We start from the raw sequence: 113,612 nt of genomic DNA, 5'->3' as shown, positions 1-113,612 counted from the left end.
AGTACCTGCTTTTCTCTCGATTATGCAGGTTCCCGCTTTGTCACTACGCCTTTCTCAGGCGTCAACTCAAAAAAAATCCCGGAATTTTTGACCAGAGAATATACCCTGCCTGGCCGAAACGTGCTGGCCTTTGGCAGCGATCCCTTCCCGCATGTCGGCCTTTATGGCCGTGCAGATGCACGCTTTGTGATGGCGGAGGGCGGTAAAGGTAACCCGACCGCCGCCGCGAAATACGATGCAAAAAGTAAACAGCTGGTGATGGTGGACCCCGGAAAAGAGCTGCCGCAGCGGATGCAGCGGCTGAAAACCCGGAGGGAAATGCAATGAGGTTGTTGTTACCCTTTTTCTTCGGCACGCTCTATCTGATAACAGGTTATCTCTCCCTTCAGGAAGTCCTGGAGTATGCCAGCAGCGGCCATTCAGGGGTGATCACAGATATGCGCAGTTATCTGGTTGCCCCGCTACTCTGCGCGTTACTCTGGCTACTGGTTTATCTGGTAGCCTGGTGGGGTTTCAGAAAAATTGCCACCCTGTCCGTGGCTAAAGAAACAACCTTTCAGTCGCTATTTTTTCTGGCAAATATACTCTGTTTAGCTGGCCTGACCGTTTTATCCGTCCCGGGTCAGAAAGCGGCGTTAAATGACGTGCAACTGATGCAAGTTGACGTCACTGATTTTGCCTGGATTTACTTGCTTGCCGCCGCCATCACGCTGGTTTTTTTTGCTCTGATAAGAAGAAAATGGGCATGAACAGTCTGCCGCAGATGATCAAAAGCTGTCTGCTGCGCACGTTTAACTATGAAGGGCGTGAAGAAAGGACGAGCTATTTTATTTTCCTGCTGTTTCAGCTGGTCTGGTTCTGCAGTTATCTGCAATGGTTTACCGGGCCAGAGCATGAAATAGGCTTAATCGCGCTGCTGCTGTTTATTTTGCCTCTATTTTCCTGCGGGGTGAGAAGAATAAATGACGCTGGCTATTCACGCGGCGTCATTGTCCTTTTGGTAGTAGCACCTTATCTGCTGTTCCCTTTTTTAATCTTCCCCCGCTCGCGGTAAAGAACCTGACGGGCAGATAGCCCGTCAGACTGGTCAGGAAAGCAATTCAAAAGCAATCATCCCGATGACCGCGCCTACAGTGCCGAGAATGGTCTCCATCAGCGTCCAGGTCTTCAGCGTTTCCGCTTCACTGGCCCCGGTAAAGCGGCCAAAGAGCCAGAAACCGGCATCGTTGACGTGGCTGATAATGATGGAGCCTCCGCCGATACAGATCGACAGCGCCGCCAGCTGGGCACCGCTGTAATGCAGCGGTTCAATCACCGGCATGATCAGCCCGACCGTGGTCAGACAGGCGACCGTCGCCGATCCCTGAATAACCCGCACCGCACCCGACAGGATAAAGCAGGCCAGCGCAATCGGCAGGCCCGCGCCGGTCAGCGCATTGCCCAGCACCGGGCCGACGCCAGAGTCCACCAGCACCTGCTTAAACACGCCGCCTGCCCCAATCACCAGCAGGATAATCCCGGCGGGCTGCAGCGCACTGCCGCACACCTGCATCACCCGCTCTTTATCCATGCCCTGACGATAGGCCAGGCCATAGATCGCGACCAGCAGCGCCAGCAGAATAGCGGTAAACGGATGGCCGATAAATTCCAGCCACTCATACAGCGTGGTGCCTTCGGTTGTGAAGCGTGCGCCGATGGTTTTCAGCCCCACCAGCACCAGCGGGAACAGAATCAGCGAGAGGCTGAAGCCAAACGACGGCAGTTTGCTCTCATCAACATCGGGTTGATGATCTTCCGGCGGTGCGCTGAACGTCACGTGCTTGCCGATGAAGTTGCCAAACAGCGGTCCGGCAATCAGCATACCGGGGATGGCGGCGCAGAGTCCCAGCAGGATCATCCAGCCAAAGTCCGCGTGCATCTGCGACGCCAGCAGCATCGGGGCCGGTCCGGGCAACAGAAACGCCGCCGCGGCCGCCACGCCAGCGAACAGCGGAATGACCAGCTTCACCAGATTGCCCCCCGTGCGCCGCGCCACCGCAAACGCGATGCTGATCAGCAGCACAACGGCCACTTCAAAGAAGAGCGGCAGCGCGCAGATCAACCCGGCGATGCCCATCGCATAGTGCGCCCGGCTCTGGCCAAAGGTTTTCAGCATCCGGATAGCAATCTGGTCCACCGCGCCGGTTTCATGCAGGATTTTGCCGAACATCGCGCCAAGCGCGACCACGATCGCGAGGAAGCCGAGCGTGCCGCCCATCCCCTTCTGCATGGTTTCAGCGATTTTATTCAGGGGCATGCCGGAGAACAGCCCGGCACCGATTGACACTAACATCAGCGCGACAAAGGCGTGCATACGCGCCTTCATCACCAGAAAAAGCAGCAGCAGGACAGAGCCTGCTGCGGTCAGAACAAGTGTTGCGGTATTCATCTCTAACCCTGGCTGATCGCGTCCCGGATCGTCGCAACTGTCGCCGCCACAACCTCGTCCAGTGAATGGGTGATATCCACGACCAGCACATCCGGCTCGTCGCTGCCCGGCTCTTCCAGCGTGGCAAACTGCGTCACCAGCATCTGCGGCTTGAAGAAGTGGCCTTTACGCGCTTTCAGGCGGGCTTCGATGGTGTCGAAATCGCCTTTCAGGTAGATGAAACGCAGATTGTCATTTCCCTGACGCAGAATGTCGCGATAACTCTTCTTCAGCGCTGAACAGACAATCACGGAGATCGCCTGGGTGCGCTGCATCGCAAAGGCGGCATCGTTCAGCGCCTGCAGCCACGGCTGGCGATCGTTGTCATCCAGCGGATGACCATCGGCCATCTTCATGATGTTGGCGCGGGGATGGAGAAAATCACCGTCAAGAAAGGCTGTGTTCAGCTGGTGAGAAACCTGGTTGGCGACGGCAGACTTTCCGCTGCCTGAAACGCCCATCAGGATAAAAACGTGATGCGACGGGGATTGCGTAGTCATTTTTCTGCTCCGGCAGGTGAGAATTTGCCAATGTTACCGATAACAATGTCGTTTCTCATTCTCCTGGCCGCTTAACAGCCTGGCAACCTTTTTACCGGGAAAAGCGTGAAAGTGTGAGCTGACTCATAAAAACATCACAATCAGATGCTGCCACCTTCACTGATTTCAAAACCGACGTCATGCAGCGGCTGATCGCTGCTTTCACCGGCGATGCGCGCCAGCAGCAGAGCCGCCGCTTCGCGCCCCATCCGGTCGCGTGGGGTCAGCACCGTGGCGAGCTGAGGCGTCACGACCTGACTGATATCATGGCCATGAAATCCGGCAATCGCCATCTGTGAGGGCACCTGTAATCCCTGACGCTGGCACTCAAACATCGCGCCGACCGCCAGGTCGTCGTTGGTACAGAACAGGCTGTCCGTTTCCGGATAGAGACGCTGCGCCTCACGCAGCAGATCGCCACCGGCACTGAAGGAGGAGGCATCCTCCATCATCACGCTGCGTGGCGTCAGTCCCGCTTCGCGCATCGCGATTTCATATCCGCGCTGCTTCTGCAGCGTACGTTCATCCAGACGCGCGCCGAGGTAGACCGTATAGCGATGGCCTTTGCTGAGGATGGCCCGCGTCATCTGCCGCGCGGCCTCAACGTTGTCGAAGCCCACCGCCATATCCAGGCAGGGCGTCACGCTGTCCATCACCTCAATCACCGGAATCCCGGCCACCTCCAGCATCCGCAACGTGCCCGGCGTATGGGTACGTTCGGTGAGGATAACGCCATCGATGTTCCAGCCCAGCAGCGAGCGCAGCTGCAGCTCCTCTTTTTGCGGGTTGTAGCCAAAGTGGGCGACCAGCGTCTGGTAGTTGGCTTCGTCAGTGACGGCTTCGATGCCGCGCAGTACGTCGGCAAACACCTGGTTGGTAAGGGAGGGCAGCAGCACGCCGATGGCGCGGCTGGTGGCGTTAGAAAGCATATCGGGGGCGCGATTGGGGATATAGCCCAGCTCATCCAGGGCCACCGCGATCTTATCCCGCAGGGCAGCAGAGACCTGCTCTGGATTGCGCAGGTAGCGGCTGACGGTCATTTTAGTAATGCCGACGCGATCGGCAACGTCCTGTAATACCGGTCTTTTCTTCTTCATCGTAGCGCCTGGGATCGCCCTGAAAGCTAAAGTACGATGAGTCTATCACTTTTTTGTCACAACATTGCCAACCGGGCGCGACAAGGCGCGCCCGTCATCGGCTTACACCGGTGGCAAATCAAACAGCAGGACTTCTGCCGCAGAGCTGGCTTCGAGAGTCAGCGCGCTTTCGTCCCAGATAGCCAGCGCGTCGCTGGTGGTGACCGGATGACCGTTAACGGTCACGTCCCCTTTCACGACCTGGATCCAGATCCGGCGGCCCGCCTCAATCGCGACGTTATCCTGTTCACCGGCAGACAGCACCCAGCGCGACAGAGTCATGTCCTGATAGACCTTCAGCGATCCGTCTCGCGCATCCGGGCTGAGCACCAGCTGGCGGCCCTGCACATCCGGGAAGCGGCGCTGGTCATAGCGCGGCTCGATGCCGTTACGCTCAGGCATGATCCAGATCTGATAGAGGTGCAGCGGCTCGCTTTCGCTGGCGTTGTACTCGGAGTGACGTACACCGGTGCCGGCGCTCATAATCTGGAACTCACCCGCCGGGATCTGCTCTTTGTTACCCATGCTGTCCTGATGCTCAACCGTACCGGAGAGCACGTAGGTCAGGATCTCCATATCTTTATGGGGATGAGTGCCAAACCCCTGACCGCCATCGATCACATCTTCGTTGATGACCCGCAGCGCGGAGAAACCCATAAAGTTCGCGTCATAGTAGCTGGCGAAAGAGAAGGTGTGCCAGCTATCCAGCCAGCCATGGTTTGCGTGACCGCGTTCTTCAGCTTTGCGTACATAGATCATGTTCAAATCTCCTCAATGTTTTTTGTAGTGTGTTCCTGAGGGAGTCAGATTGATAGCTGAAAAACTTCACTCCTCTGTTCAAAATCGTTGAATAAGGAATAATCAGAGGCTGAAAAGCACTGAAGGAGAGCAGGCAAAAAAAAGCCAGCACGCGGCTGGCTAAAAATACTGGAAGCAATGTGAGCAATGTCGTGCTTTCTCAGGCCGTCGTGCGACCACCCGTGAATGCATGACAATAATAATCATTATCATTCTCGTCTGTAAAGCCTTTTCCAATCATTCCGGCTTGATTAACCAGATGATTTCCATGATGTTTAAAAGGTTTCTGCCGACCCGAGGAGCGATTATGGAAATCACTGTCCGCCACGTCATGCCCGACGATGCCGCTGCGCTGCATCGGATTTACAGCCAGCCCGATACCCAGGCCGGCACCCTCCATCTTCCCTATTCGTCGCTTCAGATGTGGCAGAGCCGTCTTGCCACCCCGCAGCCCAACGCCCATCTGCTGGTCGCCTGCATCGGTGAAGAGGTCGTGGGTCAGTGTGCGCTACAGGTGGAAGAGGGTGCCAGACGCCGCCATGTCGCCTCCCTGGGAATCGGCGTGGATGCGCGCTACCGGCAGCGTGGCGTGGGCACCACGCTGATGCGTGAAATGGTCGCGTTGTGCGACAACTGGCTTCAGGTGCGCCGGATGGAGCTGACGGTGTTTGTCGACAATGGCCCGGCCATCGCCCTTTATCAGCGTTTTGGTTTTGAGATAGAGGGAACGGCGAGAGGCTTTGCGATGCGGCACGGCGAGCTGATTGATGCGCACTACATGGCGCGGATGAAGGCCTGACGGCTGGAAGCAGCAGGGGCACCGGCGTGCCCCTGCTGCGGATACTCCCTGTCAGTACGCGTCCGGGATCAGTAACCGGCGCTCAGATCATCAACGCTGCGCGGATCGGAGGCACCATACAGCATGCCATCCGGCCCGATCATGATGCTCTGGGTGCTGCCCATCGACGGCAGTACCTTCACATGCTGACCTTTGTTCTCCAGCAGGCGCAGCGTGTCCGGACTGAAGCCCTTCTCGACGCGCAGCTGATCCGGCAACCACTGATGATGGAAGCGTGGCGCATTGGTGGCTTCGGCCACGTTCATGCCGAAATCGATGCTGTTAACCACCATCTGCAACACCGTGGTGATAATGCGACTGCCGCCAGGACTGCCGGTAACCAGCCAGGTTTTTCCGCCTTTGGCGACGATGGTTGGCGACATGGAGGAGAGCGGCCGTTTCGCCGGCTGCACGGCGTTCGCTTCGCCGCCCACCAGCCCGTAGACATTCGGCGTGCCCGGCTTGGCGGAAAAGTCATCCATCTCGTTGTTCATCAGGATGCCGCTGTTGCCTGCCACAATCCCGCTGCCAAAATAGGTGTTGAGCGTATAGGTGACCGCCACCGCGTTCCCCTGCTTATCCACCACCGAGAAATGGGTGGTCTGATTGCTCTCATAGGGTTCCAGCTTGCCCGGTTTGATCTCGCTGGACGGACGCGCCTTCGCCACATCGATCTGCTGCGCCAGCGTTTTCGCATAGGCCTTGCTGGTCAGCGCCTGCCACGGCACCTTCACGAAATCGGGATCGCCGAGGTATTCCGAGCGGTCCGCGTAGGCATATTTCTCTGCTTCTGCCATCACCTGCATGGCGTCGGCGCTGCCGAAGCCCATCTTCGCCAGATCGAAGTTCTCCAGGATATTCAGGATCTGCACGATATGGATACCACCGGATGAGGGCGGTGGCATGGAGAAGACTTCATAGCCCCGGTAGGTGCCGCTGATCGGCTGACGCTCAACCGCCCGGTAGGCCGCCAGATCCGCTTTGCTGATCAGCCCGCCATGCCGGGCCATCTCTCCGGCGATCTCATCCGCGATTTCTCCCTTGTAGAAGGCATCCGGCCCCTGACGGGCGATGAGCTGCAGGCTGTGCGCCAGGTTTTTCTGAACCAGCCGATCGCCCTTCTGCCACGGCGTCCCGTCCGGCTTATAGAAGATCGCTTTGCTGTTGGGATGCGTAATCAGAACCTCTTTGCCGTAGGTTTTCAGGTCATCCGCCAGTGCGTCGTTAACCGGAATGCCCTCGCGCGCCAGTCTGATCGCCGGGGCCAGCAGGGTGCTCAGCGGCAGCGTGCCGTACTTCTGCGCGGCCAGCGCCAGTCCGGCGACGGTGCCGGGCGTGCCGGAGGCGAGGTGTGAGGTCAGCGACAGTTTGCTGTCGGCGTTGCCCTGCTTGTCCAGGAACATATCGCGCGACGCGTGTCCCGGCGCCATTTCACGAAAATCGATGGCGGTGGCGCGGCCCGAGGCCGTGCGCAGCAGCATAAAGCCGCCGCCGCCCAGGTTGCCCGCCTGCGGATGGGTCACGGCCAGCGCAAAGCCCACGGCAACGGCGGCATCGACCGCGTTACCACCCTGGCGCAGGATCTCCACGCCCACCTGGGTCGCCATCGCATCCACCGATGCGACCATGCCGTGCTGCGCCTTCACCGGATGAAACGTATCGCTGTCCACACCGTAAGAGACCGGCGGAGCCTGTACTGGCGCGGCCTGAGCGCCCGCCACCACGGTCATGCTCATTACCAGCGACCAGCTCAGCTGACGCACCCTTTTCTGCATTTTCATCCTGCCACCATCCTGTGTTGTTATTTACATTTTTTTATCATTTCTGCAAGTGCCTACAAATACAGCAAAATAACCGGGGTTAAGTCAAATCCGGAATACATCTGAAAGTAAGGTCTGTGATATCGGGTAAACTTATGGCTGCGATGTCGGTGTGCGGTGTTCCGCACCCGGAACCCTGTCGCGTTTAAGAAAGGAGAGGTTATGAAAAAGTGGATGATGGTTTTCGCCGCCCTGCTGCCTTTTGCCAGCCAGGCGACCACGCTGAACAGCACCAACGATCCGAACCGGCCGGGCTATAACCCCAGCCAGCAGCGGATGCAGTCGCAGATGCAGAGCCAGCAGCAGCAACAGCAGCTGAAGCTGCGCCAGGATCAGCAGCGTCAGACGCAGGATCTGCAGCGTAAAATGCAGGAACAGCGCGACAGCGCCCGCCAGCGGGTCATCGACTCACAGCCGGGTCACCAGACGCAGAACCCGAATCAGAACTGATTAAAATCGGGGCCGATGATGTCGATGCTGTCGGTACAGATGGCATCGACGCCCCAGCTCAGTAACGTTCTGGCGCGATCCGGGCTGTTGACGGTGTAGACCAGGATCCTGAGGCCAGCGGCGTGGAGTTCGGCTACCCGCTCAGCGGTCAGCACGTTGTGGTTCAGGTGAATTGAGACGCACTTCAGCGCGGCGGTTTTCACCTGCCATTCCGGGTCCCAGCTGTGCGACAGCAGGGCACGCGGCAGCTGCGGCTCGGCCTGCATCGCGGCCTCCAGCGCTTTGTAAGAGAACGAGGAGAGCAGCGGAGGCGTCTGATCCTGCCACAGAACTGCGGCGGCCTGCGCGATGGCCCGTCCGGTCTCCACCTCGCTGCCGGTCGTGGGTTTGATTTCGATGTTCGCCATCATCTGATGCTGGCGACAGCGGGCCGCGACCTCATCCAGCCGCGCCAGCTTTTCGCCCGAAAACGCCCTGCCAAACCAGCTGCCCGCGTCGAGCTGAGAGAGTTTTTCCCACGGCAACTGCCCCGCCACGCCCCAGCCGTCGCTGGTGCGATCCAGCGTGTCATCATGCAGCAGGAAGATCTGCGCATCCGCCGATAATTTGGCATCAAACTCAATCATCTGATGGCCATACTTCGCGCCGATGTCGATCGCTGCCAGGGTATTTTCCGGTGCCAGTTTGCCGCCGCCGCGATGGGCGACGATACGGGGATAAGGCCAGTGTTGTGTGCTCATTCCAGACGCTTTCCATGGGTTGAATCGAAGAAGTGTAACGCATCTGACGGCAGATGCAGCCACAGCGTAGTGCCAGGCTGCGGCCGTTCGCTATGGGGTAAGCGTACCACCAGCGGCGTCTCACCGATGCGGCCGTGAACCAGATTGTCGGCGCCCAGCATCTCCAGCGTATCGACCCGGAGGGGCACACCGCCCTCCTCGCGGCTGCTCTGGCGGATATGCTCAGGCCGGATGCCCAGCACCACGGATCGGTTAGCCCACTTCGCTTTCATGTCGCTGAGCGGCAGCGCGTGTGAGGCATCGAGATTAAAGCGCGAGCCGTCGCTGCTGAACTGCCCTTTCAGCAGATTCATGGCGGGCGCACCGATAAACGAGGCCACAAACTGGCTGGCGGGACGTTCATACACCTCGGCCGGTGAGCCAATCTGCTCCACTACCCCTTTGTTCATCACCATCACCCGCTGCGCCAGCGTCATTGCCTCAACCTGATCGTGCGTCACATAGAGGCTGGTGGTCTGGAGGCGGCGATGAAGCTGCTGCAGCTCCAGCCGCATCTGCACCCGCAGGCGGGCATCCAGATTGGAGAGCGGCTCGTCGAACAGGAAGACCGCCGGTTCGCGCACGATGGCGCGGCCCATCGCCACGCGCTGGCGCTGGCCGCCGGAGAGTTCGCGCGGCCGGCGCATCAGCAGGTGATCCAGCTCCAGGCTGCGCGCCGCATCCAGCACCCGCTGACGGATCTGCTCTTTGCCCATGCCGCGGATTTTCAGGCCATAGGCCATGTTCTGCTCCACCGACATATGGGGATAGAGCGCATAGTTCTGAAACACCATCGCAATACCGCGATCTTTCGGCTCTTCCTGCGTCACCCGACGGTTATCGATGTAGATATCCCCGGAGCTGACGCGCTCCAGCCCGGCGACCATCCGCAGCAGCGTCGATTTACCACAGCCGGAGGGGCCGACCATCACCATAAACTCGCCATCATTGATGGTGACATTCAGCGGCTGGATGATCTGATTCTTGCCATCGTAGGATTTGGTTACTGCCTGAAGGGTTACGCCCGCCATCTTATTTCTCACTCTCAACCAGGCCGCGCACAAAGGCACGCTGCATGACTAACACCACCACCAGCGGTGGGATCAGGGTTAATAACATCGCCGCCATCACTTCGTTCCACTGGGTCGGCGAACCGCTGGTGGAGATCATGCTTTTGATCCCCGCCACCGCCGTACCGAGGCTGGCGTCATTGATGATCAGCAGCGGCCAGAGATACTGGTTCCAGCCGTAGATAAAGGTGATCACAAACAGCGCCGCCAGATTGGTTTTCGACAGCGGCAGCACGATGTCGATGAAGAAGCGCATGGCGCTGGCACCGTCGATGCGCGCCGCCTCCACCAGCTCATCCGGCAGCGACATAAAGAACTGGCGGAACAGGAAGGTGGCAGTGGCAGAGGCCATCAGCGGCAGGGTTAATCCGCTGTAGCTGTCGAGCAGGTTAAGATCGGCGATCACCTGCACGGTAGGGAAAATACGCACTTCGACCGGCAGCATCAGCGTGACGAAGATCAGCCAGAAAAAGAGCGTGCGCAGCGGAAAACGGAACCAGACCAGCGCAAACGCCGACAGCATCGAAACGGTGATTTTGCCGAACGTGATCCCCAGCGCCATGATCATGCTGTTGAGCAGCATCAGGCCAAACGCCGGGCCGTTGCCGTTGACGCCGTGGGTCCAGATGCGCGAGATGTTCTCCCACAGGTGCGTACCGGGCACCAGCGTCATCGGCACCTGATAGACCGCCGCGTTGTCCAGCGTGGCCGCCACAAAAGCGACATAGAGCGGAAACAGGATGGTGAGCACGCCCAGCACCAGCACGATGTGACTGAAGAGATCCAGTCCGCGTCGATTCTCAATCATTGATATTGCACCTTACGTTCGACAAAGCGGAACTGGATCACCGTCAGCCCGATCACCAGCAGCATCAGCACCACCGACTGCGCCGCGGACGAGGAGAGATCCAGCCCGGTAAAGCCTTCGCGATAGATTTTGTAGATCAGCGTCGTGGTCGCCTGCACCGGTCCGCCGCCGGTTGCGGCATCGATCACCGGGAAAGTGTCGAAGAAGGCGTAGATCAGGTTAACCACCAGCAGAAAGAAGCTGACCGGCGCGATCAGGGGCAGCGAGAGGTTGAAAAAGCGCCGTACCGGGCCCGCACCGTCAATCGCGGCGGCTTCCACCAGCGATTTCGGGATCGATTGCAGGGCGGCAAAGAAGAACAGAAAGTTGTAGCTCATCTGCTGCCAGATCGACGCCAGCACAATCAGGAACATCGCCTGACCGCTGTTCTGCGCGTAGTTCCAGTTGTAGCCGAGGTGGTTCAGCAGGTAGCTGAACAGGCCCAGGCCGGGATTAAACAGAAACATCCAGAGCACCGCCGCCACCACCGGCGCGACGGCGTAGGGCAGCAGCAGCAGCGTCTGATAGAGGCGGCGCAGGCGCACCACATAGTCCACCAGCGCCGCCAGCAGCAGAGACGAGAGCATCCCGAACACCGTCACCATCCCGCTGAATTTCAGAGTGGTCCAGAAGGTGTCGAGATAGTAGGGATCGGCAAACAGCCGCCTGAAATTTTCCAGTCCGACAAAGCGGCTGGAGATGCCAAAGGGATCGAGGCTTTGCAGCGAATACCACAGCGCCTCACCGGCGGGCCAGAGAAAGAAAATGGCGGTAATCAGCAGCTGCGGCAGCACCAGAAGATAGGGTAACAGGCTGGTGCGAAAGACCGGACGGGATGAAGACATGGCGTACCTGGCGTCAGAAAAGGGGGCCAGCCGGGGCTGGCCCGCAGGGAGAGATTACTTCATTTGCTGCTGGAAGCGGCGCAGCAGGTCGTTGCCGCGTTTCACTGCGTTATCCAGCGCGCTTTGCGGCGACTGTTTGCCGGTCCAGACACTTTCCAGCTCCTCGTCGATCACGGTACGGATCTGCGGCATGTTGCCCAGACGCATCCCTTTGGTGAACGGCAGCGGCGGCTTGTTCATCATCTGGCGGGTGGCGATATCCGCACCCGGATTTTTGTCATAGAAGCCCTGCTGCTTCGTCAGCGTGTAGGCGGCGGTAGTGATCGGCAGATAGCCGGTTTTCTGGTGCCACTCTGCGGCGATTTCCGGCTTAGCCAGGAACTGCATGAATTCGGCGACGCCCTTGTAGGTGGCCGGATCCTTGCCTTTCATCACCCACAGGCTGGCACCGCCGATCAGGGCGTTCTGTGGCGCCTCCGGCACGGTGTCGTCATACGGCATCATGCCCACGCCGAAGTTGAATTTTGCGTAGTGGCGGATATCGGCCAGCGATCCCGATGAGGCGGTCGTGATGCCGCAGTCACCGTTGTAGAACTTGGCGGTGGACTCATCCTTGCGGCCAAAGTAGGTGAAGTCCCCTTTTTTGTTCATCGCTTCCAGCAGTTCGATGTGGCGAACCTGCACCGGCTTGTTGAACTCCAGAACCGCATCCAGGCCGTCGAATCCGTTGTTTTTCGTCGCCACCGGCAGGGCATGCCAGGCGCTGAAGTTTTCAATCTGGATCCAGCCCTGCCAGCCGCTGGCGTAGCCGCAGCTCATGCCCGACTTGCGCAGTGCGGCGGCATCTGTCGCCAGCTCCTGCCAGGTTTTCGGCGGCTGATCCGGATTCAGACCCGCTTTTTTAAAGGCGTCTTTGTTGTAGTAGAGCACGGGTGTCGAGCTGTTGAACGGCTGAGAGATCAGCTGACCTTTGCTGTCGCTGTAGTATCCCGCCACCGTGGGCACGAACTGCTTCTCGTCGAAGGGGATGCCCGCGTCTTTAAAGACCTGATGCACCGGCACGATCGCCTGGGAGGCCATCATGGTCGCCGTGCCGACTTCATAGACCTGCAGCACCGCAGGCGCTTTACCGCTGCGCACTGCCGCAATTCCGGCGGCCAGGCTCTGCTCGTAGTTACCTTTGTAGGTCGGAACAATTTTGTAATCGGGGTGAGTCTGATTAAAACGCTGTGCCAGCGAATCGACTTCTTTGCCTAACTCGCCTTCCATGGAGTGCCAGAAAGGGATCTCAGTGGCGGCAAGCGCCTGGCCACTGATCGCCAGACCGAGCAGCGCGCTCATCAGGCTACGACGAAAGGTAACGACGGACATAGTGTTTTCCTGTGCAGGTAAATACGCGTGAAATCACGGATTTCTGGTTCGCGAAGTAACATGACACGGAAAAATGACGGATTAATAACGGACAGGTGACAGCCGGATGACAGGCGAAAGAGAGGAAAGGCGACGCAGCTAACGCCCGTGGTCGTGAGATTGTGGGCGAAGTCTGGCCAGTTTGCTGTTCACGCGATCATCCACAGGAAACACGATCAGATCGGCAGGACGTAAAATCCGTCATCCATAACATGCCCGGCCCGCGCGATTACGCACTTCATCCCTGAGATACGCCCGTATGCGGGCCAGCACGTTGTGTTTGTCCAGGGTGCGCAACGCTTCCCTCTTCTGCCCGTGTTCCCTGCGCGTTGAGCTTATTTGTTGCGGGCGGACAGCGCCGCCACCGCAGCGTACACGTCGTACGTGAGGATGGCGAGCGCGGCCCAGCCGAAACCTGCCCGGCCAGGCCGCGCCCTATCAGGCGCCCAGGTAAGCGCTGCGGACGGCTTCGTTGGACAGGAGTGCTGCGCCTGTGTCTTCGAGCACCACATGCCCGTTCTCCAGCACATAGCCCCGATCCGCCAGCTTCAGCGCCTGATTGGCGTTCTGCTCGACCAGGAAGATGGTCATCCCCTCGCTGCGCAACTGCTCAATGGTGTCGAAAATCTGCTGAATAATGATCGGTGCCAGCCCCAGCGACGGCTCATCCAGCAGCAGCAGGCGCGGCTGACTCATCAGCGCACGGCCAATCGCCAGCATCTGCTGTTCGCCGCCCGACATGGTTCCGGCGCGCTGGATTTTACGCTCCTCCAACCGCGGGAAGAGTTCATAAACGCGTTTAATCCGCGTCAGGTACGCCTGGCGACTGGCAAAGAAGCCGCCCATCGCCAGGTTCTCTTCCACCGTCATGCGTGAAAAGACCCGTCGTCCTTCCGGCACGATGGCAATCGCCTCGCGCATAATGCGCGACGTCTGCCAGTCGGTAATGGCTTTGCCATCGAAGGTGATGGTGCCCTGGGTGGCGCGCGGCTCGCCGCACAGCGTGCCCAGCAGCGTGGTTTTCCCCGCGCCGTTGGCCCCGATCAGGGTGACGATTTCGCCCTGATTAATATAGAGGCTGACGTTGTGCAGCGCCTGAATTTTGCCGTAATGGGCGCTGACGTTCTCAATGGTTAACATCGCATTTGCCATCTCAGGCCTCTCCTAAATAGGCGCGAATGACATCCGGATTGTGACGAATCTCCTCCGGCGTTCCGTTAGCCAGCGGCGTTCCCTGATTCACCACGTAGATGCGGTCAGAGATGCCCATCACCAGCTTCATATCATGCTCAATCAGCAGCACCGACACCTTGTGTTCACCCCGCAGTTCCGCGATCAGCGCATCCAGCTCATGCGTCTCTTTAGGGTTCAGGCCCGCGGCCGGTTCATCCAGCATCAGGATCTCCGGGCGCGTCACCATGCAGCGTGCTATCTCCAGCCGGCGCTGCTGACCATAGGCCAGGTTGCCCGCCTGACGGTTTGCCAGATCCAGCAGACCCACCCGCTCCAGCCAGGTTGCGGCACGGTCCAGCGCCTCGCTCTCACTGCGGCGAAACGCCGGGGTTTTCAGCAGGCCGGAAAACACCCCGCTTTTCAGATGCTGATGCTGCGCGACCAGCAGGTTCTCAATCACCGTCATCTCACGGAACAGACGCACATGCTGGAAAGTCCGCACGATGCCCATCCGCGCAATCTTCTGGCCCGGCAGGCCTTCCAGATGCTGCTCGCGCAGCTTGATGCTGCCGCCGGTGGGTTTGTAGAAGCCGGTCAGACAGTTAAACACGGTGGTTTTACCGGCCCCGTTCGGCCCGATCAGCGACACGATCTCCTGCGGGCGCAGCTCCAGCGCCACATTGTTTACGGCTAACAGACCGCCGAAGCGCATCATCAGGCCTTCAACGGCTAATAAAGGCTGACTCATGCCTGCTCTCCTTTTTTACCGGTTCTGAGTTTCAGATGCGGGCGTTTCATCGGCAATAATCCCTGTGGCCGCCAGATCATCATCAGCACCATCAGTCCCCCCAGCACCAGCATGCTGTACTCATTCAGATCGCGCATCAGCTCGCGTGACACCACCAGCAGAATGGCCGCCAGGATCACCGCAAACTGGGAACCCATGCCGCCCAGAACCACAATCGCCAGCACAAAGGCGGATTCGACAAAGGTAAAGGATTCCGGGCTGACAAAGCCCTGACGCGCCGCGAACAGACTGCCGGCAAAACCGGCGAAGGCGGCACTGATGGTGAACGCGGTGAGCTTGATGCGGGTCGGACTCAGGCCCAGCGAACGACAGGCAATCTCATCCTCGCGCAGCGCTTCCCAGGCGCGGCCCAGCGGCATCCGCAGCAGCCGGTTGATGACAAACAGCGTCAGTACTACCAGCAGCAGCGCCACCATGTAGAGGAAGATGATGCGATCGCTGGGGTCATACTTCAGGCCAAAGAAGTTGTGGAAGGTATCCCAGCCGCCTTCGCGCGGCGTCCGGCCAAACTCCAGACCAAACAGCGTCGGTTTCGGGATCTGGCTGATGCCGTTCGGCCCGCCGGTCAGGGCGGTGTTGTTCAGCAGCAGAATACGCACGATCTCACCAAAGCCCAGCGTCACAATCGCCAGATAGTCGCCGCGCAGTCGCAGCACCGGGAAGCCCAGCAGCAGGCCAAACAGTGCGGCAACGATGCCGGAGAGCGGCAGACACTGCCAGAAGCCGAGTCCGTAATAGTGGTTCAGCAGCGCAAAGGTGTAGGCACCGATGGCATAGAAACCGCCGTAACCCAGCACCAGCAGACCGGACAGCCCGACCACCACGTTCAGGCCCAGACCGAGCATCACGTAGATCAGCGTCATGGTGGCGATATCGACGGTGCCGCGCGACACCAGGAAAGGCCAGGCAATCGCGGCGACAATCAGCACCGCCATCACCAGCTTCTGCTTCGGCGTCGATCCATCCAGGCCCGGTAACACCAGCGCCGGACCGGAAATTTTCTTCAGGCCGCTTTGCCAGATCGGACGCAGCAGCTGGAACAGAAACACCACCACACAGCCTGTCGCGATCCAGTTCCAGCGCACGCTACCGGCGTTCTGCACTACCAGCTGCGTGCCGTCGAGGTTCAGGCGCAGCCCCATGAAGAAGGTGGCGAGCACCAGCAGCATCAGGGCCGAGATCAGCGCATTAATAAAGGAAGTCTTCATACTTTTTCGACCTCCGGGCGACCCAGAATCCCGGTGGGCATCACCAGCAGCACCACGATCAGCAGCGCAAACGAGACCACATCTTTATATTCCGTACTGAGATAGGCGGAGGTCAGCGCCTCGGCGATACCCAGCACCAGACCACCAATCATCGCGCCGGGAATGCTGCCAATCCCGCCCAGCACGGCGGCGGTGAACGCCTTCATGCCGGCCATAAAACCGATGAAGGGGTTGATCGAACCGTAGAACTGTCCCAGCAGCACGCCCGCAACGGCGGCCATCGCGGCCCCGATCACAAAGGTCAGGGAGATCACGCGGTCGGTGTTAATGCCCAGCAGGCTGGCCATTTTCAGATCTTCTGCGCAGGCGCGACAGGCGCGGCCCATGCGGGAGTAGCGGATAAACGTGGTCAGGGCCAGCATCGCCAGGAAGGTCACGACCCAGATCACCACCTGCATGGTGGAGATGGTGGCGGCAAAGCCGTTGCTCTCGCCAACCGTCCACTGTCCGGTGATCAGGCTCGGCAGTGCCAGGTCGCGTGAACCCTGCGTCAGGCTGACGTAGTTCTGCAGGAATATCGACATCCCGATGGCGGAGATCAGCGCAATCAGGCGCTTCGAGGCACGCACGGGGCGATAGGCCACACGTTCGATGCTCCAGCCGTAGGCGCTGGAGATTATCACGGCCATGACAAAGCCCGCGGCGATCATCAGCCAGGTGGTGTCGATGCCCATCATCATCAGGGCCGCAATCACGATAAAGGAGACGTAGCTACCGATCATGTAAACCTCGCCGTGGGCGAAGTTGATCATGCCGATAATGCCGTAAACCATGGTGTACCCGATGGCGATCAGCGCATAAGTGCTTCCCAGGGTCACACCGTTAAACATCTGCTGAATAAAATAGAGAAACTGCTCCGACATACCTTAACCCTTACTTGTCCGATCGCAGGCGACCGGGGTACAAAAAACGCCTGGCAGTGAGGTGCCAGGCGTTCATGTCACAGGTCAGACAAACCGGTTACCCGGTCTGTCCTCTACCCGAAAACAACCTGGTTTACTTCACAGCGGTCGAGGTGCCATCGGCATGCCATTTGAAGACGCCGAATTCAAAGCCCTTGAGATCGCCCTTCTCATCCCAGTTCAGGTTGCCCATTACGGTTGGCACTGCGGCACCCTCTTTCAGGTTTTTCACGATGGCATCCGGCTCGGCGCTCTTACTGCGCTCCATGCCGGTCGCCAGCGACTGCAGTGCGGCGTAGGTGGTCCAGACGAACGGACCGGTCGGATCCAGTTTCTTCGCTTTCAGCGCATCCACGATAGGTTGGTTGGTCGCCACCTGGTCATAGCGTTTTGGCAGGGTCACCAGCATGCCCTCAGACGCGGCACCGGCAATGTTCGACAGTGAGGCGTTACCCACGCCTTCCGGCCCCATGAACTGGGTTTTCAGACCTGCCGCACGCGCCTGACGGACGATCTGGCCCATTTCCGGGTAGTAACCGCCGAAGTAGACGAAATCGACGTTCTCTTTCTTGAAGCGAGCCACCAGCGTGGAGAAATCTTTGTCCCCGGCGGTGATCCCTTCAAACATCACGATGTTCGCGCCCTGCTTTTTCAGGCTCTCCTGCACGGCGCGCGCCAGGCCTTCGCCATACTGCTGCTTGTCGTGTACGACGGCGATACGCTGCGGTTTCAGCTCGCTCATCACATATTTTGCCGCCGTCGGCCCCTGATCGGAGTCAAGGCCGGTGGTGCGCATAATCAGTTTGTAGCCGCGGGAGGTCAGGTCTGGCGCGGTCGCGGCCGGGGTGATCATCAGCACGCCTTCATCTTCATAGATGTCAGAAGCGGGCTGCGTCGAGGATGAGCAGAGATGGCCGATCACATAGCGGATGCCGTCGTTAATGACCTTGTTCGCGACCGCCACGGCCTGTTTCGGGTCACAGGCGTCGTCATATTTCACCGCTACCAGCTTGTTACCGTTAACGCCGCCTTTGGCATTGATATCTTCAATCGCCTGGGTAGCGCCCGCGAACTGCATATCGCCATACTGCGCCACCGGCCCCGACATGGCGCCAACAATCGCCACCTTGATATCTTCAGCCAGCGCCGCATGGCTCATCGCCAGTGCTACACATCCCGCCAGTAATGCGCGACCTTTCATTTTCATCCTGACTACCCCATCTGTTTTATCGTGTATGTTGTGAGTGTTTGCGCTGCCAGATAAAGTGGAAAACTGATTAAGCATGAATGAGTTAGCATACTTTTCTGGCATTTATTAGTAATAAGGCTTTATTTTTCAGGTTATTAAACAGGAAGTTTCTTCTGTAAATCAACTGACATATTCAGAATTGACTGAGTGAAACAGCATAATACACTGGAGGCAATGGCCGGTTTTTCACCACTTTGCCAGCGCGTTATGCTGGGTGGTCATTCGCTGTCGCTGTTTACAACTATCATCCTGGCATCCAGGCCATCTTTTGACCTGTTTTATTGATGAAAATGTGGTGGCGCGCGGGTTGTACATTTTCGCTACACATTCCCCTATTACAGAGGTTTTTGTTATGAAGCTCACTATTCAGCGGGTGACTATGCTGACCGCACAGGACCGCATCGATCTGGGCAAAATCTGGCCGGATCTGGAGATGGAAGAACTGGAGCAGCGTCTGGATGAGCGACATCGTCTCTATGCTGCGCGCTTCAATGACCGGCTGCTGGCCGGTCTGCAGCTGGAGATCGCCGGCACGCACGGCAGGATCCACCGGCTGACGGTGCGCGATGTCACCCGGCGACGCGGCGTTGGTCAGTATCTGCTGGAGGAGACGATCAGGCAGAACGGCTCCATCACGGACTGGTGGGTCGCCGATGATGGCAGTGACGATCAGCAGGTGCGGGCGGCGTTCATGCAGGCGTGTGGCTTTCGGGCGCAGAGCGATGGCTGGATAGGGTCGTCAGAGTAAGCGCCAGCGGCTGAGCAGAGAGAGGGGAAAACAAAAAGGGCGACATTTCTGTCGCCCCTTGCGGTGTTGAGGTCCGTTACGCTTCGATCGCCATACGCAGTTTTTTCATGGCGTTCTTTTCGAGCTGCCGCACACGTTCGGCGGACACGCCATACTGATCGGCCAGCTCCTGCAGCGTGGTTTTGTTATCTTCGTCCAGCCAGCGGGCGCGGATGATGTGCTGACTGCGCTCATCCAGACCTTCCATCGCATAGCTCAGCTTGTCAGCCGCGTGCGCATCCCAGTTATCCTCTTCGATGCCGTCAGCAAAGTCAGAGGTTTTATCCTGCAGGTAGAGCACCGGAGCCATCGAACGACCTTCGCTGCTCTCATCATCGGCAGACATATCAAAGGTCATATCCTGAGCGGCCATCCGCGACTCCATCTCGCGCACGTCTTTGCTGCTGACGCCCAGCTCACGCGCCACCATCTCGACCTCATCCTGGTTGAACCAGCCCAGACGCTGCTTGGTTTTACGCAGGTTAAAGAAGAGCTTGCGCTGTGCTTTGGTGGTCGCGACTTTCACGATGCGCCAGTTACGCAGCACATATTCATGGATCTCGGCTTTGATCCAGTGCACGGCAAACGAAACCAGACGCACGCCCACTTCCGGGTTGAAGCGACGGACCGCTTTCATCAGGCCGATGTTACCCTCCTGCACCAGGTCCGCCTGTGGCAGGCCGTAGCCGGAGTAGTTACGAGCGATATGAACTACAAAGCGTAGGTGAGACAGGATCAGCGTCTTAGCCGCATCCAGATCGCCCTGGTAATGCAGCCGTTCAGCCAACGCTTTTTCCTCTTCAGCCGAGAGCATCGGCCAGGTGTTCGCCGCCCGGACGTAAGACTCCAGGTTGCCAAGAGGAGCAATAGCTAAAGTTTGCATTTCTTTGGTCATTCAAACCCTCACAAATTCAGTGGAATTGCCGCACATTTCCCTGCGCAGACGATACAGTAAGTCAACGTCGCGCGAAATCCGAAAGCAATCTGTGCTACTTAGAGTGGCAAAGTTATCCACAAGTTCAATTTTACCGGTGAATATTTTACACACAGATGACAGGAAGGGAAGAGGGGGAAGCGATCCTCTGCACCCTTTGTCGGTAGCAGAGGACCATTATAACAAAAAAATGTTGCAGGCGTTTACTGCGGCGTAAATCGGCGTAAATGTTGGACTGTTGCCAGCCAGGCCGCGACCCAGCCGATGATGGCCGCAATCAGCAGCAGCAGCAGCGCCTCATCCCACGAGAAGCCTTCCAGCGAGAAGGTGGTGCCAAAGACGGTCGCCACGCTGGCGACAACCGACTGCAGTCGCAGTACCAGCACTTCCGACAGCAGCAGCGACAGCACCGCGCCGCTGAAGCCCAGCAGCGCCCCGCCGTAGAGGAACGGACGCAGGATAAAGCCGTCGGTCGCGCCTATCAGCTTCTGCACGTTGATAGTGTCACGCCGGGCAAAAATGCTGAGCCGGACGCTGTTACCAATCACCAGGAACACCGCCACGATCATCAGCACGCCAATCATGGAGGCGATCTGCCCGACCAGCCCGGTCAGCGCCGCCAGGCGGGCAAACCAACTATCGTCCATGCGCACTTCATCCACGCCCTGCACTTTAGTGACCCGATCGCGCAGGCTCTGCATGGTGTCTGAGTTCTGGAAATTCAGTTTCGGCGTAATGATGGCAACTGCGGGCAGCGGATTCTGCTCCAGCATATCCATCGCGCCGCCAAAGCCTGACCAGTTGCGGAACTCGTTCAGCGCCTCTTCCCGCGTCAGGTAGTTGACGTTATCCACCCCTTCGACCTGCTTGAGCTGCGCCACCACGTTTTCTGCCGCCGTGTCATCCAGCGTTTTAGAGAGGTAGACGGTTAACTGCGGAGCCGGATACCACTGGGTAGCCGCCTGGCTGACGTTCTTCCAGACCATATAGCAGACACTGGGCAGCGTCAGGGAGATGGCGATGACCATCACCGTCAGCAGGGTCGCCAGCGGCTGACGCCACATGTCCGAGAGCGTGCCGCGCAGCGCATAGCGCCACTGCTCCTGCCAGCCGCCCTTCAGCGCTTTACTCTTCGACGGCTGCTTAGCTTTCGGCGCAGCCGGGCGTTTAATGCGTTTATTGACCATCGTGGCCTCCGTGCAGACGTCCCTGATTCAGCGTCATCATCCGGTAGTTGCGCCGGGCGATCAGGCCGCTGTCATGCGTCGCCATCAGAACGGTGACGCCGACGCGGTTAAACTCTTCGAACAGACGAAGAATGTCTTCAGAGAGCGCGTCGTCGAGGTTACCGGTCGGTTCATCGGCCAGCAGCACGGCCGGCTTGTTCACCACCGCACGGGCGATGCCCACACGTTGCTGTTCACCGCCAGAGAGCTGAATCGGAAAACTTTTCGCTTTGTCGAGCAGCCCGACTTTATCGAGCGCCGCCGAGACGCGACGACGGATATCTTCGCCGCTGGCCCCGGAGATAATCAGCGGGATCGCCACGTTGTCATAGACCGAACGATCCATCAGCAGATGGTGATCCTGGAAGATCATGCCAATCTGACGACGCAGGAACGGCACCTCGCTGTTACGCAGGCGCGAAATGTCATGGCCGCTGAACCAGATTTTTCCGGCACTCGGGCGCTCAATGCCACAAATCAGCTTCAGCAAGGTACTTTTACCGGCTCCGGAGTGGCCGGTCAGAAACGCCATTTCGCCAGGGCGCAGATGAAAATCGACCCCCTGCAGCGCCTGACGTCCGCCGAGATATGCCTTACTGACCTCTTCAAAGCGAATCATCCTAATTAGTCCTCTCGGGCAAACAGTGCCTCAATAAAATCGTCCGCCTTAAACGGGCGTAAATCTTCAATGCCTTCACCGACGCCGATGTAGCGAATCGGAATACCGAACTGATCGGCCACCGAGAAGATCACGCCGCCTTTGGCGGTGCCGTCCAGCTTGGTGAGCGCAATCCCGGTCAGGCCGACCGCTTCGTTAAAGAGTCGTGCCTGGCTGACCGCATTCTGTCCGGTGCTGGCATCCAGCGTCAGCATCACTTCATGCGGAGCGGAATCGTCCAGCTTTTTCATCACGCGGGTGATTTTTTTCAGCTCTTCCATCAGGTGCGATTTGTTCTGCAGACGACCGGCGGTATCGGCAATCAGCACATCAACGCCGCGCGATTTAGCGGCCTGAATCGCATCGAAGATCACCGATGCCGAATCTGCGCCGGTGTGCTGTGCAATCACCGGAATGTTGTTGCGCTGGCCCCACACCTGCAGCTGCTCCACCGCCGCCGCACGGAAGGTATCGCCCGCCGCTAACATCACCGACTTGCCTTCGGCCTGATACTGGCGCGCCAGCTTACCGATGGTCGTGGTTTTACCGACGCCGTTGACGCCTACCATCAGGATAACAAACGGCGTTTTGCCTGAGACGTCCAGCGGCGCATCGACCTTCGCCAGGATTGTGGCCATCTCCGCCTTCAGCAGGCCATACAGGGCTTCTGCATCACGCAGTTGCTTGCGGTTTGCCTGCTGGGTCAGATGGGCGATGATGCGACGCGTAGTTTCCACGCCGACATCGGCAATCAGCAACTGCTCTTCCAGCTCGTCAAACAGGTCATCATCAATCTTTTTGCCACGGAACAGGCTGATAAACCCGGAACCGAGGTTCTGACGGGTTTTCACCAGGCTGCGCTTCAGGCGGGCGAAGAAGCCCTCTTTGCCCGGACGCTCCTGCTCCTGCGCGATGAGTGGCGCGGCGGCCAGCGGAAGATCGCTGACGGTATCGGCTAACGACTCTGCGGGGGCGGTCTCCGTCGCGTCGGCGTCATCCAGCGCCAGCGCGGTCAGCTCGTCTTCAGAGAGCGGGGCCGCGTCTGCGTGGTGCGGGGTCTCCACGACCTCTGCATCGCCCAGCGCCAGCGCGGTCAGCTCATCGTCAGAGAGCGGGGCCGCGTCTGCGTGGTGCGGGGTCTCCACGATCTCTGCATCGCCCAGCGCCAGCGCGGTCAGCTCATCGTCAGAGAGCGGGGCCGCGTCTGCGTGGTGCGGGGTCTCCACGACCTCTGCATCGCCCAGCGCCAGCGCGGTCAGCTCATCGTCACTTAACGGCGCATCTGTCGGCGCGTCATCGGCGATCGGCGTGATCACGTCGTCGGCGTCGATAACCGGCGTCGCGTCATGTTCAGGGGCGGCGATATCCGCCTGCACTTCAGGAGCGGCCTCAGCCTCTTCCCGTTGCGCCGGTGCCGCTTCGTATGGCGCGGCAGCGGTCACCTCCGCCTCACGCTGCTGGTCAGCCAGCGCTTCGGTGATCGCAACCGTCTCTTCCGCCTGCGCTTCAGCCTGGCGGAGTGCCGGATCGTCCTGTTCAGTCTGCTGCTGAGCGGGTTCCGCGACCGTCGGGGTCGGCTCTTCCGCTACAGGTTGTTTCTCTTCCTCTTTGCCAAATCCCAGCCAGGAAAAAAAGCCACGTTTTTTCTCTTTTGCCATTGTGTGACGACACTCCTCGATGGCTTTGTCCCGGTCGCGCGTGGTTTCCAGGGGTAAATCAATGAAAGTTGGTCAGCGCCAGACCGGCGTAAACCGCAGAATAATGCATGACTTCAGCAACTCAGTAGTCTAACACTTTCCTGCCAGCTCACCACAGCACCCTTTTTTAACGTTTCTTCTCGCCGATTCGCCCGTTAAACTACGCAACAAATTATGACGAGTTGTGAGCAAGATGAATAAAAACCCCCGCAGTACAGGCGGTGCCGGGCAGATCCGTATCATCGGCGGCCAGTGGCGTGGACGCAAATTGCCGGTGCCGGACAGTGCCGGACTGCGCCCGACCACCGATCGGGTGCGCGAGACGCTGTTTAACTGGCTGGCCCCGGTGCTGCCAGCCGCCCGCTGCCTCGACTGCTTTGCCGGTAGCGGCGCATTAGGCCTGGAAGCCCTGTCGCGCTATGCGGGCTCGGCGACGCTGCTGGAGCTGGAACGGCCGGTGGCGCAGCAGCTGACAAAAAATCTGCAGACGCTGCGCGCTACGAATGGCACCGTGATTCAGACCAATGCGTTAAACTGGCTGGCACAGCCCGGTGAACCCTTTGATGTGGTGTTTATCGATCCGCCGTTTCGTCAGGGCCTGCTGGCACAGACGTTACAGCTGCTGGAGCAGAATCACTGGCTGGCCGATCAGGCGCTGATTTATGTGGAAAGTGAAGTGGAAAATGGCGCGCCGCCGGTGCCGCCCGCGTGGGACCTCTATCGCGAGAAAATAGCCGGACAGGTCGCTTATCGTTTGTATCAACGTCAACAGGAGACGCAGGATGTTACTTAATTTGGGGCGTCTGTTGATGCTATGCGTGTGGGGATTTTTACTGGCTAACGTGGTACATCCCTATCCGAAACCGCTGACCTATTTCATCAACGTTGCCCTGTTTTTCATGATCATGATGCATGGTCTGCAGCTCGTCTTACTGCGCGCGACGCAGACTAAAGATGCGCCGCCGATTGACCGCGCTACGCAGATTAAGGTGTTCCTGTTCGGTGTCTTTGAACTGGTGGCCTGGCAGAAGAAACATTTCCCACGCAAAAAATAGGACTGGCGGGCATGCTGCCCGCCCCTTTACGGCAGGGGCGTGAAGCGGATAAAGCGCGTTCCCTGCATCGTCAGCTCGCCCCTGGTGCCTTTATCCAGCTGATGATACTCCCCTTCCTTTAGCTGCACTCTGATGTCGCGGGCGCCGTTCAGAGGATGAAACAGCACCTCATAGCGCATCTCTTCTCCGGCGATAACTTCCCGCTGTCGTGAACGACGATTGGGCGAAGGAAATTCGCGTTTGCTGCTGACCTCAACCTGCAGAGAACGCGGGGGCGCGGCGTCATTCATCGTCTCTTCGCGGCGTTGCTTAATAAACTGACGGGTCGCCAGCACGGCAATGATCGCCAGGACGATAACAAAGATTAACGGCGGTTTACTCATCGCATTCTCGCGTCAGTGAAGAGGGATCAGGCGGCAAAGCATACAACCAGAGTTGCCTGATTGTCACATCGCAGAGGCGTAACCTAAACTGGAAGAGATATTCCGGGATCTTTCACCATTCTGAGTAAAAAAGGGAGAAACAATGCTCTGGTCTTTCCTCGCTGTCCTTTTCTCCGGCTGGCTCTATGTCGATGCCAGCTATCGTGGCCCTCAATGGCAGCGCTGGCTGTTTAAACCGGTCACTCTGCTGCTGCTGGTCGGGCTCGCCTGGCAGGCACCGGTACTGCAGAGCACGGACTATCTGATTCTGGCCGGTCTGGTCGCCACGCTGGCGGGCGATGCGTTAACGCTGCTGCCGCGTCAGCAGATGCTCTATGCCATCGGCGCCTTTTTCCTGTCGCACCTGCTCTATACCCTCTGCTTTGCCGCCAGCATGACCATGACCTTCTTCTGGCCGATTCCGCTGACGCTGCTGATCATCGGTGCTGCCCTGATCGGTATCATCTGGAGCCGGCTGGAAGATCTGCGCTGGCCGGTCTGTACCTTTATCGGTATGACGCTGGTGATGACCTGGATCGCCACTGAGCAGTACTTCTTCCGCCCGACCGATTACAGCTTCTCCATCATGGTCGGGGCCGGACTGCTGCTGCTGGCGAATGCGGTCTGGTTCCTCTCGCACTACCGTCGACGCTTCGCCGCCGACAGCGCGATTGTCGCCGCCTGCTACTTTGCCGGTCACTTTATGATCGTACGCTCGCTGTGGGTGGTCTGATAAAAGCGCCTTGACTCTGGAGTCGACTCCAGAGTGTAGGATAGCGGGATGGGCAGCGTCGCTCATCCCCTTATCCGGAGGTCATATGCAACACCATCACGCCTGTGGCTGTGGCAAACCCCGCGCCAGCCACACCGCCGCAAAACCGCTGTGCCAGGTTCCTCAGGCGCGTCCCCTTACCCTTTCAATCCAGGCTGCCACGCCCGTCACGGCGGACACGGCGGGCTGCTGCTGTAACAGCGCCAGCAGTCCCGGCTGTGACGCCGATGCGGCGGAGGAAAGCGACCGGCGAGGCCGCGCTTATCCTTTCAGCTGGCAGATCCAGGGGATGGATTGCCCCGCCTGCGCCCGCACCGTTGAAACCGCCGTTCGTCAGGTGAATGGCGTCACCGACGCCCGCGTCCTCTTCAGCAGCGAGAAGCTGATGGTCAGCGCCGACACCGACGTGCAGAACGCGGTTGAACAGGCGGTGAAAAAAGCCGGGTTCCGGCTCGCGGCCGCCTCTTCTCCCTCCACCTCAAAAACCACGTCAGGCTGGCAGCACAACCGGCTGCTGATTCTGCTGGCGCTGCTGGTAGCCGCCAGCACGCTGCTCAGCCGGCTGGCTCCGGTCTGGGGCGATCGGCTGTTTGTGGTGACCACGCTGACGGGCCTGATCCCGGTGGCCCGCGCAGCCTGGCAGCGTCTGCGCAGCGGTTCTCCGTTTACCATCGAGACACTGATGACCGTGGCGTCATCGGGTGCGCTGTTGATTGGCGCACACGCCGAAGCGGCGATGGTGCTGGTTCTGTTTCAGCTGGGCGAGCAGCTGGAAGGTTATGCCGCCTCGCGGGCGCGCAGCGGCGTTACCCGCCTGATGGCGCTGCGGCCCGAATCGGCGACCCGCCTGCAACAGGGCAAACGTGTGGAGGTGTCGCTCGCAGCGCTGCAACCCGGCGACGTCATCGAAGTCGCCGCAGGCGGTCGTTTGCCGGTCGATGGCCGCTTGCTCAGCACGATCGCCAGTTTCGATGAGAGCGCCCTGACCGGCGAATCCCTGCCGGTGACGCGGAGCAGCGGTGAGACGCTGCCTGCCGGTGTCACCAGCGTTGACCGGCAGGTGCAGCTGGAGGTGGTGTCGAAACCCGGTGAGAGTGCCATCGACCGCATCCTGCAGCTGATTGAAGAGGCGGAAACGCATCGCGCCCCGGTTGAGCGTTTCATCGACCGGTTCAGTCGTCTCTATACACCGCTGGTGATGCTGCTCTCGCTGCTGGTCATGGTGGGGGTGCCGCTCTCTGGCGCAGGCGAGTGGCAGCCGTGGATCTATAAAGGGCTGACGCTGCTGCTGATTGGCTGCCCCTGCGCGCTGGTGATCTCTGTTCCCGCCGCCATCACGTCCGGGCTGGCGTCGGCGGCGCGTCAGGGTGCCCTGATCAAAGGCGGGGCGGCGATGGAGCGGCTGAGTTCGCTGCGCTGCATCGCCTTTGATAAAACCGGTACGCTGACGCTCGGCAAGCCCGAACTGACGCAGATCCTGCGGTTTGGCGCAAGCGACGAAGCCGCGATCCTGGCGCTGAGCGCCGCCGTGGAACAGGGGGCGACGCATCCGCTGGCCAGCGCCATCGTGGCGGCCGCACAGGCGCGCCATCTGACGCTGCCTGAGGCGCACGATCAGCAGGTGCTGGCGGGACGCGGCATCCGCGCCCGAATTGCTGGCCGGCAGGTTCAGCTACTGACCCCCACGCATGCGCCTGGCCTGACGCCCGCGCAGACGGCGCAGATTGCGCAGCGGGAAGCGGACGGGGAAACCCTGGTCGTGCTGCTGCGCGAGGATGAAGTGCTGGGTGCGCTGGCGCTGCGTGACCGGCTGCGCGACGACGCGGCCGATGCGGTGCAGGCGCTGAAAAAACTGGGGATCGAGAGCCTGATGCTGACCGGGGATAACCCGCGTGCCGCCGCCACGATCGCCCACCAGTTGCAGATTGATTATCGCGCCAGCCTGCTGCCCGCCGACAAAGTCGCGGCGGTGCGTGAACGGAGCCGGCAGCAGCCGCTGGCGATGGTCGGGGATGGCATCAACGATGCGCCTGCCATGAAGGCGGCGACCCTGGGGATTGCGATGGGCAGCGGCACCGATGTGGCGCTGGAAGCGGCCGACGCGGCCCTGACGCGAAATCAGCTCAGCCATCTCGCCCCGATGATTGTGCTGGCCCGCCGGACCCGCCGCATCATCCGCCAGAATATCGGTATCGCACTGGGATTAAAGGCGATTTTCCTGGTCACCACCCTGCTGGGTCTGACCGGACTCTGGCTGGCGGTGCTGGCCGACTCGGGGGCGACCGCGCTGGTCACCGCCAACGCGCTGCGGTTACTGCGGCGGCGCGCCTGAGGAGAGTGATAAACGGCGGTCTGTCCGGCCGTCGTTAACCCGCCATGCCTTTGCGGATCAGGAACTGATAGGGCAGCGTGTCGGTCTGCTGCGCCAGCAGGCCATGTTCCATAAAGCGGCAGAAGCCGGGGATGTCGCGGGTGGTCGCCGGATCATCGGCGATGATCAGCAACGTCTCGCCATCCTGCAGGCTGCGTACGGTTTTGCGCACCATCATGACCGGCTCCGGGCAACGCAGGCCGCGGGCATCCAGCTGATGGTCGGCAGAGGAAAAAGCATCGCTCATAATCGACTCGGTTCAGGTAAGGGGCGCTCATTCTAGCGCGTGCAGGCGGTGACGCAAGGCGATAACGATTGCGCTAAAATTAACCATTGCATAAAAAGCACAACGCGATAAGATGCCGCCGCTTTTTACTCATAAAACTGCCCGCCCCCGCTCGAACGGTGTCGCGCAATGGGTTCCCTCACCCCAACATTAAAAAGGTCGACTATGCTCGCATTTTCTTCACGTCAGCGCATGCATGCGCTTTTCTGGTTGTCGCTGTTTCACCTGCTGGTGATCACCTCAAGTAACTATCTGGTTCAGCTGCCGGTGGCCATCTTTGGTTTCCACACCACCTGGGGCGCGTTCAGCTTTCCGTTTATCTTCCTGGCGACCGATCTCACCGTGCGTATCTTTGGCGCGCCGCTGGCCCGACGCATTATTCTGGCGGTCATGATCCCGGCGCTGTTTATCTCCTATGGCATCTCCTCGCTGTTTTACCAGGGGGAATGGCAGGGCTGGCAGGCGCTGCAACAGATGAACCTGTTTGTGGCCCGTATCGCCTGCGCCAGCTTCATGGCGTACGCGCTGGGTCAGATCCTCGACGTTCACGTCTTTAACCGCCTGCGCCGTTTGCCACAGTGGTGGGCCGCACCGGGCTGCGCCATGTTCCTGGGAAACATCAGCGACACGCTGGCCTTCTTCTTTATCGCCTTTTACAAGAGCCCCGATGCGTTTATGGCGCAGCACTGGGTCGAGATCGCCCTGGTGGATTACAGCTTCAAGGTGCTGATCTGCATGATCTTCTTCCTGCCCGCCTATGGCGTGCTGCTCAATGCGGCGCTGAAGCGCCTGGCTGAACGTCAGGCCACCCGCCAGGTCAACTTCGGCTAGGCCCGCCGCTGCAGGCGTCAGGGGCAGACCGACAAACAGGCGTCTGCCCGCCCTGCCATTCCGGCAATTTTCCGCTAAGATCTTCTGACAATCATCAGGTTGCGTTTGCAGCCTGATTCCTGTTGTATTAGTGCCTGACCGGAAACTGAAAAAGGGATTCTGATGCGCAAGCTGGTGAAATATGTAGGAATGAGTTTACTGGTGCTGGGCTTAGCGGCCTGTGACCAGAAGAAAGAGGACGCGGCGAATGACAACGGCGTCAGCGCCAGTCAGTCAGCGCAGACCGTCACGCTGATGGATGGCAAACTGAGCTTCTCACTGCCACCTGGCATGTCCGATAAAAGCGGTAAGCTGGGTTCGCAGACCACCAACATGCACGTCTATGCGGATGAAACCGGCGCACGCGCCATTATCGTGATTGCCGGCGAACCGACCAGCGACGGACTGGATGTGCTGTCGCAGCGTATGGAGCAGCAGCAGCGTAACCGCGACCCGCAGCTGCAGGTGGTATCGAACAAATCGGTGACGCTGAAAGATCAGCCCGCGCAGCAGCTGGATACCGTGATTTCTGCCAACAATCAGACCGCCTGGTCGTCCGTGATTCTGGCGAAAGTTGATGGCAAGCTCGTGACACTGCAGATTACGCTGCCAGGTGATAATCAGCAGCAGGCGCAGAGCGACGCTGACAATATTGTGAAGAGTATTACCCTGAAGTAAATCAGCTGGCTGACTTCCCTGCCCGGCAGAGAAGTCAGCCTGTCAGTTTATAACCCTGCCTTCTCGCGAATATATCTGCGGGCTTTAACCGCATATTCGAAGGGGTTCGCCAGCGCCGGATCCTGCTCCGCTTCCACCACCATCCAGCCTTTGTAACCGTAATCATCCAGAATCCGGAACACCGGCGTAAAGTCGATCACGCCATCGCCCGGCACGGTAAAGGTGCCCTTTTTGACCCCTTCCAGGAACGAAAGATGGTTCTCGCGGACGTCGGCCACCACCTCATCACGCACATCCTTGAGGTGAACGTGGAAGATGCGCGGCAGATGGGTTTCCAGCACCGCCAGCATCTTCTGCTGTGAGCCTTCGGAGTAGTAGACATGGCCGGTGTCGTAGAGCAAACCGACCTGCTCGTCGGTCATGGCCATAAAGCGACCGATCTCTTCGGTGGTCTGAATACCGGTGCCCATGTGATGATGCAGCGTGACGCGCATTCCCTTCTCCGCCGCGATCCGCGCCAGCTCGTTGTAGCCTTCTGCGGTTAAGCGCCACTCTTCCTCTGTGAAAACGGGTTTCTGTTCAAACACCGCCAGCTCGGTGCCCTGAATGCTTTTGCTCTGCTCCGAACAGCCAATCACCCGTGCTCCCATCGCATGCAGGAAGTTCATGTGCTCCACGAACTCCCTGAGGGTTTTCTCTCTGTCGCCACGGGCGAAAAAGGTGCTGAACCAGGCGTTACAGATTTCGATACCGCGAATGTCGAGCATCGGTTTCAGAATCGCCGGGTCGCGGGGATATTTACTGCCGACTTCGCTGCCGGTAAAGCCAGCCAGCGCCATTTCGCTGACCGTCTGCTGAAAGGTATTTTCACTGCCAAGCGCCGGCATATCGTCGTTGGTCCAGCCGATCGGCGCGATCGCCAGTTTTACGTTCTCTTTGTTCATTGTCGTGTTCCCGGGCCGCATTCAGGGCGAAATCAGTTGTAAAAAGCAGGACGTGGCGGCATCTCTACCGGCTCAATGGCACCGCTGTTTTGCGCTTTGATACAGGCATCTGCGGCTACCGAGGCTGCAAAACCATCCCAGGCGGACGGGCCGGTCAGCTGGCCAGCCTGGATATCGTTGATAAACGCCTGCAGCTCAACGTCATAGGCCTCAATAAAGCGATCTTTCCAGTCCACCAGGATGGTGTTTGATAGCCGCGCATCTTTGCGCAGCTGTACCGACGAGGGTTCCGGCAGACGGGCAATGCCCTCTTCGCCGACCACTTCGCACTGAATGTCATAGCCATACGCGCAGTTCACGAAGATTTCGACGTCGATGCGCACCCCTTTCTGGGTTTCAAACAGCACGATCTGCGGATCTTTCAGCTGACCGTGTGACTTTGACGTCACGCGCGGGAAGACCACCTGCACGGTTTTGTAGTCGTCGCTGGTCAGCCAGCGCAGCACGTCCAGCTCATGGATCAGGGTGTTGGTGATCGCCATCGGCGTGGTGTAGTTCTCCGGCACGGTCGGGTTGCGGTGCGCGCAGTGCAGCATCAGCGGCTCACCAATCTCACCGTCGGTGATCACCTTTTTCAGCGCACGGTAGCCCGCATCGTAAGGACGCATAAAGCCGACCTGCACCAGACGTTTTCCCGCCTGAATCTCCGCATCGACAACCCGGCGGCAGCCCTCGGCGCTCATCGCCAGCGGCTTCTCGCAGAACACCGGCTTACCGGCGGCAATCGCCGCCAGGGTGAACTCTTCGTGGGTCGGGTCCCATGAGGTCACCAGCACCGCATCGACGTTGGGCGACTGAATCACATCATGGCCGTTCTGAAACACCTCCGCCTCGATGTTCAGGCGCTGGAGTGCGGCACGGGCGCCGTCGACGTTGATGTCAGAGACGGCCACAACCTGGGCGCCCTGCAGCACATGGCTGCAGCGGCGAATATGTTCCTGACCAATTGCACCTGTACCGATAACACCAAGTTTCAAAGTCATAATTACACCTGTGTAGGGTTCGTACGGAGAAGAGGAAATCGGGTCTTCAATCAATATTTTCGCGCCTGATCCAGATGGCTCTTGAGCTTGTCCGCCACCGCCTGCGCGCGCCCGGTTTTTGAAGCCTGCGCTACGCCGACATGCCACCAGCTGAAATATTTGTGGATCATAGTTTTTGGCAGCACTTTGATGTCGATAAGGGTGGAAACCGTCTGGGTACGTGCATCTTCCAGCGCGGCGCTGAGTTCCTCCAGCGTGGTCACCCGGTAGTTTTTACAACCATAACCGGCGGCGATCGCGGCAAAATCGACCGGGATAAAGCCACCATCCAGCCTGCCGCTCTCCGGATTACGGAAGCGGAACTCGGTGCTGAAACTGTCCATGCCGTGTTCCATCTGCAGGTTATTGATGCAGCCGTTGGTCATGTTATCCAGCAGCACCACGTTGATCTTCGCCCCCTCCTGAACCGACGTCACCAGCTCAGAGTGCAGCATCATAAAGGAGCCGTCGCCGACCAGCGCATAGACCTCACGCTGCGGCTGGGCCAGCTTCGCGCCCAGCGCCGCATTGACCTCGTAGCCCATGCAGGAGTAGCCATATTCGACGTGATAGGCGTTGTAATCCCGGGTACGCCAGACGCGCTGCAGGTCGCCCGGCAGGCTGCCCGCGGCCGCCACGATGACCGCGTCTTTCGGCAACTGCTCGTTCAGGGTGCCAAGCACGCTGCTCTGCGTCAGCAGGGATTGCGTCAGGCGGCGAAATTCAGCGAACACCGCGTCGCGGTCCAGATGGTCGGCGATCTCCGGCACGAAGTCGCCATCGTGATATTCGACCTGATAAACGCGCTGCGTCTCTTCCAGCAGCTGACGCTGTGCCTGCGCAATCTGGCTGCCCCAGTCGTTGCTGTAGTGCTGTGAAGCCAGGCCGGCCGTCAGTGCCGTCAGCCCCTCGCGGGCGTCGGCCAGCAGCTGGACACCATCCAGCTTGTAGCTGTCGAAGTTACTGACGTTAACGTTCAGGAAGCTCACCTCGGGGTGCTGGAAAATCCATTTCGAGGCGGTGGTAAAGTCGGTATAGCGGGTGCCGATACCGATCACCAGATCGGCCTCTTTCGCCAGCAGGTTAGCCGCCAGCGAGCCGGTCTCGCCCACGCCGCCCAGATTCAGGGGATGGTCTGACACCAGCGTGCCTTTGCCCGCCTGAGTCTCAGCGAAGGGGATCTGATAGCGTTCCGCGAACTGGCGCAGCGCCTCGCCCGCTTCGGCGTACTTCACTCCGCCACCGCAGATAATCATCGGTTTGCGCTTACGGGTGATCAGCGTCAGGGCATCGGCCAGCTGTGCCGCTACCGGCAGGCGGCGATCCAGACGGTGAACCCGTTTCTGGAAGAAATAGTCCGGATAGTCCCAGGCTTCGCCCTGCACATCCTGCGGCAGCGACAGCGTTACCGCGCCGGTTTCGGCCGGATCGGTCAGGACACGCATGGCATTGATACAGGCGGACATCAGCTGCTCCGGACGGCTGACGCGATCCCAGTATTTGCTGACGGCACGAAAAGCGTCGTTGGTGCTGATGCTGAGATCGTAGCTCTGCTCAATCTGTTGCAGCACCGGATCGGGCTGGCGGGTGGCGAAGACATCGCCGGGCAGCAGCAGCAGCGGAATACGGTTGGCAGTCGCGGTCGCCGCAGCGGTGATCATATTGGCCGCGCCAGGCCCGACGGAGGAGCTGCAGGCGATAATCTGACGGCGCAGTGACTGGCGGGCAAAACCGGTGGCGGCGTGGGCCATGCCCTGCTCGTTGCGTCCCTGCCAGACCACCAGATCGCCGCTATCCTGCTCCAGCGCCTGGCCCAACCCCAGCACGTTGCCGTGGCCGAAGATGGCGAAGATGCCTTTGACAAACTTCGTTTCGACACCATCCACATCGATAAACTGATTATCCAGAAATTTAACCAGCGCCTGTGCCGTGGTCAGTCTGATTGTGCCCATATTCATCCTTACATGCTGGTGGACCCCGACCTCCACGACACCCCGCCATACGTGGTTATCGACGGAACAGGCGACCGGAATAACTGAAACGTGAGGCGATTATAAACAAATATATTTTTCATAAAACATCATTACAGAAGAAACATTTCATTTTGCGAGTGAGATCAAATTTAGCGGCTGCAGCGGGTCTGGCGGGGAAAAGCGGCAGGCAAATCCGGAACGTTTTACCGCGCCGGAGCCGGGATGAAAAAATTCATTTCAGTGATGCAGCGTGCCCTGGCGACGGAAAGATTCCTGCGATCGCCCTCACAACCCTGACATAGCGCGTATCGGAAGAGCCGATCCGGCGCTGCCGGACGAGGATCAGGAGTTTTACCTGGTTCACATATTTGCGATGGATATTTCATTGCGAGTTGTATATGAAATTTTTATTCCTCATACTGCCGCTATAGCCAGTCAGACATTCACAGACCCGGGAGCCGGGCAGAATTACCGTTGCCCGTTTCGCTCGCCAGCTCTGCTAATCACAGAAGGAAACCACAGGTATGCGTACAGAACAGAAGCCGCTTGATGTGATTTGTATCGGGCGAATCGCCGTTGATTTTTATGGCCAGCAGATCGGGGCGAGACTGGAAGATGTCACCTCATTCGCGAAATATCTGGGAGGATCGTCGGGCAACGTCGCCTATGGCACCGCCATCCAGGGACTGAAATCGGCGATGCTGGCGCGCGTGGGGGATGAGCATAACGGTCGCTTTCTGCGTGAAGCCTTGCAGCGCGTTGGCTGTAACACCGATGCGCTGATCACCGATCCACGGCGTCTGACCGCCCTGGTGATCCTCGGCATCAAAGATGAAGAGACGTTTCCGCTGATTTTCTACCGCGATAACTGTGCCGACATGGGCCTGGTGCCGGAGGATATCGACGAGGCCTTTATTACCTCCTCCCGCGCGGTGGCGGTGACCGGTACCCACCTGTCCCATCCTCAGACGCGGGCAGCGGTACTGAAAGCGCTGGATATCGCCCGCCGCCATGGCCTGCGCACCGCGCTGGATATCGATTATCGTCCGGTTCTGTGGGGCCTGACCTCGCCGGGCGATGGCGAAACCCGTTTCATTGAATCCTCTCAGGTGACTCAGCAGCTTCAGGAAGTGGTGCACTATTTCGATCTGATCGTCGGCACCGAAGAGGAGTTTCATATTGCCGGCGGCAGCACCGACACCCTGACTGCGCTGAAGAATGTGCGTCAGGCGAGCCAGGCGACGCTGGTCTGCAAACGCGGTCCGCTGGGTTGCGTGGTGTTTGAGGGTGACATTCCGGATAGCTGGGACCAGACACAGCTGCACACGGGCGTGCGGGTAGATGTGCTTAACGTGCTGGGGGCGGGCGATGCCTTTATGTCTGGCCTGCTGCGCGGCTGGCTGAACGATGAAGGCTGGGAACAGGCGTGCCGTTACGCCAACGCCTGCGGTGCGCTGGTGGTTTCACGCCACGGCTGCGCCCCCGCCATGCCTACCAGGGCGGAGCTGGATGATTTTCTGAGCCGCGATGACGCGGTGAAACGCCCCGATCTCGATCCTCACCTCAACCATCTGCACCGCGTCACCACCCGCAGACAGGCGTGGCCGGAGCTGAATGTTTTCGCCTTTGACCACCGCAAGCAGCTGGCGGAGATGGCTCAGGAAGCGGGTGTCGGAGAAAGCCGCATTCCGCCGCTGAAGCTGCTGCTGCTGAAAGCCGCACAGCAGGCCGCCGAAGAGGCGGGATTAGAGAATAAAAGCGGTATTCTGGCCGACACCACCTACGGACAGAAAGCGCTGAATGCGATCACCGGTAAGCACTGGTGGATTGGTCGCCCGATCGAACTGCCCGGCTCCCGTCCGCTGCGCCTGGAGCATGGCAACATCGGCTCGCAGCTGATCGACTGGCCCGCCGAACATGTTGTGAAATGTCTGGTCTTCTATCATCCTCATGACAGCGCTGAACTGCGCAAAGAGCAGGATGAGCTGCTGCTTGATGTCTGGAAGGGCTGCAACAAAAGCGGTCACGAGCTGCTGCTGGAGGTGATCCTGCCTGAGAGCCATCCGGACAAGAGCGAGGCTTTTTACGTGGCAATGCTGAGCCACTTCTACAGCCTGGGCATCAAGCCTGACTGGTGGAAACTGCCGCCGCTTTCGGCCGAATGCTGGCAGACGATTGGCCGCCTGATAGAGCAGCAGGATCCTTACTGTCGCGGCATCCTGCTGCTAGGCCTGGATGCGCCCGAAGAGAAGCTCAAAGCCGGTTTTGCGGCGGCGGCTGACGCGCCCTGGGTAAAAGGCTTCGCGGTGGGCCGCACCATCTTTGGTCAGCCTTCGCGCCAGTGGCTGCAGGGTGAGCTGGATGATGAGGCGCTGATAGAAACCGTGAAGGGCAACTATCTGCGGCTGATTGCGCACTGGCGCGCTGCCCGCGCCTGATTTCCTGTTCTGCCAGACGCCACCCCGGACGGGGATGGCGCTGGCCTTTCTGACGGCATCGGCAGGGGCGGCGAGACGATCCTGCCTGTTCTGCCCGTCCCGGTCTCAGCCCCTGCCGCCCTTTAGCTCTGCATGCGCCCGTTTCTGCTCTCCTGTCACACCGGTTTTACCCGGCCATGGCCCCTAAAGCGCCCTGCCGTGCCGGGCTGAGGCTAATCTGTGAACCATTTCATAAAGACATGAAATAAACCGTGCTGCGGACGCAAACAAATGAAATTTTCCATCCATCTGGTACTATAGCGCTCATTATGCAGCCATTATTCTCAGGACACGGGCAGAAGTGATGAACAATAATCCCACCCAACTTTCTCTGTTGCAGGACGATATTCGTCGCCGCTACGAAACGCTGAGTAAGCGGCTTAAACAGGTTGCGCGCTACATCCTTGATAACAGTAACAGTATCGCCTTTGATACCGTCGCCTCGATTGCCCAGCAGGCCGATGTGCCGCCTTCAACGTTGATCCGGTTTGCCAATGCGTTTGGCTTCAGCGGCTTCAACGAAATGAAACAGGTTTTTCGTCAGCACCTGATGGAGGAGACGGTCAACTACACCGAGCGCGCACGTCTGTTCCGTCAGACCGCGACCGACGACAGCGCCAGTGCACCGGAGAGCCCGGCGGAAATCCTGAATGTCTTTACCATGGTGAACAGCCAGGCGTTGCAGCAGCTGGCGATGCAGGTCAATCCGGAGCAGCTCAATAAAGCGGTGAAACTGCTGAACGAGGCGGAGAATATCTATGTCATCGGCCTGCGCCGCTCTTTCAGCGTGGCCTCCTATCTGGTCTATGCGCTGCGTCATCTGGAGCGTCGGGCGTTCCTGATCGATGGACTCGGCGGAATGTTCACCGAGCAGCTCAGCCTGGTGAATCCGAAGGATGTGGTGATTGCGATCAGCTACTCACCCTATGCGCGAGAAGCGGTTGAAGTGGTGGAGATGGGAGCCAAGCGCGGTGCCCATCAGATCGCCATTACCGACAGCCAGGTCAGCCCGCTGGCCGCCTTTAGCGATGTCTGCTTTGTGGTGCGGGAAGCGCAGGTTGATGGCTTCCGTTCTCAGGTCGCCTCTCTCTGCCTGGCGCAGACGCTGGCGGTTTCGCTGGCGCTGAATAACGCCGACGCCTGAGCCACGCCCAGAAAACAGGGTGGCCTGTTCCACCCTCTCTTTTTAGTGACCAGCCTCAGCTCAGCGGTTTCGCCGCCTTAGCCAGCCGCTGTTTCATCTGCCGATAGCTCTCCATGACATAGTGTTCTGCCCAGGCCGCATCCTCAATTTTCTCCAGTCTCACCGCGCAATACTTAAACTCTGGTGTTTTGGCGACGGGATCGAGGCTGTCAATCGTCAGTTCGTTACAGGCGCCAATCCACCATTGGTAAGTCATATAGACCGCTCCCTGATTGACGCGGTCGCTGATCTCCGCGCGGCTGATCACTTTGCCTCTGCGTGAGGCGACCCATACCAGTTCATCCTGCACAATGCCCGCCAGCCGCGCATCCTCGGGATGGATCTGTACCCTTCCCGGCTCATCCGCCTGCGCCGTCAGGGCGTGGCAGTTGCCGGAGCTGGCACAAAGGTTCCTGCACAGCGGGATCACCGTCGGGACCTGTGTGGCCATCGTTGCCAATCTGATCCTGAACGGCAAAAGATTTCACTTTAAAAACCGTCACTTTGAGGTTTGCGAGCCTGAAGAGTCGGCCGTGGATGAGGTGCAATCGACCGCCGCACGACGGGTAGCGATTAAAACCGTCCGGGTCTGGTTACTTCTGCGCCGGGACAGGGAGCAGCAAGAGAAAGAACGACTGTAAAAACATGGCCGCTCACGCTCAGAGCGGCCAGTCCTCTGGAGGCCGTTTTTTTTGCGCGTAAAAGCCGGTTGCGGCACTTTACGCTCTGCCATCTCCGATTCAGGTCAGGCTGCCGGGACGCGGATAGGCGTCGCTGTTTACCCAGGCGTGATCGCTCTCCCAGCTGAATTTCCACAGCCGCACTGGCCCTGCCATCACGTTCAGATAGTAGTTGTTGTAACCCGCCAGCGTCGCCACCGGATGATAGCCGCGCGGCACCATCACCACATCGCGATTGTAGGGGGCCATGCAGACATCCAGCGAACGGTCGTCGGTGTAGACGCGCTGCATGGCAAAACCTGGCGCCGGATCGAAACGGTGATAGTAGGTCTCTTCCAGATAGGTTTCGTTTTCACTCTCTTCCTGATCGTGCTTGTGGCTGGGATAAGAGCTGGTGTCGCCCTCATTGGTGTAGACCTCCACCACCAGCAGGCTGTCTGCTGGTTCACTGTCAGGCAGAATATTGTGAACCAGACGCTGGTTGCGCCCTTTTCCGCGATGTTCGACGCCGACATCCGCCGGGGTAATCAGTCGTGCCGGCAGATTTCCCCGGCCGGGTGCGTTACAGACGGCCAGTTCGAGATCGCTGTCTGCGTAAACAACCACTTCATCATCATGTGGCACGTAAACGGAATAGGGTGGCACGCGCTCAAAGGGCGACATGCGCTGACCGATGCCGGGAAATTCAGCATGGCGGGTTTTTACCGAGGCCAGCCCGGCAACCAGCACCAGACAGAGCTCTTTATCCCCGCTGCTCAGATGCAGGGTTTGCCCTTTTTTCAGCAGATAGGCATCAAAGCCAACATAACGCCAGCCTGCCCGCTCTGGCGTGACATGCTGGATACGGCCCTGCGCGTCAGGGGCCTGCGCTTTCGCCAGTAAAGACATCCCGATCCTCCTCTCTGTCACGATTAACGCTGCGGGATCTCGCTGCAGGGTGCCAGCGAATAGCACGACCGGCAGAGTAGCCTGCCGGTCGTGCATCCTGAACAGCGTTGAAATTGCTTAGCCTAACGTCGGCATACTGAACTCAGACACGGTCTGCTGGCCCGATGGCCAGCGCACGGTGGCGGTTTTCATGCGGGTGTAGAAACGAACGCCGTCCGGCCCGTGGACATTGAGGGCACCGAAGACGGAACGTTTCCAGCCGCCGAAGCTGTGAAACGCCATCGGCACCGGCACTGGCACGTTGACGCCCACCATGCCCGCTTCAACGTTCTGCACAAATTCACGCGCGGTGTGCCCGTTGCTGGTAAAAATCGCGCTGCCGTTGCCAAACTCATGGCTGTTAACCAGTTGCAGCGCCTGGGTGTAGTCCGGCGCGCGCATGATACTCAGCACCGGTCCGAAGATCTCTTCACGCCAGATCACCATTTCCGGGGTGACGTTATCGAACAGCGTGCCGCCGACGTAGTAACCTTCGGCGTGGCCTTCAACCTGGACGTGACGGCCATCGACCACCAGCTTCGCCCCTTCCTGCTCGCCTTTGTCGATGTAACCCAGCACTTTTTTCTGGTGCGCCGCCGAGACCACCGGTCCCATCTCATTCTCATCCGCGCCCTGATTCATGCCGGGACCGATGCGCAGCGCCCTGACCAGCGGTGTCAGGCGGGCAATCAGTTTGTCGGCCGTATCATCGCCCACCGCGACCACGACCGGCAGCGCCATGCAGCGCTCACCGGCCGAACCAAACGCCCCGCCCATGATGGCGTTAACGGTGGCATCCAGATCGGCATCCGGCATCACAATCGCGTGGTTTTTCGCCGCGCCAAACGCCTGGACACGCTTACCGTGGGCGCTGGCCGTTTTATAGATATGTTCTGCCACGCCCGAAGAGCCGACGAAGCTGACCGCCGCAATGCGGGGATCTTTATAGAGCTGCTCTGCATCTTCATTCGAGCTGTGGACCACGTTGAAGACGCCATCGGGCAGGCCCGCTTCGGTCAGCAGTTCAGCCATGCGTACCGAGGCTGAAGGATCCAGCGCCGGGGGCTTCAGCACAAAGGTGTTGCCGCAGGCCAGCGCGACCGGGAACATCCAGAGCGGCACCATCGCCGGGAAGTTAAACGGTGTAATCCCCGCCACGACGCCGACCGGCTGCATCAGCGAATAGCTGTCTACTCCGCCGCCCACGTTCGGAGAGTACTCCCCTTTCAGCAGGTGCGGGATCCCGCAGGCAAATTCAATGACCTCGATGCCGCGCGTCAGTTCACCCAGCGCATCTGACCAGACTTTGCCATGTTCAGAGACAATCAGCGCCGCCAGCTCATCGCGGTGCTGCTCCATCAGCGCTTTGAAGTTGAACAGAACGCGGGCGCGACGCAGCGGCGAGGTTTTCGACCAGTCGGCAAACGCGTGGTGGGCCACACCAATCGCGTGAGCCACCTCATCAGCGGTACTTTGCGTCAGTTCGCGGATGACCTTGCCCGTGGCGGGATCGTAAACAGGAATGGTTTCGTTGCTGGCGCTGAGGGTGGTTTTACCGCCAATGAAGTTACCTATGATCGTCATGATGTTGCCTCTTAAAATGGTGAAGTTCCCTGCAGACGGCCCCTGCAACCTGCCACGCTGCCTGACCAGGCAAACCTGAAAGCATGGTATGAAGCTATTACAGTGGAATAAATTTTTCAAATAGTTCTTTTTGGAAGATTTTCTTTTAGCGGCACAGATCGCATTTTCTCTGCTGCTCTCACTCTGAAGGCATTCTGCTGGCCGCAGGTCGCCCGCTCCGGCCTGGCCGGGCCCTCTGCGGAACGCAGAGGGCGGGGATAGCTGCGAAGTCTGTCCGGTTCTCCGGCATCAGGCTGAAACGCAATGGGGAATTAATGCGAGGCCGATCTAACATTCTAAATTTCACAATTCACTATTAATGAAATAAATGTTTTCTTTAATCGCCCTACCTTCCCCACTTCCGGAGTCATGGCATGGCTATCGATCCCACCCGTTTCTGCATCAATCGCAAAATTGCGCCCCGGCTTTCGCTGGAGGCATTTTTTCAGCTGGTTCAGCGGCTGGGACTGAGCAAAGTTGAGCTGCGCAATGACATGCCGGGCGGCAGCGTCACCGACGATCTCAGCACCAGCCAGCTGCGGGCGCTGGCCGACAGATACCAGATCGATATCGTGACCATCAATGCGCTCTATCCGTTTAACCGTATTGATGACGATCTGCTGAACCGCGCGGAGGCGCTGCTCCGTACAGCACAGGAGATCGGGGCGAAGGCGCTGGTGATGTGTCCGCTGAATGAGGGTGTTGCTCTCTCCTCTCAGCAGACCCAGGCGGCGATGGCGCAACTGGCGCCGCGCTTTGCGCATTACGGCATTGTGGGGCTGGTGGAGCCGCTGGGTTTTACCGTCAGCTCGCTGCGCTCAGGTGTGGTAACGCAGCAGTTAATCGCGGCGGCGGGCGTGCCCTTTAAGCTGCTGCTGGATACCTTCCATCATCATCTCTATGAGGAGGCAGAACAGGCGTTCGCCACAGAGATTGATGCAGAACAGATCGGGCTGGTGCATCTGTCTGGCGTGGAAGATCGTCGTCCGACCGCCGAACTCACTGATGAGGAGCGGATCATGCTGAGTGACAGGGATGTGCTGAATAGCGTGGCGCAGGTCAGACGCCTGGAGACGCTGGGCTATAAAGGGATCTACGCCTTTGAGCCTTTCTCCAGCCAGCTTAACGGCTGGACGCCGGCGGAGACTGAGCGCCAGATCCGCCACAGCATTGAACTGCTGCAGGCCTGAGCCCGGCGGTGCCGGGCGGTGCCCGGCCCGATGCTAGTCCGACGCCTCATCTGCCGCCGGTAACTGCGCCTGACGCCGCTGAAGACGCAGTGTGCAGAAAAACGCGACGCAGACCAGCAAAGCCGTCAGCAGATAGACGCGGGAAACGCCGGCGTAGGTCATGATAAACCCGGCCAGCGGGCCGGTAATGCCCAGCGAGAGATCCATAAAGGCGGTGTAGGTTGCCAGTGCACTGCCCTGATTCTGCGGCGGCATCACTTTTACCGCCACCACGCCCAGCGCCGGGAACACCAGCGAGAATCCGGCCCCGGTCAGAAAGGCGCCCGCTTTGGCCATCCAGGGCTCACCCGCCGCGGCAACCAGAAACAGCCCGGCCGCTTCAACCGCCAGGCAGAGGCTGGCGACCCGCAGGCCACCGTGACGGTTAATGGCGTTCGGGAACAGCAGGCGCGCGCCGACGAAGGCGCCGCTGAACAGAGAGAGGGCAAAGGCCGCCCCTTCCCAGCCCTTCTCCTGATAGAACAGAGTAATAAAGGTGGCGATGACGCCAAATCCGGCCGACCCCATCGCCAGGATGGCACCAAAACCGGCAACCTTTCCCAGCACCGCCCGGAACGGCAGCGGTCTGGCCCGGCTCGCTTTCACCGCCGGACGCGGTACCGCGCAGGCGATGGCCACAACGCAGATAGCCACAATCACCAGCGAGAGCCACAGCAGCCCGCCTGCCCGGAATATCATCACGCCCAGCGGCGCGCCTATCGCCATCGCGCCGTAGGTGACGATGCCGTTCCAGGAGATAACGCGGCCGATGTGCAGCGAACCGACCCGCGCTACGCCCCACAGCGAGGTGCCGGTGCCGGTAAAACTCTGGCCCACGCCCAGAATCAGCCTGCCCAGACAGAGCAGCGTCAGGCTTGCCAGCGGCGAGGCGATCAGCGCCGCCAGCAGAATACAGAGGCCGCTGATCAGGCAGCCCACCAGGCCCGTTACCACCACTTTTTTGGGGCCCCAGAGATCGGCATAGCGTCCGGCATGCGGGCGGCTCAGCAGGGTCGCCACATACTGCAGGCTGATCACCAGCCCGGCCCAGAACGCGCTGAACCCCAGCTGCTCATGGACCCATCCCGGCAGCACCGCCAGCGGCAGACCGATGGTGAGATAGCTGGCGAAGTTGTAGGCCACGATAGAGAGGATCAGCAGAGAGATGCTCAGGTTTCCGGCTGGCGTATTCGGTTCCGCTGCAGGCTGTTCAGGCATGAGTCCTCACGCGTGTATTTGGCTGAATGATAAGGTTTATCCTTTCACTATACCTGCTTTCGTCACCGGCGCATCCGAATGGCCGGCGATCCGGCCGCCGCGCCTGCCCAGCCAGGCCGCCGTACACCGGCCGGAAAGCGGTGACGATAGCGGAATGGGGTGGCGCTGATTATCCCGCCTTTCCGCCGCTGCGATTTACCGTTTCTCTGATAAATCAGATTGTTAATTTTCTTTCAGCTAAACTGGTAACAGCCAATTTACGTCACGGGAGAGGGCATGAGCGAGCTGCAACGGGAAAAGATCGGGCAAAATATTCTGATTAAACTGGCGATGCTGGTCATCATCCTCGCCGGTATCCGGGCTGCGTCCGATATTCTGGTCCCGCTTCTGCTGGCGGCTTTCTTTGCCATCGTCCTCAATCCGCTGGTCACAATGCTGATGCGACGCGGCTTTCGGCGCGGACTGGCAATCGGGCTGGTGATCACGGTGATCTTCTTCGTCATCGTCCTGCTGGGCGCGGTTATCGCCAGCTCGATGAGCGAGTTTTCCGATCTCTATCCGCAGCTGCGCGCCACCATGGAGCAGAAAATGACGGTGCTGCAGCATCTGGCGGCGGGCTTTCATCTCAATATTTCCACCAATGCGCTGGTGCAGCATTTCGACCCGAATACCATGATGAACCTGGCCAGAGCGGCGCTGAGCGGCTTTTCCGGCGCGATGACCAATACCGTGCTGCTGGTGCTGACCGTGGTCTTTATGCTGTTTGAAGTTCACCACCTGCCTTACAAGATGCGCAACGCGCTGGTGAACCCGAAAATCCGCATCGCCGGGCTGCATAAGGCGCTGAAAGGGGTTACCCACTATCTGGCACTGAAAACTCTGGTAAGCCTGATTACCGGGCTTTCGGTCTGGCTGACGCTCTATCTGCTGGATGTGAAGTTTGCGCTGCTGTGGGCGGTCGTGGCGTTTATCCTCAACTTCATTCCCAACATTGGCCCGATTATCGCCGGGATTCCGCCTTTCCTGCAGGCCCTGCTGCTGAACAGCCTGTTTGATGCGGCGATGGTGGCGGCGCTGTTTACCGCGATCCATATGGTGTTCGGTAACATGCTGGAACCGCGTCTGATGGGACGCGGCCTTGGCCTGTCGACGCTGGTGGTGTTCCTGTCGCTGGTGTTCTGGGGCTGGCTGCTGGGCCCGGTCGGCATGCTGCTCTCGGTGCCGCTCACCAGCATCACTAAAATCCTGATGGAAACCACACCGGGCGGCAGCCGTCTGGCGATCATGCTGGGCACTGGCAGACCGAAGCGGGCGCGGGGATTAACCAAGTAGCCGCTGCTGAACGTGCTGCAGATGGCTCTCCATTGCCTGGCGGGCCGCCACGTCATCGCCCGCCACAATGGCCTGAGCAATCTGCTGATGGTCGGCGTTCATCTGCCGCGCAACGCTGTTATCGGCAAAATAGCGCTCCAGCCGCTGCACATGCGGGCTGTAGCGCCGGTTCCATAACTGCTCCAGCATGTCGCGCAGCAGATCGTTGCCGCTCATCTCGCTGATCAGCAGGTGAAAGCGTTTATCCTGCGCCAGAAAAGCCGCGTCGTTTTCGTTGTGCTGCTGCAGCGCTGCGGTCAGCGCCAGCAATTCAGCCCGTTGAGCCTCTGTGCCGTGACGCGCCGCCAGGCCTGCCAGCATCCCCTCAAAGGCTTCGCGCGCCTGCAGAAGATCCTGCAGACTGCAGGCTTCACTCTCCTGCGGCATCGCGCTCTGCGGCAGCGGCTGTGCAACAAAGACGCCGGTGCCGGTGCGGATATCGACCCAGCCGGTCATCTCCAGCGCAATCAGCGCTTCACGCACTGACGAGCGGCTGACGCCCAGCTGCTTCGCCAGCTCACGCTCCGGCGGCAGCAGCCCTCCCGCCAAGAAGTCGCCGCGCGCGATCCCCTCCATAATGGCGTTGGCAATCTGGCGATAGAGGCGCTCAGTTTTTATTACAGCCAGGGTCATTACCTTCTCCTTTTACTCCGCCTGCCCCCGTTTACGGCCGATGCAGTTTGTCACGCTGCGATCCGGATCACGGCCCTGTTCTGTCCGCTATCATACTCTTGGTCCAGCGGCCTGACCACTGGGCCACATCACAGTTAAGGAGTGAAGATGGAACATACATGGCGATGGTACGGCCCGAACGACCCGGTTTCACTGGATGATGCGCGCCAGGCGGGCGCGACCGGCATCGTAACGGCGCTGCATCATATTCCGAATGGTGAAGTCTGGCCGGTTGAGGAGATTAAAGCGCGTCAGGCCCTGCTGGCGGAAAAAGGGCTGGTCTGGTCGGTCGTGGAGAGCATCCCGGTTCATGAGGCGATCAAAACGCAGCGCGGCGACTACCTGCGCTATATCGCCAACTATCAGCAGTCGATACGCAATCTGGCCGCCTGCGGCATCGATACCGTCTGCTACAACTTTATGCCGGTGCTGGACTGGACGCGCACCGACCTCGCCTGGACACTGCCGGATGGCGCAAAAGCGCTGCGCTTCGACGCCGACGCCTTCGCCGCCTTTGAGCTTTTCCTGCTCAGACGGCCCGGCGCAGAGCAGGATTACAGCGCGGCCGAGCAGCAGGCCGCCGCTCAGCGCTTCGCCGCCATGAGCGAAGAGGAGAAGACCACGCTGGTTCGCAACATTATTGCCGGTCTGCCGGGTGCCGAAGAGGGTTACACCCTGGAGCAGTTCCAGGCCCAGCTGGCGCAGTATGACGGCATCGATAAAGCAAAACTGCGCGAACACATGGCGACCTTCCTGCGCGCCATCGTGCCGGTCGCGGAAGAGACGGGCATCCGGCTGGCGGTGCATCCGGACGATCCACCGCGTCCTATCCTGGGTCTGCCGCGCATTATCTCGACCCAGGAAGATATGCAGTGGCTGAAGGAGACGGTGGACAGCCTGCACAACGGCTTCTGTTTCTGCACCGGCTCCTATGGCGTCCGGGCCGACAACGCGCTGGTCGATATGGCGGCAGCCTATGCGGATCGCATTAACTTCGTCCACCTGCGCGCCACAAAACGCGAGGAGAATCCGGCCAGCTTCCATGAAGCGGCTCATCTGGCGGGTGACGTCGATATGGTCGGCGTGATCAAAGTGATTCTGGCGGAAGAGCAGCGCCGTCGCCGGGCTGGCCAGCTAAGAGCGATCCCGATGCGTCCCGACCATGGTCATCAGATGCTGGATGACCTGCACAAACGCACGAACCCTGGCTACTCCGCCATCGGCCGTCTGAAAGGGCTGGCTGAGCTGCGTGGCGTCGAAGTGGCACTGACGCAGATCTATTTTGCCGACTGAGCAGCAGGGTTAACCCTGGCCCGCAAGCGGGTCAGGGTTTTGCTGCCGGCTGCGGCCGCCAGGCGCGCCGCCTCTCCTCCCGTTATCAGCGGATCTGCGCTGAAAGCCAACGAAGCCAAAACAACCTGTCAATAAATGCAAAGTCTGGTCGATAATTGACCTTAGTCAGTTCTGTCAATCGCAAAAACGCTAATCTGCACCGCCCGGAGAAATGCTATGCTGCACCACGTATTAGCCCCTCCGCTCAATACGAAAAAATCTCAGAGGATTTAGCGGTGCCGCTACTGAAACGAAAACGTGATTACGCCAGGCTGGTGATTATTATTTCCGGCCTGCTTCCTCTGGTTATTGGCCTTTTCTTTACCGCGCTCGATGCGCGCCACACCGTCCACCAGCAGCAGGTGAGCGCGGCAACTACGCTGCTCTCGCAGGCCGAACGAATGAGCGACAGCGCCTGGAATATGATCACCACGCTGCGCCAGTTTCAGTATCAGCCCTGCAGCCAGATTGAAAGCCAGTTACAGCGCATCGGCTCACTCAATCCCTATTTCCGCGCCGTCGGCAAGATCGAGCGGGGTGAGATCGCCTGCTCATCAGCCTACGGTTCAGAGCCTACCCCGCTGAAAGAGATGATCATGCGTGACAGGCCGATCACCGGCAAAGCCTGGTGGAGCCTGTCGATTGCCGGGACCTCCGGCGTGCCGGATCGGCCGGCCGTGATTTTCATGCGCGAGCTGCCCGACGGTGAAGGATTCTGGGCCGTGATCGACGGGCAGTATCTGATCGATTTTATGCGCGCGATCGGCAGCACACACCACTATCGTTTCAGCATGACCTTCAGCGACGGCACGCCGATCGCGTCTGGCGCACACATCACGGCATCCCGCTGGTTTGAGCCGCTGATTTATCAGACCCGCTCCGGCCGCTATCCGCTCTCCGTTACGCTCATCGCCTCTCCCTCTGAGCTGATCGCCGCGTGGCGTCAGGTGATGTTTATCATCATGCCGATGGCGGCCATTTTCTCTATTCTGCTGATGATACTGATGTCGAACTGGCTGCAACGGCGGATTTCGTGGCGCGATGAGATCCGGCGGGCCATCGCCAGCGACCAGTTCAGGGCGCACTACCAGCCGGTTTATGACAATCAGCGGCAACGCTGCAGCGGCGCGGAAGTGCTGCTGCGCTGGATCACACCCGATGGTCAGGGCATCCGGCCCGATATTTTTATCGGTGCGGCCGAAGCGGAGGGGATGATTGTGCCGCTGACCCGCCATCTGCTCGATCTGGTCGCCGACGATGTGCAGACGTGGCAGGTTGCGCCCCACTTTCATCTGGCGATTAACGTGGCGGCCGATCATCTCCAGCATCCCGGCTTTGTGGACGATATGCTGCAGTTTGCCGAACGGGTGAAGAGCAAGCAGTTCCTGATTACCCTGGAGCTGACCGAACGCAGCCTGATTAAAGATGGCGCGGAGGTTGCCCGCAAGCTGGATCGGTTACGGCGCGAAGGAATGAAGGTCGCCATCGACGACTTTGGCACCGGCCACTGTTCGCTGAGCTATCTGCAGACCTTCACGATGGATTATCTCAAGATCGATCGCGGCTTTATCAACGCCATTGAATCCCTTGAGGGCAGAACCCCGGTGCTGGATGCGATTATCCAGCTCAGTCATCAGCTGGAACTGGGGGTGCTGGGTGAAGGTGTTGAGAGCGCGCTGCAGTTCCGCTATCTGCAACAGCGTGGGGTCGTCTTTATTCAGGGTTACTACTATGCCCGCCCGATGGATAACGCGGCGCTCATCGCCTGGCTGGCAGCCCACGGGGAACGGCCGGTGACGCTGGAGCCTTATCCGGAGCATGCGGAAGGCGTGCGCGCCTGATGCCCCTCTCATGCCGCTGCGGCCTGCTCCTGGCCCGCGTTTACGCCTGTTCCGGCGCCGAATCGGTTTTTTCTGCTAACCTGATCGGGGCCGGGAACCGATTTCCGGCGTCGCACATCGTCTGTCGTTAATTTTTCCCTGCCGATTCGCTGAAAAAACCGGCAATCGTCACGCAGCGTGATAATTTTTTCGCGTCGCTATACAGCGTAAATCCGCACCCTCAATGGCCACTTCTGGCTCAAACATGACAGATATCACACAAAAACGGTATACTCTGTCGCTGTTCGGAATAATTACAACAGTAATTATTGTCTCAGCGAACGCCTGAATAGCGCTTATTTACGGCTATGCTTAAATTTCTCAACGCAGCGGTCTGACTGCTTCATCCCGGCTCGCGCCGTTGAGAACTTTCGTGTTCCATTACAGGGTAATTCTATGAAATTGCGTAGGAAGCGTGTAAAACCAATTGGGATCAATGATGTCACCATCATTGATGATGCCCGTTTACGTAAAGCCATCACCGCGGCCTCTCTGGGTAACGCGATGGAGTGGTTCGACTTTGGTGTTTATGGCTTTGTTGCCTATGCGCTGGGTAAAGTCTTCTTCCCCGACGCGTCACCGGGTGTTCAGATGATTGCAGCACTGGGAACCTTCTCTGTGCCCTTCCTGATCCGACCGCTGGGTGGTCTGTTCTTCGGTATGCTGGGCGACAAATATGGTCGTCAGAAAATCCTCTCCATCACCATTATCATCATGTCGGTCAGTACCTTCTGTATCGGCCTGATACCCTCCTATGCCTCGATCGGCATCTGGGCACCGATTCTGCTGCTGCTCGCTAAAATGGCACAGGGCTTCTCGGTAGGCGGTGAGTACACGGGTGCCTCGATCTTCGTGGCCGAGTATTCGCCTGACCGTAAACGCGGCTTTATGGGAAGCTGGCTCGACTTTGGTTCCATCGCGGGCTTCGTGCTGGGCGCGGGTCTGGTCGTGCTGATCTCCTCGGTTATCGGCGAAGCCAACTTCCTTGAGTGGGGCTGGCGTCTGCCGTTCTTCGTAGCATTGCCGCTGGGGATTATCGGTCTTTACCTGCGCCATGCGCTGGAAGAGACCCCGGCCTTCCAGCAGCATGTGGATAAGCTGGAACAGGGCGACCGCGAAGGCCTGCAGGATGGTCCAAAGGTGTCGTTTAAAGAGATCGCGACCAAACACTGGCGCAGCCTGCTCTCCTGTATCGGCCTGGTTATCGCCACCAACGTCACCTACTACATGTTGCTGACGTACATGCCGAGCTACCTCTCTCATAACCTGCATTACAGCGAAGATCACGGCGTGATGATCATCATCGCCATCATGATCGGTATGCTGTTTGTTCAGCCGATGATCGGCATGATGAGTGACCGTTTTGGCCGTCGTCCGTTTGTGATTATCGGCAGTCTCGCCCTGATGATCTTCGCGATTCCCGCCTTCATGATGATCAACAGCGGCGTGCTGGGGATGATTTTTGGCGGTCTGCTGCTGATGGCGGTGATCCTCAACGCCTTTACGGGCGTAATGGCCTCTTCTCTGCCGGCGATGTTCCCGACGCACATCCGCTACAGTGCGCTGGCCAGTGCGTTTAACATTTCGGTACTGGTTGCCGGTCTGACGCCAACCCTGGCGGCCTGGCTGGTCGAAAGTACGAACAACCTCTACATGCCTGCCTACTATCTGATGGTGGTAGCCGTGATTGGTCTGATTACCGGTCTGTTCATGAAAGAGACGGCGAACAAGCCGCTGAAAGGCGCGACGCCAGCCGCCTCTGACATGGAAGAAGCGCGCGAAATTCTGCAGGAGCATCACGATAACATCGAGAACAAAATCGAAGATATCGACGCAGAAATCGCCCGTCTGGAAGCGAAACGTAAAAACCTAGTGCAGCAGCATCCGGATATCAACGAGTAATCGTTCTGCTCTCCCGCCGCCCGGCGGGAGAGCGCTTTTCCCCGCACATTACCGCACACAAACCTTCATGCCCCGCAGGCAAAGAGAGTAAACTGTCGTTACTTTTTTCACCTGTGTAAGAATGAAAATGTCTGATTATTCCCTTATCCAGCGCCCAAGAAGATTGCGCGCCAGCGCCTCGATGCGTGAAATGTTCCAGGAGTCTTCGCTGAGCCTGAACGATCTGGCTCTGCCCATCTTTGTTGAAGAAGAAGTCGACGATTACAAACCGATTCAGGCGATGCCTGGCGTGATGCGTATTCCGGAAAAACGCCTTGCGTATGAAATCGAGCGCATCGCCAGAGCGGGTATCCGTTCGGTGATGACCTTTGGTATTTCGCACCATACCGATGCCACCGGCAGCGATGCCTGGAATGAAAACGGTCTGGTGGCGCGCATGTCCCGCATCTGCAAGGACACCGTGCCGGAAATGATCGTGATGTCCGACACCTGTTTCTGTGAATACACCAGCCACGGCCACTGCGGCGTGCTGTGCGATCACGGCGTCGATAACGATGCCACCCTGGCTAACCTGGGCAGGCAGGCGGTGGTTGCAGCCGCAGCCGGTGCTGATTTCATCGCCCCGTCGGCCGCGATGGATGGTCAGGTGGAAGCGATTCGTCGGGCACTGGACGCGGCGGGCTTTACCCAGACGGCGATCATGTCCTACTCCACCAAGTTCGCCTCGTCGTTCTACGGGCCGTTCCGCGAAGCCGCTGGCACCGCGCTGAAAGGCGACCGTAAAACCTATCAGATGAACCCGATGAACCGCCGGGAAGCGATCCGCGAATCCCTGCTCGACGCGGCACAGGGTGCCGATTCGCTGATGGTGAAACCGGCGGGTGCCTATCTGGATATCCTGCGCGATATCCGTGAGCGCACCGAACTGCCGCTGGCGGCTTATCAGGTCAGTGGCGAATACGCGATGATTAAATTTGCGGCCCAGGCCGGTGCCATTGATGAGCGTAATGTGGTGCTGGAAAGCCTCGGTGCGATCAAACGTGCCGGTGCAGACCTCATTTTCAGCTATTTCGCCCTTGATCTCGCAGAACAAAAAGTGCTCTGATCCCCTCCTCATAAAGAGCGTGGTCGCTATGCCGCGCTCTTCTTCTCCGCCGTAAGGCAAACACCAGAACCTGGTTTCAGCTCAAACAAAAGGTCTCTGTGATGAAAGCACCTGGAATTCCTGCCGACGAGGCACAACGTTTATCGCAGTTGCGTGCGCTGAACATCATGAACACCCCAGCGGAAGAGCGTTTCGATCGTCTGACCCGCCTGGCGCGCCGCCTGTTTGACGTTCCTGTCGCGTTAGTCAGTCTGCTGGAAGCTGACCATCAGTGGTTTAAATCCGCCCAGGGCTATGAACCTGCCGGATCGCCACGCAACATCTCCTTCTGCGGTCACGCCATCCTGCAGGATGAGATCATGATCGTTGAAGATACGCACAATGATGTCCGCTTTCATGATAATCCGCTGGTGACCGGCGAGCCGCACATCCGCTTCTATGCGGGCTGTCCGCTACGCGCGCCGGGCGGTGCAAAGATGGGGACGCTCTGCATCATCGGTCGTGAGCCGCGTCAGTTTAACGAAGAGGATCAGGCCACCATGCGTGACCTGGCGGCAATGGCTGAAGCGGAGCTGGTCGCGTTTCAGACCGCCACCTGCGATGAACTGACGCAGATTACCAACCGGCGCGGCTTTATGACGCTGGGACAGATGGTGCTGAATGAGTGCCGGATGAAAAACCGCCCCGCCTGCCTGACCTTTCTCGATCTCGACAGGTTCAAGCAGATCAATGACACCCTGGGCCACTGCGAAGGCGACCGCGCGCTGATGGACTTTGCTGATGCGATGAAAGTGGTGTTTAAGCACTCCGATCTGTTTGCCCGTCTGGGCGGTGATGAGTTTGTGGTGCTGCTGAACGGGCGATGCCAGCAGCAGAGCGAAGCCCTGTTAGCGCAGTTTGCCCGCTACCTGCGCCAGCAGTCGGTCAGCCTGAATCGGCGCTATCAGCTGCAATTCTCTTCCGGCGTCGTGGAGTTTGATCCGGCCCATCCGCAACCCCTGGAGCAGTTGCTGCACGACAGCGATCAGCAGATGTACCGGAGCAAAAAGCAGAAGCGGGCCACGGCATAAGGCCGGGCCCGGCGGTTCAGGGGCGCGCCAGATCGTCGAGCAGCGTCTGGTTAAATGTCACCGGCGCCTCCATCTGTGGCGCGTGTCCCATGCCAGGAAATTCGATTAACCGCGCGCCCGGAATGCGTTGAGCCGCCGCTTTACCCAGGACCGCATATTTTCCCAGCTGCGATCTGACCGCCGGTGAAGCGATGTCGCTGCCGATCGCGGTGGTATCGGCGGTGCCGATCATCAGCGTCGTGGGCACCTTCAGATCACCCAGCTCATAGAACACGGGCTGCGTGAAGATCATGTCGTAGAGTAAGGCGGAGTTCCAGGCCACCTTCTGATGCCCTGGCCCCCCGTTGAGGCCCGCCAGCATATCGACCCAGCGATCGTATTCCGGTTTCCAGCGTCCGGCATAGTAAGTCTGCTGCTCATATTTCCGGATGCCCGCAGCGCTGAGCCTGAGCTCGCGCTGATACCACTGATCGACGGAGCGCCACGGTGCGCCCTTCGCCTTCCAGTCCTCCAGCCCGATCGGGTTAACCAGCACCAGCTTCTGCGTCTGATCCGGATACATCAGGGCATAGCGGGTAGCCAGCATTCCGCCCGTAGAGTGACCGATGATCACCGCCTGTTTCACCCCCAGCCGGGCAAGCAGCTGATGGGTATTGTCGGCCAGCTGCTGGAAACTGTACTGGTAGCGATCGGGCTTGGTGGAACTGCAGAATCCAATCTGGTCGGGCGCGATCACGCGATACCCCTGCTGACTCAGCGCCCGAATCGTCTCTTCCCAGGTCGCGCCGCAGAAGTTTTTGCCATGCATCAGCACCACCGTTTTGCCGTTGGCCTGCTGCGCCGGTCTGACATCCATATAACCCATGCTCAGCGACTGCTGCTGGGACTGAAACTCAAGGTGGTGCAGCGGATAGGGATAGGTAAAGCCTTCCAGCTGTTCGCCATATACCGGCGTGGCACTGGCAAAGGCCGGTGCAGATAAAGCCAGCAAGGTGAGCAAAGCGGCAAGCGGTTTTTTCAACGCGTATGTCGGGCTCATCCGGGGTTCTCCTGATGAAAGATGAACCCTAAGCCTGGCATGTCACCGTCAGAAATCTATTGATGCGCCGTGCGATAGCGATAATGAGAAAACGTGTTTTCTGATAATGTGGCGCGGCGAATTATTTTTATTTCATTACTTCATAATTATCAACACATCAATTACAACTCATCCTTTTTATTAAAAATGGATGGTCAAATGAACATCTCTCGAAATAAATATTAAAATACTGAAAAATCTTTTACGCAAGGAATAAGCACATTAAGATAAATAATTCATCATTGCCGGACGTGCAACAGGGAGGCTCTATGACCGACAATAAACATAACGAAAGCGTAATTATTTCTATAACCGAGTGGATTAATCACAATCTCGATCAGCGTTTAAGCGTGGACGATATTGCAGAAAAAGCGGGTTACTCAAAATGGTATTTACAGAAACTTTTTGCGCGTTATCACAATGAAACGCTGGCGCGCTATATCCGCAAGAAAAAACTCAACGCCAGCGTGAATGATTTAAAGAACAGCCACGCCCCGATCATCGCGCTGGCGCTGAAATACCATTTCGAAAGTCAGCAATCTTTTACCCGTTCATTCAGGCAGATCATGGGCTGCACGCCCAGCGCCTGCCGGAAGCGTCAGCTGAACGACGCGGCAAAGCAACAGCCGGGCTATGCGGATAACCCCTGTGCGCAGTGCAGTTACGGGCAACACGACAGCGGACCGGACGGCAGCATTACGCTGCGGCCGGTGATGACCGCCACGCACGGCCATGCGCAGGCCGCGGCGTTTCACGATGCCGGATAATCAGGACTCATCCGGCTGATAATATTGCACACCAATCTGAATACGCTCACGTCCCTGGGCGACGCGATGACGATTGGTGTCGCGCAGGGAATAGACACAGCCGCAATACTCCTGCTGATAGAAACTTTCGCGCTTGCTGATTTCAATCATGCGCGCCGAACCGCCGCCTTTACGCCAGTTAAACTCCCAGTAAAGCAGGTCCGGATAGGCCGCCGCGGCGCGTACCCCGCAGCTGTTAATCTGCTTCATATCTTTCCAGCGCGAAATCCCCAGGCAACTGGTCATGACCGGGAAGCCGTTCTCATGCGCATAGAGCGCCGTACGCTCGAAGCGCATATCAAAGCACATGGTGCAGCGCTCGCCCCGTTCCGGCGACCACTCCAGCCCGCGCGCGCGCTCAAACCAGTTATCCCGGTCGTAGTCAGCATCCACAAAGGGCACGCCAAACTTTTCGGCAAAGCGGATGTTCTCCTCTTTACGCAGTTCGTACTCTTTCAGCGGATGAATATTCGGGTTGTAGAAATAGATCGTGTAATCAATGCCGGAGGCCAGCATCGCTTCCATCACTTCGCCCGAACAGGGTGCGCAGCAGGAGTGCAGCAGAACTTTGTTATGACCACCCGGCAGAGGCAGTGGCTGACGCTGGAAAGGTTCAGACATAAGCACCTTCAATCAATGGCAGAAAAGCGGCAGTGTAATGCCGCAGGCGGAGAGTTGCAAAATCTGACCGGGCCCGCCCTGTTTTGCGTAATCGTGCCGCCATCCCGTTTTCCCGTCGCTGAGCCATCCCGCTGATCTCTGGCCTTTTCTCCGCGTGATCCCCGCTCTGCGGCAGGGGGATACGCAGAAGTGTGATCGGCGCCACACCTGCATCGGCTATGTTTACATAACGTTAACAAAACTGACATTCCACCGGCGCAAGGAGATTCGCATGGGAGCAGCAAAAAGATCGGGGCATCAACAGAACCGCTTCACCTGGTTCGTCTGTTTTATGGCGGCGCTGTCCGGCCTGCTGTTTGGCCTGGATATCGGCGTGATTGCCGGGGCGCTGCCGTTTCTGGCGAAGGATCTGCAGATCACCAATCATGAGCAGGAGTGGGTGGTCAGCGCAATGATGTTTGGCGCGGCGCTGGGCGCGCTGGCTGCGGGCTGGATGTCGTCAGCGCTGGGCCGTAAAAAAAGTATGCTGGCGGGCGCGACGCTGTTTGTCATCGGTTCGCTGTGGTCGGCCTTCTCCCCCGATGTCACCTCGCTGGTCTGCGCCCGCGTGATGCTGGGTCTGGCTGTCGGGATCGCCTCTTATACCGCGCCGCTCTACCTGGCGGAGATCGCGCCGGAACGGATTCGTGGTTCGATGATTTCGATGTATCAGCTGATGCTGACCACCGGCATTGTGGTGGCCTATCTCTCTGACACCGCCTTCAGCTACAGCGGCAACTGGCGCGCCATGCTGGGGATTATCGCTATCCCGGCGGTGATCCTGTTTATCGGGGTGCTGTTTCTGCCAAACAGCCCGCGCTGGCTGGCCGCGCATGGACGCTTCAACGAGGCGCAGCGGGTGCTGGACCGCCTTCGCAACAGCAGCGAGCAGGCCCGCGAGGAGCTGGAAGAGATCCGCGAGAGCCTGCAGGTGAAGCAGCGCGGCTGGTCCCTGTTCCGCTCGAACACCAATTTCCGCCGCGCGGTGTGGCTGGGGATGCTGCTGCAGGTGATGCAGCAGTTTACCGGCATGAACGTGGTGATGTACTACGCGCCGAAAATCTTCAATATCGCCGGTTTCTCCAGCACCAGCGAGCAGATGTGGGGCACGGTGGTTGTCGGGCTGGTCAACATGCTGGCGACGCTGATTGCCATCTTCTTTGTGGATCGCTGGGGCCGTAAGCCGATGCTGACCACCAGTTTCCTGGTGATGGCGGTCGGGATGGGCGCGCTGGGCACGCTGCTGCACGTCGGCGTGGAGACAGACTTCCGCAAATACTTCGCCGTTGCGATGCTGCTGATGTTTATTGTCGGCTTCGCCATGGCCGCCGGGCCGGTGATCTGGCTGCTCTGCTCAGAGATTCAGCCGCTGAAAGGGCGCGACTTCGGCATCACCGCCTCCACCACCACTAACTGGGTCGGCAATATGATTGTGGGCGCGACCTTCCTGACGCTGCTGGATCAGTTGGGCAATGCCAACACTTTCTGGTTCTACGGCGCGCTCAACCTGGTGTTTATCCTGCTGACGCTGATGCTGGTGCCCGAAACCAAGCATGTGACGCTGGAGCATATCGAACGCAACCTGATGAAGGGCAAAGCGCTGCGTGATATCGGGGCGTAACCGCCCCGCCTCAGCTTACCATTTCAGCGTCTGGCCAGCGTAGTCGACGTAGTGATGGCCGCCACGCCCCTGCCAGTGAGAGAGCTGCTGAACAATGCCCGCGGCGCTCTCTTCGGCGCTCAGGGGCGCACTCTCGCCGCCCATATCCGTTTTCACCCAGCCGGGATGCAGCGTCAGTAGCGTCCCGCCCTGCGCGTCCACCGCGCCGGTCAGCGTGCGGCTCAGCATATTCAGTGCGGCTTTGCTGGCCGCGTAGATCGGCATCTGCGCCGTGGGGTTTTCGTTCAGGCTGCCGAGCTGCGAAGAGGTGATCGCCATTACGCCCGCCGGCTGCAACAGCGGCAGCAGGATCTCTGCGCTGCGCACCGGTGCGATCGCGTTGGTCAGGAAGAGCTGCGCCAGTGCCTGATCGTCGCTCTGGCTCAGTGACTGATGCGCCGGGCCGCTGATGCCGGCGTTGATCAGAATCGCCGCATACGTCCCCTCATGCAGCTCCCCGGCAAGCTGCTGCACCGCCGCCGCGTCGGTCATATCCAGCGCATGCCACCGGATGCCGGGCGCGTTCCCCTGCGCCGGAATGCCACTGCGGTGCGTAGCCGTCACCTGCCAGCCCTCATCGGCAAACGCCCGGGCGACGGCCAGACCGATGCCGCGCGATGCACCAATAATCAGAACCTCTTTTTGCTGCGCCATATTCACTCCTGGTTGATTGTCTCATGACAAGCTTAACCGCTAATCCGCTCAGGCCATGGCCAGGTGTGCTGTCTGGCGGAGAGTGCGCCTCTGCCAGGGCAGCGCGCGGGTAGGGAGAGGTCAATGTGTCTGATTGTCCTCTGGCCTGCGGTCAGAGGACCCCATGGAACGGTTTAATCCGGCGTGTCCCGGCTTTCTGCATCCGGGCTGTCGCCATTCTCGGTGCCCTGGCTCTTTTCGACCTCCTGGGGATGTCCCATGGAGAGCGCGGTGGCACTGGCGGGATCGAACAGCGACAGGCTCTCAATCTGGTCAACCATGATCACTTTGCGGAACGACATTGCATCCTTAGGCGATGAGTCGAGCGTGATGTTGTGCTCGGCGTACCATTTGCTGTAGTTATGCTCCACCGCCAGCTTCAGCGTCTTGCTGTCGCGATACCCGCTCAGCATCGGGATCAGCACGATATTTTTGGTGCTCTCATACTCAAAGGTCGAGGCGTGCACCATGCCAATGTAGATACGACGCGACTTGAGGGTAATCCACGCCAGCTCCCCCTCTTCCATACACTGAAACAGCAGCTGCTCTACGCCGTTGGAGCGCGAGAGGCGCTGATAGAGATCTTTACGACCGGAGACGTTGAGCCGCGCGCTGCCCGCCCAGTTCGAGCGATAGAGGCAGAGCAGAATGGCAAAGGCGAGCATGACCACCACCGGTGCCTGGATGCCAAGAAAGCTCCAGTTCATAAACTCCACCTGCCACTTCAGATGGACGCCGGGGATCATCTGTACGGCATTGGCGATGCCGGAGATGCAGAGCAGCAGCAACCAGACCAGCCCGGTCGCGAACACCCCCTGCAGGACGAAGATACAGCCGTAGAGCGCCACCAGGAAATAGACATCCCAGCCTGACGAGCGGCGGATTTTAAAGCGGCTGTTTAAATCACGGCTGGTATACCAGTAACCACTGACCATCAACACCATAAATATCGCGGTACCCACCTCATACTCCCTTTAACGTGTTTACATGGCGGGCAAAATCTTCATGGACTTCCTCGCTCAGCGTATTGACTGAGATATTGCCGTTCTCATCAATGATGATCCGCTCACCTTCCGCGATCGAGTCGTTAATATCCTGACGGCTCATGATCTGCAGAAACTTCTCGGGACTGGCAAAGACCGACGAAATAAATTTAAACATGGCGATCCACCTGGTAGCCTGAAAACATGAAGTATGTGACCGAATCCACACTCTCGCCTGTTTAATTTCAGGTGAAATTTCTTAAAATCAATTAATTAGCGAAGCGGTGAAGGCCCGGACGCCGCCGTTTTTCGCGGAAAACGTCAACGTTACCAGCAGCCTGCCGATGCGCTGCACCGCGCCGATCTGCCGCATCATCCGGTCGCCTCTGCGCCGGAAAGCGCTAAGCTCAATGGTTAGCCCTCTTCTGTCACCCTGTCTGAAACGCATCGAGGAATGTTTGCATGAAACTACGAACACTGGGCCGTACCGGTCAGCGCGTCTCTGAAGTTGGTTTTGGCGCATGGGCCATTGGCGGCACCTGGGGAGAAGTGAGCCTGGAGGATGCCAGAGCGGCCCTGAACGCCGCGCTGGATGCGGGTATAACTTTTATCGACACCGCCGATGTCTATGGCGATGGCCGTTCCGAAAAAATCATTGCTGAGGTGCTGAATGCGCGCGGCGGCGAACGCCCGTTTGTGGCCACCAAGCTCGGCCGTCGCCTCTCGCCCCACGTCGCCCAGGGCTATACGGCAGAGAACCTCAACGCCTTTATCGACCGCTCACGGGAGAATCTGCAGACCGACACCCTGGATCTGGTGCAGCTGCACTGCCCGCCAACGGAGGTTTACTACAACCCGGACGTGTTCGCGATAATGGATGAGATGGTGGCCGCCGGGAAGATCCGTCACTACGGCGTCTCCGTTGAGAAGGTTGAGGAAGGTCTGAAGGCGCTGGCATTTCCCAACGTCTCGTCGATTCAGCTGATCTACAACATTTTCCGCCAGCGTCCGGCGGAACTGCTGCTGCGCGAAGCGAAACGACGCGAGGTGGCGATTATCGCCCGTGTGCCGCTGGCCTCTGGCCTGCTGACCGGCAAGATGCGCGCCGACAGCGTGTTTGCGGCGGACGATCACCGCAGCTTTAACCGTGACGGTGAAGCGTTCGATAAAGGCGAAACCTTCTCAGGCGTGCCGTACGACGTGGCTCTGGCCGCGGTCGAGGAGATCCGCCGGCTGGTGCCAGGTGACATCACGATGGCGATGTTTGCGCTGCGCTGGATCCTGATGAACGAGGAGGTCAGCGTGGTGATCCCTGGCGCGAAAAACCGTGAGCAGGCGGAAGCCAACGCCCGCGCCAGTGACGTTGAGGCACTCTCTGCGGAGACAATGACCGCGCTGAAGCAGATCTATCAGGAGAAAATTGCACCGCATGTGCATCAGCGCTGGTAGCGCGGCTTACAACGCCTGGGCGCAGGCCCAGGCGGAACTCCAGGCCCACTGGAAGTTATAGCCGCCCAGCCAGCCGGTGACATCGGCAACTTCACCGATAAAGTAGAGTCCCGGCACCCCGCGCGCTTCCATCGTTTTCGAGGAGAGCTGGGTGGTATCCACACCGCCGAGCGTCACCTCCGCCGTGCGGTAACCCTCGGTGCCATTGGGCTGGATACGCCAGGCGTGCAGCGCCTGCGCCAGTTCGCTCTGCTGCCTGCTGTTGAGCTGCTTCAGAGTGACATCCGGCACCATCTTCATTCCCTGCAGCACGTCCACCAGCCGCTTCGGCAGGATCTTCGCCAGGCTGTTTTTCAGGCTCAGGTTCGGGTGCGCGTTGCGCTGGGCCGTCAGAAACGCCTCCAGCGGCGTAGCGGGCGACAGATCGATCGTAACGAATTCACCCGGCAGCCAGTAGCTGGAGATCTGCAACACCGCCGGGCCGGAGAGGCCGCGGTGGGTGAACAGCATCGCCTCTTTAAAGCGGGTGCCATCCTGCGCGTCGATCGTGGTGTCCAGCGCGACGCCTGACAGCGTCTGTAACTGCTCCAGCAGCGGCTTATGCAGGGTAAAAGGCACCAGCGCCGCCCGCGTCGGATAGACGTTCAGGCCGAACTGATCCGCGATTCTGTAGCCAAACGGCGAGGCGCCCAGGCCCGGCATCGACAGGCCGCCGCTGGCGATCACCAGCTTCTGCGCCTGAACCGTGCTGCCATTGAGTTGCAGCGTATAGCCGCTGTCGTCGCGCGCCACGCTGAGCACCTCGCTGCGCAGCCGCAGCGTCACGTTCCCTTTGTCGCATTCGGCCAGCAGCAGATCAACGATCTGCTGAGCCGAGTCGTCGCAGAAGAGCTGACCCAGGGTTTTCTCGTGCCAGGCAATCCCGTGGCGATTCACCAGATCGATAAAATCCCACTGGGTGTAACGCGCCAGCGCGGATTTACAGAAGTGGGGATTGTGCGACAGATAGGCCGCCGGTTCGGTGTAGAGATTGGTAAAATTGCAGCGGCCACCGCCCGACATCAGAATCTTACGACCCGGCTTTTTGCCGTTATCCAGCAGTAATACGCGGCGTCCGCGCTGCCCGGCCTGAGCGGCACAGAACAGCCCTGCGGCACCGGCACCAATGATGATAACGTCAAACTGTTCCACTGCGGTTCACTCATTTTACGGGAAAGGCGCAGATTGTAGTGATCTGCTCACGGAGACGCCAGCGTCAAAAAATTGCCGTAAATGTGTCATATTGTATCTGACTGATATCTGACCCTTTTTCACCCACCGGGCTGTCACTCTTACGACGAAAGGTCAAATTAGAACTATATTTTGCTTTCCCATACCGCACGTTGTCGCGGATAATGCGCCGCGTTCATGTCCTCCAAAAATGGCGTAACGTTTATGCTACATCTGTTTGCTGGTCTAGACCTCAGTACTAGCCTGTTATTGGTTCTTGCCCTGCTGTTTGTATTGTTTTACGAAGCAATCAACGGTTTTCACGACACGGCCAACGCAGTTGCGACGGTCATCTATACCCGTGCCATGCGGGCCCAGCTTGCTGTGGTCATGGCCGGTGTCTTCAACTTCCTTGGCGTGCTGCTCGGTGGATTGAGTGTCGCTTACGCTATCGTTCATATGCTTCCCACCGATCTGTTGCTGAATGTTGGATCGGCGCACGGTCTCGCCATGGTGTTCTCCATGCTGCTGGCGGCGATTATCTGGAACCTCGGCACCTGGTATCTCGGGCTGCCTGCCTCCAGCTCCCATACGCTGATTGGTGCCATCATCGGTATCGGTCTGACCAATGCTCTGATGAGCGGAACGTCGGTCGTTGATGCGCTCAACATCCCGAAAGTGCTGAATATCTTCCTCTCGCTGATCCTGTCGCCAATTGTCGGCCTGGTGCTGGCAGGGGGGCTGATCTTTATTCTGCGCCGCTACTGGAGCAGCACCAAGAAGCGGGCGCGCATCCACATGACGCCTGCGGACCGCGAGAAGATCGACGGCAAGAAAAAGCCGCCGTTCTGGACCCGTATCGCCCTGATTGTTTCGGCAATCGGCGTGAGCTACTCGCACGGTGCGAACGACGGTCAGAAAGGCATTGGCCTGATCATGCTGGTCCTGATCGGTGTGGCACCTGCCGGGTTCGTGGTCAACATGAACGCCTCCGGCTATGACATCACGCGTACCCGCGATGCGGTCAACCACCTTGAGCAGTACTATCAGCAGCATAACGCGTCGCTGACGCACATCATCCAGATGGCACCGCCTAAGCTGCCAACGCCGGAAGAAGTGCCTGCGGCCAGCCCGAAAGAGTTCCATTGTGACAGCGCGCGCGCACTGCAGGCGGTACAGGGTGCACAGGTGCTGCTGAACAATCTGCAAAGCTACGATCAGCTGACCGTAGACCAGCGCGGTCATATGCGTCGCCTGCTGCTGTGTATCTCTGATACCGCAGACAAAGCGGCCCGTCTGCCGGAAACCTCAGCGGATGACAAGCGCTTCCTCAATAAACTGAAAAGCGACCTGCTGGGCACGATCGAGTATGCGCCGATCTGGATTATTGTGGCCGTCGCGCTGGCGCTGGGCACCGGTACGATGATTGGCTGGCGTCGTGTTGCCACCACCATCGGTGAGAAGATTGGTAAAAAGGGCATGACCTATGCGCAGGGTATGTCAGCGCAGGTTACCGCCGCGCTGTCGATTGGCATCGCCAGCTACACCGGGATGCCTGTTTCCACCACGCACATCCTCTCCTCGTCGGTAGCCGGTACAATGCTGGTCGACGGCGGCGGATTGCAGAGCCGGACCATCAAGAATATCGCCATGGCCTGGGTCTTCACCCTGCCGGTCTGTATTCTGCTTTCCGGTTCGCTCTACTGGATTGCCCTGAAACTGGTGTAATCTCCGCGAAAAAGGGCGACTCAGGTCGCCCTTTTTAATGCCAGATCGCCAGCCCCACCAGACTGATCACCACCAGCCCGCACAGCGCGCTGGTCAGAATGAACTGCCCCCGCACCCGCTCACAGCGCCGGATGAACTCATCGTCATGGTGGTCAAGGTAACGCTTTGCCCAGATATAGGTTACCAGCCGCACCTGTTTGCTCGGCTGGCCGTGAGAAGTGAAAAAGCCCGCACCATCGACATACTGATACAGCAGCGGATCACAGCCCCGCAGCACCGCCAGCAGCGCGCGCAGTGATGAGAAATAGCGCGCCATATTTACGATACACACCACACAAAGAGCCCAGAAAAGCGCAACAGTGCTGATCATCTTCTCCCCCTCCCGGCCGGAATCGCAGCCGCAGCCCCCGCATCATGCACTGAGCCCGCCTGCCGATATAACCCGCCACTGAATCACCGGACTGCAAAAGTTTTTCGACCCCCTGAGCGGCCGCGAATCGGACCGCCTTTTTTCAGTGTAGGAGAAATCTTTACATTTTTTCCAACGATGATTTTCGTTCAGCGCGAGTAAATTCTGAACAGCCTTGATCTGCTGCACAAGCCAGGCGGCAACGGCAGCATTTGCGGTGAGAGAAGGCTATACTCAGGGGATAACAACATCATCACCTGCAACGCAGGTAGACACTTTGGTGGCGCTCATCGCCCGCTCGCGCAAGGGATTTCGCTAAGCTGTGACGCGGCAGGAACACCGGATGCCATCCTTAATCTCGTGAAAGGAGTTTTATCATGGCTTATAAACACATCCTGATTGCAGTAGACCTTTCCCCGGAAAGTCAGTTGCTGGTGGATAAGGCCGTCTCGCTGGCGCGTCCGTACGATGCCAGAATTTCCCTGATTCACGTTGATGTGAATTACTCTGACCTCTACACCGGCCTGATCGATGTCAATCTGGGGGATATGCAGAAGCGCATTTCCGAAGAGACGCATACCGCGCTGAAAGGGTTGTCGGACGCAGCAGGCTATCCCATCAGTGAGACGCTGAGCGGCAGCGGCGACCTGGGCCAGGTGCTGGTGGATGCGATTAAGAAATATGATGTTGATCTGGTCGTGTGTGGTCATCATCAGGATTTCTGGAGCAAACTGATGTCCTCTGCCCGCCAGCTGATCAATACCGTGCACATCGACATGCTGATTGTGCCGCTACGCGATGAAGATGACGCGTGATCCCGCTTCCGAAAGCCGGCGCCCGCCGGCTTTTTTTATGCCTGGACACCCTGCCCCTGCCGGGCTGATTCCTGACAGCAAAACGTAACTTATCAAAGTATTACGATAGGCAAAGATCACCGCATTCGTTATCTTTCGCTGGCTTGCCTGTTATTTGCACGGGCGAGCACCGCACAAGAGTTCCTTTATCTGATTCAGAGAAACAAATAAGGATGTTAACGATGAGAGAAATTAACCTGGCAGAAAAAACGGCGGTCAGCGGAGCAGGTGTCACCAATCTGATAGCTTTCGTGCACCTGACTAAAGAGCAACTGACGGAATTAAGAAAATGGGCTCTCCCATTCCAGCCTGAACACATCGATCCAAACCTGCCGGCCCTTCGTCCACCTGTGGGGTATTTGCCCCATGGGATTGTGGCCTACCGGTCAAAATAAGCGGCTCGCCGGGCACGGGCATAACGATTATGCCGCAGTCACACGCAGTGCCTTTTAAAAAAAATGGCTGAAACTATTCAGCCATTTTTTTATTTCACCGGTCGTCGGTTAAAACGTGCATGACCCGTCCGGCAAGGAAACGTGTCCGATAAACCGGTCAGGCTGCCTGGCGGACGACACCCCTGTCACGACCCGGATTGCGCCGCGCCTGTCAGAGGAGGATAGATATCGAAGCGATGACTTTTGGTGACCACCGCCGCCTGCGTCTCCACGCCTGCCAGCGGCGGCGCGTAGTCTGGCCGTTTAACCACAATGCGCTTCTTGGCCAGCCGGCGGGCCGGTTCCAGTAACGCATCCGCGTCTTCATCGGGGCCAACCAGCGACTGGAATACCCGCATCTCCTTTTTCACTAACGCACTTTTCTGGCGATGGGGATACATCGGGTCAAGATAGACCACATCGGGCTGCGGCGTGATCTCGCCCAGCGCCTGTGCGCTGGCGGCATGAATCAGCGTCAGCCGTTCGCGCAGCCAGGGCCCGATTTCGGCATCCTGATAACCGCGCTGCAGGCCATCTTCCAGCAGTGCAGCCACCACCGGATGACGTTCCAGCATCCGCACCCGGCAACCCAGCGCCGCCAGCACAAACGCATCCCGCCCCAGACCGGCCGTGGCATCAACCACATCCGGCAGGTAGCTGCCTTTGATGCCGACCGCTTTCGCCACGGCTTCACCGCGACCGCCACCAAAGCGGCGGCGATGCGCCATCGCCCCGGTGACGAAATCGACAAAAATGCCGCCCAGCCGGGGCTCATCACGCTTGCGCAGCTCCAGATGCGTGGCCGTCTGCACCAGGGCCAGCGGCGCGGCGTCATCGTGCTCCAGCCGCCAGCGCTGCGCTAAATGTGATAAGGCGCCGTTTCCGGCGCCCGATTCATCAAGTAAACAGATTTTCACGAACCGACTTATCCCTGAATGCCGTAATGTTCCAGCATCGCATCGAGCTGCGGCTCACGCCCACGGAAACGTTTGAACAGCTCCATCGGCTCTTCAGATCCCCCGCGTGTCAGGATGTTATCCAGGAACGACTGACCGGTTTCACGGTTGAAGATGCCCTCTTCTTCGAAGCGGGAATAGGCGTCTGCCGCCAGCACATCGGCCCACAGATAGCTGTAGTAACCGGCAGCATAGCCACCCGCGAAGATATGGCTGAAGGCGTGCGGGAAGCGGCCCCACTCCGGGCTCGGAACGACCGCCACGCGGCTTTTCACTTCACGCAGGGTTTCCAGAATCTGCGCGCCTTTCTCCGGGTTAAACTCGGTATGCAGACGGAAGTCGAACAGACCAAACTCAAGCTGACGCAGGATAAACAGCGCCGCCTGGTAGTTTTTAGCCGCCAGCATTTTATCCAGCAGCGCTTTCGGCAGCGGCTCGCCGGTTTCATAGTGACCGGAGATAAAGGCCAGCGCGTCAGGTTCCCAGCACCAGTTTTCCATGAACTGACTTGGCAGTTCGACCGCATCCCACGGCACCCCGTTGATGCCGGATACGCCCGGCGCTTCGATACGGGTCAGCATGTGGTGCAGGCCGTGTCCAAACTCATGGAACAGGGTAATCACTTCGTCATGCGTGAACAGCGCCGGTTTGCCTTTTACCGGGCGGTTAAAGTTACAGGTCAGGTAGGCGACCGGCTTCTGCAGGCTGCCATCGGCCTTCCGCATCTGGCCGACGCAGTCATCCATCCAGGCTCCGCCGCGCTTGTGCTCACGGGCGTAGAGGTCGAGGTAGAAGCTGCCGCGCAGTTCACCGGTTTCATCGAACAGATCGAAGAACTTCACGTCAGGGTGATAAACCTCGACGTCGGTGCGCTGCTTCGCCGTGATGCCGTAAATGCGTTTGACCACTTCAAACAGACCGGCGACGGCCCGCTCTTCCGGGAAGTAAGGACGCAGCTGCTCATCGCTGATGGTGTAGAGATGCTGCTTCTGCTTTTCGCCGTAATAGGTGAGATCCCACGGATTGAGCTGCGTTACGCCGTGCTCTTTCTGGGCGAAGGCGCGCAGCTGCTCGAGCTCTTTTTCGCCCTGCGGACGGGCGCGTTCCGCCAGGTCATTGAGGAAATCGATCACCTGAGACGGGCTCTGCGCCATTTTGGTCGCCAGCGATTTATCGGCGTAGGAGTCAAAGCCCAGCAATTGTGCCAGTTCGTGACGCAGCGCCAGCTCTTCCGCCATGACAGGGCCGTTATCCCACTTACCGGCGTTCGGTCCCTGATCGGAGGCGCGTGTTGCGTAGGCGCGATACATCTCTTCACGCAGCGCGGCGTTGTCGCAGTACGTCATGACCGGCAGATAGCTTGGGATATCCAGCGTCAGCAGCCAGCCTTCCTGCTCTTTGGCTTCGGCCTGGGCTTTCGCCGCGGCCAGCGCGCTTTCCGGCATCCCCGCCAGTTCGCTTTCGTCGGTGATCAGCTTGCTCCAGCCCATTGTGGCATCCAGCACGTTGTTGCTGTAGGCCGATCCCAGTTCAGAGAGGCGCGCGGCGATCTCGCCATAGCGCTGCTGCTTCTCTTTGGGCAGACCGATACCGGAAAGTTCGAAATCACGCAGGGCGTTATCGACCGCCTTCTTCTGCGCCAGATCCAGCGCAGCATACTCGTCGCTCGCTTTCAGGCTGCGATAGGCCTGATAGAGGCCCTCATGCTGACCAACCCAGGTGCTGTATTCAGAGAGCAGCGGCAGCGTCTGCTCATAGGCTTCGCGCAGCTCCGGGCTGTTTTTCACGGAGTTAAGGTGGCTGACCGGGGAGAAGATGCGGCTCAGGCGATCGTCGGTTTCCGCCAGCGGCTGAACCAGGTTATCCCAGGTGTAGGGCGCGCCCTGCGCCACGACTTTTTCAACTTCTGCGCGACACTGGCTGAGTACTTCCGTCACGGCAGGCACCACATGTTCAGGCTGGATGGCAGAAAAAGGGGGAAGCGTAAAAGATGTCAGTAGCGGATTGGTCATAGCGCAGTCCTTTATGGATGTATGGGGCGCAGCGGGTCGCGCCACGCAATCTAAGTAACATGCGGCTTAGTGTAGCGAAAATCAATGGCAGCCAGAGAGAGGTGGGGAAGAAACGCGCCGATTTGTTCTCTCGCTTTCGACCCATCACCCCGTCATCCCTGATATAATCGCGGATTCTCATGCTTTTCCTGCGTCGGTTGCTGTGCGTCGTTCTGTGGGTAATACGTGAGGTAATAATTGGGATAAATTGATTTTCCATCAATTAAAACCTTATACATTCAACAGGATAAACAATGCTGAGTTATCGCCATAGCTTCCATGCCGGCAACCATGCCGACGTGCTGAAGCACACCGTTCTGAGCCTGATCATCACGGCGCTGAAAGAGAAAGAGAAACCGTTTTTCTACCTGGACACCCATGCCGGTGCCGGCCGCTACCAGCTCAGCGGCGAACACGCCGAACGTACCGGTGAATATCTGGAAGGGATTGCCCGCATCTGGCAGCAGCCCGACGCACCCGCACTGCTGCAGCCCTATTTTGACGCGATCGGCGCGCTGAATCGCGGCCCCGCGCTGCGTTACTATCCCGGCTCCCCGCTGATCGCCCGTCACCTGCTGCGTGAAGATGACAAACTGCAGCTCACCGAACTGCACTCCAGCGACTACCCGCTGCTGCGTAACGAATTCAGCAAAGACAACCGCGCCCGCGTCGATCGCGCCGACGGGTATCAGCAGTTGAAAGCGAAGCTGCCCCCGCTGTCGCGTCGCGGTCTGGTGCTGATCGACCCGCCGTATGAGATGAAAAGTGACTATCAGGCGGTCGTGAAAGGGATCCAGGAAGGCCACAAACGTTTCGGCACCGGCATCTTTGCGCTGTGGTATCCAGTGGTGTTACGCCAGCAGATCAAGCATATGCTGCGCGACCTGGAAGCGACCGGCATTCGCAATATTCTGCAGATCGAGCTGGCGACCCGCCCGGACAGCGATCAGCGCGGCATGACCGCCTCCGGCATGATTGTGATCAACCCGCCGTGGAAGCTGGCCGATCAGATGAATACCGTGCTGCCGTGGCTGCACAAAAAACTGGTTCCGGCAGGCACCGGTCACTTCGTGGTAAACCAGATCGTTCCTGAATAACGCCACGATGTGGATGCTGCTGGCGGCCGCACTGGCCGCTCTGCAACCCGCCCGGCGGCTGGCGCTGCTGCTGTCAGCCTTCGCCGTGCTGGCAGGGTTTTATCATCAGGTCCTGACGTGGCCGGTTCTGCCGCTGCTGGCCGGCACTGCCGCGCTGGTTGCGCTGCACCGCAATGACCCAGCCCGTTCCCGATATGCCCTGCTGCGCGAAGCGCTGCTGCTGCTGATCGCGCTGGGGCTGCTGCTCCATCTCTTTCCCGGCTTTCACAATCCTGTTCAGGTCGATGCGGTTAAGGTGGGTGCGCAGAGCCTGCCGTTCAGCTTCTCCTTTAATATCGATAAGGCGCTGATCCCCTTCGTGCTGATGGCCTGCCTGCCGACGCTGTTCCGCGCCCGGGCCTGCCCGCCGCGTTATCCGTGGATCGCGGCGCTGGCGCTCATCGCCGCCGTGCCGCTGCTGCTCTGCTGCGCCGTGCTGCTGGGCGGTCTGGCGTTTGAGCCGCACCTTCCATCGTGGCTGCCCGCCTTTATGCTGGCCAATCTGTTTTTTGTCTCGCTGGCCGAAGAGGCGCTATTTCGCGGCTATCTGCAACAGCGCCTCCGGGCGGCGCTGGGAGGCGTGCCCGCGCTCGCGATTAGCGCGCTGCTGTTCGGGCTGGCGCACATCACCGGCGGCGTACTGCTGGTCATTTTTGCCACCCTGGCGGGCCTGCTGTATGGCCTGGCGTGGCACTGGAGCGGCCGGTTATGGCTGGCGACCGCCCTGCACTTTACCCTTAACCTCACTCATCTGCTGTTCTTTACCTATCCGGCACTCCAGCACTAAACCGTGAAAACGGCCAGATCCGAAGCCAGCTCGGTGCAGGGAAAAATCGTCTGACACTCCGCCAGCAGGCGGCTCATGTCTCTGGCCAGATAGCGGGAGCTGAAATGGGTGGCGATCAGCCGTTTTGCCCCGGCGCGTTTAGCCAGATCGGCGGCCTGCAGGGTGGTGGAGTGGCCGCGTCCGTTGGCCTTTTCCACCATCGCCGCCTCCAGCGTGGTTTCATGCACCATCAGATCAACATCCGCCGCCAGATGCAGCGCGGCCTCGGTAGGGGCGGTGTCGCCAAAGATAGCCAGCTTTTTGCCAGGCGTCGCCGGCCCCAGATAGTCCGCGCCGTTGATCACCCGGCCATCCTCCAGCGTGACGCACTCGCCCTGTTTGAGCTGCTGAAACCACGGCCCGCGCGGCACCCCTTCGGCCTTAAGCCGCGCCGCATCCAGCAGGCCGGGTTTGTCATGCTGCTCAATGCGGTAGCCGTAGCACTCTACCGGATGGCTCAGCGGCCAGGCGCTGATGCGGAAGGCTCCGTCATCCAGCGTCCAGCCCGCCTCAATCTCGACGATCGTCAGCGGATAGTCGGTGTAAGAGCCGCTGATCGACAGCGCCGTCTCCACAAAGGTTTTTAACCCCTTTGGCCCGTAAACCGTCATCGGTGTGGTCAGCCCGGCCATCGACCGGCTGGTGAGCAGGCCCGGCAGCCCGAAAATATGATCGCCATGCAGATGGGTGATAAAAATTCTGTCCACTTTGCCCGGTTTCAGGCTGGAGCGCATAAACTGTAATTGTGTGCCCTCCCCGCAGTCGAACAGCCAGGTTTCACCGCTCTGCGCACGGGTAAAAGCAATGGATGTCACGTTACGTTGCAGGCTGGGAGCACCGCCGCCGGTGCCAAGAAAAGTGAGGTGCATGGTATGCTTCCCTGTCAGCGATGAAAAAACAGAACCCTATTACAATCATAGGCGCAAACTTTGCGTCATTTCGACCCGCAGCGTTACACTCAACCCCAATTTTTTATGCAACCGGATGGATACTTCAATGACCCGACATTTCGACTATCTCGCCATTGGCGGCGGCAGCGGCGGTATCGCCTCAATTAACCGTGCGGCTATGTATGGCCAGAAATGCGCCCTGATTGAAGCGAAAGAGCTGGGCGGCACCTGCGTGAACGTGGGTTGCGTGCCGAAAAAGATCATGTGGCACGCCGCGCAAATCGCCGAGGCTATCCATCTTTACGGCCCGGATTACGGCTTCGACACCACCGTGAACCGCTTCAACTGGGCCACGCTGGTGAAAAACCGCAGCGCCTATATCGATCGTATCCACAACTCCTATGACAACGTGCTGGGCAAAAACAAAGTCGAAGTAATCAAAGGCTTTGCCCGCTTCGTCGATGCGCACAGCGTGGAAGTTAACGGCGAGATCATCACCGCTAACCATATCCTGATCGCCACCGGCGGTCGTCCGGTTCACCCGTCGATTCCGGGTGCGGAATATGGTATCGATTCCGACGGTTTCTTCGAGCTGGATGCGCTGCCAGAACGCACAGCGGTAATCGGTGCAGGCTACATCGCGGTCGAGCTGGCGGGCGTGGTGAACGCGCTGGGCTCAGAAACCCACCTGTTCGTGCGTAAGCATGCGCCGCTGCGCAGCTTCGATTCGCTGCTCTCCGAAACGCTGGTCGAAGTAATGAACACCGACGGCCCGACGCTGCACACCGAAGCCGTGCCGGAATCGGTGACGAAGAATGAAGATGGCAGCCTGACGCTGCGGCTGGAAAACGGCAGCGAATACACCGTAGATTGCCTGGTCTGGGCGATCGGCCGTGAGCCGGCGACCGACAACCTCAACATTGACGCTGCGGGCGTGGCGCTGGACGACAAAGGCTATATCCGCGTCGATAAATTCCAGAACACCAATGTCTCCGGCGTCTATGCGGTGGGCGATAACACCGGTGCGGTTGAGCTGACGCCGGTCGCGGTGGCCGCAGGCCGTCGTCTCTCTGAGCGTCTGTTTAACAACAAGCCGGATGAGCATCTGGATTACAGCAATGTGCCGACCGTGGTCTTCAGCCATCCGCCGATTGGCACCGTCGGCCTGACCGAGCCGCAGGCGCGCGAACAGTATGGCGACGATCAGGTCAAAATCTACAAATCGTCGTTTACCGCGATGTACAGCGCGGTAACTCAGCATCGTCAGCCGTGCCGCATGAAGCTGGTCTGCGTGGGTGCCGATGAGAAGATTGTCGGGATTCACGGTATCGGATTCGGCATGGATGAGATGCTGCAGGGCTTCGCCGTGGCGCTGAAGATGGGCGCGACCAAGAAAGACTTCGACAACACCGTGGCGATCCACCCGACCGCCGCGGAAGAGTTTGTGACCATGCGCTAAGCCGCACAGGCTTCAGCAACAGAACAGGCGGCCCCGGCCGCCTGTTTTTTTATCTCTCCACTGGCCGTCAGACCGTGCAGCCCTGCACTACGCCGGGGCAACTCAGCCGACCCGATCCAGCCAGCGGACATACGCCTGATCCCATAACGCCGCGGGCGTTCCCGCCTTGCCCAGACCAAATCCATGCCCGCCTTTGCTGATCTGAATCAGCTCAACCGGCACGCGATTGCGGCGACAGGTGTCGCGCATCAGCTCGGTATTAAAGGGATTGGAGGTGTGATCGTCCTCGGCCTGCGCCAGAAACGTCGGCGGATAGTGCCGGGTCACAAAGTTCTGTACCGACCAGTTCGCCTCATCCTGCGGCGTGGCATTTTTGCCGACCATCATCAGATGGGTGTTGGTGTGCTGATAAGGCGCTTCCAGGGTAATCACCGGATAGATCAGCCCCACGCTGTCGACGCCGGGCACCACCTCATCCAGCGAATCGATGGCGGGATAGGATTGAAAGTCCGGCCGCGCCGCCGCCAGCCCCAGCAGATGCCCGCCTGCCGAGAAGCCCAGCACATGCACCCTGCGTTCGAAAGATCGCACCAGCCGGATGGCGCGCTGCGCATCCTGCAGCGGTGCCAGCCGGCCCGCCTGCCACTTCTCATGCGGCAGCCGGTAGCTGAGCACATAGGCGGTGTAGCCACTGGCGTTGAGCCAGCGCGCCACCGGCCAGGCTTCGCGTGCCATGCCGATCCAGCGATAGCCGCCGCCAGCGGCAATGAGCACCGCCTCGCCATTGGGATTCTCGGGCTTAAAACGCTGAATCGCCGGGCTGACGATATTCGACCATGAACCGGTACTGTTAATCCGCAGCTGACCCGATGGGCCGCCGCCGCCGGGCGGATCGTCCGGCCAGAGGGGAATAATGTCATCGCGGGCAAATAATTTGCCGGTGGTCATGGAGAGCCCAAGCGCTCCCGTGCCGAGAATAAAGCGTCGACGCGTAATCATAATGCCTGTTAAGTGATGCCAGAGTAATAAGCCAGCCGTTGCGGCGGACTGAAGGAGAATCAACAGATGCAAGGCGGATGCCATGGCTGGCGATTATGTACGCAATGTCCCCTGAAAAGCCATAAAAAAACGCGCCCGGCAGGCGCGTTTTTCTCTGATGCAGCGCGGTTAATCTTCCTGCTGGAACTGCGCCATGACCGCCTGTTCACACTGCTGTTCATTGACGCGCAGCTTGGCGCGCTCATCGTCACCCAGCTGCAGCCAGGCGCTGGCGACTTCACGCGCCGACTCTTCATCAAATTCGGGCTGATTCATCGCCGACGGCGACTGGCTGCTCGCTACAGCCGACTTCATCTGTTCGACATAGTGATCCGCCGTCGCGACCTTTTTTTCGCCGCTGACGATGTGGCACAACTGGCTGGCATAGACATTCTGTTCTGTGTCAGCGTCGTCCGCCGCCAGCGCACTGCCGGACGCGAGGATGCTCAGCAGCACTATCTGAGTCACTTTCATTTTTTAACTCCTGTTCTTGCGGGTTAAACCTTGCGCTGAAGGGCTTCAATGCGTTTCTGACGCCAGTTCAGCAGCGACGTCACGGTGGTGCCGTGGATCACCACGCTGCAGACCACCAGTGTTAACGCCATGTTCGTCATGATTTCCATCTGCGGGCCTTCCATGCCGTGCGTCCAGGCGTAGGCGATGTAGTTCAGGCTGCCTATCCCCCGGATGCCCAGCCAGCCGATCAGCAGGCGCTGCCCCAGCGGCAGCCCGGCGCGCAGCGTCACCAGCCAGACAGCCAGCGGCCGCACCACGATGAACAGCGCCAGCCCGAGCAGCACGCCGTAGAGATTCCAGTGCTGCGCCAGCGTCACGCCCAGCACCACCATCATGCCAGCCGCCAGCAGACGTTCAATAGTATCGCCAAAAGAGAGGGCGTCGCCTACCACAAACCCAATCGATTTCACCATATTGCTGTCGCCCTGATGCGCCAGCCGCTTGTTGGGATTGACCAGCGCCTCAGAGGGGAGCACCCGCTCGTCGTCGGAGAGATCGTCGGGCTGATGACGCCGGAAAACGCCCAGCTCCGCCCGGCGCAGCCCCAGCCCGGCGGCAAAGGCGGCCAGGAAGCCGGAGGCACCCAGCCACTCCACCAGCGAATAGCTCAGCGCGATCAGCGCCAGCGCCAGAAAATCGTTGGGGGCGACATCGCCATTGGCATTGCGCAGACGGGTCGCCAGCACGCCAATCAACTGCCCCAGCACAAACCCGATGATCAGCCCGCCGCCAATCGCCCAGATCACCTCGACCGCGCCCCAGTGCGCCAGCATCGCGCCGCTCAGGCTCTCGCCATTGAACAGCAGCAGCGCCAGCATCAGCAGCGGCAGCGCGGAGCCATCATTCATGCCCGCTTCGCTGGAGATCGCCACCCGCAGCGAATCATCATCCTGCGCATCATTCACCGAGATTAAGCTCGCCAGCACCGGATCGGTGGGCGCGACGATCGCTCCAAATGCCAGCGCAATCGGCCACGCTAATCCCACCACGTAGTGCGCCAGCAGGGTCATCGCCGCCACCGTCAGCAACATGGCGGGAAATGCCAGCTTCAGTCCGGTGTGCCAGCAGTGATTCTGCAGCGGCAGGCGCAGCTTAAGGCCGGTGATAAACAGCGAGGCGGCCATGGTGATCTCGGTGATGTGCGCCACGGCTTCAGAGTGGGTAACGATATCGATATGGATAAGGTCGAAGCCCCACGGCCCGCAGAGTATCCCGGCGATAAGAAACAGGCCAAATGAGGTCACGGGTCCCCGGTGAATCCATCCGGAAGCCAGTGACATCAGCAGCAGAAGGCCGCCCGTCGCTGCTGTCCAGGCTAAAAAGTTCATAACACTCCAGATTATTTCGGGTTTATGAATAAGCCTGGCACATTTTTTGACGGGCGAGACGATCAGTTTTTCAGGTGACGACTGGCGAAACGCACCGCCAGACTGGCGGCCCCGGCCAGGGTCGCGAGCGCCACCACCCCATTCCAGCCCCAGTGCGCCAGCGCCAGACTCCCGAGCGCGGCACCGCTGGCCATCCCGATAAACACCACGGTAAACAGCAGCGCGTTGAGGCGGCTGCGAGCCTCAGGCGCCAGACCATAGACCAGCGTCTGATGCGCCACCAGCGTGGCCTGCACGCCTAAATCGAAGCCGATGGCCGACAGGACGATCAGCCCCAGCTGCGCCGGTACCGGCAGCAGCGGCAGCAGAAACATCAGCGCAAAGGAGAGCGTTACCAGCCCTGCGCCCACCAGCGTCACCCGCGCCGGGCCGATGCGGTCAGCGAAACTGCCCGCCAGCGGTGCCGCCATTGCGCCCGCCGCGCCCGCCAGGCCAAAGGCTCCGGCGATGGCACTGTCGAGATGAAAACGGTCGCTGAGCATCAGCGCCAGCGTCGACCAGAATGCGCTGAAGGCGACGGAGAGCAGCCCCTGCGCCAGCGCGGCCCGGCGCAGCGTCTGGTGGTGACGCCAGAGATGCACCAGCGACAGCAGCAGACGCGGATAGCTCACCTGGGTGCCCGGCGCGAAGCGTGGCAGAACCCGCCGCAGCGTCAGCGTGATCAGCAGCACCGACAGCGCGGCGATCATATAGAGGGTGCGCCAGCCGAAATACTCCGCCACCACGCCGCTGACGACCCGCGACAGCAGGATCCCCACCAGCAGCCCGGTCATCACCGTGCCGACTGTTTTCCCCCGGCTGCGTTCCGGTGCCAGCGCCGCCGAGGCGGGCACGATATCCTGTGCCACGGTGGCGGTCAGGCCGGTCACGAAGCTGGCGATCAGCAGCGCGCTGAGTCCGCCGGAAAAGCCGCACAGCAGCAGCGCCGCCACCAGCAGCAACCCCTTGATGAAGATGATGGTGCGCCGGTCATGGCGATCGCCCAGCGGGGCCAGCAGCAGAATACCCAGCGCATAGCCCGCCTGGGTCAGCATCGGCACCATGCCAACCGCGCCGATCCCCGCATTAAACTGCCGGCTGATGATCTCCAGCATCGGCTGGCTGTAGTAGATCGACGCGACGCTGAGTCCGGCCCCGGCGGCCAGGGTAAACACCAGCGGCGTGGCGAGCGGTTCATTGTGGGAGTGGGTCTGGATTGCTGACATGGTTCTGTTCCTCGCGATTTTCAGCCGCCATTAGAGCGCATCGCGTTTATACGCGGTAGACTGACATCAGGCAAAACCGTTATGCGTGGAGCGTATGAACAACCCGAACAGCAGCGATCGCATCGATCTGATGCAGACCTTTATCCGCATCGTCGAGAGCGGCAGCTTATCCGCCGCCGCCGCCCAGCTCGGCACCACGCAACCCACCGTCAGTCGTCGCCTGCAGTCCCTGGAGCAGCGGCTCGGCCTGAAGCTGATCCTGCGCACCACACATGCCCTGAAGCTCACCGACGATGGCGAGCGCTGCTACGCACAGGCGCGGGAGCTGCTGGCGACCTGGCATGCGCTGGAGGATGCGCTGACCGGTGCCAGTGCCGACCCGGTCGGGACGCTGCGGGTGCGCGCCCCACACGCCTTTGGTCAGGATCAGCTGATCGCCCCGCTGGTGGATTACCTGAATCGCTATCCCCGGCTCAATATTGAGTGGATGCTGAATGACCGGACGCCGGACTTTATCGCGGAAAACGTCGACTGCGCCATTCAGGTCGGCGCGCCAACCGATCCCTCCGTGGTGGCGATTCTGCTGGCCGAGGTGCCGCGCATCGTGGTGGCGGCTCCGTCGCTGCTGGCCCGGCACCCGCCAGTTGAAGCGGTCGGACAGCTGCGCGATCTGCCGTGGCTGGCCCTGACCAGTTTTTACCGTAATGAGGTGGCGCTGCAGAAAATCGATGACGGCCAGCCGGTGAACCTGCCGATTACGCCCCGCCTCGCCAGCGACAGCCTCTATGCGGTGCGCAAAGCGGCGCTGGCGGGGATGGGCGCGGCAATTGTCTCCTCCTGGGCGGTGCAGGAGGATCTGGCGGCGGGCAGCCTGGTGCAGCTGGTGCCCGCCTGGCAGGCTCCGGCGCTGCCGGTATGGCTGACCTACCCCTGGGCAAGTTACTACCCGGCCCGGCTGCAGCACTTTTTTTCCATGATCAAAGAGGTGATGCCGCAGCTGGCCGGCACGCGTCCGGCCTCGCCGCGCGCTCAGCCAGCGGGGTAATCAGAAAAACAGGGGGAACGCGGTTGAAACAGGTGCCCGCGTCAGCGGGCTACCGGAGGCGAGAGGTTACTTCTTATCGCTGCGCGACATCTTGTCCAGCCAGCCCATCACAAAGGCGGAGAGCACAAAGGTCAGGTGGATAATCACGTACCACATCAGCTTGCCGTTATCGACATTGCGCGCCTCCATAAACACCCGCAGCAGGTGAATCGAGGAGATCGCGACGATTGAGGCGGCCACTTTGTTCTTCAGCGAGCCGGAGTCCATCTTGCCCAGCCAGCTCAGCTTCTCTTTATCTTCGTCGATATCGAGCTTGGAGATGAAGTTCTCATAACCTGAGAGCATCACCATCACCAGCAGGCCGCCCACCAGCGTCATATCCACCAGCGACAGCAGCAACAGGATCAGATCGTTTTCCGCAATGCTGAAAATGTTGGGCAGCAGGTGAAAAATTTCCTGGAAAAATTTAATGGTCAGCGCCAGCAAACCCAGCGAAAGTCCAATGTAAACCGGAGCCAGCAACCAGCGCGATGCATACATCAGGTTTTCGGTAAAACGTTCCATACAATCCCACACGTAATCAGACAGGTCCGGGAGTATAACCGATTCACTGTGAAGTTATTTCAGCCCTTCTTCAGAAATTTCAGGCGCGGGCGGCAGGGGCAGCGAGAGGCGGAAAGCCGCGCCGCCTTCGGCCCGGTTCTCGGCCCAGATCTGCCCGCCGTGGCTCTCGATAATGGTCTTACAGATCGCCAGCCCCAGGCCCACGCCCGGCACCGCCGACTCTTTATCGCCGCGTGAAAACTTATCAAATATCCGGCTGAGATCCCCTTCCGCAATGCCCGGTCCGCCATCCCAGACCGAAATCTCCAGCCGGGTGGCGGCGCGCCAGGCGCGGATACCGCGCGGCGCGCAGTTACCGGCATACTTCAGGCTGTTCTCGATCAGATTGGTGAAGACGCGCTCCAGCAGCGTGCTGTCGCCTTTGATCAGCACAATGTCATCCGGCAGGTCGAGCTGAACCTCATGCCCTTTCAGCGACGGAGCCATGCTGCTCAGCGCGCCGCCGATCACCTCCTCCAGCGCCAGCCACTCCTCCCGCAGATTCAGCCCGCCCGACTGGATGCGGGCCATATCCAGCATATTGCTGACCAGCCGGATCGTGCTCAGCGTCTGTTCGCGGATCTGACTCGCCTGCGGCACATATTTTGAGTTGTCACCGGCAAGGTCGAGCATCAGCATCTCCGCCTGACCAAACAGCACGGTCAGCGGCGTGCGCAGGTCGTGTGACAGCGCCGACAGCAGGGCGTTACGCAGCTGCTCCCGCTCGGCCGCAAGTCGGGAGGCCGCCTCGCTGTGCGACAGCGCCATCCGCTCCAGGGCGTTGGCGATCAGCACCGTGAAGGTCTCCACCAGCCGCTGCTGCTCGGGGATCATCAGCTGCCGCAGGTTCTGCGGCTCCACCACCAGCAGGCCGCGGCAGTGTGCGCCGCTTTTCAGCGGCAGGATCTGATAAGGCACCGCCGGTAAGGTATCGGTGCCTGCACCCGCCGGCTGGCCTTTGCTGTAGCTCCATTTGGCAATTGCCCGATCCGGCTCGCTGGTCGGCAGTGCCTCGCCCACCGGCTGCAGCTCACCCTGCTCATCCGGCAGCAGCAGCAGGCAGCGCGCCTGCAGCGTGGCGTCGAGCACCCGCTGGCTGGTGGCGGCAATATCCTGCGGCGTTAACGCGCTGCCCAGCGATTTCGCCATCTCATAGAGCTGACGCGCCCGCTGCTCACGGTAGCGGGCGACTCGTGCCTGATAGCGCACGCCCGCCGTCAGATTACCGACGATCACCCCCACCGCCAGCATCACACCGAAGGTCACCAGATATTGCAGGTCGGAAACCGCCACCGTGCCGGTCGGCGCGACAAAGAAGAGGTCAAAGGCGACGATATTCATCACCGTGGCGATCACCGAGGGCCAGCGGCCATAGCGCAGCGCCACGATCACCACCGCCAGCAGATAGATCATCACACAGTTGGCGGGATCGAAGTTGATCAGGACGGATTGCCCGGCGGCGGTAACGACGATGCAGAGCACCAGTGCCATCATCACGCCGCGCAGCTGCACCCGCCATTTTTCGCTGGTGGCACGGCCATCCGGCAGCGGATGCGGCGCATCCTTAAGCGGCTCATCCAGCGCCACCACCAGCAGATCGAGATCCGGCCCCAGCTGGCCCAGCCGTTCGGCAAAACTGTCACGCCGCCAGCGCCGCAGCGGACGACGGCCGGTGACAATTTTGCCCAGGTTGTGCTCGCGGGCGTAGCCCAGCACCGCCTCCGCCTCATCCGGCTCCGAGAGCGTGGCGGTTTCCGCGCCCAGCTCCTGCGCCAGCTGCAGGGTGCGCAGGATAGCCCGTCGCCGGGCTTCCGGCAGCCGGTGCAGCCGGGGCGTTTCGACATAGACCGCGTGCCACTCGCTGCCGAGCCGGGCGGCCAGCCGGGCGGCGGTGCGCACCAGCTTTTCACTGCCGCTGTCGTCGCCAATGCAGAGCAGGATCGCGTCGCGGGTGTGCCAGACGCGATCCCGGCCCTGCTGGTCACGCCAGGCACGCATCTGATCGTCCACCCGATCGGCCGTGCGGCGCAGGGCCAGCTCACGCAGGGCGAACAGGTTGCCTTTGCGGAAGAAGTTTTCGATGGCGCGCTCCGCACGGTCGCCAATGTAGACCTTGCCCTCTTTCAGACGCTGACGCAGATCGTCGGGCGGCAGATCGACCAGCACCACCTCGTCGGCGCTGTCGAAGAAAGGATCGGGCACGGTTTCCCGCACCTGAATGCCGGTCACGCCGCCGACCACATCGTTGAGGCTTTCCAGATGCTGCACGTTCACGGTGGTCAGGACGTCGATGCCCGCCTCCAGCAGCTCCTCGATATCCTGCCAGCGCTTGGGATGACGCGATCCCTGAACGTTGGTGTGCGCCAGCTCATCCATCAGGATCACCGCCGGATGGCGGGCCAGCGCGGCATCCAGATCGAACTCCGCATGGCGTGAACGCCCGGTCGCACGACGCGGCAGCAGGGTTAACCCTGTCAGCAGCTGGGCGGTTTCCGGTCGCTCATGGGTCTCAACCACCCCGATCAGGACATCCAGCCCCTGCGCACGCAGCCGCTGCGCCTCCTGCAGCATGGCGTAGGTTTTGCCCACGCCCGCACAGGCACCAAAGTAGATTTTCAGCCGTCCGCGATGCGTTTCGCGGTTAGCCTGCAGCAGCGCGTCAGGATCGGGACGCTGGGGTTCGTGGTTCATAGCTTCCTTAACACCATTACAGTTCGTTGAGCGCCATATTCAGCTGCAACACGTTGACGGTCGGCGTCCCCAGGAAGGGCATCAGCGGACGGTGCGTCATCTTCTCAATCAGCGCCTCTACCTGTGGCAACGGCAACTGGCGGCTGGCGGCCACCCGCGGCGCCTGCCACAGGGCAGCCTGGGCCGAAATATCGGGATCCAGACCACTGGCAGAGGCGGTGACCAGCTCAACCGGCACCGCGGCAGACGCCTGCGGATTGGCGGCCCGCAGTGCCGCAACGCGCGCCGTCACGGCGTTGTCCAGCGCCGGGTTACTGGCGGCCAGATTGCTGCCCCCGGAGGAGAGCGGGTTATAGGGCTTATCGCTGGTGGCGGAAGGACGGCCCCAGAAATAGCCGGGCCGGGTAAAGTTCTGGCCAATCAGCGCTGATCCGCGTGCGGCGCCATCCTCTTCCAGCAGCGAGCCGCCGGACTGCGATGGAAACAGCCACTGCGCCAGTCCGGTGGTGAGGAAAGGATAAACCACGCCGGTAACCAGCGTAAGCAGCAACAGCAGTAAAACGGCCGGACGTAACTGACTCATTTTTCTCTCCTCAGGCCATGCCTGATAACACTAACAGCAGATCGATGGCTTTGATGCCGACGAACGGCACCAGCAGACCACCCAGACCGTAAATCAGCAGGTTGCGGCGCAGCAGGGCCGCCGCGCTGAGCGGGCGATAGCTGACGCCTTTCAGGGCCAGCGGGATCAGGAAAACAATCACCAGCGCGTTAAAGATCACCGCCGACAGAATGGCGCTGGCGGGCGAGTGCAGCTGCATCACGTTGAGCATGTTGAGCTGCGGATAGGTCGCCGCAAACGCCGCCGGAATAATGGCGAAATATTTCGCCACGTCATTGGCGATACTGAAGGTGGTCAGCGAACCGCGCGTCATCAGCATCTGTTTGCCGATGTGCACCACCTCCAGCAGCTTGGTCGGGTTCGAGTCGAGGTCAACCATGTTGCCCGCCTCTTTTGCCGCCTGCGTCCCGGAGTTCATCGCCACCGCCACATCCGCCTGCGCCAGGGCAGGCGCATCGTTGGTGCCGTCACCGGTCATCGCCACTAAGCGCCCTTCCGCCTGATACTGGCGAATCAGCGCCAGCTTCGCTTCCGGCGTCGCCTCCGAGAGGAAATCATCCACGCCCGCTTCTGCGGCAATCGCGGCGGCGGTCAGCGGGTTATCGCCGGTGATCATCACCGTTTTGATGCCCATTTTGCGCAGCTCGGCAAAACGCTCTTTGATGCCGCCCTTCACGATATCCTTCAGGGCCACCACGCCCAGCACGTTCGCGCCCTCGGCCACCACCAGCGGCGTTCCGCCGGTACGGGCGACCTCTTCCACCTGAGCGTTAACCTCCGCAGGGAAACGCCCCTGATTCGCTTCGATGTGGCGACGCACCGCATCCACCGCGCCCTTGCGGATCAGGCGATCCTGCACGTTAACGCCGCTCATGCGGGTCTGGGCGGAGAACGGAATAAAGCTGGCCCCCATGCTGCTGAGATCGCGCTCGCGCAGATTAAACTGCTGTTTCGCCAGCACCACGATGCTGCGCCCTTCCGGCGTCTCATCGGCCAGCGAGGCGAGCTGCGCGGCGTCGGCCAGCTGCTCTTCGCTGACGCCCGGTGCGGGCAGAAACTGCGTCGCCTGGCGGTTACCGAGCGTGATGGTGCCGGTTTTATCCAGCATCAGGACATCCACATCCCCTGCGGCTTCGACCGCACGGCCACTGGTGGCGATGACATTGGCCCCCAGCATCCGGCTCATGCCCGCCACGCCAATCGCCGACAGCAGCCCCCCGATGGTGGTCGGGATCAGGCAGACCAGCAGCGCCACCAGCACCGTTACGCTGACCGGCGTGCCGCCCCAGGCCGAGAATGGCCAGAGCGTCACGGTTGCCAGCAGGAACACAATGGTCAGTGAGACCAGCAGAATAGTCAGGGCGATCTCGTTCGGCGTTTTACGGCGTTTCGCGCCCTCGACCATCGCGATCATCCGGTCAAGGAAGGTTTCGCCCGGGTTGGCGCTACAGGTGATCACCAGCCAGTCGGAGAGGATACGGGTCCCGCCGGTGACAGAGGCGAAGTCCCCGCCCGATTCACGGATCACCGGCGCGGATTCCCCGGTAATGGCGCTCTCATCCACCGAGGCGCCGCCCTCCACGACTTCACCGTCGCAAGGGATGATGTCGCCCGCTTCCACCAGCACCGCGTCGCCTTTACGCAGCTGATCGGCGCCCACCTGCTGCCACTCAGCGCCATAGCGCGCCGCCGCAAGTTTTTTAGCAAAGCTGGTCTTTTTTACCCCTTTCAGGCTGCTGGCCTGGGCCTTACTGCGCCCTTCGGCCAGCGCCTCCGCCAGGTTGGCGAACAGCACGGTAAACCAGAGCCAGAGCGCGATCGCGCCGGTAAAGCTGGCGCTGCCGCCGACACGGCCAGCCAGCATCGCCAGCGCCAGCAGCGAGGTCAGAATGCTGCCGAGGTAGACCACAAACATCACCGGGTTACGAAACTGTACCCGCGGATCGAGCTTTTTCACCGCATCCCAGGCCGAGGTGCGCAGCAGGGCTGCGTCAAATAATGCCTGTTGTTGACGACTCATGAGGATTGTCCCTGAACAAGTTGCAGATGCTCAGCCACCGGGCCGAGGGCCAGAGCAGGAATAAAGGTCAGTGCACCCACCAGCAGAACGGTGCCGATCAGCAGCGCAATAAACAGCGGACCGTGCGTCGGCAGCGTGCCGTTACCCACCGGCTGCACTTTTTTCACCGCCATCGCCCCGGCAATCGCCATCACCGGAATGATGATGCCGAAACGGCCCAGCAGCATGCAGACGGCCAGTAACAGGTTCCAGAACGGGGTGTTGGCACTCAGTCCGGCAAAGGCGCTGCCGTTGTTATTGGCCGCCGAGGAGACCGCGTAGAGCACCTCGCTGAAGCCGTGAATGCCCGGGTTCGCCATGGCGCTGCGTCCGGCGTCCGTCATCATCGCCAGCGCAGTGCCGATCAGCACCAGCGCCGGGGTGACCAGAATCGCCAGCGCGGTCATCTTCATCTCCCACACATCCACTTTTTTACCCAGGAATTCCGGCGTACGGCCAATCATCAGCCCGGCGATAAACACCGCCAGCAGCACAAACAGCAGCATGCCGTAGAGGCCCGCGCCGACCCCGCCAAACACCACCTCGCCCAGCTGCATCAGCCACATCGGCACCATCCCGCCCAGCGCGGTAAAGGAGTCGTGCATGGCGTTCACCGCGCCGCAGGAGGCCGCCGTCGTAATCACCGCAAACAGGCTGCTGTTGAGGATGCCGAAGCGCGTCTCTTTGCCTTCCATGTTGGCGGCGCTGTCTGCGCCCATCTGCAGGAAGTGCGGATTGCCCTGCAGTTCGGCCCACATCACCACCGCCACGGCCGCGACAAACATCAGCGTCATCGCCCAGAGCAGCATGTGGCCCTGACGACGGTCACGCACGCTTTCGCCAAACGCGAAGCAGAGCGCCGCCGGGATCAGGAAGATACTGAGCATCTGCACCAGGTTAGTCAGCACAGTCGGGTTCTCAAACGGATGGGCAGAGTTGGCGTTGAAGAAGCCTCCTCCGTTGGTGCCCAGCATTTTGATCGCCTCCTGCGACGCCACCGGCCCCATCGACAGCGTCTGCTGCACCCCTTCCAGCGTGGTGAAGTTATGGTAGGGCGCAAAGTTCTGAATGCTGCCCTGGCTGACAAAGAACAGCGCCATCAGCAGGCTGATGGGCAGTAAGACGTAGAGCGTGATGCGCGTCAGGTCGCGCCAGGCGTTACCCAGCGAAGCCGAACTGCGATTCGCGAAGCCGCGGATCAGGGCAAACGCCACGGCGATACCGGTCGCGGCAGAGAGGAAGTTCTGCACCGTCAGGCCCACCATCTGACTGAAATAGCTCAGGGTGCTTTCGCCGCTGTAGGACTGCCAGTTGGTGTTGGTCACGAAGCTCACGGCGGTGTTCAGCGCCAGATGCCAGCTCAGGCCCGGCAGCTGCTGGGGATTCAGCGGCAGCGCGCCCTGCATCAGCAGGATAGCCAGCAGCAGCACGAAGCCCAGCGCATTGAACAGCAGGATCGCCAGCAGATAGTGCGGCCAGCGCATCTCCGACTGTTGTGCGCCCAGCAGTCGCCACAGCGGCGCTTCCAGACGGGCAAAGACCGGTTTGTCCGCCACCAGGGACGCCAGCCCCCGACCCAGCGGTTGCGCCAGCACCATCAGCAGCACCAGATAAAATGCGATGAGTAAAAAAGCATTGGCCGCCATCAGAAGGCCTCCGCATTTAACAGGGCATAGATCAGATAGCCCAGTAACAACACCACCAGCACGATGCCGGTTATTACGCCCACGCTCACAGGAACCTCCAGAGGTTTGGATTTATGGCTTAGCTTGCGCGGCGGCGTATAAAGAAGGGGTTAAAATGCAGCGGGCGGGCGTAAAAATAGTGTAAAAATGGCGAAAAATCAGGCGACTTCCAGCGCCCAGATACGATTCAGGTCGACGTTGCTCCAGAGCGTGCTGTCTTCTGCGCCCACAATGCTGTCGGTGCAGAAACTGTCACCCAGGTCGAGCTCCTCCGGTTTCACCTCACGCTGAGCGTGCAGCGACCAGAAGACATGCACACAGGGACGCATCAGCGACTTTTCACCCGCTTTCACCACCAGCGCCACCCGGCCGGAGGCCAGACGCACCAGTGAGCCCACCGGATAGATGCCGATGGTGCGGATAAAGGTGTGCAGCAGGCCCGGATCGAAGTGGCCGCGCCAGCTCAGCATCTGATGCATCGCCTCTGCCGGTGTCCAGCCGTTACGGTAGGCGCGGGTCGAGGTGACGGCATCATAGACGTCACACACTGCCGACATGCGCGCGTAAAGCGAAATCGCCTCGCCTTTCAGCCGGTGCGGATAGCCGCTGCCATCATACTTTTCGTGATGATGCAGGGCGATATCGATCAGATCGCTGTCGGCGTCGCACTCGATCAGGATCTGCGCGCCCACCACCGGATGCTGGCGCATTACCCGCAGCTCCTCTTCATCCAGCTTGCCGGCTTTATTCAGGATCGCCAGCGGCACGGCAGCTTTACCGACGTCATGCAGCAAACCGCCCATGCCAACCCGGCGCAGCGCGCGCTCCTCCAGACCCAGTTTTTTACCCAGCGCAATCATAAGACCGCAGACCGCCATCGAATGCAGATAGGTATAGTCATCATGATTTTTAAGCCGCGCCACGCTGAGCATGGCTGAGGGTTCACGCGTAATGGACCCGGCGATCTCATCCACCAGGTCCATCATGTAATCCAGCTTCAGGCTGTTGCCCAGCCGGGCCTCATTGAACATCGCCAGCACTTTGGGTTTGCCCTGCTGAAAGATCTGCTGTGCCTGATCCAGCTCCTGAAAAAATGGCGTCCGGGCGACGGGTTTCGTGGCATTCGGGATCGCGATCGGTGCCTGAACCGATCGATCGAGATCGATCCAGAGCTGACGGATCCCTTCATTGCGTAACTGGTCGATTTGTCGTGGATCCGCGATCAGCATCTGATTATGAATGCGCTGGTCCTTTATCCACCAGACTTCCAGCTTGTGGATAAACATACCCGGACGCAGTTCATCGATAGTAATCAGCTTTATCACGCTATCACTCCTTACTCTCTGCGGGTGGTAAGGTGATATCGGCAGCTGGACAAATTTTCTTCAGGCCGTTTTGTGCGAAGTGCGTGGCCGGTCATGTGGTCAGAGGAGCGCGCGGCTTTTTTGCCAGCCCCTGCAGAATTACTGATATTGACCCTTCTTTGATGTTTTTCCGCTTTTGCGATTTTTCATAAAACTAAGCAGGGAAATAAAATTCGTGGATCGCAACGATCCCGGTTATGCATGCTTTGATGATGGGGAAAACACGATTTTTACGGGGATGAAGGTTGATTCTTTCCGGTGGTTTGCGGCGACAGTGTGTTACATCCTCTTTGCTGTTTCCGGACTGCCCCTGTCTTAAATTCAGCGCAGGCAGCCGTACCCTGGCAGGCGCACCGGTTGTAAACAGACTCTGATTCGGAAAGCGTATTAACAATGCCACAGGTTTAATGCGGAGCGGCAGCGCCGCCGCTCCGTTTCTTACTGCTCGTGCAGCAGCTTCGCCATTATGATCACATCGCGTAACTGCCCATCGCGCAGGGCCGCCTGACGCATCACCCCTTCGCGCTCAAAGCCCAGCCGCTCGTAGAGCCGCAGCGCCCGGTCGTTGTCGTGAAACACCTCCAGCTCCATGCGGGTAATGCCCAGCCAGTTGCGGGCATAGTCGAGCGCGGTGCGGATCAGGCGCTCACCGACGCCGCGCCCGGCAAACTCGGGATGCACGCCCAGTCCGAAGCTGATGCAGTGGCGGGTGCGCGGCTTGTTATCGACAAACAGCGTCAGCTCACCGGCCAGCGAACCCTCGATCTCCGCAACGAAAGCGATAAACCCCTCGGCATCCATACGGGCGAATTTTTTCTCCCAGGTGGCTACGCTGGGAAACGGCAGTTGCAGCGTCCAGGGATAGACATCGGGATGACTGTATAGCCGTTGATAGGCCGCGGCGTCCTGCGGTTCCCGAGCCCGAATGGTGATTTCCATATTTTCTCCTTTTAGCTCAACAGGGTTCATGCACTAAGCTGTAGCTCTTTACCGGACGGAAAGAGTATCGCTATGTTGTATCGCCGTTTTGAGCGTTTTATCAATATTTTTCATGACGCGCCTACCGATTCGCCCCCTTCAACGGTCTGGTCGTTTTACTTCTACTATCTGCGGCAGGTCTGGCCAAGTTTTGCGGCCCTGCTGGTGGTGGGCCTGGCGTCAGCCCTGATCGAAGTGTCGCTGTTCAGCTATCTGAGCCGCATCATCGATATGGTCAATCACTCCACGCCCGCCACCCTGTTCCGGGATAACTGGCCGCTGCTGCTCTGGATGGCGGCGGTGGCGCTGATCCTGCGGCCGCTGTTTATTGGCCTGCATGACATGCTGGTTCATCAGAGCATCAGCCCCGGCATGACCAGCATGATCCGCTGGCAGCATCACAACTACGTGCTGCGCCAGAGCCTCAACTTCTTCCAGAGCGACTTTGCCGGGCGCATTGCGCAGCGCATTATGCAGACCGGCAATTCACTGCGCGACTCGGCGGTGCAGCTGGTCGACGCCATCTGGCATGTCCTGATCTACGCCGTCACCTCGCTGGTCCTCTTTGCCGGTGCCGACTGGCGGCTGATGATCCCGCTGATTCTGTGGATGGTCGCCTACAGCGCCTCGCTGCGCTTCTTTGTGCCGCGCGTCAAGGCGCGCTCGGTGGTCTCCTCAGAGGCCCGTTCGAAGCTGATGGGGACGATCGTGGATGGCTACACCAATATCGCCACCATCAAACTGTTTGCGCACAGCGATCTGGAACGTCAGTATGCCCGTCAGGCGATTCAGGAGCAGACCGATAAAACCCAGCACGCCAGCCGCATGGTCACCAGCATGGATCTGACGCTGTCGGCCCTGAACGGGCTGCTGATCGTCTCTACCTCCGGGCTGGCGCTCTGGCTGTGGAGCCAGTCGTTAATCAGTGTCGGTGCGATTGCGCTGGCGACCGGTCTGGTGATCCGCCTGGTCAACATGTCCGGCTGGATTATGTGGGTGGTCAACGGCATCTTCGAGAATATCGGCATGGTGCAGGATGGGCTGGAGACCATCGCGCAGCCGCTGAGCGTGCAGGATGCGCCGCAGGCGACGCAGCTTAAGGTGACGCGCGGCAATATCCGCTTTGAGGATGTGCGCTTCGATTATGGCGGCGGCCGTCAGGTGATCGACGGGTTTAACCTCGACATCAAGCCCGGCGAGAAGATCGGTCTGATCGGTCCGTCGGGCGCCGGGAAATCGACGCTGGTTAACCTGCTGCTGCGGCTCTATGACCTGAACAGCGGGCGGATTGTGATCGACGATCAGGACATCGCCTCCGTGACGCAGGAGAGCCTGCGCAGTCAGATTGGCATGGTCACCCAGGACACGTCGCTCCTGCACCGCTCCATCCGTGAAAATCTGCTCTACGGGCGTCCCGACGCCAGCGACGAGGCGCTGCAGCTGGCGATGAAACGCGCCCGCGCCGATGAGTTTATTCCGCTGCTCTCCGACGCGCAGGGCCGCACCGGGCTGGATGCACACGTCGGCGAACGCGGCGTGAAGCTCTCGGGTGGTCAGCGTCAGCGCGTGGCGATAGCCCGTGTGCTGCTGAAGGATGCGCCGGTTCTGATCATGGATGAAGCCACCTCAGCGCTCGACTCCGAGGTGGAAGCGGCCATTCAGGAGAGCCTGGAGTCGCTCATGCAGGGCAAAACCGTGATCGCCATTGCGCACCGCCTCTCCACCATCGCGAAGATGGATCGGCTGGTGGTGCTGGATAAAGGCGGTATTGCCGAGATGGGCAGCCATCACGAGCTGCTGGCGAAAAACGGCCTCTATGCCCGGCTCTGGCAGCATCAGACCGGAGGATTTGTCGGCGTCGATTAATCGCCGCGTCGATAGGGCAAGGCGTCGCGGGCTTCTTCCGCCCAGCCCCGCACGCCTTCCCGCTCCTGCACCAGAAAATCAGCGACGGCATCACGCAGGCCGGGATGCAGCAGATAGTGCCAGGAGTGGGTGATCTGCGGCTCAAAGCCGCGCACCAGCTTGTGTTCCCCCTGCGCACCCGCATCGAACCGCGTCAGCCCCTCCTCAATCGCCAGTTCCATTCCCTGATAGAAACAGGTTTCGAAGTGCAGCCGGTCAAACTCCGCCAGGCAGCCCCAGTAGCGACCGTAAAGCGTCTGACCGTCCCGCAGGTAAAAGGCCATCGCCGCCGGTTGCTGCTGTAAACGGGCGATCACCACCACGATATTCTGCGGCATCCGCTCCGCCAGCAGGCTGAAAAAGTCGCGCGTCAGATAGGGCCGCTGACCGCGCACCGCATAGGTGTTGGCGTAGCAGGTGTAGACAAAATCCCACTGTTCTTCGCGCAGCTGGTCACCGCGATAGCGGTCAAACACAAAACCGCTCTGCGCCACCTGTTCGCGCTCTTTTCGCAGCTGTTTGCGCTTGCGTGACATCAGCGTATCCAGGAAATCCTGAAAGTCGCGATAGCCGCGATTGTGCCAGTGATACTGACAACCGAGCCGTGACAGCCAGTCGGGCTGGCTGGCCAGCAGCCGATCAGCCTGTGCATCGGTGAAGTTGATATGCGCCCCGCTCAGGCCATGCTGCAGCAGGCTTGCCGGCAGAGCCGACAGCAGCTGCGCGGCGGCTGCGGGATCCCCCAGCAGGCGCGCGCCGCAGACCGGACTGAAGGGGATCGCCCCCAGCCATTTCGGATAGTAGCGGATACCGGCGCGCTGGCTGGCATCCGCCCAGGCGTGATCGAAGACATACTCACCCTGTGAATGGTATTTCTGGTAGCCCGGCAGCGCGGCGCGGGTCACGCCCTTTTCCTGCCACAGCAGATGATCGGGCTGCCAGCCTGACTCAGGCCGGACGCTGCCGCTCTGCTCTAAGGTAAGCAGAAAGGCGTGGCGCAAAAAGGGCTGGTCATCGGGCAACAGCGCATCCCACTCGGCGGCCGGGATGGCTGCCAGTGACGTCAGGTGAATCAGCGACATGAAATACTCCAGACAGCGTCGGGCAGAGCGTCAGTCAAGCAGGTTTTCCGCCCCGGCGAAAGGGTTAAGGCACACAAAGTGAAGGCTGCATCCCCTGCAGACAGCCTCTATACTGCGACTTTACCTTTGCAGGGCTTTGCCATGGATCGACTCGATTGTGACCGGATGTTTGTCACGGTGCTGGAAACCGGCAGCTTTTCGGCGGCGGCGCTTCGTCTCGGCACCAGCAGCAGTCAGGCCTCCAAGCTGGTTTCAAAGCTGGAGCAGCAGCTCGGTGTGCAGCTGTTCAAGCGCAGCACGCGCGCCCTGTCGCCGACCGATGTCGGCCGCAGCTACTATGAGCGGGTAAAACACCTGCTGGACGCCTTTGAGACGCTGGATGCCAGCGTGCGCGAAAGCGCCACCACCCCCACCGGCAGGCTGAAGATCAGCGCACCCGGCTCCTTCGGCACGGCGGTACTCTCTCAGGTGCTGGTCGCCTTTGCGCGACGCTATCCGCTGATTGAACTGGATGTCAGCTTTTCCGATCGGGCGGTCAACATCGTCGATGAGGGCTTCGATATGGCGATCCGGATCGGCAACCTCAGCGACAGCAGCCTGGTGGCCCGTAAGCTGGGCGAGGTGCATGTGCGCATCGCCGCCTCACCGGTCTACCTTGAGCAGTTCGGCACCCCGCAGCACTGGCGCGACATGGCGCAGCACCAGTGCGTTATCGACACCAATTTTCGCGATCCCTGGCACTGGCCGTTCAGCGGCGGCGAGGACAACCATGAGATCGTCACGGTGCCGGTCCGGGGCCGTCTGCGCTTCGCCAACACCGAAGCCTGCCTGCAGGCGGCGGTAGCGGGTCTGGGGATTGCGCGCCTGCCCGGCTTTATCGCGGCCCCTGCGCTGCAGCGCGGGGAGATTGTCCGCGTGCTGGAGAACTTCGATACCCCGCCGCTGGGCCTGTTTGCGGTCTATCCGCCCGCCCGCCATCTGGCCCATCGGGCGCGCCTCCTCATCGACTTCCTGGTTACCCACTTTACCCGCCATCCGCCCGCGTGATTTCTTCCATAATGGAATAAATGATTGTCTTTGTGACCGGATTATCAGCCGTTTAGTCATCAGTTAAGCTGCGGTTCAAATCACAGAGGAGTCGCACGATGTTAGTAGAGGGCAAATGGAGTAGTGACTGGCATCCGGTGCAGGCCACCGATAAACAGGGCGGTTTTGTTCGTCAGACGTCCGGTTTCCGGCATTTTATCAGCAGCGATGGCTCCACGGCGTTTGCTGCCGAACCCGACCGCTACCATCTCTATGTGGCGCTGATCTGCCCGTGGGCGTCACGCGCCCTGATCGCCCGTCAACTTAAAGGACTGGCGTCGCTGATTAGCGTTACGGTTGTTGAGCCACAGCTCGGCGCACAGGGCTGGCGCTTCGGTCACTACCCTGGCGCACAGGCCGATCCGCTGAACAACGCGCAGTACCTGCACGAGATCTACACCCGGGTTGCGCCTGATTACACGGGCCGCGCCACCGTGCCGGTCTTGTGGGACAAGAAAACCGGCACCATCGTCAGCAACGAATCGGCGGACATTGTGCGCATGTTTAACAGCGGCTTTGGCGATCTGGCCGACAACCGTATCGACCTCTATCCGGCGGCGCTGCGTGCGGAGATTGATGCGCTGAACGAGAGCCTCTATCCGCGCCTCAACAATGGCGTTTACCGCGCGGGCTTCGCCACCACGCCGGTGAGCTATCAGGCGGCGTTCAGTGACGTCTTCAGCCAGCTCGATGAACTGGAAGCCCTGCTGGGCGATGGTCGCACCTTCCTGCTGGGTGAGCGGCTGACGGAAACCGATATCCGGCTGTTCGTCACCCTGATCCGCTTTGACGCGGCCTATCATGGCCTGTTCAAATGCAACCTGCGCCGGATACGCGACTATACGCTGCTGAATCGCTATCTTAAGAGCATGCTGTCGGTCTCTGGCATACGCGAAACGGTCAATATGGACCATATCAAACAGGGTTACTATTCGATCAAGGCGCTGAATCCGAACGGGATTGTTCCGGCCGGCCCCGATCTGAGCGAATACGGTTTTTAAAGGAGCAACGATGGCAAAGGCACTGGTGATTTTTCTGCATGGCGTGGGCAGCAACGGCGACGATCTGGCGCCGATTGGCCGTCACTGGGCGACGCTGTTGCCGGATGTGGTGTTTGCCTCGCCCGATGCCCCGGAACCTTTTCCCGTCGGCCTGGGTTATCAGTGGTTCAGCCTGACGGACGTGACGCCGGCGAACCGGCCGGGCCGCGTACGAGCGGCACGGGCGGCGTTTGACGCGACGCTCAGCAGGGTGATGGCGCAGCACGGCTTTGCCGACCGCTGGCAGGATGTGGTGCTGGTGGGTTTCTCACAGGGGTCGATCATGGCGCTGGATGCGCTGGCCTCCGGCCGTTATCCGCTGGCGGGCGTGGTCGCCTTTTCCGGCCGTCTGGCGGTTGATGGCGAACTGACGCCGCAGGCTCATCTGCCTGCGCTGCTGATCCACGGTCAGGCCGATGAGGTGATCCCGTGGCAGGAGAGCGAATCTGCCGCCGCCCGGCTCCGGGCCGCCGCAGTGCCGGTTGAAGCACGTTTTGAACCCGCGACCGGCCACACCATCTCCGCGCAGGGCGCGATGCACGCCGCCGCGTTTATCGCGCAGTGCTTACAGGATTAGCCCCAGCAGCGGGTTAACGCCTGCCAGGCCCGGCTGGCGGCATCGCCGGGCGGCAGGCGTTTCAGCGCATCGTTAAAGACCTCAATGCCCACCGGCCCCTGATAGCCCGCGCTTTTCAGCTTATCCACGAAGCGTTCAACGTCGATAATCCCTTCACCAGGCAGCAGACGCTGGTGCTTCGCCATCGCCATCAGGCTCTGCTTATCCTGTGCGGGAACGGCGGCCATATCGCAGAGTTGCACTTCATAGATGCGATCGGCGGGAATACCATCGAGCTGTGATGCATCACCGCCCCGCGCGCAGATATGAAAGAGATCGACCACCAGCCCGATATTGGGCTGATCGAGCCGCTGCAGTCGCTGCCACGCCAGCGGCAGTGTGTTATCCACGCTGCACCAGGCCATGGGTTCATACATGATGCGCATGTTGTGACGCGCGGCTTCCGACGCCATCCAGCGCAGGTCGTCATCGATCTGATCGGCGCAGCAATCCTCGCGGGTCGTGGCCGGGGCCTGAATGGTGTCGCAGCCCAGCGCCTGAGCCATCTGAATAAACTGCCGCAGCTCTTCGCGCTTCTGCGCGCGCAGCTCACCCGGTGCGCCGCTGAAATCACGCAGCACCTGAAGATTGGTAAAGCCTGGCCCCTGGCGGGCGGCGATCTCCGCCAGCGCTGCCGCGCCACCGCTGTGCGCCTCAACATCTTCGCGCCAGATCTCCACCTGATCGAAACCGGCGTCACGCGCCGCCTGCAGTTTCTGACAGGGTTCACCGCTCAACAGCACCAGGTTAAGGAAGGTCGGTTGGGTTCGCATGGCTCTGATCCTTCGTCCGGAATAATCGGCGAGTTCAGGCTCCGCGCCCTCTGCGCGTCACCTGAATCCCTCTCGATCTCTGGCGCGTCGCGGCCCGCTGACCTGCGGTCAGCCCAGCAGCGTTACCAGCGCAAAACCGGCAAACGCCATCAGCAGCGAGCCAATCACATGCACCAGCGCACTGGCCATCGCCCAGAGATACTTCCCTGATTGTAGCAAGCCCATCAATTCTGCCGTGAAAGAGGAGAAGGTCGTCAGCCCGCCGCACAGTCCGGTGACGATTAGCAGTTTCCAGATCGGGTCGATGTCCGGATGACGGACAAACCAGGCCATCGCCCCGCCGATCACCAGACCGCCGATCAGATTCACCAGCAGGGTGCCGGGCGGCAGATTGGGAAACAGCGCATTGAAGCGCACCGAGAAGAACCAGCGCAGCACACAGCCGGCCGAGCCGCCGATCATCACAGCCAGTAAAGGTTTCAACATATTCTGCTCCTGATTGCAGATTCACGCCGGGCTGAGGGGAAAGGCAGAGATAAACAGCGCCTGACACCTCAGCTCCCGCGAAAGGATTGAGTGTCAGGCGTCATCAGCCGGTGTTAAGCCCACCGGCGGTTGGGAAAGGTGGCACGCCATCACCTTGAGCCGCTGATAATACGATGCCCGTCTGCGGCTGGCAAGCGTGCCTGAATCGCTTGACGGCGGCGCGGCTGACGGGGTAATGCTGATGCTTTACAGCCTGTTGCGGAGATCCAATGCGTACCCTGATTTTTGACACTGATATCGGCGTCGATGACGCCTTCGCGCTGGCCTATGCGGCGCGGACGCAGCATCTGCTGGGGATTACCACGGTATTCGGCAATGTGCCGGTGGGTCAGGCGGTAAAAAATGCCCGGCTGTTTTGCGGGAAAATGGCGATTGAGGCGGAAGTTTACCGCGGCTGTTCACGGCCGCTGGCGCTGGCACCCTCTGCCCCGGCCGCGCTGCACGGTCAGGACGGGCTGGGCGATGCCTTTGAAAATCGCTACAGCGATCAGGCACCGGGCGCGGTGCAGTTTATTATCGACAGCGTTCGGGCGCAGCCGCATCAGATCACGCTGGTGGCGATAGGGCCGCTGACCAATATCGCCACGGCCATTAATCAGGCGCCGGATATCATTCCGCTGGTGAAAGAGCTGGTGATCATGGGCGGCGCCTTTGGCACCGACGGCCACAGCGGCAACGTCACGCCCTTCAGCGAATTCAATATCTGGAAAGATCCGCACGCCGCCGACCAGGTGCTGGCCTCGGCGCTGAAGGTGGTGGTGATCCCGCTGGATGTCACGCATAAGGTGTTAATCAGCGGCGATGAGGTGCAGCGCCTGAATCAGCCGGTGCTGAGTGCGATCTGTCGCCCTTATCTGGCTTACAGCCTGGCAAAAGAGGGGTTCAGCGGCATGGCGCTGCACGATACCCTGGCGGTGGCGTGGCTGACGCTGCCCCAGGCCTTTACCCTCATAGAAAGCCCGCTGCGCGTCATCACCGAGGGGATCGCCTGCGGCCAGACGGTGCGCAAACGGAGTGCGCTCGCCTCCCGCCAGGATCCGTTTGCCGATCTGCCCGCCCAGCGTGTCGCGCTCGGCGTGGATGCAGACGCGGTGCGGGCGCACTTCTTTGAAACCCTGACCGCCCCGCCCTGAAGCCCGTTAGCGGTCGAAATGAATCACGGCTTTGATCAGTTCGCGGTTCGTGATCACCTGCGCTTCAAATGTCTGATCCAGCGTGGAGAAGGCCAGATGGTGATTGAGCATCATGTCGGCGCGTAACTGGCCGCTGGCCATCAGCGCGCATACCCGGTCAAAATCCTCGCGGGTGGCGTTGCGGCTGCCCATCAGCGTGGTCTCTTTCTTGTGGAACTCACTGTCCGGGATCACCAGATCGCCTTTGTGCAGGCCGACATAGACGACGGTGCCGCCGTGCCGCATCAGGTTAACCGCATTGTTCATCGCAGCCGGATTGCCGGTAGCGTCGATCACTTTTAGCGCCAGCCGGCCTCCAAACTGGTCGCGCAGCGCTGTGGTAAAGGTCGCCTCCGCGGGATCGAGTGCGGCCAGGCCAAGGCGATCGGCGACATGCTGGCGACGATATTCGCTGGTGTCGGCAACCACCACCCGGGCGCCGCTGGCGGCTGCAATCGCGGCAACGCCCAGCCCGATCGGCCCGGCACCGACCACCAGCACCTGCTCGTCCGCCGCCACCGCAGCACGCCGCACCGCATGGGCGCTGATGGCAAATGGCTCAATCAGCGCAGCCGCCTCCGGTGCCACCGCATCCACCACCAGTAATGTGCTGACCGGCACGCTCAGGTAGTCGCAGAAGCCGCCATCCTGATGCACGCCAATCACAGAAATCTGCTCACAGCAGTTGGTGCGGCCGCTCTGACAGGCATCACACTGCAGGCAGGAGATATAGGGCATCAGCGCCACCCGCTGGCCCGGCTGCACACCCTCTGCGCCCCTGCCCAGCGCCACCACCTCCGCACAGATTTCGTGGCCCAGCACGCGGGGATAGCTGAAAAAAGGCTGATTGCCGGACCAGGCATGAATATCCGTGCCGCAGATCCCGGCGGTCAGGATCTTAATCAGCGCCTCGCCTGCGGCGGGTGTCGGCAGGTCGCGGCTGGCCCATACCATTCTGCGGGGTTCTGCGATGAGCAGTGCTTTCATTGTTGTCATGGTGATTCTCCGGTTGTCCTGCAGGCAGTTAGGGCGAATCAGCCACGCCGCGCAGCGCTGGTCTGCGGGAAGTGTGAAGCACGACGATTTTTTTGGGCTTTGAATGGTTTTTAATGCATAAAAAACCGGAGAGTGCGATGAGCCGCAGCCAGAATTTGCGTCAGAACGTCATTAACCAGATGCTTGAGAGCATTGCCCGGCACCACATCCGTTCTCCCCTGCCACCACAGGCGGCGCTGGCCGAGATGTTCAATATCAGCCGCACGACGGTGCGCCATACCCTGCACTACCTGCATCAGCGCGGCGTACTCGACAAGGTGGATCAGACTTACGTGATCGTACGCGAACCGCGTGAAGATGATCGCTTCAGCGCCTTAACGCCGCCGATTGAGCAGCAGGCCAGCCACGTCGAGCAGATGTTTTTTAACCTGATTAACCAGCGGCAACTGGTGCCCGGCGACACCTTCAGCGAACTGCAGCTGGCGCAGCAGGTAAACGTCAGTCCGGTGGTCGTCCGCGAGTTTCTGCTGCGCTTTATGCGCTATGACCTGCTGGAACCGGTCCGGCGGGGTCAGTGGCGGATGAAAAAATTCACTCAGGATTACGCCGAGAAGCTGTTTGAACTGCGCGAGATGCTGGAAACCCACGCCCTGAGCCGCTTCCTGAATCTGCCCGTCGGGGATGAGCGCTGGGTGCAGGCGCGGGATCTGCTGGATCGTCATCGATCGATGCGCGACACCATCGCCAGCAACTACCGCCACTTTGCCGCGCTCGATCGGCAGATGCACTCGCTGATCCTGTCTGCCGCCAGCAACCCGTTTTTCAACCAGTCGCTGGAGATTATCTCGGTGATCTTTCACTCGCATTATCAGTGGGATGAGAGCGATCTGAAGCAGCGCAACATCGTGGCGCTGGAGGAGCATATGGCGATTCTCACCGCGCTGATTGGCCGTCAGGATATCGACGCGCTCTGTGCCTTACATAGCCATCTGGCGACCGCCAAGACCTCTATGGTGCGCTCCATCAGTCAGTACAATTAAAAACCGATTAAAAACCGCAAAGCATTAGCTCCCGCACGATTCAGAAACATCTTTGCAACATCTTTATCCCTTTGCTCTTAGTCTCGACTGCAACGTCACGGCGGCCTTTTGCCGCTGCGCGCAGACCCCTTCTCACCATAACGATAAGTACCCAGTTTCGGGAGAGTGCAATGGAAAAGACCTCAGTAACCGGCCGCGACCGCGCATCCGGTGCCATGACACCAGACCAGGATTTCGTGCCGATGCGCAGCGACGTGGTGCGTTCCCCGCGTATCCGCAGGGTGCAGATTACGGCGATGCTGCTGCTGCTGTTCGCGGCCATCATCAACTATCTGGATCGCAGCTCGCTGTCCGTGGCGAACATGACGATTCGCGATGAGATGGGGCTGAGCGCCACCGAAATCGGCGTGCTGCTCTCCGCCTTTTCGCTGGCTTACGGGCTGGCGCAGCTGCCGTGCGGCGCGCTGCTCGATCGCAAAGGGCCGCGCATTATGCTCGGCATCGGCATGTTTATCTGGTCGCTGTTTCAGGCGGCCTCCGGCCTGGTGCATAACTTCACCCAGTTCGTGCTGGTGCGCATCGGCCTCGGTATTGGTGAGGCGCCGATGAATCCGTGCGGCGTAAAAGTGATTAACGACTGGTTCAACATCAAAGATCGCGGCATGCCGATGGGGATGTTCAATGCGGCATCGATGATTGGGCTGTCGGTAGCCCCCCCGATTCTGGCAGCGATGATGCTGGTCATGGGCTGGCGGGGCATGTTTGTCACCATCGGTATCCTCGGCATGTTTCTCGCCATCGGCTGGTACATGATCTACCGCGACCGCGACAACAACACCCTGAGCGCCGAAGAGATCCACTATCTGCAGGCGGGCAGCGTGGCGTCACGAAAAGAGCCGATCAGCTTCAGAGAGTGGCGCGGCCTGTTTAAGCAGCGCACCATGTGGGGCATGATGATTGGCTTCAGCGGCATCAACTACACCGCGTGGCTCTATATCGCCTGGCTGCCGGGGTATCTGCAGTCCACCTATCACCTCGATCTGAAGAGCACCGGTCTGCTGGCGGCGATTCCGTTCCTGTTTGGCGCAGCGGGCATGCTGCTGAATGGCTATGTAGTGGACTCGCTGGTGCGTCGCGGCTTTAACGCGGTGAAAACCCGTAAAGTCTGCATCGTCAGCGGGATGCTGCTCTCCGCCGGATTTACCGCCGTGGTGACGCGCGCCACCGACACCACCAGCGCCGTGACGCTGATCGGGATGGCGCTGTTCTGCATCCACTTTGCCGGCACGTCGTGCTGGGGACTGATCCACGCCAACGTCACCGCCCGCATGACCGCTTCGGTCGGCAGCATCCAGAACTTCGCCAGCTTTATCTTCGCCTCGTTCGCTCCGGTGATCACCGGCTGGGTACTCGACACCACAAAATCCTTCAGCCTGGCGCTGATGATTTGTGCCTGCGTGACGCTGGTCGGCGCACTCGCCTATCTGCTGCTGGTGCGCCAGCCGATCACCGACGGCGACTAATCGCCGCTGACGGCGCGGCGGCTACGTCAGCGCCGTCAGGGTCACGCCATATTTCGCACCGTAACGCTTAATCCCCGCCACGACCTTCTCTGTACTGAGTGGCGGTGGCGGTGGCAACAGCGCAGCCCGTTCACGCAGGGCCGAGTCGAAGCGGGAGAAGGTCGCGAAATCACGCGGGAACCGTTCCTCATCCACCCCGATAAAGACGCCCTCATCGCGGGCATGGGCGAGCAGCGCCCGCCAGCGATCGATCTCCGCCAGCCCGATGCTCTCCGTGCCGTGAGAAAAGAGCATCATGTCAATGTTGCGGAACGGCGGCTGTTTTTCGAGAAAGCGTTGCAGCGCCGCAGCGGAGGGTTCGGTGCAGAACACCAGCCAGAACGGAATCGCCTGCTGCTGCTGGGTACACCACGGATCCATCAGCAGGAAACTGTCCACCGTCAGCCGGGTCGGTAAAATTCCTGCCGCCAGATACCAGTCGCGGTAAATCTCCGCCACCACATAACTCATCGCCTCCGGATCGTCGTAACGGATCTCCATCAGCGTCCAGTTCTGCGCCGCTGCCAGTTTTTTCAGCGGCGAGATGAGGTAGCCATCCAGCCCCCACTCCGCTTCCGGCACATGGTCGGTGATGGCAGGCGGCGTCCAGCGCTCCCGGTCAACGCCATAGCGCGCCAGGTATTCCGCCACTCTCGGCCCGCCCTGCAGATACTCTTTTTCGGTGGCGCCGCCCAGCGCCCCAAACTGGAAGAACGAGCGGTCACTGGTACGCGTCACCGGCCACTGACGGGTGCAGTGATTGATAAACAGCGTCGATCCGGCTGGCAGGCTGCCCATCAGAAACTCGTTGAAGGCCAGCGGCAGGTCGCGCAGTTTCAGCCGGAAATAGCGCATCTGGTCCAGCATCAGGCGATCCTGATTCGGGTCGTGCATATGGTGAACCGCCAGCCGTGGCCAGGCCGCCAGCAGTGCAGCGGCAATCTCTTTGCCCTGCTCAAAACTCGCCATCGCATCATCGGGATCGCTGCCGGTCGCCCGGACCGGACAGAGAAAGGTCTGCGGCAGCCAGGGGACGCCCATCGCCGATGCCAGATGCACCAGCGCCCCGTTCGACGAGCCAATAAAGGCCGCCGGATACGCCTGCTGCGGGTACTCACTCACCATCCACTCGGCGATTCCCTCCACATCCAGTTCGCCCGCCTGACGCAGGCTGATCCCCTCCGCCAGGCCGCCCAGCGCATAGCCCCACTCACGCAGCCCCGTGGGTAGCCGGTTCAGCGAGGGCAGCAGGCGGTCCAGCGTCGGTGACTGGCTGGGACTGGTAAAAGGACGATCGTGAAGCGCGTTGGCCAGCGCCAGCAGCATGGCGGCCGCAGAGTCGAAACGGGCGATGCCCTTGGGCGGTTTACTCATGCTGATTCTCCTGCTGAATTCGCGCCAGGAAGGGGCGGATAGCGTTGCAGAAACTCCACGGATAGACATAGTGCAGCGTGTGGGTGCCGTCGCGCAGCGTCAGACGCTCACTGCGCGGCATCAGCGCGGCGAGTTCATCCAGCCAGCGCGCCGGACAGATCGCATCGCGCGAGCCGCGCAGCAGCAGCGTAGGAGCGCTGATGTAGGTGAGGCGATGCTCAATGTGATCCCGCATCATGGCACGCATCGTGCCAAAGGCGCGCCACAGCCCCGCTTTGGCGTAATCGATTCGGGCCAGCGGCCCCGGCGGCCGGTGCGTTTCCAGCCGGCCATTACGCCAGCTGCGCCAGAGCTGACGCGGCAGGCTGCGGGCGTGACGATCGACGGTCGGCCCCTGCAGCACCAGCCCCGCCACCGCCTGCGGATGTTTCACCGCCAGCGCCGCCAGAATCTGGCAGCCAAACGAATTCCCGACCCAGATGGCGCGCTGAAAACCGTTGTGCTGCAGCCAGAGCCAGAGCGCGTCGGCCTGCTGATCCACCGACATCACCGGGGCCGAAGCGGGCAGCGCGCTGGCCCCGAAACCCGGCAGGTCCGGCACCAGTACGTGATAGTCGCGTCCCAGCGCCAGTGCCAGCGGCTCCATGGCGCGGCCCGACATCACCAGACCGTGAATCAGCACCACCGGCAGGCCCAGATCCTGATTGGGCGTAACGCGGGTAAACATGCGCCAGTCGCCCACCTGCTGGAAGTAACCGGCCAGTCCGGCGTGATGACTGCGCGGCGACACCGGCGGCGTCTGCTTCAGCGCCTGCCAGCGTTTCATGCCCCACAGCGTCGCCGCCACACCCAATCCCACACCTGCCACAATCGCTGCCTGTTTTCGTCGCTGCTTCTGGATCATCCGCTGCTCCTGATTTAGGGAGAATAATTCAGTGTAGGACGGGATCAGGCTGGAGTCGGGTTAATGGTGAGATGACGGGAAAAAACGCGCTAACGGCGTGCCGACAGCCGGTTCGCATAGCCGCTCAGCAGCGCGCTCACCATCATCACCGCGAGGATCACGCCAATCATTCCCAGGGTCCACTCGCCCATCTGCGTGAAAAAATGGTGGTAAGCCGCGACTTCCGGTCCGCTGATTTGTGCCGACGTCGTTTGTTGTGCCACGACGCCTGCCAGCCAGTTCGCCACAGCGCCCGTGGCCAGCATGTAGATCCCGATTAATACACCGGTGATGCCCGGTATCGCTATCCGCGTAATCTGCGCCATCGCGACCGGATCGATAAACAGTTCGGCACAGCCCATCAGGGCCAGACCGGCGACCATCAGGCCCATCGAAGCCTGCCCCTGGATCTGTCCCCGGCGCGCATTCACCGCCAGTAGCATAAAGCCGCTCCCCATCAGGGCGAGCCCAAAAACAAATTTCATCCAGACCTGCAGAACTGAACGGAGGCTGCCCTGCGGCAACGCCAGCCAGGTCAGCGCCACCCCGGCGGCCATCACCGCGAACGCATTAACGGACTGAAACAGCGCGGTGGGCACGTCAAAACGCAGGAGATGCCGATCAACAAAGTGGTCGATGAACAGGCTGATGGAGCTGCCGCCCTGCTGTGCCAGCACCCAGAACAGGGTTCCGGTTAGCATCAGCAGAATAATCTGCCACAGCATCCGGCGATGCTCCGGTGCGTTCATCATAATCCGCACCATCATCCGGGCCGCCAGCGCACACACCACGGCCAGCAGATAGCCGGACCAGTCGTTTTTCAGCACCAGCGTGAAGAACAGCGGCGCCAGGCACAACGTCACCAGCAACCAGCTCCAGGTGGGCAGAGCGAACCGCTTTTTCATCAGCGCAGGTTTATTTACTCCGCGCGCCTGGCGGAAATGACGCTGCCCGCGGAGAAAAATCAGCAGGCCGATAAACATGCCGATCCCGGCCAGTGCGAACCCGACATGCCAGCCATACGCCTGCGCCATCAGGCCGCAGGCAACAGGTGCGGCAATCGACCCGACATTGCCCGCAGCATAGAGCAGAGAAAAACCGCCGTCGCGGCGCGGATCATCCGCACCGTATAACTCACCGAGCAGCGCGCTGATATTGGATTTAAACAGGCCGTAGCCGCAGATAATGATCGCCAGGGCCAGATAGAGGCTCAGCGTCGAGTCAGACGCCATGCCGAGCACCACATGGCCCAGCGTCATTAACAGCGCACCGGCCATGACCGCAAAGCGGTTACCGAGCAGGCGGTCGGCCAGCCAGCCGCCGAGAACAGGGGTGACATAAACGAGAGAGGCATAAGCGCTGAAGAGACGGATGGCGTGACTGTCATCAAAGCCAAGCTGGTGTGTGAGATAGAGGATGAGCAGCGCGCGCATGCCATAAAAGCTGAAATATTCCCAGATTTGAATCGCCACGATGTAATAGATGGCGCGGGGTTGTGAGGGTGTTTTCATGTCATCTCCTTGCAGCGAAAATGAAAAAGAGGAAGTGGCAAACCACTTCCTCTCGGGGCTTATTTCACGTTTTTCAGCACCTTAACGGTGTAGCGCCCGTCAGCCTGACGATAGGCACCGTGAATGTCCGTTTCGAAGCCCGGATAGTGCGCGCCGATTTCACACAGCATCTGCAGGAACTCCAGAACCGGACGGCTCTCCTCGGTGATCATCTCGCCCGGCATCACCAGCGGAACACCCGGCGGATAGGGCAGGATCATATTGGCATTCACGCGACCCACCGACTCCTCCAGATAGACCTCTTCGGTTTCGCCGTGCAGCTCCTTCTGGAAGGCGGTGTAGGGCGTCATCACCATCGCAGGCAGCACTTCGAAAGCGCGGAACATCAGGTCTGGCAGGTTGTGTTTCTCCACCAGGTGATGAATGTTCTTCGCCAGATCCTGAATACGGATGTTTTCGTAGAATTCAGGATCTTCGCGATACAGCGAAGGCAGCAGGTTTTTCACACGCAGGTTCAGGTCGAACGCACGTTTGAAATCGGTCAGCGCACGCAGCAGGCTCAGCGCTTTGGTTTTATCGATACCGATGCTGAACAGGAACAGCAGGTTGTAGGGGCCGGTTTTCTCCACCACGATGCCGCGCTCATCCAGATATTTGGCGACGATGCTGGCAGGAATACCGAATTCATCCATCACGCCATCTTTTTTCATTCCCGGCGTGAGGATGGTGACCTTGATCGGGTCGAGGTACATGTGCTCGTTATCAATATTTTTGAAGCCGTGCCATGCGCTGTCTGAGCGCAGCGGCCAGCATTCAGGCGTATCGATATGCTCCGGCTGCCAGACATCAAAGAACCAGCCTTCTGACTCGGCTTTCAGACGTTTGATCTCTTTGCGGAACTTGATGGCGCGCTCAATCGAGCTGTTGATCAGACGTTTACCGGCATTCCCCTTCATCATCGCCGCGGCGGTTTCCGTGGAGGCCACGATGCCGTAGTGCGGCGAGGTGGTGGTGTGCATCATGTAAGCTTCGTTGAACGTCTCTTCATGAATGTCACCTTTCACATGGATCATCGAGGCCTGTGAGAACGCAGCCAGCAGTTTATGCGTGGACTGCGTTTCGTAGATGACCTTGCCCTCGACCCGTTCGCCGCTCATACCACATTTACCGGCATAGATCGGTGAGAAGTTGGTATAAGGCACCCATGCCGAGTCAAAGTGAATAGACTTCACATCCAGCGTTTTCTTGATGTAGTCGGTGTTATACAGCAGGCCATCGTAGGTGGAGTTGGTGATCACCGCATGCACCGGCCAGGTTGCATTCGGGGTCTGTTTGACGCGCTTAGCGATGGTCGCGTGCTGGAATTCACTCTGTGGAATACCGCCGAGAATGCCGTAAGCGTTGCGGGTCGGGCGGAAGTAGATCGGCGTAATGTCGCTCATCATCATCAGATGCGTCAGCGATTTATGGCAGTTACGGTCGATCAGCACGGTGCTGCCGGCAGGAGCGGAATACATGCCGACAATTTTGTTGGCGGTCGAGGTGCCGTTGGTCACCATGTAGCTGCGCTCGGCGTTAAATACGCGGGCGATATACTCTTCCGCTTCTTTGTGCGGGCCGCTGTGATCCAGCAGGGAACCCAGCTCCGACACCGAGATAGAGATGTCGGACTTCATGGTATTGGACCCGAAGAAATCATAGAAGATGCTGCCGACCGGGCTTTTCTGGAACGCGGTGCCGCCCATGTGACCTGGCGTACAGAAGGTGTATTTGCCTTCACGCACATATCTGAACAGCGCTTTAGTCAGCGGTGGCAGAATGGTGTCGATGTACTCATCGGTGTTCTGTCTGATTTTAGCGGCGATATCGTCTGCCGCGCCCAGCGCATATTCGAAGAACCGCACCTGCATACGCAGATCGTTCAGGCTCACATCCAGCGTGGAGTAGGTGTTTGCAAACGCATACAGCGGCATATATTCGTTGAGTTTGCTGATCTCTTCGCACAGCTCAAGATTGTATTTATCCCAGTCGAAGATCACGCCGCACAGGCGGGAGTTGTTTTCGATCAGTTTCAGCAGATCTTCACGGTCGTTGGGATAGACGATGCGGAAATCGAGGCGCTCAAGGGCGCGATGCAGTTCACGGATGGGCTCTTCTTTAAAATAGACACCCATGTGATTCATGATAGCAATAACGTTCATAGTCATTTCTCCAGGCGTAGAGAGCCCCTCCCGTCACGGTGTGACAGGTCAGAGAGGGGCTTCAGGAATAGGGTCAGGAATTAATGGGCGCTGACAGGGCGTTTATCGTTGAGGTGTTCCCGCTGATTCATTTTGCGTGCGTAGAACATCAGGATAATCAGGCTGACGATAAAGGTGCCGGACAGTTCGAAGGAGCTGGCCCCCATCAGGGCGATGAAGCAGAACGCACAGCCCAGGATGGAGCAAATCAGGCTCACGAGGTTACGGATGTTGACGCCCTCGAAGCGAATCAGGTCAACGCAGGAGTAGAAGTAAGGCAGCATGGTCAGCAGTACGGCGATACCGGTCAGCTCACCGAACAGGTCAGAGGCTTTACCGCCGCTGGAATTCATCACGGTGATGAGGATCATCAGGACGGTCATCTTCACGGCGGCCAGCAGCAGGCCTTTTTTCGGAATCCCATCAGCATCGGTTTCACCGTAAATTTTCGGGAAGTTACCGTCACTGGCGGCACGCTGCCCGGCCTGACCGACCAGCATCATCCACGAGCCGAGTGAGGTCAGGCAGGCGAAAGCGGTAAACGCAGAGACCATCGGCGCTGCCCAGCTGCCCAGGATGGTAGAGGCGCTGATCGCGAACGGTGCACCCGACGCGGCGACTTCAGAAGCGGGATACATACCGGAAATGACCTGTGTTGCCAGGATGTAGACGATACCCGCCAGGGCGGTGCCCAGCATGGTCGCCAGCGGTACGGTGCGTTTTGGATTTTTGACCATCCCGGCGCTGACCGCAGCGGATTCAACCCCGACAAACGCCCACAGGCAGAGCAGGATACTTTTGATAACGGCGTGATAGTCGGTGGTTTTGGAGGTGTTCCAGTTGGCGTGATAGGTATTGATATCGAACCAGTGCCAGCCGACTACCGCGGTCATCACCACCGGGATCAGGACCAGCACCAGACCAATAGTCGTCAGACGGCTGACCCAGGTGCCGCCAAGCAGATTCACAAAGGTGAAGATCCAGACAATAGCGATACAGGCGAGACCCGCCGGAACCGGATTATTCAGCACCGGGAAGAAGGTGGAGAGATAAGAGACGGCCGTGATGCCGATAGCCAGATTACCAATCCAGTTGGCATGATAATAAAGAACACCGGTCTGGAAACCGAAAGCCGGAGAGATTTCGCCGGCATACGCAATAGGACCACCCTGCTGTGGATTTTTCGTCGCCAGTCGCGCATAGACATACGCCAGCGACATGGCACCAATAATAGAGATGACCCACCCCCAGATTGCAATACCGCCGATCCCTGCGAGGTTAGCCGGTAATAAGGCAATACCGCTCCCCATCATATTTCCTGCAACCACACTGGTGCAGGCAATCAGCCCGATCTTTTTGGCAGAACTCATCTTTTTTTCTCCTGATAAATCATGTCGGGGCGCAGATCATGATATAAGGCGCGTCACTGATCCGACCCATTGCCAGAAAGGGTAAAGATCGGCGGCGGAGAAGTCCTAAAGATAAAGTGATAAAAACACAAACATCTGACAAATGACCTCATGAGCTTTTTGCTTACCCTGTCAGGATGGCAGATAAAGATAAAGAAAAGATAAATATCCATTCTTTACAGGCAGTTGAGCTATTTTATTGCTGTTATTTTCATGTAAATCAGGATGGCGGAAGTGGTGTATCTGAATAACACTCAGGATGCTATCCAGATACATTTAATTAACCCTGCGACGCCGGTTAAGCAGCGGAAGATTATTCCTGCGAAAGGAAGTTATCCAGATAGGGAACTACGCGGGAAACGGAGGTCTGAAATACGCTGTTTTCAATCCAGTAAAGGGTATTAGCGCCTGGCCGTAAATTAAAGGCGGTAATATAAGCATCGGCTGCCAGCCGGTTTTCCCCTTTCATTTCGTAGACTTTACCCAGCAGCACATAATTCATCCATGACATTTCCAGATCGATGGCGGAATTAATCGCGCTGAAAGCTTCGCTGACCTGGCCAAGACCTAACTTTTCAAGGGTTCTTACCTGGTAATAACCGGAGGTCTGCTTAATTTCCGGGATTTTACTGAGCGCGTCGAGCTGCTTATCAAACGCCGTCTGCGACTGGCTGTCCGGCTGCTGCTGAGTGCGGCGCAGCGCTTCCACAAGGGCTTTTTCTACCTGGGCGTAGGTGAAATCCGGCGCCTGCCTGATGATCTCATCGAGTCTGTTGCTGGCTTTACTCAGCGAGTCGGCATCACCGTTCATCAGCAGCTGATGAGCCTGATAGAACTGCGCCAGGGCGGGACTCTGCTCAGGCTGATATTGCCGTAACATCGCCTGCATGCGCGGCGGCCAGGGCTGGGCCAGCACCTGCGACAGGCTGTTCATCAAATCGATCTGGATGCTGACCTGATTATCATTCGTCACGAAGTAGCGCTTATCAAACATCGTGATGCCATCCGCGTTATCCACGAAGTGTACCGACATAAAGCACTGCTGCGTCCGGTAGTGGTGCTGGTTAACGAACTCAATGGTCAGAGTCTTTCCCGAACTGCCGGGTTCGTTGACGTTGTAGTTGGTTTTATCGTGGACTAAATAGGTCGAAAAGGTGTTCAGTGAGGTGGTAATCAGGCTGCCGAGACCCACGGCGTAGGCGCGCTGGGAAGTCCAGTTGCTGCACGAGTTACTCTCTACCAGCCGCACGTCGATATCGCGCGGGTTAAGCATAATCCGGGTTTTCATGACCGGCGGATGGGCATTCAGCGTTGAAAGCGCCACCAGTGCCACGCAGCTGCCCAGCGCCAGCAGGAAGACACTCCAGACCCAGAGCAGCGTGGTGCGTCGGCGTTTCGGCTCAGCCTCCGCCGGTGCGGTCACCGCCGGGGGAGCGGACAGCGCGCCCTCTGCCGGCACGCTGTGCGCGATGGGATGCAGCCGGGTAAGCGGCGGAGGCTGCACGCCATCGGCTTCTTCGGTACACCAGATAACTTCTGCCGTAAGTTTATAGCCGCGCTTCGGCACGGTAACGATATATTCCGGGCTGCTGGCATCGCCATCTTTCAGCGACTTACGCAACTCAGAAATACTCTGGGTCACCACATGATTGGTGACAATATTCCGCGTCCAGATATTTTCTATCATTTCGTCGCGGCTCAGGACCTCGTCGGGATGCTGAGCAAAATAGACCAGCAGATCGATCAGGCGGGGTTCTAAAGTCAGCTGGCGTCCGTGGCGGCTAATCTGGTTTACTGATGGCGTGACCAGCCACTCTCCGATGCGTACGACAGGTTGTTGCATAAAAACGAGGCCTGATAAATAAGCGACAAAACGGCGATAATAACACAATGACCCGGCGCCCTGAGAGGACTTCCGGCAGGGTCACGATGCGTAAAAAATTAAATAGTGACTTAAGTCAAAACGCGCAGGGAATAGCTATGAAGATCAGAAGATCCCGCCATCCGGAAAATCAGGCTCATCGGAAAACGCCCATTAAAAACCGGGTCACTGAATGTTAAATTCATTTACACACGGTCTTTTTTTCTATTTATTTACGGAAGGATATTCAGCGCAGTTAATTTCAGAAATAAAAAACGTGCCCGATAGAATAATAAAATGCTGTCCCGCCGCCGGAATTTCCCTTCAGCGCGGCGCCAGCCGGATGAAAGCTCACGTCTCACTCTTTCCACACCCCTTTCCGGACACCGGGTTCGCGAACCGCACCGCACCAGCCGGTTTATTTCACGGGAAACAGGTAGTTATTCCGGGCAGAATTGATGCAGGGAAAGAGGGTCTGATTACGCTTTTTTAACCGCAGGCAGGCGAGCAGCGTCGCCGGGCAGAGACCAAAAGAGTCGTCTGCACACTGGCACGGTTTTCAGGCGGCCCGGAGGATCGGCAAGCCCGGCACCCGAGCAGAGTCTCATTGCCCTGCACGTCACTCAGAGCGATTTGTCCGGTGGAGCGGAGGCCAGACGATCAGAAGAGGCGTTGCGGTCTGTAAAAGGCCGGGGTCATAGAGATGCAGAACGGAATGGGGTAAGACGGAAGGTGATAATCACCGGTCTGTCCCTGACCGCGATTATCGAGGGTTTCCTGCGGGGTGTCTAGTTCAAGGCACCCGGCGGTACGTGTCTGAACGTCTCAACATAAGCGCGGAACACGTATTTAAATATGCGTTTCATGCAGCACCTGATTCAAATTTCGTTGAAGATATACTGAAAAAGTATAGCCTCTGAGCGTTTTAACAGCAAATAAATTTGAACCAGATCACAAAAATGCCACTTCTGCGCGGACGCCTCAGGCTATGTAGCCGAGATGCTCTAACAGGATGGTAGCGCCGATAGCGATCAGCACCACGCCGCCCAGCACCTCCGCCCATTTGCCCAGAACCGGACCAATGAAGCGTCCCACCAGCACCCCGGTCGTCGCCATCACGGTAGTCGCGGCGCCGATGGTCAGTGCGGTGGTAATGATGTTCACCTGCAGGAAGGCCAGGCCGACGCCGACAGCCAGCGCATCCAGGCTGGTCGCGACAGCGGTGGTCGCCAGCACCATAAAGCCGTGGCTTTGCGGGGCTTCGCAGGGCTCTGCAACGGCAGTCTGCCGTAAACCTTCCAGCATCATACGCCCACCAAGGAACGCCAGCAGGCTGAAGGCTACCCAGTGATCCCACGCCATAATGTAACGGCTGGCGGCCAGGCCAAGCGCCCAGCCAATCAGCGGAGTCAGCGCTTCAATAGAGCCGAAAATCAGACCGGTACGCAGCGCTTCCTTAAAACCGGGACGATGCAGAGTCGCACCTTTGCCCAGGGCAGCAGCAAACGCGTCCATCGACATGCCAAGCGCAAGAATCAGAGTAGCAATAAAGGTCATGATTTATTCACCTGGGGCGAAAAAGCGGCAATTCACGCTAAATTCACCACACAAAGTGTTCAGTTATGAAAAAGTGGGCGCAGTCTACCATGCAAACCGGAAGATAAAAAGACAGTAAAATCATGGATTTAAGTATAGCAAAGGCTATAACTCTTATCATTCGCTATATATGCCGCTAAGTCGATGGCAGTAAAGCCTTTTCTGCCCCGTGCCTTCTCTGCTCTGATGCGCGCGTGGCTCTGTTCGGCTACGCCACCATTGAACCGCGCCGCCGATTGCCGGAAAATGCCGGGCTGATAAATATGGGAAACCGGTTATGAATAACCCTTTTGAGACGTTGATCGTGCCGGGTGGCATTTTGCTGCTGGGCTTTCTTTCGGCACTGTTGCTGCCCGCGCCCGCTTTCAGCCTGGCAGTGGCGCAGCATCTGTTGCAGATATTCCATCTGCAGGATCTGAATCAGCTCTATACCGTCGTGTTTTGCGTCTGGTTTTTAGTGCTCGGCGCACTGGAGTTTTTTGTGATCCGTTTTGTCTGGCGCCGCTGGTTCAGGAGCTGACCGCCTGCGCATCAACCAGCGCCTTTAGCCGTTCGGCGCTGCGCGCATAACCGTCTTGCGGCAGAGGTGCTGCCTCGCGCTGACCGATCTGCTGATACCCCATCGACCAAGGGGACGCTGCCATGCCCCACTCTGCCGCGTAATAAGCCGGCGCGGTGAACCTTCCGGTAAACGGCCACCCACCGCCAGCCCGGCGCATCGCAGATCAGGAAAGTCCGCAACCATCAGCGCAGCCGCTTATGCCAGGCCGCTTTATGCGCCGCTTTAACCGCGCAGTTCAGTGAGAAAGCGCTTGTCGATCTGAACAGAGTGACTGGGCTGATGAACCTCACTTACCGCATGGCGATAAGTCTGAAAAAGCGCCCTGCCAGCGCGACGCCGTCATAAGTGAAACCGATGCGTGCGCCGGTGTGCACGCATTTTCAGACTCACAAAAATGTAACATTGTTTTTACACAACCAGCCGATCGGCACTCTCTGCGCCTATTCCCGTTATTCCTTTTTGCATAATAAATCGCTAAATTTCAGCGAATTAAATAATTCCGCACGGTTAGCACGCATACAGGCGTTGCACCAGCATGGGGCTTTTCCGCAACATACTTTTTCAGTTAACCTACTGACTTCACGATAAAAAATCGCTAATACACCATTGCGCGTGATGATTAATTCTTATGCTGAATCATTTCTGCATTTAAAAAATAAACAAATGTTTAATTCAGATGCGAGAATGTTATATTCAGATGACAAAGCATAACGTGCAGTTAACGCGTTATCACCGCTTTAACCTATACCTGAGACTTAACCTTTGAGAAATAGCGCAACGCGCTCGCAAGAAGCGTGACTATTTCGCCTGCGAAACTGTTGGGCTTCAGGTCAACAGAAGAGGAGATGTCGCCTCATGTGCAATTCAGCTGTAAACCTTGCGCTCGCGATGAGTGCCATGGCAAAGGACACCACTACCGCGCAGGAGCGCAAAGACGTTGACGTGCTGCTGATTGGCGCAGGTGTGATGAGCGCTACCCTCGGCGCATGGCTGCAGGATTTAGAACCGGACTGGTCCATCGAAATGGTGGAGCGGCTGGATAGCGTGGCCGAAGAGTCGTCCAACGGCTGGAACAACGCCGGGACGGGCCATGCGGCGCTGGCCGAGCTGAACTATACGCCTCAGCAGGCGGATGGCAGCATCGACATCTCCAAAGCGGTGACGATTAACGAATCGTTCCAGATTTCCCGTCAGTTCTGGGCCTATCAGGTTCAGAAAGGCAATCTGCGCAACCCGAAAAGCTTCATTCACAGTACACCACACATGAGCTTCGTCTGGGGCGACGACAACGTCGACTTCCTGCGCAAGCGTTTTAAGGCGCTGCAGAAAAGCACCCTGTTCCGTGGCATGGCTTACTCCGAAGATCCGCAGCAGATTGCCCGCTGGATCCCGCTGGTGATGAATGGCCGCGATCGCAGCCAGAAAGTGGCCGCGACCTGGACGGAGATGGGCACCGACGTCAACTTCGGTGAAATCACCCGTCAGCTGATCGCCGCCTTAGAGAAGAAAGCGAACTTCCGGCTGCGTCTGCGTCAGGAAGTGCGTGAGCTGAAGCAGCTCGCCGACGGGCGCTGGCAGGTCACTCTGCAGTGCCTGAACAGCGGCACACGTCGCACGCTGACCGCAGGCAAAATCTTTATCGGCGCAGGCGGCGCGGCGTTACCGCTGCTGCAGAAAGCCGGTATTCCGGAAGCTCACGGCTACGCCGGTTTCCCGGTAGGAGGATCCTTCCTCGTGACCGAGAATCCGCAGGTTGTCGCACAGCACATGGCCAAGGTCTACGGTAAAGCCAGCGTCGGTGCGCCACCGATGTCCGTGCCGCACGTCGATACCCGCGTACTGGATGGCAAGCAGGTGCTGCTGTTTGGTCCGTTTGCAACCTTCTCGACCAAGTTCCTGAAGCAGGGTTCGCTGATGGATATGTTCACCTCACTGAACAGCAGCAATATGCTGCCGATGGTGAAAGTGGGCCTGAAAAGTTTTGATCTGGTGAAATACCTGATGGATCAGGTGCTGCAAAGCGATCGCGATCGCATGGACGCCCTGCGCGCCTATGTGCCGCAGGCGAAACAGGAGGACTGGCGCCTCGTCACGGCCGGTCAGCGTGTGCAGATCATCAAAAAAGATGAGAAAGAGGGCGCGGTACTGCGTCTGGGCACCGAAGTCGTCGCCTCACAGGATGGCTCTATCTCCGCCCTGCTGGGTGCCTCACCTGGCGCCTCTACGGCGGCACCGATTATGCTGGAGCTGCTGCACAAAGTCTGTCCTGAGCAGATGAAGACGCCGGAATGGCAGAATAAGATCCGTGCCGTGATCCCGTCGTGGGGACGCAAACTCAACGGCGACGTGGCGCTGACGGAAAAAGTGTTAGCCGAAACCAGCCGTATTCTGCAGCTCGACTATTCGCCGGTTACCCCGATGGCGGCCAACGACGAAGGACGGGAAACCGCGTTCGTGGTCGGCAAGTAATTCAGCGCCATCCAGAGAAAGGCTCCGCACTGCGGGGCCTTTTTTATTGGCCGGTGGCCTGGTCGTTCTGAACATTCTCTATTAGGGTTAAGGCATCTTTTAGCTGAACGCTCAAGAGGAAACGGCATGGCTTACTCCCCTGCGTCACCGGAATTCACGCTGCTTGACCGCTACTGGCGGGCAGCGAACTACCTCTCCGTCGGACAGATCTACCTGATGGATAACCCGCTGTTACGCGAGCCGCTGAGGCCGGAGCATATTAAACCGCGCCTGCTGGGCCACTGGGGTACCACGCCAGGGCTGAATTTTATCTACGCCCACCTCAATCGCGCGATCCGCCAGCACAACCTGAATATGATCTACCTCTGCGGGCCAGGACACGGCGGCCCCGGCATGGTGGCTAATACCTGGCTGGAGGGCAGCTACAGCGAAATCTATCCGCAGGTTTCACAGGATGCGGCGGGTATGCAGCGTCTGTTTAAGCAGTTCTCTTTTCCCGGCGGCATCCCCAGCCACGCGGCACCGGAGACG

Annotated in this window: 105 protein-coding genes, 1 pseudogene and 1 riboswitch (2 of these 107 only partly in view); of the genes and pseudogenes, 43 read left to right on the top strand and 63 right to left on the bottom strand. The window is 59.4% G+C overall.

Annotation, left to right across the window (positions count from 1 at the left end; genetic code table 11):
• The 3 genes in view from J1C59_RS01580 to J1C59_RS01570 are tightly spaced (each overlapping or abutting the next) and all read left to right on the top strand, a layout consistent with a single transcriptional unit that may run on beyond the window.
• Window positions 1-327 carry the 3' portion of a hypothetical protein gene (locus tag J1C59_RS01580; RefSeq protein WP_242281353.1) on the top strand. 153 nt of this gene lie to the left of the window's left edge, so 327 of the gene's 480 nt are visible here — the last part of the coding sequence; its start codon lies off the left edge, out of view; its stop codon occupies window positions 325-327.
• Window positions 324-749: a hypothetical protein gene (locus J1C59_RS01575; protein ID WP_128086100.1), complete on the top strand. Its 426-nt coding sequence runs from the start codon at window positions 324-326 to the stop codon at window positions 747-749. Before J1C59_RS01580 ends, J1C59_RS01575 begins: the two co-directional genes overlap by 4 nt.
• A complete protein-coding gene (locus J1C59_RS01570) occupies window positions 746-1,054 on the top strand; it encodes a DUF805 domain-containing protein (protein WP_233498989.1) in 309 nt (102 codons plus the stop codon). Before J1C59_RS01575 ends, J1C59_RS01570 begins: the two co-directional genes overlap by 4 nt.
• Before the next feature lie 33 nt (window positions 1,055-1,087).
• On the opposite strand, the gene gntU is transcribed toward J1C59_RS01570, so the two are convergent.
• The 4 genes from gntU to J1C59_RS01550 form a co-directional block, all read right to left on the bottom strand.
• Window positions 1,088-2,428 carry a gluconate transporter gene (gene gntU, locus J1C59_RS01565; protein WP_111140391.1) on the bottom strand — a complete coding sequence of 447 codons (1,341 nt, stop codon included), beginning with the start codon at window positions 2,426-2,428 and terminating at the stop codon, window positions 1,088-1,090.
• A 2-nt stretch (window positions 2,429-2,430) separates the two neighbouring features.
• Window positions 2,431-2,967 (bottom strand): gluconokinase, encoded by a 537-nt coding sequence (gene gntK, locus J1C59_RS01560; protein ID WP_128086101.1) that lies wholly within the window; start codon window positions 2,965-2,967, stop codon window positions 2,431-2,433.
• Between the two features lie 140 nt (window positions 2,968-3,107).
• Entirely contained in the window at window positions 3,108-4,103 is a 996-nt protein-coding gene (gene gntR / locus J1C59_RS01555; RefSeq protein WP_128086102.1) for a gluconate operon transcriptional repressor GntR, read from the bottom strand.
• A 102-nt stretch (window positions 4,104-4,205) separates the two neighbouring features.
• On the bottom strand, window positions 4,206-4,901 hold the full coding sequence (locus J1C59_RS01550) for a pirin family protein (RefSeq protein ID WP_128086103.1): 696 nt from the start codon (window positions 4,899-4,901) through the stop codon (window positions 4,206-4,208).
• Window positions 4,902-5,244: 343 nt separating this feature from the next.
• Between J1C59_RS01550 and J1C59_RS01545 the strand changes: the two genes are divergently transcribed.
• On the top strand, window positions 5,245-5,739 hold the full coding sequence (locus tag J1C59_RS01545; RefSeq protein ID WP_128086104.1) for a GNAT family N-acetyltransferase: 495 nt from the start codon (window positions 5,245-5,247) through the stop codon (window positions 5,737-5,739).
• A 68-nt stretch (window positions 5,740-5,807) separates the two neighbouring features.
• Here the strand turns inward: J1C59_RS01545 and ggt are convergent, their stop codons facing one another.
• Window positions 5,808-7,559, bottom strand: coding sequence for a gamma-glutamyltransferase (ggt, locus tag J1C59_RS01540; protein WP_140917387.1), 1,752 nt, complete (start codon window positions 7,557-7,559; stop codon window positions 5,808-5,810).
• 201 nt (window positions 7,560-7,760) lie between these two features.
• On the opposite strand from ggt, the gene J1C59_RS01535 reads away from it, so the two are divergent.
• Window positions 7,761-8,048 carry a DUF2756 domain-containing protein gene (locus J1C59_RS01535; RefSeq protein WP_128086949.1) on the top strand — a complete coding sequence of 96 codons (288 nt, stop codon included), beginning with the start codon at window positions 7,761-7,763 and terminating at the stop codon, window positions 8,046-8,048.
• Here the strand turns inward: J1C59_RS01535 and ugpQ are convergent.
• The 10 genes from ugpQ to J1C59_RS01485 all read right to left on the bottom strand — a co-directional run bounded on the left by ugpQ (window position 8,039) and on the right by J1C59_RS01485 (window position 18,357).
• Complete coding sequence (gene ugpQ / locus J1C59_RS01530) at window positions 8,039-8,788, bottom strand: glycerophosphodiester phosphodiesterase (protein ID WP_128086948.1); 750 nt, start codon at window positions 8,786-8,788, stop codon at window positions 8,039-8,041. The genes J1C59_RS01535 and ugpQ overlap by 10 nt on opposite strands.
• On the bottom strand, window positions 8,785-9,858 hold the full coding sequence (locus J1C59_RS01525) for a sn-glycerol-3-phosphate import ATP-binding protein UgpC (RefSeq protein ID WP_140917388.1): 1,074 nt from the start codon (window positions 9,856-9,858) through the stop codon (window positions 8,785-8,787). The genes ugpQ and J1C59_RS01525 overlap by 4 nt, the downstream gene beginning before the upstream one ends.
• Before the next feature lies 1 nt (window position 9,859).
• Window positions 9,860-10,705, bottom strand: coding sequence for a sn-glycerol-3-phosphate ABC transporter permease UgpE (ugpE, locus tag J1C59_RS01520; RefSeq protein WP_111140399.1), 846 nt, complete (start codon window positions 10,703-10,705; stop codon window positions 9,860-9,862).
• Window positions 10,702-11,589 (bottom strand): sn-glycerol-3-phosphate ABC transporter permease UgpA, encoded by an 888-nt coding sequence (gene ugpA / locus J1C59_RS01515; protein ID WP_128086055.1) that lies wholly within the window; start codon window positions 11,587-11,589, stop codon window positions 10,702-10,704. The genes ugpE and ugpA overlap by 4 nt, the downstream gene beginning before the upstream one ends.
• Window positions 11,590-11,643: 54 nt before the next feature.
• Window positions 11,644-12,960: a sn-glycerol-3-phosphate ABC transporter substrate-binding protein UgpB gene (ugpB, locus tag J1C59_RS01510; RefSeq protein ID WP_128086056.1), complete on the bottom strand. Its 1,317-nt coding sequence runs from the start codon at window positions 12,958-12,960 to the stop codon at window positions 11,644-11,646.
• Between the two features lie 477 nt (window positions 12,961-13,437).
• Window positions 13,438-14,151 (bottom strand): high-affinity branched-chain amino acid ABC transporter ATP-binding protein LivF, encoded by a 714-nt coding sequence (livF, locus tag J1C59_RS01505; protein ID WP_128086057.1) that lies wholly within the window; start codon window positions 14,149-14,151, stop codon window positions 13,438-13,440.
• A 1-nt stretch (window position 14,152) separates the two neighbouring features.
• Complete coding sequence (livG, locus tag J1C59_RS01500) at window positions 14,153-14,920, bottom strand: high-affinity branched-chain amino acid ABC transporter ATP-binding protein LivG (protein WP_128086058.1); 768 nt, start codon at window positions 14,918-14,920, stop codon at window positions 14,153-14,155.
• On the bottom strand, window positions 14,917-16,188 hold the full coding sequence (locus J1C59_RS01495) for a high-affinity branched-chain amino acid ABC transporter permease LivM (RefSeq protein WP_128086059.1): 1,272 nt from the start codon (window positions 16,186-16,188) through the stop codon (window positions 14,917-14,919). The genes livG and J1C59_RS01495 overlap by 4 nt, the downstream gene beginning before the upstream one ends.
• Window positions 16,185-17,111: a high-affinity branched-chain amino acid ABC transporter permease LivH gene (gene livH, locus J1C59_RS01490; protein ID WP_111140405.1), complete on the bottom strand. Its 927-nt coding sequence runs from the start codon at window positions 17,109-17,111 to the stop codon at window positions 16,185-16,187. Before livH ends, J1C59_RS01495 begins: the two co-directional genes overlap by 4 nt.
• A 133-nt stretch (window positions 17,112-17,244) precedes the next feature.
• Window positions 17,245-18,357 (bottom strand): branched-chain amino acid ABC transporter substrate-binding protein, encoded by a 1,113-nt coding sequence (locus tag J1C59_RS01485; protein ID WP_128086060.1) that lies wholly within the window; start codon window positions 18,355-18,357, stop codon window positions 17,245-17,247.
• Between the two features lie 394 nt (window positions 18,358-18,751).
• On the opposite strand from J1C59_RS01485, the gene panM reads away from it, so the two are divergent.
• A complete protein-coding gene (gene panM / locus J1C59_RS01480) occupies window positions 18,752-19,147 on the top strand; it encodes an aspartate 1-decarboxylase autocleavage activator PanM (RefSeq protein ID WP_128086061.1) in 396 nt (131 codons plus the stop codon).
• Window positions 19,148-19,223: 76 nt separating this feature from the next.
• On the opposite strand, the gene rpoH is transcribed toward panM, so the two are convergent.
• The 4 genes from rpoH to ftsY form a co-directional block, all read right to left on the bottom strand.
• On the bottom strand, window positions 19,224-20,081 hold the full coding sequence (rpoH, locus tag J1C59_RS01475; RefSeq protein ID WP_010253314.1) for an RNA polymerase sigma factor RpoH: 858 nt from the start codon (window positions 20,079-20,081) through the stop codon (window positions 19,224-19,226).
• Window positions 20,082-20,323: 242 nt separating this feature from the next.
• Entirely contained in the window at window positions 20,324-21,307 is a 984-nt protein-coding gene (gene ftsX, locus J1C59_RS01470) for a permease-like cell division protein FtsX (protein ID WP_003852199.1), read from the bottom strand.
• Complete coding sequence (gene ftsE / locus J1C59_RS01465; protein ID WP_128086063.1) at window positions 21,297-21,965, bottom strand: cell division ATP-binding protein FtsE; 669 nt, start codon at window positions 21,963-21,965, stop codon at window positions 21,297-21,299. Before ftsE ends, ftsX begins: the two co-directional genes overlap by 11 nt.
• Window positions 21,966-21,970: 5 nt before the next feature.
• Window positions 21,971-23,662, bottom strand: a complete 1,692-nt coding sequence (ftsY, locus tag J1C59_RS01460) for a signal recognition particle-docking protein FtsY (protein WP_140917389.1) — start codon at window positions 23,660-23,662, stop codon at window positions 21,971-21,973.
• Between the two features lie 232 nt (window positions 23,663-23,894).
• Here ftsY and rsmD point away from each other — a divergent pair, with 232 nt between their 5' ends.
• Complete coding sequence (gene rsmD, locus J1C59_RS01455; RefSeq protein WP_140917390.1) at window positions 23,895-24,494, top strand: 16S rRNA (guanine(966)-N(2))-methyltransferase; 600 nt, start codon at window positions 23,895-23,897, stop codon at window positions 24,492-24,494.
• Window positions 24,484-24,756, top strand: a complete 273-nt coding sequence (locus J1C59_RS01450) for a DUF1145 family protein (protein WP_128086064.1) — start codon at window positions 24,484-24,486, stop codon at window positions 24,754-24,756. The genes rsmD and J1C59_RS01450 overlap by 11 nt, the downstream gene beginning before the upstream one ends.
• A 26-nt stretch (window positions 24,757-24,782) precedes the next feature.
• On the opposite strand, the gene J1C59_RS01445 is transcribed toward J1C59_RS01450, so the two are convergent.
• On the bottom strand, window positions 24,783-25,139 hold the full coding sequence (locus J1C59_RS01445; protein WP_128086065.1) for a DUF2500 domain-containing protein: 357 nt from the start codon (window positions 25,137-25,139) through the stop codon (window positions 24,783-24,785).
• 142 nt (window positions 25,140-25,281) lie between these two features.
• On the opposite strand from J1C59_RS01445, the gene J1C59_RS01440 reads away from it, so the two are divergent.
• Window positions 25,282-25,911: a lysoplasmalogenase gene (locus tag J1C59_RS01440; RefSeq protein WP_128086066.1), complete on the top strand. Its 630-nt coding sequence runs from the start codon at window positions 25,282-25,284 to the stop codon at window positions 25,909-25,911.
• Between the two features lie 85 nt (window positions 25,912-25,996).
• Window positions 25,997-28,282 carry a zinc/cadmium/mercury/lead-transporting ATPase gene (locus tag J1C59_RS01435; protein WP_140917391.1) on the top strand — a complete coding sequence of 762 codons (2,286 nt, stop codon included), beginning with the start codon at window positions 25,997-25,999 and terminating at the stop codon, window positions 28,280-28,282.
• Window positions 28,283-28,316: 34 nt separating this feature from the next.
• On the opposite strand, the gene tusA is transcribed toward J1C59_RS01435, so the two are convergent.
• The gene (tusA, locus tag J1C59_RS01430) at window positions 28,317-28,568 is read right to left on the bottom strand and encodes a sulfurtransferase TusA (protein ID WP_010253330.1); all 252 of its coding nucleotides are present in this window, start codon (window positions 28,566-28,568) and stop codon (window positions 28,317-28,319) included.
• Window positions 28,569-28,772: 204 nt separating this feature from the next.
• Here tusA and J1C59_RS01425 point away from each other — a divergent pair, with 204 nt between their 5' ends.
• Both J1C59_RS01425 and J1C59_RS01420 read left to right on the top strand, forming a co-directional pair.
• The gene (locus J1C59_RS01425; RefSeq protein WP_128085046.1) at window positions 28,773-29,438 is read left to right on the top strand and encodes a 7-cyano-7-deazaguanine/7-aminomethyl-7-deazaguanine transporter; all 666 of its coding nucleotides are present in this window, start codon (window positions 28,773-28,775) and stop codon (window positions 29,436-29,438) included.
• Window positions 29,439-29,600: 162 nt separating this feature from the next.
• Complete coding sequence (locus tag J1C59_RS01420; RefSeq protein ID WP_128085045.1) at window positions 29,601-30,155, top strand: DcrB family lipoprotein; 555 nt, start codon at window positions 29,601-29,603, stop codon at window positions 30,153-30,155.
• A gap of 47 nt (window positions 30,156-30,202) precedes the next feature.
• Here the strand turns inward: J1C59_RS01420 and iolE are convergent, their stop codons facing one another.
• From iolE to iolD, 3 genes are read right to left on the bottom strand one after another with little or no spacing between them, the layout of a single operon-like run.
• A complete protein-coding gene (gene iolE / locus J1C59_RS01415; protein ID WP_128085044.1) occupies window positions 30,203-31,099 on the bottom strand; it encodes a myo-inosose-2 dehydratase in 897 nt (298 codons plus the stop codon).
• A 32-nt stretch (window positions 31,100-31,131) separates the two neighbouring features.
• The gene (gene iolG / locus J1C59_RS01410) at window positions 31,132-32,142 is read right to left on the bottom strand and encodes a bifunctional inositol 2-dehydrogenase/D-chiro-inositol 1-dehydrogenase (protein WP_140917392.1); all 1,011 of its coding nucleotides are present in this window, start codon (window positions 32,140-32,142) and stop codon (window positions 31,132-31,134) included.
• Window positions 32,143-32,192: 50 nt separating this feature from the next.
• Window positions 32,193-34,133 (bottom strand): 3D-(3,5/4)-trihydroxycyclohexane-1,2-dione acylhydrolase (decyclizing), encoded by a 1,941-nt coding sequence (iolD, locus tag J1C59_RS01405; protein WP_128085043.1) that lies wholly within the window; start codon window positions 34,131-34,133, stop codon window positions 32,193-32,195.
• Window positions 34,134-34,678: 545 nt separating this feature from the next.
• On the opposite strand from iolD, the gene J1C59_RS01400 reads away from it, so the two are divergent.
• The gene (locus J1C59_RS01400) at window positions 34,679-36,592 is read left to right on the top strand and encodes a bifunctional 5-dehydro-2-deoxygluconokinase/5-dehydro-2-deoxyphosphogluconate aldolase (RefSeq protein WP_128085042.1); all 1,914 of its coding nucleotides are present in this window, start codon (window positions 34,679-34,681) and stop codon (window positions 36,590-36,592) included.
• Between the two features lie 343 nt (window positions 36,593-36,935).
• Complete coding sequence (locus J1C59_RS01395) at window positions 36,936-37,775, top strand: MurR/RpiR family transcriptional regulator (protein ID WP_128085041.1); 840 nt, start codon at window positions 36,936-36,938, stop codon at window positions 37,773-37,775.
• Between the two features lie 55 nt (window positions 37,776-37,830).
• On the opposite strand, the pseudogene J1C59_RS01390 reads toward J1C59_RS01395, so the two are convergent.
• Window positions 37,831-38,211, bottom strand: a pseudogene (locus J1C59_RS01390) (molybdopterin dinucleotide binding domain-containing protein); the annotation flags it as partial.
• Between the two features lie 46 nt (window positions 38,212-38,257).
• On the opposite strand from J1C59_RS01390, the gene J1C59_RS01385 reads away from it, so the two are divergent.
• On the top strand, window positions 38,258-38,455 hold the full coding sequence (locus tag J1C59_RS01385; RefSeq protein ID WP_128085039.1) for a hypothetical protein: 198 nt from the start codon (window positions 38,258-38,260) through the stop codon (window positions 38,453-38,455).
• Window positions 38,456-38,554: 99 nt separating this feature from the next.
• Here the strand turns inward: J1C59_RS01385 and iolB are convergent, their stop codons facing one another.
• A complete protein-coding gene (iolB, locus tag J1C59_RS01380) occupies window positions 38,555-39,382 on the bottom strand; it encodes a 5-deoxy-glucuronate isomerase (RefSeq protein ID WP_128085038.1) in 828 nt (275 codons plus the stop codon).
• A gap of 117 nt (window positions 39,383-39,499) precedes the next feature.
• Window positions 39,500-41,005, bottom strand: a complete 1,506-nt coding sequence (locus tag J1C59_RS01375) for a CoA-acylating methylmalonate-semialdehyde dehydrogenase (protein WP_128085037.1) — start codon at window positions 41,003-41,005, stop codon at window positions 39,500-39,502.
• Between the two features lie 413 nt (window positions 41,006-41,418).
• Here J1C59_RS01375 and J1C59_RS01370 point away from each other — a divergent pair, with 413 nt between their 5' ends.
• Complete coding sequence (locus J1C59_RS01370) at window positions 41,419-42,234, top strand: TIM barrel protein (protein ID WP_128085036.1); 816 nt, start codon at window positions 41,419-41,421, stop codon at window positions 42,232-42,234.
• 33 nt (window positions 42,235-42,267) lie between these two features.
• Here J1C59_RS01370 and J1C59_RS01365 read toward each other — a convergent pair whose 3' ends face one another.
• Window positions 42,268-43,491 carry an MFS transporter gene (locus J1C59_RS01365; RefSeq protein WP_140917393.1) on the bottom strand — a complete coding sequence of 408 codons (1,224 nt, stop codon included), beginning with the start codon at window positions 43,489-43,491 and terminating at the stop codon, window positions 42,268-42,270.
• 276 nt (window positions 43,492-43,767) lie between these two features.
• Here J1C59_RS01365 and J1C59_RS01360 point away from each other — a divergent pair, with 276 nt between their 5' ends.
• Complete coding sequence (locus J1C59_RS01360; protein WP_128085035.1) at window positions 43,768-44,823, top strand: AI-2E family transporter; 1,056 nt, start codon at window positions 43,768-43,770, stop codon at window positions 44,821-44,823.
• Here the strand turns inward: J1C59_RS01360 and J1C59_RS01355 are convergent.
• The gene (locus J1C59_RS01355) at window positions 44,812-45,495 is read right to left on the bottom strand and encodes a FadR/GntR family transcriptional regulator (protein ID WP_128085034.1); all 684 of its coding nucleotides are present in this window, start codon (window positions 45,493-45,495) and stop codon (window positions 44,812-44,814) included. The two genes, J1C59_RS01360 and J1C59_RS01355, sit on opposite strands and share 12 nt — an antisense overlap.
• Window positions 45,496-45,642: 147 nt before the next feature.
• Here J1C59_RS01355 and uxuA point away from each other — a divergent pair, with 147 nt between their 5' ends.
• From uxuA to J1C59_RS01330, 5 genes are all read left to right on the top strand, one after another.
• Window positions 45,643-46,827 carry a mannonate dehydratase gene (gene uxuA, locus J1C59_RS01350; RefSeq protein ID WP_128085033.1) on the top strand — a complete coding sequence of 395 codons (1,185 nt, stop codon included), beginning with the start codon at window positions 45,643-45,645 and terminating at the stop codon, window positions 46,825-46,827.
• A 275-nt stretch (window positions 46,828-47,102) separates the two neighbouring features.
• Window positions 47,103-48,707, top strand: a complete 1,605-nt coding sequence (locus tag J1C59_RS01345; protein ID WP_128085032.1) for an EAL domain-containing protein — start codon at window positions 47,103-47,105, stop codon at window positions 48,705-48,707.
• Between the two features lie 435 nt (window positions 48,708-49,142).
• Window positions 49,143-50,648, top strand: coding sequence for a glycine betaine/L-proline transporter ProP (gene proP, locus J1C59_RS01340; protein ID WP_128085031.1), 1,506 nt, complete (start codon window positions 49,143-49,145; stop codon window positions 50,646-50,648).
• Between the two features lie 127 nt (window positions 50,649-50,775).
• Window positions 50,776-51,753: a porphobilinogen synthase gene (gene hemB, locus J1C59_RS01335; RefSeq protein WP_128085030.1), complete on the top strand. Its 978-nt coding sequence runs from the start codon at window positions 50,776-50,778 to the stop codon at window positions 51,751-51,753.
• Window positions 51,754-51,854: 101 nt separating this feature from the next.
• On the top strand, window positions 51,855-52,823 hold the full coding sequence (locus J1C59_RS01330; RefSeq protein ID WP_128085029.1) for a GGDEF domain-containing protein: 969 nt from the start codon (window positions 51,855-51,857) through the stop codon (window positions 52,821-52,823).
• A 16-nt stretch (window positions 52,824-52,839) separates the two neighbouring features.
• Here J1C59_RS01330 and J1C59_RS01325 read toward each other — a convergent pair whose 3' ends face one another.
• Window positions 52,840-53,862: an alpha/beta fold hydrolase gene (locus J1C59_RS01325; protein ID WP_140917394.1), complete on the bottom strand. Its 1,023-nt coding sequence runs from the start codon at window positions 53,860-53,862 to the stop codon at window positions 52,840-52,842.
• Between the two features lie 308 nt (window positions 53,863-54,170).
• On the opposite strand from J1C59_RS01325, the gene J1C59_RS01320 reads away from it, so the two are divergent.
• Window positions 54,171-54,668 (top strand): helix-turn-helix domain-containing protein, encoded by a 498-nt coding sequence (locus J1C59_RS01320; protein WP_128085028.1) that lies wholly within the window; start codon window positions 54,171-54,173, stop codon window positions 54,666-54,668.
• Here the strand turns inward: J1C59_RS01320 and J1C59_RS01315 are convergent, their stop codons facing one another.
• The gene (locus J1C59_RS01315) at window positions 54,669-55,328 is read right to left on the bottom strand and encodes an epoxyqueuosine reductase QueH (RefSeq protein ID WP_111139281.1); all 660 of its coding nucleotides are present in this window, start codon (window positions 55,326-55,328) and stop codon (window positions 54,669-54,671) included. It abuts the gene before it with no gap.
• A 271-nt stretch (window positions 55,329-55,599) separates the two neighbouring features.
• Here J1C59_RS01315 and J1C59_RS01310 point away from each other — a divergent pair, with 271 nt between their 5' ends.
• Complete coding sequence (locus J1C59_RS01310) at window positions 55,600-56,988, top strand: sugar porter family MFS transporter (RefSeq protein ID WP_140917395.1); 1,389 nt, start codon at window positions 55,600-55,602, stop codon at window positions 56,986-56,988.
• 15 nt (window positions 56,989-57,003) lie between these two features.
• On the opposite strand, the gene J1C59_RS01305 is transcribed toward J1C59_RS01310, so the two are convergent.
• The 3 genes from J1C59_RS01305 to J1C59_RS01295 form a co-directional block, all read right to left on the bottom strand.
• Entirely contained in the window at window positions 57,004-57,681 is a 678-nt protein-coding gene (locus J1C59_RS01305) for an SDR family oxidoreductase (RefSeq protein ID WP_140917396.1), read from the bottom strand.
• Between the two features lie 173 nt (window positions 57,682-57,854).
• Window positions 57,855-58,682, bottom strand: a complete 828-nt coding sequence (locus tag J1C59_RS01300; RefSeq protein WP_128085027.1) for a hypothetical protein — start codon at window positions 58,680-58,682, stop codon at window positions 57,855-57,857.
• A gap of 1 nt (window position 58,683) precedes the next feature.
• A complete protein-coding gene (locus J1C59_RS01295) occupies window positions 58,684-58,881 on the bottom strand; it encodes a hypothetical protein (protein ID WP_111139285.1) in 198 nt (65 codons plus the stop codon).
• Between the two features lie 284 nt (window positions 58,882-59,165).
• Between J1C59_RS01295 and J1C59_RS01290 the strand changes: the two genes are divergently transcribed.
• Window positions 59,166-60,152 (top strand): aldo/keto reductase, encoded by a 987-nt coding sequence (locus J1C59_RS01290; protein ID WP_128085026.1) that lies wholly within the window; start codon window positions 59,166-59,168, stop codon window positions 60,150-60,152.
• 6 nt (window positions 60,153-60,158) lie between these two features.
• Here J1C59_RS01290 and J1C59_RS01285 read toward each other — a convergent pair whose 3' ends face one another.
• Window positions 60,159-61,343 (bottom strand): BaiN/RdsA family NAD(P)/FAD-dependent oxidoreductase, encoded by a 1,185-nt coding sequence (locus J1C59_RS01285; protein ID WP_128085025.1) that lies wholly within the window; start codon window positions 61,341-61,343, stop codon window positions 60,159-60,161.
• 243 nt (window positions 61,344-61,586) lie between these two features.
• Here J1C59_RS01285 and pitA point away from each other — a divergent pair, with 243 nt between their 5' ends.
• A complete protein-coding gene (gene pitA, locus J1C59_RS01280; RefSeq protein WP_128085048.1) occupies window positions 61,587-63,089 on the top strand; it encodes an inorganic phosphate transporter PitA in 1,503 nt (500 codons plus the stop codon).
• Window positions 63,090-63,123: 34 nt separating this feature from the next.
• On the opposite strand, the gene uspB is transcribed toward pitA, so the two are convergent.
• Window positions 63,124-63,459, bottom strand: coding sequence for a universal stress protein UspB (gene uspB, locus J1C59_RS01275; RefSeq protein WP_128085024.1), 336 nt, complete (start codon window positions 63,457-63,459; stop codon window positions 63,124-63,126).
• A gap of 416 nt (window positions 63,460-63,875) precedes the next feature.
• On the opposite strand from uspB, the gene uspA reads away from it, so the two are divergent.
• Together uspA and J1C59_RS01265 are read left to right on the top strand one after the other, a co-directional pair.
• Entirely contained in the window at window positions 63,876-64,313 is a 438-nt protein-coding gene (gene uspA / locus J1C59_RS01270) for a universal stress protein UspA (RefSeq protein ID WP_128085023.1), read from the top strand.
• Window positions 64,314-64,534: 221 nt separating this feature from the next.
• The gene (locus J1C59_RS01265; protein ID WP_128085022.1) at window positions 64,535-64,747 is read left to right on the top strand and encodes a hypothetical protein; all 213 of its coding nucleotides are present in this window, start codon (window positions 64,535-64,537) and stop codon (window positions 64,745-64,747) included.
• Between the two features lie 185 nt (window positions 64,748-64,932).
• Here J1C59_RS01265 and rsmJ read toward each other — a convergent pair whose 3' ends face one another.
• Window positions 64,933-65,703 (bottom strand): 16S rRNA (guanine(1516)-N(2))-methyltransferase RsmJ, encoded by a 771-nt coding sequence (gene rsmJ, locus J1C59_RS01260; protein ID WP_128085021.1) that lies wholly within the window; start codon window positions 65,701-65,703, stop codon window positions 64,933-64,935.
• An 8-nt stretch (window positions 65,704-65,711) separates the two neighbouring features.
• A complete protein-coding gene (prlC, locus tag J1C59_RS01255) occupies window positions 65,712-67,754 on the bottom strand; it encodes an oligopeptidase A (RefSeq protein ID WP_128085020.1) in 2,043 nt (680 codons plus the stop codon).
• Between the two features lie 293 nt (window positions 67,755-68,047).
• Between prlC and J1C59_RS01250 the strand changes: the two genes are divergently transcribed.
• A complete protein-coding gene (locus tag J1C59_RS01250) occupies window positions 68,048-68,890 on the top strand; it encodes a 23S rRNA (adenine(2030)-N(6))-methyltransferase RlmJ (RefSeq protein WP_111139294.1) in 843 nt (280 codons plus the stop codon).
• A gap of 7 nt (window positions 68,891-68,897) precedes the next feature.
• A complete protein-coding gene (locus J1C59_RS01245) occupies window positions 68,898-69,716 on the top strand; it encodes a CPBP family intramembrane glutamic endopeptidase (protein ID WP_140917397.1) in 819 nt (272 codons plus the stop codon).
• Here J1C59_RS01245 and rnz read toward each other — a convergent pair.
• Window positions 69,713-70,624, bottom strand: coding sequence for a ribonuclease Z (rnz, locus tag J1C59_RS01240; RefSeq protein ID WP_128086901.1), 912 nt, complete (start codon window positions 70,622-70,624; stop codon window positions 69,713-69,715). The genes J1C59_RS01245 and rnz overlap by 4 nt on opposite strands.
• A 127-nt stretch (window positions 70,625-70,751) precedes the next feature.
• Here rnz and gorA point away from each other — a divergent pair, with 127 nt between their 5' ends.
• Window positions 70,752-72,104: a glutathione-disulfide reductase gene (gorA, locus tag J1C59_RS01235; protein ID WP_128086902.1), complete on the top strand. Its 1,353-nt coding sequence runs from the start codon at window positions 70,752-70,754 to the stop codon at window positions 72,102-72,104.
• Window positions 72,105-72,206: 102 nt separating this feature from the next.
• Here gorA and J1C59_RS01230 read toward each other — a convergent pair whose 3' ends face one another.
• From J1C59_RS01230 to J1C59_RS01215, 4 genes are all read right to left on the bottom strand, one after another.
• Window positions 72,207-73,103, bottom strand: a complete 897-nt coding sequence (locus J1C59_RS01230; RefSeq protein WP_140917398.1) for an alpha/beta hydrolase — start codon at window positions 73,101-73,103, stop codon at window positions 72,207-72,209.
• A gap of 168 nt (window positions 73,104-73,271) precedes the next feature.
• On the bottom strand, window positions 73,272-73,616 hold the full coding sequence (locus J1C59_RS01225; RefSeq protein WP_111139299.1) for a hypothetical protein: 345 nt from the start codon (window positions 73,614-73,616) through the stop codon (window positions 73,272-73,274).
• A gap of 23 nt (window positions 73,617-73,639) precedes the next feature.
• On the bottom strand, window positions 73,640-74,986 hold the full coding sequence (locus J1C59_RS01220) for a cation:proton antiporter (RefSeq protein WP_140917399.1): 1,347 nt from the start codon (window positions 74,984-74,986) through the stop codon (window positions 73,640-73,642).
• Between the two features lie 62 nt (window positions 74,987-75,048).
• Complete coding sequence (locus tag J1C59_RS01215) at window positions 75,049-76,251, bottom strand: MFS transporter (protein ID WP_140917400.1); 1,203 nt, start codon at window positions 76,249-76,251, stop codon at window positions 75,049-75,051.
• A 94-nt stretch (window positions 76,252-76,345) separates the two neighbouring features.
• Here J1C59_RS01215 and J1C59_RS01210 point away from each other — a divergent pair, with 94 nt between their 5' ends.
• The gene (locus J1C59_RS01210) at window positions 76,346-77,296 is read left to right on the top strand and encodes a LysR family transcriptional regulator (protein WP_128086893.1); all 951 of its coding nucleotides are present in this window, start codon (window positions 76,346-76,348) and stop codon (window positions 77,294-77,296) included.
• A gap of 66 nt (window positions 77,297-77,362) precedes the next feature.
• Here the strand turns inward: J1C59_RS01210 and J1C59_RS01205 are convergent, their stop codons facing one another.
• From J1C59_RS01205 to J1C59_RS01170, 8 genes are all read right to left on the bottom strand, one after another.
• Window positions 77,363-77,860 carry a TIGR00645 family protein gene (locus tag J1C59_RS01205; protein ID WP_128086892.1) on the bottom strand — a complete coding sequence of 166 codons (498 nt, stop codon included), beginning with the start codon at window positions 77,858-77,860 and terminating at the stop codon, window positions 77,363-77,365.
• Between the two features lie 54 nt (window positions 77,861-77,914).
• Window positions 77,915-80,590 carry a two-component system sensor histidine kinase KdpD gene (gene kdpD / locus J1C59_RS01200; protein ID WP_111139304.1) on the bottom strand — a complete coding sequence of 892 codons (2,676 nt, stop codon included), beginning with the start codon at window positions 80,588-80,590 and terminating at the stop codon, window positions 77,915-77,917.
• 16 nt (window positions 80,591-80,606) lie between these two features.
• The gene (kdpC, locus tag J1C59_RS01195) at window positions 80,607-81,173 is read right to left on the bottom strand and encodes a potassium-transporting ATPase subunit KdpC (RefSeq protein ID WP_140917401.1); all 567 of its coding nucleotides are present in this window, start codon (window positions 81,171-81,173) and stop codon (window positions 80,607-80,609) included.
• A 10-nt stretch (window positions 81,174-81,183) separates the two neighbouring features.
• Entirely contained in the window at window positions 81,184-83,232 is a 2,049-nt protein-coding gene (gene kdpB / locus J1C59_RS01190; RefSeq protein WP_128086404.1) for a potassium-transporting ATPase subunit KdpB, read from the bottom strand.
• Window positions 83,229-84,917, bottom strand: coding sequence for a potassium-transporting ATPase subunit KdpA (kdpA, locus tag J1C59_RS01185; RefSeq protein WP_128086403.1), 1,689 nt, complete (start codon window positions 84,915-84,917; stop codon window positions 83,229-83,231). The genes kdpB and kdpA overlap by 4 nt, the downstream gene beginning before the upstream one ends.
• Complete coding sequence (gene kdpF, locus J1C59_RS01180; RefSeq protein WP_010253443.1) at window positions 84,917-85,006, bottom strand: K(+)-transporting ATPase subunit F; 90 nt, start codon at window positions 85,004-85,006, stop codon at window positions 84,917-84,919. The genes kdpA and kdpF overlap by 1 nt, the downstream gene beginning before the upstream one ends.
• 108 nt (window positions 85,007-85,114) lie before the next feature.
• A complete protein-coding gene (locus tag J1C59_RS01175; RefSeq protein ID WP_128086402.1) occupies window positions 85,115-86,281 on the bottom strand; it encodes an HD-GYP domain-containing protein in 1,167 nt (388 codons plus the stop codon).
• Between the two features lie 477 nt (window positions 86,282-86,758).
• Window positions 86,759-87,259 (bottom strand): GNAT family N-acetyltransferase, encoded by a 501-nt coding sequence (locus J1C59_RS01170; protein WP_128086401.1) that lies wholly within the window; start codon window positions 87,257-87,259, stop codon window positions 86,759-86,761.
• 72 nt (window positions 87,260-87,331) lie between these two features.
• On the opposite strand from J1C59_RS01170, the gene J1C59_RS01165 reads away from it, so the two are divergent.
• Complete coding sequence (locus J1C59_RS01165; RefSeq protein WP_128086400.1) at window positions 87,332-89,164, top strand: ABC transporter ATP-binding protein; 1,833 nt, start codon at window positions 87,332-87,334, stop codon at window positions 89,162-89,164.
• Here J1C59_RS01165 and J1C59_RS01160 read toward each other — a convergent pair.
• A complete protein-coding gene (locus tag J1C59_RS01160) occupies window positions 89,161-90,285 on the bottom strand; it encodes a GNAT family N-acetyltransferase (protein WP_128086399.1) in 1,125 nt (374 codons plus the stop codon). The two genes, J1C59_RS01165 and J1C59_RS01160, sit on opposite strands and share 4 nt — an antisense overlap.
• 141 nt (window positions 90,286-90,426) lie before the next feature.
• Here J1C59_RS01160 and J1C59_RS01155 point away from each other — a divergent pair, with 141 nt between their 5' ends.
• From J1C59_RS01155 to J1C59_RS01145, 3 genes are all read left to right on the top strand, one after another.
• Window positions 90,427-91,332: a LysR family transcriptional regulator gene (locus tag J1C59_RS01155; RefSeq protein WP_140917402.1), complete on the top strand. Its 906-nt coding sequence runs from the start codon at window positions 90,427-90,429 to the stop codon at window positions 91,330-91,332.
• Window positions 91,333-91,430: 98 nt separating this feature from the next.
• Window positions 91,431-92,372 (top strand): glutathione S-transferase family protein, encoded by a 942-nt coding sequence (locus J1C59_RS01150; RefSeq protein ID WP_128086398.1) that lies wholly within the window; start codon window positions 91,431-91,433, stop codon window positions 92,370-92,372.
• A gap of 10 nt (window positions 92,373-92,382) precedes the next feature.
• Window positions 92,383-92,988, top strand: a complete 606-nt coding sequence (locus J1C59_RS01145) for an alpha/beta hydrolase (RefSeq protein WP_140917403.1) — start codon at window positions 92,383-92,385, stop codon at window positions 92,986-92,988.
• Here J1C59_RS01145 and J1C59_RS01140 read toward each other — a convergent pair.
• Window positions 92,985-93,800, bottom strand: a complete 816-nt coding sequence (locus tag J1C59_RS01140) for a sugar phosphate isomerase/epimerase family protein (RefSeq protein WP_128086898.1) — start codon at window positions 93,798-93,800, stop codon at window positions 92,985-92,987. The genes J1C59_RS01145 and J1C59_RS01140 overlap by 4 nt on opposite strands.
• Window positions 93,801-93,908: 108 nt before the next feature.
• Window positions 93,909-94,286 carry a fluoride efflux transporter CrcB gene (gene crcB, locus J1C59_RS01135; RefSeq protein ID WP_128086899.1) on the bottom strand — a complete coding sequence of 126 codons (378 nt, stop codon included), beginning with the start codon at window positions 94,284-94,286 and terminating at the stop codon, window positions 93,909-93,911.
• Between the two features lie 87 nt (window positions 94,287-94,373).
• Window positions 94,374-94,449: riboswitch (Fluoride riboswitch) on the bottom strand.
• Between the two features lie 106 nt (window positions 94,450-94,555).
• Here crcB and J1C59_RS01130 point away from each other — a divergent pair.
• Window positions 94,556-95,479 (top strand): nucleoside hydrolase, encoded by a 924-nt coding sequence (locus J1C59_RS01130; protein WP_128086900.1) that lies wholly within the window; start codon window positions 94,556-94,558, stop codon window positions 95,477-95,479.
• 6 nt (window positions 95,480-95,485) lie between these two features.
• On the opposite strand, the gene J1C59_RS01125 is transcribed toward J1C59_RS01130, so the two are convergent.
• Complete coding sequence (locus tag J1C59_RS01125; protein ID WP_140917404.1) at window positions 95,486-96,514, bottom strand: zinc-binding alcohol dehydrogenase family protein; 1,029 nt, start codon at window positions 96,512-96,514, stop codon at window positions 95,486-95,488.
• A gap of 137 nt (window positions 96,515-96,651) precedes the next feature.
• Here J1C59_RS01125 and J1C59_RS01120 point away from each other — a divergent pair, with 137 nt between their 5' ends.
• The gene (locus tag J1C59_RS01120; protein WP_128086807.1) at window positions 96,652-97,554 is read left to right on the top strand and encodes a GntR family transcriptional regulator; all 903 of its coding nucleotides are present in this window, start codon (window positions 96,652-96,654) and stop codon (window positions 97,552-97,554) included.
• Window positions 97,555-97,724: 170 nt separating this feature from the next.
• Complete coding sequence (locus J1C59_RS01115; protein ID WP_140917405.1) at window positions 97,725-99,077, top strand: MFS transporter; 1,353 nt, start codon at window positions 97,725-97,727, stop codon at window positions 99,075-99,077.
• Between the two features lie 21 nt (window positions 99,078-99,098).
• Here J1C59_RS01115 and J1C59_RS01110 read toward each other — a convergent pair whose 3' ends face one another.
• The 6 genes from J1C59_RS01110 to cadC form a co-directional block, all read right to left on the bottom strand.
• Window positions 99,099-100,490, bottom strand: coding sequence for a hypothetical protein (locus tag J1C59_RS01110; protein WP_128086806.1), 1,392 nt, complete (start codon window positions 100,488-100,490; stop codon window positions 99,099-99,101).
• Window positions 100,483-101,394 carry an alpha/beta fold hydrolase gene (locus J1C59_RS01105; protein WP_140917407.1) on the bottom strand — a complete coding sequence of 304 codons (912 nt, stop codon included), beginning with the start codon at window positions 101,392-101,394 and terminating at the stop codon, window positions 100,483-100,485. Before J1C59_RS01105 ends, J1C59_RS01110 begins: the two co-directional genes overlap by 8 nt.
• Window positions 101,395-101,483: 89 nt before the next feature.
• Entirely contained in the window at window positions 101,484-102,944 is a 1,461-nt protein-coding gene (locus J1C59_RS01100) for an oligopeptide:H+ symporter (protein ID WP_128085228.1), read from the bottom strand.
• A gap of 59 nt (window positions 102,945-103,003) precedes the next feature.
• Window positions 103,004-105,145 carry a lysine decarboxylase CadA gene (gene cadA / locus J1C59_RS01095; RefSeq protein WP_128085227.1) on the bottom strand — a complete coding sequence of 714 codons (2,142 nt, stop codon included), beginning with the start codon at window positions 105,143-105,145 and terminating at the stop codon, window positions 103,004-103,006.
• An 80-nt stretch (window positions 105,146-105,225) separates the two neighbouring features.
• Window positions 105,226-106,554 (bottom strand): cadaverine/lysine antiporter, encoded by a 1,329-nt coding sequence (gene cadB, locus J1C59_RS01090; RefSeq protein ID WP_128085226.1) that lies wholly within the window; start codon window positions 106,552-106,554, stop codon window positions 105,226-105,228.
• A gap of 352 nt (window positions 106,555-106,906) precedes the next feature.
• A complete protein-coding gene (gene cadC / locus J1C59_RS01085; RefSeq protein ID WP_128085225.1) occupies window positions 106,907-108,436 on the bottom strand; it encodes a lysine decarboxylation/transport transcriptional activator CadC in 1,530 nt (509 codons plus the stop codon).
• Between the two features lie 211 nt (window positions 108,437-108,647).
• Between cadC and J1C59_RS01080 the strand changes: the two genes are divergently transcribed.
• Window positions 108,648-108,947 carry a hypothetical protein gene (locus J1C59_RS01080; protein ID WP_128085224.1) on the top strand — a complete coding sequence of 100 codons (300 nt, stop codon included), beginning with the start codon at window positions 108,648-108,650 and terminating at the stop codon, window positions 108,945-108,947.
• 488 nt (window positions 108,948-109,435) lie between these two features.
• On the opposite strand, the gene mntP is transcribed toward J1C59_RS01080, so the two are convergent.
• The gene (gene mntP, locus J1C59_RS01075; RefSeq protein ID WP_128085223.1) at window positions 109,436-110,011 is read right to left on the bottom strand and encodes a manganese efflux pump MntP; all 576 of its coding nucleotides are present in this window, start codon (window positions 110,009-110,011) and stop codon (window positions 109,436-109,438) included.
• Between the two features lie 316 nt (window positions 110,012-110,327).
• Here mntP and J1C59_RS01070 point away from each other — a divergent pair, with 316 nt between their 5' ends.
• Entirely contained in the window at window positions 110,328-110,570 is a 243-nt protein-coding gene (locus tag J1C59_RS01070; protein ID WP_128085222.1) for a DUF1158 domain-containing protein, read from the top strand.
• On the opposite strand, the gene J1C59_RS21805 is transcribed toward J1C59_RS01070, so the two are convergent.
• Window positions 110,560-110,694, bottom strand: a complete 135-nt coding sequence (locus tag J1C59_RS21805; RefSeq protein WP_277933478.1) for a hypothetical protein — start codon at window positions 110,692-110,694, stop codon at window positions 110,560-110,562. The two genes, J1C59_RS01070 and J1C59_RS21805, sit on opposite strands and share 11 nt — an antisense overlap.
• Window positions 110,695-111,467: 773 nt before the next feature.
• Here J1C59_RS21805 and mqo point away from each other — a divergent pair.
• Both mqo and J1C59_RS01060 read left to right on the top strand, forming a co-directional pair.
• The gene (gene mqo, locus J1C59_RS01065; RefSeq protein ID WP_128085221.1) at window positions 111,468-113,081 is read left to right on the top strand and encodes a malate dehydrogenase (quinone); all 1,614 of its coding nucleotides are present in this window, start codon (window positions 111,468-111,470) and stop codon (window positions 113,079-113,081) included.
• 126 nt (window positions 113,082-113,207) lie between these two features.
• On the top strand, window positions 113,208-113,612 hold the beginning of the coding sequence (locus J1C59_RS01060; protein WP_140917408.1) for a phosphoketolase family protein. 1,980 nt of this gene lie beyond the right edge of the window; 405 of the gene's 2,385 nt are visible here — the first part of the coding sequence; the start codon lies at window positions 113,208-113,210; its stop codon lies off the right edge, out of view.

Source organism: Pantoea deleyi (genome assembly GCF_022647325.1).
Lineage (GTDB): Bacteria > Pseudomonadota > Gammaproteobacteria > Enterobacterales > Enterobacteriaceae > Pantoea > Pantoea deleyi.
This window is presented reverse-complemented; position numbering and strand designations above follow the sequence as displayed.

Bases quoted from the DNA above. Each gene is read 5' to 3' on its own strand.
- J1C59_RS01575 (WP_128086100.1), top strand. From the start codon at position 324: ATGAGGTTGTTGTTACCCTTTTTCTTCGGCACGCTCTATCTGATAACA.
- J1C59_RS01570 (WP_233498989.1), top strand. From the start codon at position 746: ATGAACAGTCTGCCGCAGATGATCAAAAGCTGTCTGCTGCGCACGTTT.
- gntU (WP_111140391.1), bottom strand. From the start codon at position 2,428: ATGAATACCGCAACACTTGTTCTGACCGCAGCAGGCTCTGTCCTGCTG.
- gntK (WP_128086101.1), bottom strand. From the start codon at position 2,967: ATGACTACGCAATCCCCGTCGCATCACGTTTTTATCCTGATGGGCGTT.
- gntR (WP_128086102.1), bottom strand. From the start codon at position 4,103: ATGAAGAAGAAAAGACCGGTATTACAGGACGTTGCCGATCGCGTCGGC.
- J1C59_RS01550 (WP_128086103.1), bottom strand. From the start codon at position 4,901: ATGATCTATGTACGCAAAGCTGAAGAACGCGGTCACGCAAACCATGGC.
- ggt (WP_140917387.1), bottom strand. From the start codon at position 7,559: ATGAAAATGCAGAAAAGGGTGCGTCAGCTGAGCTGGTCGCTGGTAATG.
- J1C59_RS01535 (WP_128086949.1), top strand. From the start codon at position 7,761: ATGAAAAAGTGGATGATGGTTTTCGCCGCCCTGCTGCCTTTTGCCAGC.
- ugpQ (WP_128086948.1), bottom strand. From the start codon at position 8,788: ATGAGCACACAACACTGGCCTTATCCCCGTATCGTCGCCCATCGCGGC.
- J1C59_RS01525 (WP_140917388.1), bottom strand. From the start codon at position 9,858: ATGGCGGGCGTAACCCTTCAGGCAGTAACCAAATCCTACGATGGCAAG.
- ugpE (WP_111140399.1), bottom strand. From the start codon at position 10,705: ATGATTGAGAATCGACGCGGACTGGATCTCTTCAGTCACATCGTGCTG.
- ugpA (WP_128086055.1), bottom strand. From the start codon at position 11,589: ATGTCTTCATCCCGTCCGGTCTTTCGCACCAGCCTGTTACCCTATCTT.
- ugpB (WP_128086056.1), bottom strand. From the start codon at position 12,960: ATGTCCGTCGTTACCTTTCGTCGTAGCCTGATGAGCGCGCTGCTCGGT.
- livF (WP_128086057.1), bottom strand. From the start codon at position 14,151: ATGGCAAATGCGATGTTAACCATTGAGAACGTCAGCGCCCATTACGGC.
- livG (WP_128086058.1), bottom strand. From the start codon at position 14,920: ATGAGTCAGCCTTTATTAGCCGTTGAAGGCCTGATGATGCGCTTCGGC.
- J1C59_RS01495 (WP_128086059.1), bottom strand. From the start codon at position 16,188: ATGAAGACTTCCTTTATTAATGCGCTGATCTCGGCCCTGATGCTGCTG.
- livH (WP_111140405.1), bottom strand. From the start codon at position 17,111: ATGTCGGAGCAGTTTCTCTATTTTATTCAGCAGATGTTTAACGGTGTG.
- J1C59_RS01485 (WP_128086060.1), bottom strand. From the start codon at position 18,357: ATGAAAATGAAAGGTCGCGCATTACTGGCGGGATGTGTAGCACTGGCG.
- panM (WP_128086061.1), top strand. From the start codon at position 18,752: ATGAAGCTCACTATTCAGCGGGTGACTATGCTGACCGCACAGGACCGC.
- rpoH (WP_010253314.1), bottom strand. From the start codon at position 20,081: ATGACCAAAGAAATGCAAACTTTAGCTATTGCTCCTCTTGGCAACCTG.
- ftsX (WP_003852199.1), bottom strand. From the start codon at position 21,307: ATGGTCAATAAACGCATTAAACGCCCGGCTGCGCCGAAAGCTAAGCAG.
- ftsE (WP_128086063.1), bottom strand. From the start codon at position 21,965: ATGATTCGCTTTGAAGAGGTCAGTAAGGCATATCTCGGCGGACGTCAG.
- ftsY (WP_140917389.1), bottom strand. From the start codon at position 23,662: ATGGCAAAAGAGAAAAAACGTGGCTTTTTTTCCTGGCTGGGATTTGGC.
- rsmD (WP_140917390.1), top strand. From the start codon at position 23,895: ATGAATAAAAACCCCCGCAGTACAGGCGGTGCCGGGCAGATCCGTATC.
- J1C59_RS01450 (WP_128086064.1), top strand. From the start codon at position 24,484: ATGTTACTTAATTTGGGGCGTCTGTTGATGCTATGCGTGTGGGGATTT.
- J1C59_RS01445 (WP_128086065.1), bottom strand. From the start codon at position 25,139: ATGAGTAAACCGCCGTTAATCTTTGTTATCGTCCTGGCGATCATTGCC.
- J1C59_RS01440 (WP_128086066.1), top strand. From the start codon at position 25,282: ATGCTCTGGTCTTTCCTCGCTGTCCTTTTCTCCGGCTGGCTCTATGTC.
- J1C59_RS01435 (WP_140917391.1), top strand. From the start codon at position 25,997: ATGCAACACCATCACGCCTGTGGCTGTGGCAAACCCCGCGCCAGCCAC.
- tusA (WP_010253330.1), bottom strand. From the start codon at position 28,568: ATGAGCGATGCTTTTTCCTCTGCCGACCATCAGCTGGATGCCCGCGGC.
- J1C59_RS01425 (WP_128085046.1), top strand. From the start codon at position 28,773: ATGCTCGCATTTTCTTCACGTCAGCGCATGCATGCGCTTTTCTGGTTG.
- J1C59_RS01420 (WP_128085045.1), top strand. From the start codon at position 29,601: ATGCGCAAGCTGGTGAAATATGTAGGAATGAGTTTACTGGTGCTGGGC.
- iolE (WP_128085044.1), bottom strand. From the start codon at position 31,099: ATGAACAAAGAGAACGTAAAACTGGCGATCGCGCCGATCGGCTGGACC.
- iolG (WP_140917392.1), bottom strand. From the start codon at position 32,142: ATGACTTTGAAACTTGGTGTTATCGGTACAGGTGCAATTGGTCAGGAA.
- iolD (WP_128085043.1), bottom strand. From the start codon at position 34,133: ATGGGCACAATCAGACTGACCACGGCACAGGCGCTGGTTAAATTTCTG.
- J1C59_RS01400 (WP_128085042.1), top strand. From the start codon at position 34,679: ATGCGTACAGAACAGAAGCCGCTTGATGTGATTTGTATCGGGCGAATC.
- J1C59_RS01395 (WP_128085041.1), top strand. From the start codon at position 36,936: ATGAACAATAATCCCACCCAACTTTCTCTGTTGCAGGACGATATTCGT.
- iolB (WP_128085038.1), bottom strand. From the start codon at position 39,382: ATGTCTTTACTGGCGAAAGCGCAGGCCCCTGACGCGCAGGGCCGTATC.
- J1C59_RS01375 (WP_128085037.1), bottom strand. From the start codon at position 41,005: ATGACGATCATAGGTAACTTCATTGGCGGTAAAACCACCCTCAGCGCC.
- J1C59_RS01370 (WP_128085036.1), top strand. From the start codon at position 41,419: ATGGCTATCGATCCCACCCGTTTCTGCATCAATCGCAAAATTGCGCCC.
- J1C59_RS01365 (WP_140917393.1), bottom strand. From the start codon at position 43,491: ATGCCTGAACAGCCTGCAGCGGAACCGAATACGCCAGCCGGAAACCTG.
- J1C59_RS01360 (WP_128085035.1), top strand. From the start codon at position 43,768: ATGAGCGAGCTGCAACGGGAAAAGATCGGGCAAAATATTCTGATTAAA.
- J1C59_RS01355 (WP_128085034.1), bottom strand. From the start codon at position 45,495: ATGACCCTGGCTGTAATAAAAACTGAGCGCCTCTATCGCCAGATTGCC.
- uxuA (WP_128085033.1), top strand. From the start codon at position 45,643: ATGGAACATACATGGCGATGGTACGGCCCGAACGACCCGGTTTCACTG.
- proP (WP_128085031.1), top strand. From the start codon at position 49,143: ATGAAATTGCGTAGGAAGCGTGTAAAACCAATTGGGATCAATGATGTC.
- hemB (WP_128085030.1), top strand. From the start codon at position 50,776: ATGTCTGATTATTCCCTTATCCAGCGCCCAAGAAGATTGCGCGCCAGC.
- J1C59_RS01330 (WP_128085029.1), top strand. From the start codon at position 51,855: ATGAAAGCACCTGGAATTCCTGCCGACGAGGCACAACGTTTATCGCAG.
- J1C59_RS01325 (WP_140917394.1), bottom strand. From the start codon at position 53,862: ATGAGCCCGACATACGCGTTGAAAAAACCGCTTGCCGCTTTGCTCACC.
- J1C59_RS01320 (WP_128085028.1), top strand. From the start codon at position 54,171: ATGACCGACAATAAACATAACGAAAGCGTAATTATTTCTATAACCGAG.
- J1C59_RS01315 (WP_111139281.1), bottom strand. From the start codon at position 55,328: ATGTCTGAACCTTTCCAGCGTCAGCCACTGCCTCTGCCGGGTGGTCAT.
- J1C59_RS01310 (WP_140917395.1), top strand. From the start codon at position 55,600: ATGGGAGCAGCAAAAAGATCGGGGCATCAACAGAACCGCTTCACCTGG.
- J1C59_RS01305 (WP_140917396.1), bottom strand. From the start codon at position 57,681: ATGGCGCAGCAAAAAGAGGTTCTGATTATTGGTGCATCGCGCGGCATC.
- J1C59_RS01295 (WP_111139285.1), bottom strand. From the start codon at position 58,881: ATGTTTAAATTTATTTCGTCGGTCTTTGCCAGTCCCGAGAAGTTTCTG.
- J1C59_RS01290 (WP_128085026.1), top strand. From the start codon at position 59,166: ATGAAACTACGAACACTGGGCCGTACCGGTCAGCGCGTCTCTGAAGTT.
- pitA (WP_128085048.1), top strand. From the start codon at position 61,587: ATGCTACATCTGTTTGCTGGTCTAGACCTCAGTACTAGCCTGTTATTG.
- uspB (WP_128085024.1), bottom strand. From the start codon at position 63,459: ATGATCAGCACTGTTGCGCTTTTCTGGGCTCTTTGTGTGGTGTGTATC.
- uspA (WP_128085023.1), top strand. From the start codon at position 63,876: ATGGCTTATAAACACATCCTGATTGCAGTAGACCTTTCCCCGGAAAGT.
- J1C59_RS01265 (WP_128085022.1), top strand. From the start codon at position 64,535: ATGAGAGAAATTAACCTGGCAGAAAAAACGGCGGTCAGCGGAGCAGGT.
- prlC (WP_128085020.1), bottom strand. From the start codon at position 67,754: ATGACCAATCCGCTACTGACATCTTTTACGCTTCCCCCTTTTTCTGCC.
- J1C59_RS01250 (WP_111139294.1), top strand. From the start codon at position 68,048: ATGCTGAGTTATCGCCATAGCTTCCATGCCGGCAACCATGCCGACGTG.
- J1C59_RS01245 (WP_140917397.1), top strand. From the start codon at position 68,898: ATGTGGATGCTGCTGGCGGCCGCACTGGCCGCTCTGCAACCCGCCCGG.
- rnz (WP_128086901.1), bottom strand. From the start codon at position 70,624: ATGCACCTCACTTTTCTTGGCACCGGCGGCGGTGCTCCCAGCCTGCAA.
- gorA (WP_128086902.1), top strand. From the start codon at position 70,752: ATGACCCGACATTTCGACTATCTCGCCATTGGCGGCGGCAGCGGCGGT.
- J1C59_RS01230 (WP_140917398.1), bottom strand. From the start codon at position 73,103: ATGATTACGCGTCGACGCTTTATTCTCGGCACGGGAGCGCTTGGGCTC.
- J1C59_RS01225 (WP_111139299.1), bottom strand. From the start codon at position 73,616: ATGAAAGTGACTCAGATAGTGCTGCTGAGCATCCTCGCGTCCGGCAGT.
- J1C59_RS01220 (WP_140917399.1), bottom strand. From the start codon at position 74,986: ATGAACTTTTTAGCCTGGACAGCAGCGACGGGCGGCCTTCTGCTGCTG.
- J1C59_RS01215 (WP_140917400.1), bottom strand. From the start codon at position 76,251: ATGTCAGCAATCCAGACCCACTCCCACAATGAACCGCTCGCCACGCCG.
- J1C59_RS01210 (WP_128086893.1), top strand. From the start codon at position 76,346: ATGAACAACCCGAACAGCAGCGATCGCATCGATCTGATGCAGACCTTT.
- J1C59_RS01205 (WP_128086892.1), bottom strand. From the start codon at position 77,860: ATGGAACGTTTTACCGAAAACCTGATGTATGCATCGCGCTGGTTGCTG.
- kdpD (WP_111139304.1), bottom strand. From the start codon at position 80,590: ATGAACCACGAACCCCAGCGTCCCGATCCTGACGCGCTGCTGCAGGCT.
- kdpC (WP_140917401.1), bottom strand. From the start codon at position 81,173: ATGAGTCAGTTACGTCCGGCCGTTTTACTGCTGTTGCTGCTTACGCTG.
- kdpB (WP_128086404.1), bottom strand. From the start codon at position 83,232: ATGAGTCGTCAACAACAGGCATTATTTGACGCAGCCCTGCTGCGCACC.
- kdpA (WP_128086403.1), bottom strand. From the start codon at position 84,917: ATGGCGGCCAATGCTTTTTTACTCATCGCATTTTATCTGGTGCTGCTG.
- J1C59_RS01170 (WP_128086401.1), bottom strand. From the start codon at position 87,259: ATGGAAATCACCATTCGGGCTCGGGAACCGCAGGACGCCGCGGCCTAT.
- J1C59_RS01165 (WP_128086400.1), top strand. From the start codon at position 87,332: ATGTTGTATCGCCGTTTTGAGCGTTTTATCAATATTTTTCATGACGCG.
- J1C59_RS01160 (WP_128086399.1), bottom strand. From the start codon at position 90,285: ATGTCGCTGATTCACCTGACGTCACTGGCAGCCATCCCGGCCGCCGAG.
- J1C59_RS01155 (WP_140917402.1), top strand. From the start codon at position 90,427: ATGGATCGACTCGATTGTGACCGGATGTTTGTCACGGTGCTGGAAACC.
- J1C59_RS01150 (WP_128086398.1), top strand. From the start codon at position 91,431: ATGTTAGTAGAGGGCAAATGGAGTAGTGACTGGCATCCGGTGCAGGCC.
- J1C59_RS01145 (WP_140917403.1), top strand. From the start codon at position 92,383: ATGGCAAAGGCACTGGTGATTTTTCTGCATGGCGTGGGCAGCAACGGC.
- J1C59_RS01140 (WP_128086898.1), bottom strand. From the start codon at position 93,800: ATGCGAACCCAACCGACCTTCCTTAACCTGGTGCTGTTGAGCGGTGAA.
- crcB (WP_128086899.1), bottom strand. From the start codon at position 94,286: ATGTTGAAACCTTTACTGGCTGTGATGATCGGCGGCTCGGCCGGCTGT.
- J1C59_RS01130 (WP_128086900.1), top strand. From the start codon at position 94,556: ATGCGTACCCTGATTTTTGACACTGATATCGGCGTCGATGACGCCTTC.
- J1C59_RS01125 (WP_140917404.1), bottom strand. From the start codon at position 96,514: ATGACAACAATGAAAGCACTGCTCATCGCAGAACCCCGCAGAATGGTA.
- J1C59_RS01120 (WP_128086807.1), top strand. From the start codon at position 96,652: ATGAGCCGCAGCCAGAATTTGCGTCAGAACGTCATTAACCAGATGCTT.
- J1C59_RS01115 (WP_140917405.1), top strand. From the start codon at position 97,725: ATGGAAAAGACCTCAGTAACCGGCCGCGACCGCGCATCCGGTGCCATG.
- J1C59_RS01110 (WP_128086806.1), bottom strand. From the start codon at position 100,490: ATGAGTAAACCGCCCAAGGGCATCGCCCGTTTCGACTCTGCGGCCGCC.
- J1C59_RS01105 (WP_140917407.1), bottom strand. From the start codon at position 101,394: ATGATCCAGAAGCAGCGACGAAAACAGGCAGCGATTGTGGCAGGTGTG.
- J1C59_RS01100 (WP_128085228.1), bottom strand. From the start codon at position 102,944: ATGAAAACACCCTCACAACCCCGCGCCATCTATTACATCGTGGCGATT.
- cadA (WP_128085227.1), bottom strand. From the start codon at position 105,145: ATGAACGTTATTGCTATCATGAATCACATGGGTGTCTATTTTAAAGAA.
- cadB (WP_128085226.1), bottom strand. From the start codon at position 106,554: ATGAGTTCTGCCAAAAAGATCGGGCTGATTGCCTGCACCAGTGTGGTT.
- cadC (WP_128085225.1), bottom strand. From the start codon at position 108,436: ATGCAACAACCTGTCGTACGCATCGGAGAGTGGCTGGTCACGCCATCA.
- J1C59_RS01080 (WP_128085224.1), top strand. From the start codon at position 108,648: ATGTTAAATTCATTTACACACGGTCTTTTTTTCTATTTATTTACGGAA.
- mntP (WP_128085223.1), bottom strand. From the start codon at position 110,011: ATGACCTTTATTGCTACTCTGATTCTTGCGCTTGGCATGTCGATGGAC.
- J1C59_RS01070 (WP_128085222.1), top strand. From the start codon at position 110,328: ATGAATAACCCTTTTGAGACGTTGATCGTGCCGGGTGGCATTTTGCTG.
- J1C59_RS21805 (WP_277933478.1), bottom strand. From the start codon at position 110,694: ATGGCAGCGTCCCCTTGGTCGATGGGGTATCAGCAGATCGGTCAGCGC.
- mqo (WP_128085221.1), top strand. From the start codon at position 111,468: ATGTGCAATTCAGCTGTAAACCTTGCGCTCGCGATGAGTGCCATGGCA.